Origin of the sequence: Paenibacillus polygoni, assembly GCF_030263935.1 — a bacterium.
Classification (GTDB): domain Bacteria; phylum Bacillota; class Bacilli; order Paenibacillales; family Paenibacillaceae; genus Paenibacillus; species Paenibacillus polygoni.
On the sequence record NZ_CP127162.1, the window covers coordinates 877501 to 992843 of the forward strand.

Below are 115343 nucleotides of genomic sequence, written 5' to 3' on the forward strand. Positions count from 1 at the left end.
GGTAGAGCACCTGACTTTTAATCAGGGTGTCGAAGGTTCGAGCCCTTCATGGCTCACCATATATTTACATGCGCGTGTGGCGGAATTGGCAGACGCACTAGACTTAGGATCTAGCGTCTTTGACGTGGGGGTTCGAGTCCCTTCACGCGCATCCTTTAATTGCGGACGTGGCTCAGCGGTAGAGCATCGCCTTGCCAAGGCGAGGGTCGCGGGTTCGATTCCCGTCGTCCGCTTTTATATCATTTGCGCCCTTAGCTCAGCTGGATAGAGCGTTTGACTACGAATCAAAAGGCCGGGAGTTCGAATCTCTCAGGGCGCGCCATTAACTTCTTTTAAAATAAGAAACTAAAATAAGCCGGTGTGGCGGAATTGGCAGACGCGCGCGACTCAAAATCGTGAGGGAAACCGTGGGGGTTCGAGTCCCTTCACCGGCATAATATATATTACGGGATGTAGCTCAGCTTGGTAGAGCACCTGGTTTGGGACCAGGGGGTCGCATGTTCAAATCGTGTCATCCCGATACTTATACGCGGGTGTAGTTCAATGGTAGAACTTCAGCCTTCCAAGCTGATAGCGTGGGTTCGATTCCCATCACCCGCTTCATTCGTAAACCTTTTCGTGAAAGCGAAGGGGTTTTTATTATTTTTTCATTTATAAGAGAGTAAGGATGTATTCTCAGGTCTTTCTTTTACGGAAGGATCTTATGTTTTTGGGACCATCGTTACGACGGTCCGTAATACGGTTAGTAATTGTAACAAACAGTGTTAATAAAAGAATATCCGGATTAATGGTTGAACTGCGCCCCATTTGTTAGATAAGACTAACAAGAGAGGGCGTATTTTTTTTAGGTTGTTCAAATCTATATATGGTAAAATAAGGGCACCCTTTGGATTCTAGGAGTGAGGTAACCATGAAAGGACAAAGGGGAGAGAACTTTGGTATAATTCGGATTTCATATATTCTAGGAATCATGGCATCGTTGTCAATATTTTTATCTACTTTACTTAGCAATACGTTTTCAATTTATCTATAATCGCAAGCTTTAAAGCAGTTATTTTAGGAATCGAGGACAGTTCGTATTTAATGTGTTTGTATTTAATATAGTCATGTTATTTGTACTTGTTGTAGGGCTGTATTTTCTTTAGCTTTGTCATTTTGGAATATTGATTTTCTAATGAAGTGAGAGAGTAGGAGAATCTGTTGAGGAAATTATGGATTGTTGCTATTTGTAGCTTAACGCTGCTTACCGCTTGTTCTCAGAAAGATGATTCATTAGGAGAATATGAAAGTAACCTGGAAGAAGAAAAAACAAAATTTACGGAAATATTAAATGAAAAAGAAAAAAGATATAGGAATTAAATCAAACGATTCAGCAACTGAATACAAAGATCGATAATTATCATATAGAAAAGAAAACTATGCTTTTATAAGTAATATTTCAATGGAGTTTGTTCAAGCTCACACAACAGGAGATATAGAAAAGCTACGCCAATTGTTATTGGACGACATTATGCTTGAAGAAAAAGATAACAAGTTATACGCTAAAGATGCTAACGGTGATGAGTGGCTGTTATTTAATAATGAAAAAAAGATTCATCTCGATGATTGGGTAATCCAAGGGTATGAATATGATCCTAAATCAAATACATTTCAGATCTTTATTAGGGAATTTTACACCGACTTAAAGGGTGAACCTGAAATCCCTCCAACATTCCTACATTTAAGTTTTATAAAGTTTAACGAAGAGTGGAAGATTGCTGGTTTAGAATTTGACATATAGAAACTTATAAGTGTTTATTAGCCGCAAACTTGCAAAAGAGACCTTGTTGAGAGACTATTAAGAGACCTTAAGAAGGTCTTTTTTTATTATGGCTTTAGTCAGTTGAGTGTATGAAACGCGCAAAACAATAAACACACGCTATGAATTAAACCCTGAATGTTAGACATCAACTAATATTGAAGGTTCCATTTAATGGGCGGGTAGCCCTGATTTTTATATTGTATTTAATTCTCTATTATTAATTTAATTCTATCAAATCTTTATGTGGAATAATCAGTATCTATCTTTTGGTGAAAAGTGAATGAAAATGATATTTTTTAAAATTTTTATGTTATTTTAATGTTTTGTTTTATAAAACCTTTATATTTAATAGAGTGAGAAGGAAATCGCGAAGGGAGTTTTTAAAAATTGGATAATAAACCATTACAAAATGATAACGAAGAAGAAAAGAAAGATTCTTTAACTGAAGAACAGGAAACAGCAGTACAGCAAGAAACATCTCCAGAGACAGTAATGCAAGAGGAGAATGTGGAGACGTTAGCAGATGATCATTCTGAGGTTACTACAAAAGGAAAAAGCAGCTTAGTATGGATGATTGTATCAGGAGTTCTTGCTGTAATTCTTGTTATCGTACTAATCAAGCCTCCATTTGGGGGAGACAATGAAGCTGTGGCTTCAGTCAACGGTACTAAGATTACAAAGGACGACTTATATAGTGAATTGGTGACACTTGGTGGAACGTCCACACTTGATAATTTGATTACTATGGAACTTATTGACCAGGCGGCAGCGGAGGCCAACGTCTCTATTACAGAAGAAGATGTGAACGCTGAGATAGAAGCGCTCAAGACGCAATTTGGCGGTGAAGAAGCCCTAAATTCAGCTCTTGCCCAATCAGGCATGACACTTGATGACCTCAAGGAAAACACGGAAATTCAAGTGAAAATCCGCAAAATTTTAGAGCCGCAAACGAAGGTGACAGACGAAGATATTAGCACCTATTACGAAGAGAACAAAGATTCATTTGCTACTCCAGAGCAAGTAAGAGCTTCACATATCCTTGTAGCAACGAAGGAAGAAGCTGAAGCGATTAAGAAAGAGCTGGATGGAGGAGCAGACTTTGCAGCCTTGGCATCTGAGAAATCTACAGATACAGCTTCAGCAACGAATGGCGGAGATCTTGGATTCTTCGGTGAAGGTCAAATGGTAGAAGAGTTCGAGAAAGCAGCTTTCTCCTTGGAAATCAATGAGATCAGTGAACCAGTCAAGTCCGATCATGGTTACCATATTATTAAGAAAACAGATTATAAAGAAGCTGCAAATCCAACACTTGAAGATAAAAAAGAAGATATTCGCAAATTGCTAGTAGATCAACAAGTTAGCGAACTGTCTTCCACATGGTTGTCTGATCTGCGTTCCAATGCAAAGATAACCAATAAACTTGAAGAAACAAAGACTACTGAGTCTACTGATCCTACAGAAACGACAACAACCGAAACGACAACAACTGAATAAGCGACAGAAATTCGATGAAATAAGAAGAGAAGGCACCAATAAAATGGGTTGCCTTCTTTTTTTTGCTTATACCAGGATCGTTGTATACTTATCTTGCTATATTTTAAATGTGATAAAAAGTTCGGTGCGATTTCTTTTGATGTTAATGGATAAGAAATTATAACAATACCTAAAAAATAATGGTCAATCCGCTTTATTGTTAATGCAAGCTATTAGGCTTGCATATTTTTATGAACTTTGCAACGAATCGAATCGAATTTTACTTTTTGATAACCTTGAATTCTAAATTTAGGTTCTTTTTTTTTGCAGCTGATCAGGAAATTTTGAGTTTAATTAATTATTCCCTTGTCTGATTGTTGCTAATTATGACATGATATACCAAAAGAATCAGGGTTCTATAATTTGTATAAAGCTGAATTAGCGGACAGGGCTGTGCACGATCAATTCGGTGGAACTGATAACTTATGGGGGCATAGAATATGATTGAATTTAGGGAGATCGATAGAAATAATTTTTTTGATGTGATTAAGCTGGGTGTGGCAGATAGACAGAAAGAGTTTGTAGCGAATAATTTGTTTTCTCTGGCACAGGCTAAGGCATTTCCGGAGTGTATCTGTTTGTCGATCTATCACGATGACCTTTTAGTAGGGTTTACAATGTACTGTATAGATGATGAGGATCAGGAATACTGGATCTACCGTGTAATGATTGATGAGAAGTATCAGTCAAAAGGCTATGGCAAGGCTGCAATGGAGAAGCTAATCGACAGGATTAAAGAGGATGAAAAGCATGAGGTAATCTACATAAGCTTTGAACCAGATAATACTTGGGCAAAGATTTTATATGAGAAGTTAGGATTTGCAGCAGATGGTCGTATAATTGAGGGAGAAGTAGTTTACAAGCTGGAGTATTAATACGAGATGGAGATGCGAGCCTTGATAGATTATCAGGGTCTTTTTTGTTGTGATGAATGGTTTTAAAATCCCTTATCTTTAGCGGCATAGCAACGTATTAGGGGTCATTTTTAGAAGTAATGTACTTAAAGAGAATTTATATATTTAGTTCACTGTGTCCGTTTTCTAAGTTCACAACTGTTATATAGATAAACAAGCAGAAAGGGGGAGAGGGCACTGGAGCGAATGGAACAATACATAGCTGACGTGAAGGCTGGAGACATCGAGAAATTCAGTTATATTGTACATCAATATGAAAGGCAGATATTCATCTATTGCAGCCGGATTTTGAACAGCGAACAAGATGCGGAGGACGCGATCCAAGAGATTTTCTTTAAGGCGTACAAGTCGATTGATTCCTATAAACCGAAGTATAGTTTTAACTCCTGGCTGTACAAGATTGCTTATAACCACTGTATTAATATCCTCAGAAAAAGAAAAGTATATGAGAAGGCTAAGTCTCTGCTTTTTATGGAGGAGCGAAGCAAAACAAATACGGATGTTCATGAGCGAAGTATTTTTAGTCCTGCATTTGAAAAAGTATTTCTCAGTCTCAGTCATGCGGAACGGAGTCTACTTATTCTTCATGTATTTCACGAAAAAACCTATCAAGAAATATCGGAGATCACAGGAACCAGCTCAGAAGCTGTCCGAAAAAGAATCAGCAGAACAAAGATGAAAGTGAAAAAAACATGGATGGAGCGGGAGGATGAGGAGGAATGGACATTTTCACTAATGAAAACCAAAGCATAAGGCGGCATAGTGTCACGGACGAAGAAATTAGGCATATTTCGGTCGCCCCTCGTGTTATAGATCAGATCACGAACTCAACAATGAAGAAAAAAAGTAACCATAGATGGAAAACAGTGTCTTTGTTCCTTCTCTTCTGTGTGTGTATTGCTTCGGTAACAACCTATGCTGCCGAGGAATTTGCGAAAATCTATAATAAGAAGGGGAAAGTCGTCGTTGACACGTATCCTATGAAAGATCGTAACTATTATTCAAAAGAATCTAAACGGATAGAAAAATTGAAACCAGAAGCCAAACCCGGAGAACTCATAGCATATTTCCCCATAGAAACTGACTTGCAAGCCTATCTTGGCCCAACTAAAATTCTTTATGAGTATAAACCCATCCAATATTACGATATCAACGAGTTGTATAAGAAAGCAAAAAGTACAAATGCACCAGATCTGATATCCCCCTCCTATTTATCCAAAGGATACACGTTTCATTTTGCAACAATCTGGCCGAAATATCCTTCAGCTGGAGATGGAGAAGGTTCTGAATATGATAAGCTGCTTCAAAGGCTTAGTTCGAAGGCAATAGGAACCAACGAGAAAATCATCTCAGAGACTCTGCAGTGGAGTAAGGCCGGTAGCGTTCATCTCTACTTTTCTACAAAGAATGAACCAAACAGTCTAATAGTTATGGCTTCATATGGTCTAGGACTACAGGTACCTCAACCAGCTGGCGCGATAAGCAGGAAAATAAAGATAGATACACAGCAAGCACTAATTATGCATGATTCAAGTAATACTTACTTTAACACCAGAATCGCTTGGTATGATGAATCAACTTCCACAGCATACTTTATGGAAGATAATGCAAATATCGCTTTAAGTGAAGAAGAGATGGTGAAGATGGCGGGTCGTCTAATTCATGCAATATCAAAAAAAGAATAGATAAATAACTATAGCACTTTTTATAGAATAGGTAACTAACCATAGGGTTAGGATACTTGATTCTTGAGGGTGCTTTTTTGTGAGCAAATGGGAGCGGTTAGAGGGCCTTAGAAAAAAATAGGGACCAATTATAAGAAATATATTGAATTAATGGAAATGGTAGATTACAATAAACCCAACTAACATACTAGTATGACTAGTATTCAAAAGCAGCTGAAGTTAGTTTTGAGGCATTTCCGTATTTGCTTGTTCTTCAAGGGGCGTTTTGTAAAGAGTCTATTGAAAAAGCGGTGTTGTTTTAAAAGCTGTATTGTAAGCGCTTTTTTTAAATGAGTGGGTCCAAAGATACGTTATGTAATATGGAATGTGTCTATTGCAGAGACCTATTGATCTAATAGAAAAGGGGGATTTGAATCGCAGATTTAATAGAAGGGTTACTCATCGGGTGATGAGGATATTCATTCGTGAGCTCATTCGTGAGTTGAAACTTAGATTCTAAGAACCGTAATGACACCAGTCAGGGCCGAGCTTAAATGGATTGGAGTGAATGATGAACATGGATACGAAAACCGTAAGCAGTACACAGCCCCAAATAAAAATGGCACCTAAAAGCAAACTGCAAATGATAGGATCTCTTCTTCGCAAAGACTGGCAGCTATACTCCTTGCTTGTATTGCCTATTATCTACTTACTTATATTTAAATACGGTCCGATGATTGGAAATGTGATTGCGTTTCGCCGTTTTGTACCTGGAGGAAGTATCTTCGGAGAAAAATGGGTAGGACTGCATTATTTCCAGATGTTCATCCATGATCCGACATTCTGGCGAGTATTCACAAACACGATTATTCTAGGCGGACTTACGATGCTTCTTACTTTTCCGATGCCGATTATTTTTGCCCTTCTGCTTAATGAAGTGAAGAGCAAAAAGTTTAAGAAATTTGTGCAAACAGCATCTTACCTCCCACACTTTCTATCCATCGTTATCGTCGCAGGGATGATTCTGCAGTTGACTGCCACAAATGGTTCCATCAATGCATTAGTACAATTCTTCACAGGTGAGACGATTAACTTTATGCAACGTGCGGAGTGGTTCCGTACCATCTATATTACTTCTGAAATCTGGCAAGGCATGGGCTGGGGGGCCATACTCTATCTCGCAGCACTCACTACAATTGATGACTCCCTATATGAAGCAGCAAGAATTGACGGGGCGAATCGCTGGAAACAGACGTTGCATGTAACGATTCCAGGCATTTTACCAACGATCGTAACGCTGCTCATTCTAAATATGGGAAGTTTCCTTGCGGTAGGATTTGAGAAAATTCTCTTACTATACAACCCACTTATCTACGAAACTTCGGATGTGATATCCACTTATCTCTATCGTGTCGGAATTGGGTCTAGTAACTTCAGTTATGCAACAGCGATTGGTCTGTTTGAGTCCATTATCGGGTTAATCCTTGTTTTCTCGGTAAATGCCATCTCACGCAGACTGACAGAACGAAGCTTATGGTAAGGGGGAGTGAGATATGAAGGAATCCATGTCCTATAAAATATTCAAAACTTGCAACGCGGTCTTCTTACTATGTATTGTCTTTATCACTTTGTATCCCTTTCTCAATGTAGTCGCACAGTCGTTCAGCAGTGAAGCCTATATTAATTCGGGAAAGGTGAATCTCATTCCGAAAGGATTTAATATCGATACTTACAAGACCGTAGTAAAAGACAACATGTTCTGGACTAATTACAAAAACACCGTTGTTTATACTTTAGTGGGAACAGCTATTTCTATGTTTTTGTCTACGATTTTTGCCTACGCCTTATCTAAAAAAAGACTCATGGGGCGCAAGTTTCTAACGATGTTTGCCGTCTTCACTATGTTTTTTAATGGCGGACTGATTCCCAACTACGTACTGATTAACAGCCTTGGATTCAGTAATTCCATGTGGGCCCTTGTTATTCCAGGGGCAATCAGCATATATAACATGCTCATTATGAAATCTTTCTTTGAGAACATGCCGGAAGAATTAGAAGAAGCCGCAGCTATTGATGGACTAAGTACGTACGGGATTTTATTTCGTATCATTCTGCCACTTAGTAAAGCGGTTATGGCGACGATGGTTCTATTCTATGCCGTTGGGCACTGGAACTCCTGGTTTCCAGCCTTTCTGTACCTTGATCAAAAAGAAAAGTTCCCGGTTACGATTTACCTTCGGAATATGATTGCTGCTGCTACGGGAGGAACTTCGGCAGGAGCTACATCCGCTGATAATTTGACTCAAATTTCTGCTAACATCAAATCAGTCACCATGGTTTTGACGATTTTACCTATTTTAACGATTTATCCTTTTGTCCAAAAGTATTTTGTATCCGGTATCATGCTTGGATCGGTCAAGGGTTAACACCTAAGACATGACAAGATCGTTCAATCGTAAGTGAATCATCAAATTATGGGGGGCAACAAAATGAAGAAACCTTCTCTTCGCGTGATGGGAAAAACAGCACTTGCAGCTATACTCAGTCTATCACTGGCGGCTTGCAGTAATGGTATGGGCGGAAAAGAAGCAGAGATCCAAAATAAAGGAGCAATGGAATCCTACGCCGTAGGAGAAACCTTTAAAGCAACAGAACCTTTTAAACTATCGATTATGTATAGTGATCAGCCGCTTTATCCTTACAAAAAAGATTGGTTGTTATTTAAGAAAATCACAGAAATGACCGGTGTTACGCTGGATCCTGTTATTGTACCGATGAGTGATTATCCTCAAAAACGATCTTTGCTCATAAGTTCGGGTGATGCACCACTAGTTATTCCTAAAACATATCCAGGTGAAGAATCGGCTTTTGTCTCTTCTAATGCGATTCTGCCTGTCAGTGACTACATTGACTTGATGCCGAATTTCAAGGATAAAGTAGAGAAGTGGGGCCTTGATACGGAGCTAGAAGGTCTTCGCCAAGAAGACGGAAAATACTATGTTCTTCCGGGACTACACGAAGAAATTTGGCCAGATTATACGCTGATCGTGCGTACAGATATTTTGGAAAAACATAATCTTGCCATACCAAAGACGTGGGATGAACTGAAGACGGTTATGCAGGAGCTTAAAAAAGAGTACCCGGACTCTATCCCATTCTCGGATCGTTTTAAATTCCTAAGCACACTGAATGTTGCTTCAACTGGATTTGGAACGAAAGGCGGATGGGGATTTGGAAGCGGCCTGACTTACAAGCCGGAACAAGATGAGTTTGTATATACGGCGGCTACACAGGAGTATAAGGATATGCTGACTTATTTCCACGAGCTCGTAGCAGAAGGTCTATTGGATAAAGAAAGCTTTACTCAAGACGATGATCAGGCTATTCAAAAATTTATAAACGGGAAATCGTTTATTATTAATGGGAATTCTCAAACCGTTGTTCTGCACCGTAATGATATGAATAAAACGCTTGGTGAAGGTAAGTTCTCTGTTGCCAAAATTACGGTGCCTGGCGGGCCGGCAGGTCAGCTCATGTCTGGAGGAAGACTGGAGAACGGTGTCATGATCTCTGCAAAAGCAAAACAAAGTGAAAATTTCGAAGCGATTCTCCAGTTTATCGATTGGCTGTATTACAGCGATGAAGGTCAAGAGTTTGCGAAATGGGGAGTCGAAGGAGAGACATATACGAAAGAAAATGGGGTTCGTAAACTCGCTGATGATATTAACTTCAATGGTCTGAATCCAAAAGGTACAAAAGATTTACGTATTGATTATGGTTTCTCTGGTGGAGTATTCGCCTATGGCGGGACGACGGATTTGCTGCACTCTATGTTTAGTGAAGAAGAACTGAAGTTCCAAAATGACATGAAAGAAGTCAAAGAGGTCCTTCCAGCAGAACCTCCAATCCCGTATTCTATAGAAGAACGTGAGAGAGTTACACTCCTCAGTACACCGCTTAAAGATTATACAGATCAAAATACACTCAAATTTATTCTGGGTGACCGAGATTTATCCGAGTTTGATGCCTTTGTAAAAGAACTGGAAAGCCAAGGACTAACGCAGTATCTGGAACTTGCAAACAAAACATATAAAGAGTACAAAGAAGGAAAATAAGCTTTCCGTTATCAGAATTAATTCACAGAAGGTAAGGTGATCATTTGTCATTGACCGTTCAAGAAGTAATGGATGTGCTTCCTCTTGCATCTGGACCTGAAGGTTCTACGGTGGATGGGCTTATCACGGGGAATATGAAACAAAAGGTTCAGGGAGTGGCTGTTTCCTTTGTTGCTTCCCATGAGACGATTGAGAAAGCAGCACAGCTTGGAGCAAATCTTTTCATCACCCATGAAGGTGTGTTTTATGAACATCATGGGAGCAGAGCTGAAGAGCAGGAAATAAATGACCCTGTCATCTTAAGAAAAAAGGAACAGATTAAATCGCACCAAATGATCTTATATCGATATCATGACGGTCCGCATCAAGCGGTTCCCGATATCATCACGCATGGACTTCTACAAGCGTTAGACTGGGATACGTATCAACATAGCCATCTGAAGTATGCTTGTCTGGTTACCCTTCCTGAGCCGCTCAGCGTGCAGCAGATCGTTCAACATCTGAAAGATAGACTTGATCTTCCTTATGTTCGTTTTGCTGGAGACAGTGAACAAAAGTGTTGTGAAATTGCTCTTACTTCCGGTTATCGGGGCGGGGGTAATATCGCGCTTCCTTTATTCACGGAACAAAGAATCGATCTACTAATAGCTGGAGAAGGACCTGAGTGGGAAACACCCGAATATGTACAGGATGCAGTGAGTCAAGGAAGCCCGCAGTCACAAATCCTGATTGGTCATGCGGCTAGTGAAGAGCCGGGAATGAAGGCAGTTGCTCAGCAGATTCGAGATCATTTTCCGGATCTTCCGGTTTATTTTATACCCGCATCTCCCGTCATTAAGGTGCTGTGACATAGTAGCTAACTAGAGATAGATACAAGTATTGGAGAAGAAAGAGGGAACCATATGTCTACAGAACAGAAGCTCAAAGGGTCTACTCGGGCTTACTCTTATCATTATTTGAAAGATAAAATCATGCACTTGGAACTGGAACCGGGCAAGAAAATTTCCGAGAAAGAGATATCAGAGGAACTGAATGTCAGCCGGACTCCGGTACGCGAGGCTTTTATGAAACTGGCAGAAGAAGAGCTGCTAGATATTGTGCCGCAAAGTGGAAGCTCGGTATCCCTGATTAATCTGGCGCATGTGGAAGAAGGGAGGTTCATACGAGAGAAAATTGAGAGAGAGATTGTAGCTCTTGCATGTGAATCTTTTGATGAAGAATACAGGTTTCGGATGGAAACCAATATTGCTTTGCAGGACGTCTGCGCAGGCAGAAATAATGTCTACAAACTTTATGAGCTGGATGAAGAGTTCCATCAGATTTTGTTTGAGGGTACAGGAAAAGCACGAACATGGAAAATGCTGCAACAGCTCAACATTCATTTCAATCGGCTTCGTATGCTCAGATTATCCAAAGATTTGAACTGGGGCAATATTATTTCTCAGCACAAGGAAATCTATCAGCTGATTGTAGACAAAGAGACATCACAGGCTGTTCAAATCATGGAGGATCATTTGCGGCTCGCTGTAGTGGAACAAGATTTCTTGTTAGAGAAATATCCGCATTATTTTGTCTAATTGAATCCATTTCATAATCCATTCATTGGCTTTAAAAAAACTTTCAGAAATAGAGAGGATGAGTGACCTCATGACTGAGTTACAACAGCTTCCTTATTCTTCGGCCGACAAAGGTTGGTTACGATATGAGAAAAGACAGGATTTACCTTGTTTATCCACAATTGTAAGACATAGCTCCGCATCAGGAGAAGCAGCAGAGTCCGCCATACGGGAACTCCGTTATGCTATTCTCCAGATGACTGGAAATGAACCTGAACTAATAGCGACAGCGAACCTATCTGAGACTGCTGCTCATGGTCCGCATATTCAGCTTGCTATGGTTACTGCGGAAGATTTACCTGAAGCGTTACAGACAAAGGAACTTTCTCAGCATCTGGGAGAGGAAGGGTTTGCCCTGAGGTCACTGCCGCAAGAAGAAGGGGAAGCCGTATATATTATAGGAAAAACAGAGAAGGGATTGCTGTATGGTACGTTCCATCTGCTGCGACTTCTGCAGTCAGAGGGACAGACACTTCCTCAGCTGGATATTATCGAAAATCCGAAAAATCCGCTTCGTATGATGAACCACTGGGACAACATGGACGGTTCGATTGAACGAGGATATGCAGGACGGTCTATTTTTTTCAAAGATAATCAGTTTGTGCAAAATGATGAGCGGATTCGGGACTACGCAAGAATGATGGCTTCGATTGGGATTAATGGGATTTCTATTAATAATGTAAACGTCCATAAAGTAGAGACAAAGCTGATTACGTCCGAGTTTTTACCGGATGTAGCGAAAGTAGCGGGGATTTTTAGAGCGTACGGAATTAAATTATTCCTTAGTGTCAATTATGCGAGCCCGATTCAGCTTGGAGGACTTGAGACGGCTGATCCTCTTGATGAAAGAGTCGGTGCCTGGTGGAAGACAAAAGCGGAGGAAATATACGATGCAATACCAGATTTCGGCGGGTTTGTAGTCAAAGCAGATTCGGAGCATAGACCCGGACCCTTTACGTATGGAAGAACCCATGCAGATGGCTCGAATATGCTCGCTGAAGCACTGGAACCTTATGGCGGAATCGTGATTTGGCGCTGTTTTGTATATAACTGCCTGCAAGACTGGCGGGATCGAACAACAGACCGGGCAAGAGCAGCATACGATCATTTCAAACCGCTGGATGGACAGTTTAAAGATAATGTAATTTTGCAGATTAAGAATGGGCCGATGGATTTCCAAGTGCGTGAAGGGGTATCACCGCTGCTTGGTGCTATGCCAAATACGAATCAAATACTGGAATTCCAGATCACTCAGGAATATACGGGACAGCAAAGGCATCTCTGTTATTTAATTCCGCAGTGGAAAGAGATACTTGATTTTGATACATACGCCAAAGGTGCCAAATCCGAGATTAAGAAAGTAGTGTCTGGCGAACTGTATCCGTATGCACACAGCGGGATTTCAGCTGTAATTAATGTCGGAGATGATGAGAACTGGACAGGACATACGTTAGCCCAAGCGAATTTGTATGGGTATGGACGACTGACTTGGAATCCAGATCTGTCAGAACAACAGATCACCTCGGAGTGGATCCATCAGACATTTGGAAATGACCATGATGTTGTAGAACAGGTAAGCTCCATGCTTGCTGCGTCTTGGGGAATCTATGAAAGTTATACTTCTCCGCTTGGAGTAGGCTGGATGGTTAATCCAGAGCATCATTATGGTCCTAACGTGGATGGATATGAATACTCGGTCTGGGGTACGTATCATTTTGCCGATTGCGATGGAATTGGGGTGAATCGTACGGTAAAAGACGGTACAGGGTACACAGGTCAATATTTCCCGGAAAATGCCGAACGATATGAATCGCTTGTGACCTGCCCGGATAAGCTGTTGCTCTTCTTCCATCATGTGCCTTATACGCACAAGCTACATTCAGGAAGTACGGTAATTCAGCATATCTATGATACTCACTTTGCCGGAGTAGAAGGAGTAGAGAATCTTATTCAGCAGTGGAGCAGTCTGGAAGGGAAAATCGATGCGAAGCGTTATGCAGGTGTAATGGCACGACTTGAACATCAGCATAAGCATTCTAAAGAATGGCGAGATATTATTAATACGTATTTCTATCGTAAATCAGGGATTGCAGATGAACAGAACCGGACGATTTATTAGGGTTTGACTCTCCGGTACCTAAACGAAAAAAGCTGCTGAGGAGCCATTCCTCGGCAGCTTTTTTGAGTAATCTGAAAATAATAAATAATAAAGCATGAGTGCATTATTGCTATTTAGTTAGTATTTAGGAGGAGTGAACTTTATCGTTCATTCTTGCGATTCCTTGTGTGGATTTATTAATGAATTGGAGTGTATGGTGCTTGCATTCCGATGAAGGTAAGGCATTTATTGCTTCGATCGATTTAGCTAGTGATAACTTCTGGCGAAATAAAATAGAGTGTATTTCTTTTATGATCTTCACTTCATCCCTGGATACTCCCTCATTCCTTAACCCGATAATATTTACACCACATATATCTCCGCGTTCACCGTTAGCAAAAGAGTAAGGTACAATATCTTGGGAAACACCGCTCATCCCACCGACCATGGAAAGCTTACCAATTTTACAGAACTGAAGGATACAAACCTGGCCGCCAATAAATACACAATCTTCAATCTCCACGTGTCCCGCTAATTGAGCGCTATTAGCAATGACAATGTGATTACCAAGTATTGCATCGTGCCCGATGTGAACGTAATTCATAAGAAGATTGCCATCTCCTACACGTGTTATCCCATCGCTTTTGTGTGTTCCTTTGCTAATTGTTACATACTCCCTTATTGTGTTGTTATCACCAATAATCAGGCGATCTCCACCGTTTTTACATGATTTATCTTGCGGGACTGCACCAATGATAGCACCTTGAAATATCTGATTATTCTTCCCTAATTGTGTGTGTGAACCAATATGAACATGGCTCCCAATCTGGCATCCATCTCCGATTTTGACTCCTTCTTCTATAATGCTGAATGGGCCAATTGTAACATTCTCTCCGATTACCGCTGTTGGATGAATAATAGCTGTCGCATGAATAGCGAGCGTTGAACTGAACATGTTTATCCCTCATATCTTAAGTGATTTATAAATCTATCATTTTATGTCGAATTATGGTTGTTTTAAGAAGTAATAAGAAGGAAATTCTGTTTGTTTCTCCTTATCTGGACGAGCTGAGTGCACTGTTATTGCCTCTGTTATCTGTTTAACAATGAACTAATCTTACACGCTCATCAGCAAGTTATTATCCAGAAAATTTCCATATTTTCTATAATTCGAGGTTTTTTCTGCATCTCCTTCTTATCAATTTATTTGAACGCTGAATCACATTGTTTGATATTTTATAATAAGTGAATTACTCTCATAACTCATTAAAGCAACTAAAGATATGTTGAAAAATGATTTTAGTGCTACAAAATAAATACAAGGTCCGTCTTATAGATAGCTGCAGCTGAAAGGAGACGAATAACGCATGGAAGGACCAGAAATTGATATTTTCCGCACCGTGTTTGAAGAGCATTATCCGATCGTGAGACGTAAACTCGTTGCACTGGTTCAGGATGAAGCCGCGGCGGAAGATCTTGCGCAAGAAGTTTTTATCAGGTTATACCGTAATCCGCCTGATGATCCGGCTGCAATGGGTGCATGGTTACATCGTGTACTGACTCGCATCGGATATGACTATATAAGTAAACAAATTAGAGAGCGAAAATTAAAAGATAAACAGGAGCAACATTATGATATGGGGCAGCAGATAGCCTCCGGAGAGGAAATAGTTCTTAGGCGCATGGACCAAGAAGAAGTTCGGAAGTGGATGGAAGAGCTGCCTGAACGAGATCGTAAGGTGCTGATGCTAAAATACTCCGGTTACAGCTACGCTGAAATTGCCGAGGAACTGAATATAAGACCGCCACTTGTCGGCTCCATGCTAAGCCGCGCAACGAATAAATTGAAACGGAAAGTACTAAGAAAATCGGTGACTTAGGATCTTCGCCTCACGAGAATATGGAATGATAAGGAGTTGAATGAATCCATGACCTCTATAAAAGATAACAACGAAAATGAACGGATAGATGAAGCATGGCAAAAGCTCACATCCAAGCTCCAGAAAGAGGAGATGAGCCCCAAATGGGCAGCTTGGGCGTCGAGCCAACTGGATATGAAGAAATCAGAAGAGCTAGAAATAGATCAAACAAATCGAGTTTCCACAAATACATTCAAAGGAGAGATGAGAGAAATGAAGATAAATGAAGATAATAAGAACTTAATGAATAAGAATCAAGACAATAAGCCAAAGAGGAAGAAATCAAAGAGACATCCTGCTAAAAAGTGGATCAGCATCGCAGCTGCTGCAGCGATTGCCGGCGTGATGGTAGCAACACCTATTGGTGATAAAGCACTTGCTGCGATCCTTAATCAGTTCCGGATGGAGGAAGTCACATCGGTAGATGAAGGGGAACTGATGAACTTGTTCAACACGATCTCAGAAGGAGCCGGGGAGCAAGAGTTTATAAATAAGTATGGAACCTTTACGAGTGAATCTGGGGAGTACTTCAAAACGGAGAATAAGACAGCAGAGCAGATCGCGAATATGATCGGGTTACAGGCCGTAACTGATGAATTGATTGATCCGAAGCATTCTGGAATTGCGAACAGTTCACAGACGATAACGATGAAGCTGGATATACCTAAAGTGAATGCAACGATGAAACGACTGGGAGCAGATGATCTTATGCCAAAATCACTAGATGGTCAGGTCATTACATTCGAGGTCCCGGCAACGCTATATCAGATCTATCAAACAGATGACAATGAAAAAAGCGCATCTCTATATCAACAAAAAATTCCGACAGTTAACGTAGACTCTTCTGTGGCAATTGAAGATGCAGTAAAAGCAGTGCTGAACTTTCCACTATTGCCAGATCGAATGAAGTCAGCAATCCAAACGGAACAGATATTGAACGGAAAACTGCCGATTCCAGTAATTACTAATGGTACTGTTGAGAAAATAAGTGTTGATGGCAATTCTGTCATTTTAGAACAGAATAGTGACAATTACTATGGAGAATCAGGTAAAGAAGAGATTGTTAATTATACGGCTACATGGACTAAAAATGATGTGGTGTATCGCTTGAAGGGGTACACTTTGTTCGATACAAAAGAGAAAATGATCGAAGAAATCAAGGAGCTGATGAACCAGTGACAGCAGCTATTCATACCGAAGGATTGACGAAAGAGTTCGATAATGGTCGTGGTTGCCGTGATGTATCGATCACCGTTCAGAAAGGGGAAGCCTTTGGCTTCCTCGGCCCGAATGGAGCAGGGAAGAGCACTTTTGTGAAAATGCTGGTTGGTCTGATTCATCCTACAGAGGGAACGGCAACCATCTTTGGACATCCGATTCATAGTCTGGAAGCGAAGAAGCGGATTGGTTACTTGCCGGAGTTATTCAGGTATCAAGAATGGCTGACAGGAGAAGAGGTAATTAAACTTCATGCAAAACTATGCGGAGTAGATACAAAAACAGCCAAAGAGCGAATTCCAAAATTGCTTGATGAGGTAGGACTTGGCAGCCGGGGAAAAGGCAAGATTAAGAACTATTCTAAAGGGATGCAGCAACGTCTTGGACTTGCGGCAGCGCTTGTTAGTGATCCGGATATTATCTTTCTGGACGAACCTTCTTCAGCCCTTGATCCTGTTGGGCGTAAAGAGGTTCGCTCTATTCTGATGAAATTGAAAGCAGAAGGTAAGACCATCTTCTTGAACTCCCACATGCTTGAGGATGTAGAAGCGGTATGTGACCAGATTGCACTACTTAATAATGGGGAGATTCTACGTACGGGCGATGTAGGAAATGTCCTTCAGCAAAAAGTAACCTATCGCTTTAAAGTAAGCGGGTATACACCGCTTGTTAGAACTTGGCTTCAGGATGAAACGGGTTTTGAATTTGAAGTAGAAACGGTACATAAGCCGGATTCTTCTACTAATACAGCGCAGCAAGAACTTGTTATTTCAGGACATGATACGGTCTGGCTCAAAGCCGAATTACAGAATGAAGAACAGGCGGGATGGATTAATTCATTACTCATTGAACAAGGGCTTACGCTTTATGAAGTTGGGAAAGAGAGTGGTAAATTGGAAGACTGGTTCTTAACGGCAGTGAAGGGGCTTAGTCATCGGGGGGAACGAGACGTATGATGCTCATTATGCAGATGACCTGGAAAGAGATGATTCGTAAGCGGGTTATGGTGCTCGCTATGATTCTTACGATACTATTCCTCATTGCTTACTGGTTTATTGCGGATGCTGTCGCAGGAAGTGAGAGCTTTGGGATGTTTTCGGATGACAATTCTATCATTACTAACTATACGACGGGAGTTCTCATGATGATGATCGGCTTCTTCTTTGCTGGTTTTGTCATTGCGCTGCTCTCCATCTTTAGCTCATTCTCTTCGATCGCTGGGGAAGCGGAGCAAGGAGTCATGCAGGCGCTGCTTACACGTCCGATATCAAGAACACAGTTTTATATTGGGCGGTGGCTCGGATTTGTCACGTTGCTCTGCTGTTATACGCTGATTTTATATACAGCAATTATGGTCATTACGGATATCCATGCAGCAATCCCTAAAGACTTTATGGTTCATGTTAAGGCACTGCTCTTGCTTGCGCTCATTATTGTTCTGCTCGTTTCACTTACGATGCTCGGTTCTACTAAATTTTCATCGCTCGGAAACGGTGTGTTTATAACCATGTTATTTGGAGCAGGCTGGCTTGGCGGTATGCTGGAGAAGGTGCAGAAGATCGGGATTTTTGAGGCCTTTGGCGCAGAAGAAATCGGTAATACGCTGTCTAATATTTCGGGACTCATGTCCATCATTATGCCAGTGGATGCGTTGCAGCGAAAAATGATGCATGGACTCATCGGTCTTGATGAACTAGGCAGTATCGTTAATGTAAGCCATATGATATCCGGATTTTTCATCGGAGATGTTCCATCGGGCACCTTTGTGATCTATGCGATGCTATATGCTGCCATTGCTTTTGTATGGGGAGTCCTGCGATTCCGCAAGAAGGATTTATAAGGATATAATTTTAATTTCAATTAAGAATATTTACAGTTAAAGAAACTATAATTGATTTGAAATGATCGTAATAAAATCAATAATAAAATCAATAATTAAATGAATAAGACCATCGGGACAAAGAAGGAAGGCTGCTGCTTTGATCTCTTCTGCGCAGATTTTAAAGCTCTGATACTAGCGCAGGAAGAGATATTATGAAAAGCAGGAGACAACTTTGACCCGGTGGTTTTTTGTATATTTTAAAGTTCTATGCCGTAAATTTCTGCCTGTATAAATTAATTGTATTTCCCTTCCATATTTGGTATGATAGTGGCCTTCTCGCATTTCACCTTGTCTGAAGTAGACGCACGGCTGGCGTCTCAACCAAGCTTATCGGAGGTGTATTCATTGCTCTATTTCACTCTGGCCCGTAAGGCCTATGCAAGAAACTTGCAGTATCGCGGTGCACATATGGTGCACAATGTCGCAAGTGCTTTATTCGGTTATCTGTACGCCTGTATCTGGATTGGAATTGGGGAAGGGCGCTCTCTTGGAGAATACGGAACGCAGGGGATGGTCAGTTACATTGCATTTACGCAAGCATCTCTTTGGGTAACGTCTTTTCTTACGAATGGCCTGGGGATCCCGGAGTCTGTAAGAACAGGTCATATCTCTATGGATCTGATGAGGCCTGTCCATCTTTTTACACATCTCATGTCTAGAGAATGGGGGCAGATTCTCTATCAGTTTCTGTACAAGTCCATTCCTATCTATCTCGTGTATCTCATTGCCTTCAAGCTTAGGCTGCCAGAGAACGGAATGACGTATGTCTTAACCACGGCAAGTTTGTTCGGAGCTACTTACATGGGAATCTGTATCAACTATCTCATTGGAGTCACTGCGATGTGGACCACCGAATCAAGCTGGCTGCAATGGGCTAACCATGCACTTATTAATTTACTTGCGGGATTTTTCATCCCTATTGAATGGCTGCCTAAGATTCTCCAAACGATTGCCTGGTGGTCGCCCTATCCGTATCTTCTGTATGTACCGACTCGCATTTACCTTGGTTATGAGGATGGCTCTCTACTATTAGGAACCATGGTGTGGATGCTGCTGCTCACGCTGATTTGTTTTCTTGCTACCTACTATCTTCGCAGAAAAGTGGAGGTGCAGGGAGGATGAACACAAATACGGAGACACATTCATCACAAAAACATACCACTTTCTATCCACTTCGCACCTACTTAGAACTTTACGTATTACTGATCCGCACGAGCATTAAAAGTTCCATGCAATACAAACTCAATTTCTTTCTCGGTTCTTTTCTCGCCGCTTTTATTCAAATTGCTGAATTTCTGATGATTGCGATTGTGCTTCATCGGTTTGGAGCCATTCAAGGCTGGAATATCTATGAGGTTGGTTATCTATTTTCCATCATGACTTTATCAAAAACGGTGTACCGCTCCATTGCGAACGAAGTACATCATCTTGAAAAATATTTAGTCAGCGGAGATATGGACCAGCTGCTAACAAGACCGCTGCCCGTTCTTTTCACTCTACTGCCGCAGCGCTTTCGTATCATGCTCGGGGAGTGGCTGCAGGGAGGGTTTGTCTTTGGTTGGTCTATTCATGGAATGATGAATAGCGGTCAGATTGGATGGATTGCTGTACCTCAGTCATTATTTGTGATCTTGACGGGGGCCGTTCTTTTATTTTCCATTGGCCTTGCTACTGCGACTATTGGATTCTGGACGACAAGAATCAGCGAACTCCAGACATTTACGGAAGATGCAGCGGGTACGGCAGCAAGATTTCCACTCTCCCTTTATCCGAAATGGCTTGCCGGAATGCTCCTTTTTGTGCTGCCAGTAGGTCTAGTCAATTATGTACCTGCTCTTTATATCTTGAGAGGGGAATGGGGGCCGTGGATTTTTCTCATCATTCTATTGGCAGCGATAGGCTTTCTCACCCTCAGCCTGCGGTTTTGGAAATTTGGCATGACAAAATATCAGAGTACAGGTAGCTAAGGAGGCGTCGGGTATGATCGAAGTACAAGGCTTACATAAGGAGTTCAAAACGCCTGTCGTGAAAGACGGGAGTTTTGCGGGACTCCGCGCTTTATTTTCTAGAGAATACACGGTCAAACAAGCCGTTCAGAATATCAGTTTCCGGATTGAACCTGGAGAATTTGTAGGTTACATCGGGCCGAATGGTGCAGGAAAATCGACGACGATAAAAATGTTAGCAGGTATCCTTCATCCGAGTTCAGGAAACGTACGAGTAAATGGAATGGATCCGCATCAGCAGCGAAGACAAGTCGTAAGACGGCTTGGAGTGGTGTTTGGTCAGCGCAGTCAGTTGTGGTGGGACCTTCCGGTAAAAGACAGTTATGATATCCTCGCCAAAATGTACCGTGTGGATGATAAGGATAAACACGAACGGCTGGAAGAGTTTGCAGCTATTCTAGACCTGAAAGAATTCTGGGATACACCTGTACGCAAATTGTCGCTTGGACAGCGGATGCGTGCCGATCTAGGTGCAGCGATGCTTCATAATCCGGATATTCTGTTCCTTGATGAACCAACGATCGGGCTTGATGTGAATGCGAAGCGCAATATCCGCTCATTTTTGAAACTGTTGAACAAAGATTTCGGAAAAACGATTCTGCTGACAACCCATGACATGGATGATATCGAACAGCTATGCAGCAGAGTAATGGTCATTAATCATGGACAGCTTACTTATGATGGTACGGTGAAGTCTCTAAGGGAGAATATCGGTCTGCCTACTATTATAAAAGTATCGTATCTTGAGAATATCAAGAGTTCAAATGTTGCTAAATTTCATCACGAAGCGGTCAAGGTCATAGACCATACAGAGCGAACGATTACGGTAGAAGCCAATCGGAACCGCATTGGTACGATGCAAATCCTGGCTCAGCTTGGCGAATGGGGTGAACTTGCAGACGTAGAGATGCAGGAACCTGATTTTGAAGATGTGATTCATAAAGTATATTAGGTTCTACTGGAAGGTCATTTCCCGCCGTGGGAGTGGCCTTTTGTTGTTAATGAAGAAGTATTTTAAATGTATTTCTAAAAAGAAATGATGTTAAAGGCTTGCTTTTTTAACCGTTTTTTAAGACGATACTAGTAGAGTGGAATCCGCTTACATAAAAGATAAGATTTATATTTTATTACCTAGATAACGTAGGTGAAAGGTGTTCTAAAACGTTTTTAGCCTTTCTGTAATATCAATAGTGATTATGCTTGGAGGAGACGATATGTATTTAACGTATAACCGTCCAGCTAAGGAATGGACCGAAGCATTGCCGATTGGAAACGGAAGAATAGGGGCGATGGTGTTTGGGCGTGTGGAGCAAGAACGTTTACAGCTAAATGAAGATACATTATGGTCAGGTCCACCCAAGGATTGGAACAATCCGCGTGCCAAAGAAGTGCTTCCGAAGGTGAGACAACTTATTAAGGAAGAGAAATATGCGGAAGCAGACAAGCTAACGAAGGAAATGCTCGGAGCTTACACACAGTCTTATCTGCCTTTTGGAGATTTACAGATTACGTTTGATCATGGAGATATCACGTCCGATTATAACCGGAGACTGGATCTAACGGATGGAATAACAAAAACGAAATATCGTATCGCAGATACAACATACACACGGGAAATCTTTGTGTCTCATCCTGATCAGGTTATCGTTATTCACCTAGAAGCAAGTGTACCGGGAAGATTGTCTTTCCATGCGAGTCATAGCAGTCTTCTTCGTCATGAAACAGAGGCTGAAGAGAACCAGGCGATTATCAAAGGATACGCGCCCGAGATTGTGAATCCAAGTTATTACCCTGCAGATGATCCCATTCGTTATGGCAAATCAGGTGAGACGGATGCCATGCGTTTTGAAGGGAGACTCGCGATTCAGCATAAAGGAGGAAGTGCACGAGCGCAGGCTACTGGAATCAGGGTAGAAGGTGCAGATCAGGCGACTCTTTATTTTAGTTGTGCGACAAGCTTTAACGGTTATGACCGCTCTCCGGGAAAAGAAGGCAAAGATGAGTCTCTCCATGCACGAAATGATCTGGAAAAAGCCCTTGCGTATGAATATGAAGACCTGCGGAATCGTCACGTAGAAGATTATCAGGAGCTGTATAATCGGGTATCACTTGATCTGGGTCCAGCTTTGGAGTCAGAAGATCTGCCTACCGATGAGCGTATCGTAAAATATGGCGGGAAAGACCCGTATTTGGTTCAGCTTTTATTTCAATATGGCCGTTATTTACTGATATCAAGCTCGCGTCCAGGAACACAACCAGCCAATCTGCAAGGAATCTGGAATCACGAAACGAGAGCACCATGGAGCAGTAATTATACGCTGAACATCAATGCAGAAATGAATTATTGGCCAGCTGAAACAGCGAATTTATCCGAGTGCCATGAACCTCTAATCGATCTGATTACCAGACTTTCCGTTAATGGTAAGAAGACAGCAGAGATTAACTATGGCGCATGCGGATGGGTAGCTCACCATAATTCTGACCTATGGGGACAGACTGGACCGGTGGGTGCTTTTGGACATGGAGATCCGATATGGGCATTATGGCAGATGGGCGGAGTATGGCTGTGCCAGCATTTATATGAACATTATGTATTTACACAAGACACCGATTTCCTTAAAAATAAAGCGTATCCGATCATGAAGGAAGCGGCTTTGTTCTGTCTGGATTGGCTTATTCAAGGAGAGGATGGTTCTTGGTATACGGCACCTTCGACCTCCCCGGAGCATCGCTTCCGCGTGAATGGGGAACTACATCAGGTGACTACGACAGCGACAATGGACTTGGCTTTGATCCATGATCTATTCACGAATCTTATCGAAGTGACTGCTGTTCTCGGTGAAGATGAGGATTTTGCAAAAGAGCTCCAGCAGCGTAGAGATGAACTTCCTCCACTGCAGATTGGGAAGTATGGACAGCTGCAGGAATGGCTTCATGACTATGAAGACGAAGATGTTCACCATAGGCATGTGTCTCATCTTTTCGGTGTATACCCAGGGCGCCAGCTGACAGCAAAAGATACACCGAAGCTCATGGAGGCTGCGAAAGTATCTTTGCAGCGGCGCGGTGATGGAGGGACGGGCTGGAGTCTCGGCTGGAAAGTCGGACTGTGGGCACGTTTCAAAGATGGAAACCGGGCGCATCGCCTTATATCAAATCTGCTGCAGCTTGTAAGGGACGGTTCTGAACGCTATGAAAGCGGCGGCGTGTATCCGAACATGTTCGACGCACATCCGCCATTCCAAATTGATGGAAACTTTGCAGCAACATCAGGAATTATTGAGCTTCTTCTTCAGTCCCATCTAGGATATATTGAACTTTTGCCGGCACTTCCAGATGCTTGGGCGACAGGAAGTGTTCGCGGACTTCGCGCACGCGGAGGATACGAAGTTGCTATTTCGTGGACTGAAGGTAAGCTGAAAGAAGCAGAAATAAAGCCCGATCAATCCGGGACTTGTACCATTTGTATAGAAGGAATAAATACAGGAGTTCTTATTGTGAGAACAGCTGGCGGGTTGGAGGTAAGCACCACTGACCTGGGGAACGGACTTATTTCCTTCCTTGTAGAGGCAAAACAAAGCTATATTGTGACGGTGCAAAAAGGGGAGAAGGAATAGAAAGAACGTGATGTGATGACACGGATAATTAAAATGATGACACGGATATGGATAGAGAATCAGAGCAATTCTGAATCTCTATCCTTTTTTGTTTTTGTATAAACTACGCAATTAATAATACGATCTTGAAAAAAATGTCTGTCATTCCAGGAGATTATATGATAAATTGTCTTCTTCTTTTGTACAAAATTACCAATAAGATAGGAGGATTATATAATATATGAAAAAAAGGGTAACTGTCTTTGTACTCATATTTCTTTGTCTACTATTAATCGCCTTGCTAATTAACAAAAATAAGGCGGATAACGAGTCGGAATCAAAATATTACTTGAGTTTTGTTTCAAGCGTCCAGACCTTGGATCGTAGTTTGGATCTAATTCAAGAGGATCAAGAACCTGATAAAATTGCTGAAGGTATGTTTGATGTTTATACATCTTTCGTTTTTTCAAGCTTTCGCTTGGATCTTTTTAAAAGTAATGCTCCTCGATCTATTGATTTAGATATACTTGCTAACGACTTTTTATTACTAAGGACTCGATATGAACCACTCGTAAGAAATCAGATAACAAACAAAGATGATTTTAATTTTGAAGATCATGCCAAATTCAAAAGCCAAATTCATCTATTTGTAAACGAATTACCTGAAAAATATGAGAATTCTAAGGAATTTGTTGAAAAGCTTAATAAGGCCTCAGAGCATATCAAACCATTAATAAGTTAGTAATTAAGAATTATAGAGAATTATAGGGAATTTCCTATAGCTATCTTACTGTTTGCAAAAAAAATTACTGCACTTCATCCAATAGATATCATATAACGGATGAAGTGCAGTTTTTATATGGCTAAATTAAAGTGGAAACAGTTCGCATAAACTACGAGCGAATAGCTGTGGTGTTATCTTTTCCTTAAAGTGAGGTATAAAGGAACGGTAGCTTATCTCCCTGCTCTATAAAAATAATAGAAGAGGCCGATCGCGTAAGGGACAGAATGGGGATGAAGAAGCAGAGCGTTTGTATTTGGAGCTGGATGGTTACATCTAGAGGGACTACATGAGAATTCAGCTCCAACGATGATCGGAACTCCCATCTGTTCACTGGAGCATTTGAGCTCCACCGCTATCGGAACTCCCATCTGTTCACTGGAGCATTTGAGCTCCACCGCTATCGGAACTCCCATCTGTTCACTGGAGCATTTGAGCTCCACCGCTATCGGAACTCCCATCTGTTCACTGGAGCATTTGAGCTCCACCGCTATCGGAATTCACACCTGTCACTGGAACATTCGAGCTTCAACGACGATCAGAATCCCTATCTGCCACTGGAGTACTACAGCTTTTCATTCCCTCTTGGCAGCTTCCCTTATTTTGTGATATGATAGTTTCACCTTAGTAACATGGTAGCGAACTAAAGCGTTTTGAGATAGATACAACGGAGGGAAACAACATGAAAAAGTCACTATGGATTACACTGAGTTTAAGTTTAATGGTTGTTATTCTTGCAGCTTGCGGAAGTGATACAAGTGGAAGCGGGGCAGATAAGATTGTCATTGGTATTGACGATAAGTTTGCCCCGCTGGGATTTAGGGATGAGAAGAATGAGATTGTTGGATTCGATATAGATTATGCGAGAGCAGCAGTCGAAAAAATGGGTAAAGAAGTAGAGTTCCAACCCATCGACTGGTCTTCCAAAGAATCAGAGCTGAACAGCGGACGTATTGATCTGATCTGGAACGGCTATACGATTACAGAGGATCGCAAAGATAAAGTACTGTTTACGAAGCCTTATCTTAAAAATAGTCAGGTTGTCGTAACGCTGGCTGACTCACAACTTACAACACTTGCTGATCTTGCCGGGAAAAAAGTAGGGCTGCAAAATCTTTCTTCTGCATCCGATGCACTGAGTGAGAATCCAATCAAAGATCAGATCAAGAGTATATCCGAATTCCCCGATAATGTACTTGCTCTAAGTGATCTGAAGAGCGGTCGCCTCGATGCGGTTGTCATTGATGAAGTGGTAGCTGACTATTATATGTCTCTTGAAGAAGGAACGTATAAAATCTTGGATGAAACGTTGTCTCCAGAGGAATACGGAATCGGTGTGAAGAAGGGGAATGAAGAACTGCTGACAAGTCTGCAAACCGCAATAGACGAATTGATTGAAGAAGGAACAGCTACTACGATTTCGGAAAAATGGTTTGGAGAAGATAAGGTGCTTCGCTAAGCCTAGCTGACTCATATATAACACTGAATACAATCATATTAGAACTGATGTAAGAAATTCATTTAATAGGATTGAAAACCGGGAGTTTCTTATCCGGTTTTCTTTTTACTTAGGAGCCTGAGAAATATGACACTAGATTATCTTTGGAGTATTACACTTCCGATGCTCGAAGGTGCACGGACAACACTTTTACTATTTTTCGCAGCAATTATCTTGTCTATTCCGCTTGGATTTTTATTTACCCTGATGGCAAACAGTAAGTTTAAGCCGTTGTCTGCTTTTGCACATACGTACATTTATGTGATGCGAGGCACACCGCTGCTATTGCAATTATTGTTCTTCTGTTATGGACTACCTATGCTGCCTGTTATAGGGGAGCATCTCGTGATGGATCGTGCAGTTGCAGCAGGACTAGCGTTTATACTTAACTATGCTGCTTATTTTGCGGAAATTTTCAGAGGCGGCTTGCTGTCAATCGACAAGGGACAATATGAAGCTTCGCAGGTCCTTGGACTGAATAAATTTCAGACGTTAACCAAAGTTATCTTACCGCAGATGATTCGAGTTGTTCTTCCATCTACAGCAAATGAATCAATCACACTCGTGAAAGATACAGCATTATTGTACGCCGTAGCTGTACCGGAAGTACTTCATTTTGCACAAACGGCAGTGAACAGAGACGCAACGATCGTACCTTTTGCCATTGCCGCCATTATCTATTTATTAATGACACTTGTGCTGACGCTGATCTTCAAGGCGCTGGAGAGAAAGTACAAATTTGAATAAACAACAAAGGGATGTCTTGTAATGACAAATATGATAGAAGTGACAAATCTACAAAAATCGTTTGGTGATTTGCATGTGTTAAAGAAGATAGATTTTAATGTGAAGCCGGGAGAAGTAGTGGCTGTAATAGGCCCTTCGGGTTCTGGAAAAAGTACAATGCTTCGCAGCTTAGTGAATCTGGAACAGGTTAATGGAGGAAGCATTCGCATCGGTGGCGAAGCCATTGTATCGGATGGAAAGTATGTGAGTACGGCGGAAATCAAACGGATTACGGCTCGCATGGGCATGGTATTTCAGCACTTTAACCTGTTCCCACACTTAACAGTCAATGAGAATTTGGAGCTTGCTCCGAAAGTGGTGAAAAAAGAAAGCAAAGCAGCATTAAAGCCGCGGATGGCTGATCTGCTTGCGAAAGTGGGTCTTTCGGATAAAGGGGATGCGTATCCTGCTAATCTATCAGGCGGGCAAAAACAGCGTGTTGCCATTGCCAGAGCGCTGATGATGAACCCGGAAATCCTGCTTTTTGATGAACCTACTTCGGCGCTCGATCCTGAGCTGACAGGAGAAGTACTTCGCGTTATTCGTAAACTTGCTGATGAGAACATGACGATGATCATTGTTACGCACGAAATGAACTTTGCCCGTGACGTAGCGGACCGCGTAATCTTTATGGATCAAGGTGAGATTGCAGAAGAAGGAACTCCAGAACAAATCTTCGGCAATCCGAAGCTGGAGCGTACAAAAGCATTTCTTACTCGAAGCGAGTAGGGTAAAACGATGTAAAAATGAATAGGGATAAGGATCCCCTTTACCGAAAACAGCGTTAGGTACCTGTTTTTGGTGAAGGGGATTTTTTTGTAATTTAGTGATAATGATTAGCTTATCCTCCTTGGCAGTGTCTGCCTCTAGGTAGCTCCTATTGCATGTTTGTCATATAGCTGATGTTTGCGAAAAAGCAACATTTGAGATATTGATTGGTAGAAAATCTAACATGTTATATTTTATTTTGCAAAAGATATTGAATTTAACAGAAAAATTACATACAATTATTTCCATAATAAAAGTCCGAAATCATATACCGACACTTTCTTCTTATCATTTCACTCTATAATCACTTTTTTAAAAGAAGCAGACTCGATTAATGATATAAAATATGACATGGGGAGTGGGGTCTGTTGGATAATCAACTTATGAGCATTGGTATGGTGAAGGAGTTAACCGGACTATCGGAGAGACAAATTAGATACTATGAAGAAAGGCAGCTTGTATTTCCGGCTAGAACGAAGGGAGGAAGCCGTAGATATTCTTATGAAGATGTACGTAAGATTAGAGAGATTAATCAGAAATTAAAGGAGGGATTTAATACGTTTGAACTGAAAGAGAAGAGAGGAAAGAAGAACCTAATGTAGAGAATACTTGATGCCGCTCTTCGAGCAGGTTACTTGGGATGCAAAAAACAGTGTGTTTTACGTTTATTTGCCATAATTCTGCAGTAAAATTCGGAATAGTAGTATATAATACAGATTATGTTTGTCCAATAATTGGAAATGATAATCCAAAGTACATGCATGAGGGAGTGCGGCTGGTTGTTAATACGTCGAATTAAACTAATCTTTTTTCCTTTAGGCTGTTTCTTTATCATCATCTCTTCTTGTATGCTAAGTACATCTCATAATGAACCGTTTATGTTTTTGTTTGCGGCTTTGTTTTTGAGCAGTGTTTTACTCGATGCCAAATTTCCAGTACTTAAAAAGTTTCAATGGCTGATGTTAGGGTTATTCCACTATTCTTCACAGCTGAATTGGTGCGTCATACTGTATTATATCTTGATGCTCAGCGTTTTTGACGAGAAAAAAAGTTATCGCAAAACGTTACCTATCTCTATTATGCTTATTATAGAGTACACGATCGTTCGCCTGACCTATGTCCCCATTGGTACTTACACCCTTTTTGTAACTATATTTGATCTCATCTCTGCTGTCGTTGTTGTCATTGTGTTTCATCATGTTCTGCGCGGGGAAGCAGAGAAACAAAAGCTTCTTGAGGAAAACAGCTATCTTGCCGCACATGATCCTTTGACAGGACTGCTTAATTATTTTGGTTATATGAATCAGATACAGGAACTTGTTAAAGAGAAACACTCCTTTTACCTGACGCTGCTTGATCTTCAGAACTTTAAATCTTTTAATCATGATGGGCTCGAAAGTGGAAATGAAGCCTTATCTACCGTTGGACAAGCACTCAAGTCTATATTCCCTAATGCATTCGGAATTTCGAGATATGCCGGCGATCGGTATGCGATTCTCATCCCCTCAGAATGTTACACTCCCTCGCATATTGCACAGCTGCTGGAACCCGATGAACTCGGTTATCAGGTGTCTTTCAGTATTACACATTATCCTGAAGAGACGGATGATCTCAATCAATTAATTCAAAGGGCAGAGGACAAGCTCTTTCGTATTCGCAGAGAACAATGGCTTCAGCGCGAAGAAGATTTATTTCGTTCAGAGAAAATGAAGGTAGTAGGTGAACTTGCTGCCGGAATGGCTCATGAAGTTCGTAATCCGCTAACCGCGATTCGAGGATTTGTTCAACTTTCTAAAGTACAATCCTATAACATTCAGCCTTGGTATGATGTCATCATGAGTGAGATCACGAGGGTTACCGAACTCACAGCAGAATTTTTACAATTCTCGAAACCGCATGCAAGTAACATGAGGGCGGAATCTTTAAAAGTATGTGTGGAGCGTGTCGTCTCCTTATCAGAATCGGATGCTATATCACGTGGACATGAACTGCTGCTAAATATTCAGGATGATTCACTTTACATCTATATGGACAGAGACAAGATCGTGCAAGTATTGCTGAATCTTGTGAAAAATGCGCTGGAAGCTATGGATACCCCGGGGCAGGTTAACCTTGAAGTCAGCAGATTAGAACAAAATGCAATCATACGGATTCAAGATACGGGCAGTGGTATACCACCAGAAATGCTACAGCAGATTTTTAATCCTTTTTATACAACAAAAGATGAGGGCACAGGTCTTGGACTTTCATTATGTCAAAAAATTGCGCAAGATCACGAGGGATCCATTACCGTACATAGTGTGCTGGGATCAGGTTCAACATTTACGTTAATACTCCCTTTATATGAACCTGCCGATGGGACATTTTCTATCTGATCAAGATTCGAAAAGTCTTTTTGCTTAGAAGAAGACAAAAACTCCACTTTAAGTGGAGCTTCAGACGGTAGGTAATCTAGATACAGAGCTTCAGACGGAGTAGGTAATTTATATGTAAAGCTTCAGATGGTAGGTGAATCTAGATGTAAAACTTCAGACGGCAGGCAAACTAGCCTAAACTAGTTCGCCTACCGTCTTTTTGTATTTTCGTTAACTGCGTAAGGCAGAAAAATCAATCTCAGGAACAAGTCCTTCTTTAGCAGCGCGGCCGAGCAGAGCTTCGATCGCATGATAACCTTCATCGCCAAGCTCTCTAGTAAACTCGTTTACATATAAGTCAATGTGCTGCTGGGCTACGTGCTCGTCCATTTCTTGCGCATGTTCTAGGATATAGCTGCGAGATGCTTCAGGATGCTTCCATCCATAATCAATGGAGCTTTGAATCCAAGATGTGATGAGCGCAGGATCAAGGGAACGGCGGGCAACAATAGCACCGAGCGGAATCGGAAGTCCCGTATCTGCTTCCCACCAGGTTCCCATATCAGCCATCAATTGAAGATGGTAAGAAGGGTAAGTAAAACGTGCCTCGTGGATGACGAGACCAGCGTCTACCTGTCCATCACGAACGGCTGGCATAATCTGATCAAATGGCATCACTACAACTTCACCAATGCCGCCGGGAACATTTTGAGCTGCCCATAATCGGAACAACAAGTAGGCAGTGGAGCGTTCACTTGGGACAGCCACTCTTTTTCCTTGCAGCGAACTTGGGTCTGTATCTGAATTTGCTGTAAGCACTAGTGGACCGTTTCCTCTGCCGAGAGCTCCTCCGCAAGGAATTAAGCGATATTCATCTGACAGCCAAGGAAGTGCAGCATATGAGATTTTTAAAATATCATACTCATTTGGCGTTGTTACTAGACCATTCGTTATATCAATATCTGCATATCTTACTTCAAAATCAGGTGTATTCGGAACGAGCCCATGTATGAGTGCATGGAAGACAAACGTGTCGTTTGGACACGGGGAATATACAATTTTCATTTATAAAACCTCCAATAGCTTTGAACTGGCCAGTGTAAGTGCTCTTAGTGCATCAGGAATTCGCCATGCTTCACGGTCGCGCGGTCCTACTACGTTAGATATAGCTCTAATCTCGACAAAAGGGATTCCAAAATGTGCTGCCGCGGTCCCCACGCCAAAACCTTCCATTGATTCTGCGACAGCACCGGGTACGCGTCTTTGCAGTTCATCGGCTGTAGATTTTGTACCTGTTGTGGTAGACACAGTAAGAATGGGCCCTGTATAAACATGGGTTTCTTCGCCTTGAAGTGCCTCGGCCCATCTTTGAACGACGGTACGATCTACAGGCACACTTGATTTACCAAAACCCAGTTCATCTACACTGCGGAATCCTTCTGCAGTTTCAGAGCCTAGGTCAGCTGCGATCACTTCTGTCGCAAGGACAACCGAGCCTACCTCGGCTTCTGCTGGAAAGCCGCCGCCGATCCCAGCATTAATGACGAGGCGATACGGATGCTTAGCAAGTTCGGCAGAGGTTACAGCTGCAGCCGCTGCGGGTCCGGCTCCTGCTGCAATCACCTGAACATCTGCTGACAAACCCGCAGGCAAGCCATTTTCAATTGCTTTTTGCTCCGCTTCTACTGCAGTCACGATGAGAATGCGTGAGGTCATTATATAGCTCATCTCCTCTAGTAAGGTGATATATCTTGTACATACGAGATATAACGAGAGTAAATTTTTGATCTTATTATTATAGCACTTTCACTTTCTATCGGAAGGTTTAGATTGACAAGACCAAAACATACTGTATTATGAGTTGTAGTACAGTTAGTTCAGTCAACAGAGATTAGGACGAAGAACAATCTGTTAAGAAAGGAGGCATCACATGTTTGAGTTAGATGTGCGCAGTCGCAAGCCGATATATGAACAGCTAATCGAGAGAATGAAGGAGATGATCATGATGGGTGTACTACAGCCTGATGAACAATTACCTTCCGTCAGGCATTTATCTGGGCAACTTACAGTAAACCCCAACACGATCCAGAAAGCCTACCGGGAACTGGAAAGAGAAGGTTACATATATTCTTTGCAAGGAAAAGGAAGTTTCGTTGCTAAACCTGAACATAGACCGGATGATAAGCGGAGAGAAGAAGTAAAGACGGAGCTGCGGAAGCTCTTTGCAGAAGCAGTGTATCTAGGCATCAAAGACTCAGATATTACACTTCTCTATAACAACGTAAAGAACGAGATTCATATCAAAGAACAGGAGGAAAACCATGATTGAGGTATCTGGAGTTACCAAACTGTTTGAGACCGAAGCGGCAGTCAACCAATTGTCGCTGACCATCCGAAAAGGGAGTATTTTTGGATTGTTAGGTTCGAATGGGGCAGGTAAAACGACATTACTGAAGACAATAGCAGGTATCTATCAAGCGGATCAGGGGAGTGTGAATGTAGAAGGTGCACCTGTATATGAGAATAATGCACTGAAACAGCGGATCATTTTCATGTCGGATATCCCTTACTTTTTTCCGCAGACCTCTTTGGATCAGATGGCTGTTTTTTATAAAAGAATCTATCCCAGCTGGAGTGATGAACGTTATCAGCAGCTAGATGCGGTGTTCAAACTGGATAGGAAACGTAAGCTGCACCGGATGTCCAAGGGGATGCAGCGGCAAGCTGCTTTTTGGCTGGCACTCAGCTGTATGCCGGATATTTTGCTGCTGGATGAGCCCATCGATGGTCTCGATCCCGTGATGCGCAGACAGGTTAAAAACCTGCTGTTCCAGGAAGCGGCTGAACGTGAACTTACCGTCATCATCTCTTCTCACAACCTGCGAGAAATTGAAGATTTATGTGATCATGTCGGCATTATGCATCACGGCCAGTTGATTGTAGAGAAGGACCTTGATGACCTGAAAGCAGATACACATAAAATCCAGGTTGCTTTTCGAGATCAATCTCATGAAGAGTCACTTGCTAACAATGTACGCATTCTCCACGGCGAGAAACGAGGCAGTGTAGAAACTTTTATTGTAAAAGGTAATGAAAAAGAAGTAAGGAAGGTGTTTGAAGCATATGGGCCTTACTTACTCGATGTACTGCCGTTAACACTGGAAGAAATCTTTATTTATGAAATGGAGGACGTGGGCTATGACATCCATAAGGTCGTACTTCAATAAAGCCATCATTCGTCAAGACCTGAAACAGTATGGATGGATCGGAATCTTGTATCTGCTTGCCCTGCTATTTTTCATTCCATTCCTTATGTTGTTTGCTGTTCGTGAAGGTCAGCCGGTTCAACAATTGAACTCATTATACGAAGTAACAAACAGAATATCACTTGTCTTATTGCTCATTTTCCCCGTACTCGCTGGAACATTTATCTTTCGTTATCTTCACGCGAAGGCGCCGTCGGATCTCTACCATGGACTGCCGATCACAAGGAGCCAGCTGTTAACATCACACCTATGCAGTGCACTTGTGCTCATTACGGTTCCGGTATGGATCACAGCTGTTTTATCTGCACTGATTCGGCCCTATGCTGATTATTACGTGTATGATCTTACGATGGTATGGGAGTTTGGAATTATATACACGATTCTGGGGCTATTTGTATGTGCTTTTACCATCTTGATGGCGATATGTTTTGGACAAACGTTGATTCAGATGGTCCTTACCTATGGGCTGTTATTTACACCCGCGTGGCTCATGGTGCTGGGTATAATGCATATACGTCAGTTTTTGTTCGGATTTCATGACTATTATTTTGAAAATGGGTACAGTAACTTGTTCACATTAGAAAAAGTAACCCCTTTGCTCCGCATTGCGGGAGCTTCAAGAGAACCTTTTGGCTGGTTTGAACTTACGATGTATCTCGTATTATCCCTTCTTTTCTTGGGACTCGGATATTTTCTTTATCGCAAAAGAGACGGGGCAGCGGCAAGTCAGACGATTGTTTATCGTTTTCTCACCCCGTTATTTATTGTTCTCGTGATGCTGTTCTGCTCCTTGGTTGGCGGACTCTATTTGTCTGGAATGAGAGACAACAGCAGAGTAATGCTGATGTTCGGCTATATCCTTGGAGGAGTATTCGGATATCTAGTTGTGCAGATGGTCCTTCATCGTACTTGGCTGGTGTTTACACGAAAGGTGCTTGTACATGGTGTAATCTACATGATTACTTTGGCGGCTATTCTGTATATTCCAGTATCGGGTATTGGTGGATATGAGTCGCGTGTTCCTGAACAAGCGGATGTAAAGAGTGTACTCTATAGTGATTCTTATCTATCATTTATTAATAAATATGATTCGTCAGGACAGCGGATTGACAATAATATAAGTTCTTATTTCACAGAAGATAAAGAGTACAATGCAGCAGTGATTAAGCTGCATGAGGCAATAGTAGAAAAGCATAAAGAGGGCAAGTTGTCTGAGAATGAAGAGTATAGCAGAGATACTCTGGGCTTTACCATCGGATATGAACTAAATAATGGACACAGGATTTTGCGTAAATATATTGTTAAAATATCAGAGTTCGGTGATTATCTTAAACCGCTTATGGAAAGTACCTATTATAAAGAGCTGATGTATAATTTAAAGGGATTAAATGAATCTGAGACATCTAGTATTGAGGTATATAATCCATATTTAAATAAGCAGATTAAGATTAATGAACCAAAAGAAATCGAAAAATTGAAAAAGCTGTTTATTCAAGAAATAATGAATATGAGTTATCAAGATCAGATGGATGCAAGAAAACAGGAAGAGTGGGCAGGTCTTCATTTTATTAATATTGAAAATAGAAATAATAATTATTATGGAAGCTGGGAAAAATCATTTGCGGAGCTTGAAGCATGGCTGGAGAAAAAAGGGTATGCCGATCAAGTGCGCATGACTCCATCGGATATCTCTTCTATGACCATTACACGTAATATTAATAATACTGGCTTTGTGCTAGAACGGAACGCTAACAATCCTGCACTGGATTATTACGCTTATATGGCTAAACTTGCAGGTGAAACTCGGGTAACGGAGGATATGGATAAGGAGAATATCATTCTGAATCAGCAGTATTTTGATGTGTACGTAGACAAAAGTAGGGAGGATACTCCTTACCTCGTAAAAGTGACTCTTAATAACAAAGAGGTCGTCATCTGGTCGCTGGAGGATTTTCCTGAGGGATTACAGTAAAAAGAAACATGGAAAATATCGCTGAAATAAAAAAGAAAAATAGTTAAAAAAGGGTTAAACAGAGCTAGATTAGCTTGACGGTTAGAGAGAGAATACAGTATATATAAAAGGACAGAAAAATTAAACAGGAACGGCATATTTGGGAAGAACCCGTAAGAGAAGGCGAATCAGCCTCTTCTTGCGGGTTTTTTTGCGTTTATGGTGATCCGGAAAGAGGTAATCAAGTGACAAAAGAAAAGGTATGCAGCAGGCAGAAGGAACAAGTGAGTATGCTCTTGGAACGAAATAGCAACAACACGAGGGACAGAAAAAGCAGGTTACGATCAATATGTAAAAAAGGAGTGATCTCCTTGTTCGCTGGGATTTTGCTCATGACGATGACGGTGATGCCGTCTGTAGAAGCAGCTGGTTTTGAACTTTCGATTACCGGTAAGAAGATGCTCGCACAAACAAAAACTTCGTCAGCGACTTCGATCGCCCAGGCTTTGGCGAAGCAAGAAGCCAATCTTGTTAGTCTTCAGCAAAAAGATACTACGCTTTCACAGCAGACCTCAGCTATCTATTATGAGAACAAAGAAGCGGAAGCTAGACTGCGTACTCAGTTAAAGCAGCATCAGGCAGACAAAATCGCGACACTTAATCAAGATGTGACGAGTACCAAGAAACGATATGAACCGCTGTTCACCTTATACTCTTCACTCACCAAAGAGCTGGCTCTCGCTCGAAAAATAAAAAACAAGGAACTGACTGCTGCCGTAAAAGCACAAGTGGATACGACAAAAGTAGCGGTTACCTTGGCAAAAGAAGATATTCGAAGAAAGCAGGCCAAGCTTAGCGCGGCAAAGAAAACCCGTGATGAAGCGGTCAAAAAGGTGAAAAACTCACTCGCTCAACAAGACCCCGTAAAAGTGCAGATCAAATCTACGAAAAGCAATATGAGTGCGGCGAAAAAACGATTCACCGCAGAAATGAAAAACTTCAATGTCATTGTGAAGAAGAAAGAAGGCGCAGAAGTGCTCGCCTCGCTAACAAAGCTCGCAACGATTGCGGGGGAGATTGTTGCCCAGAAAGAGAGCATCATCAGCCTGGAAATGAAGGTCAAACAAATTATAGCTGGAGCAGGCAAACAGTTGATCTAGAAGCATGACAAGGTACGATGTGTTTCTATAAAAGGAAGATAGCCAGAACAAGATTTGTTCTGGCTGTCTTTTTTCGTTTATTTGGTTAAAAGAGGGGATGATTCCTTATGTTTAAGTAACTGATTTATGATACGGCTCTACAGATCTTTATGCTCATCAAACCAGCGAACAATATGATTCAGACGTTTTACCCGAAGTCCAGGATGACCGCCGCGCGATAAGTCATGGTTTGCTTTAGGAAAACGAATAAACTGTGTTTTCTTGCCCAAACGTTTCAAGGCATTAAACAGCTGCTCTGCTTGCTCAATCGGGCAGCGAAGATCCTCCTCGCCGTGTAAAATAAGGAGCGGCGTCTCTATTTTATGAACATATGCTAACGGAGAGTGTTTCCATAGCAGTTCTGTATTCTCCCATACATTTCCGCCAATTTGATCTTCTGTGAAGAAGAAACCAATGTCACTTACCCCATAGAATGAAATCCAGTTGGAGATGGAACGCTGCGTTACCGCTGCCTTAAAGCGATTCGTATGACCAACAATCCAGTTTGTCATAAAACCGCCGTAACTTCCACCTGTAACGAGCAGTCTTTCTTCATCAATATAATCATAATGTGCTACCGCATAATCGGTGAATTCCATTAAATCTTGATAGTCTCTTCCTCCATAATCGCCTCGTACACTGCTCACGAATTCTTGGCTATATCCATGCCCGCCGCGCGGATTGGTGTAGATTACCGCATATCCTCTTGCCACGAGCAACTGAAATTCATGTAAAAAGGTGTATCCATACATGGCATGCGGCCCACCATGAATTTCAAGCACGGTCGGGATTTTGTCTCCTTTTTTCGTACCTGCCGGTTTCATAATCCATCCTTGAAGTAAGGCGCCATCCGAAGCTTCCATTTGGAACTCTTCAGGAGTCGCAATGATCAGCTCGTTTAGCAATTCTTCATTATGCTGTGTAAGCCGGTTCTCTTGACCTGTCTCGGAATCGAGTTCATATAAATCGCCAGGGTGAGTGAGGTCAGCTGCTGCGAGGACGAAATGACCGCCCTTCAACAATTCGAATTGATAGATATCTCGCTTACCGTGCGATATCCATTCATATCCTTCGCCGTTTACGGCAATCTTTGCAAGATGGACACCGCCTTCTTGTGTAACAAGAGCATAAAGATAATGACCGTCTTCACTAAATACTGGGCCATTGGATCGAATACCGGAACGCATATCAGATACCATGGAGTTTGTTAGCTGGATATCATACGATTTGGTTAGCGGTTTCCAGGCTGCATCTTCATCTAAAGATCGGATATACAGTCCAGCATGAGTGGCATTGAGGTGGGAATGATCACTCCCAAACACGGCTAAAGAATGTCCATCCGGAGAGAAACAAACCGAATAAATGGTTGTACTTGACGATGTGTATTTACGGCGATTTTCTCCGCTATTTGTTATGACATAGACGTCGTTCATGAGACTTAGATCGAGATCTTCTTGGCTATGTTCTTCCGCTATACTCGATGTGAATGCAATCTGACTTCCATCTGGTGACCAGCAAAAATCGCCAATATCGTAATCACCCGTTGTTAGCTGAGCTGCGTCCGTATTTCCAAGTGTATGTACAAACAAGTGAGATCTGCGGCCATTCCAACGTCCCCCGCCGTCTGCTTTGTATCGCAAGCGATCTATAATTTCTTCTTCCAGCGGTTTAGGAGGGGAGGTCTTTGATGTATTACTAACATCTTGTTCTATATAAGACTCTTCTTTCTCGGAAGGAACTTGGCTGCGGTACAGCAGCTGCGAACTGTCCGGTGACCATTGATATCCGCTGACCCCATGTCTCGCCGAGGTAACAACCTGCGCTTCTCCTCCATTTACAGCGATTGTCCAAATTTGACGTTGCCCTTCTTTGTTACGTAAAAAGGCCAGCTTGCTTCCATCAGGGGACCATAGAGGTGTGCTGTCTTGTTCTCCGCTAGTAAAAGGGATATCTACGTTGCTGTTCCGTTCAAGTATACGGATATGAGAGTGATAACCATCTCGGTCCGGATTAACCTTTTTAGATACATAAGCAATGCGTTCCCCATTTGGGGATACAGATGGATCACTGGTCCAGGCTAGGCGGTACAGATCTTCGGCAGTAATGACACGTTTTTCACTCATGCATTCGTCCTCCATTTACTTATGTAAGTTTCTCTACAGGGGGGCTGTGACAATTTTAAAAAAAGCATAAACATTCTATTTCCATATAAATGGATATCTTCCTATTTTATACTAGTTACTTCTTACTTCACAACTTTATATATAGAGGAATGCGTATTGGTAGAGACGATTTGCAGAGTTTGTATTATATCTATTTAATACAATGCCAAAAAATATAAATCCTTAGAGGCACATCGAGAACAAGAAGCAATTCAGTGGATGAATGTGTGTACAAAGGTTTTTTCGTAAAAGAGAACGAGGATAAATCATAATAAAAAGCGTCTCCTAACCTAACAGGTTTGGTATTATCCCCTCATGGTAGACAGTGAAAAAAGAGAACATGTTACAATGAACTCAAACACTGGAAAACCGGAGGGGATTTTTGTTATGTCAGCGAAGAAAGGTCAAACTTTTAATCGATATAGTGAAGAAACGAAGAAAGAGGCTGTCCGTTTGCGAGTAGAAGAAGGGTGGACGTACAGTCGAATCATGGAGAAGTTTGGAATCAAAAGTGAGAGCCAGATTATCACATGGGTTCGTAAATGCCAAAATGGTGAGGGGTTTGAGGATTACCGGGGACGTTGGGCGAAGAAGCATTTTAGTAGTGCGGAAGAAGAAAATGCATATCTGAAAGCGCAGGTAGAATATCTAAAAAAGCTAAATCCAAACTTGCACGGGGAGGGAAGCTGGATTTCGAAGCCCGGTGCCAGTCCATTCGAGAAATAAGCAAAGTGGCTCCCGTAGTTTGGCTATGTAGAATCGCTGAAATATCACGTGCAGGCTACTATAAATGGAAGAAGAATTTAGTTCATCGAGAGAAACGAGCAAATCGTGATGCAGATCTAAAGGCACACATCTTGAGCATTCATCGAATTCGTCCGTATTTCGGTTACAAGCGAATGCGTACTGCTTTAGGAAAAGAAGGCTTCGTTGTGAATCACAAGAAGGTCCGTCGCTTAATGAGAGAACTTCAGATTCGTTCTGTTATTCGCAAGAAACGTCCGTTTTGTGGCCGCAAACCATCGGCCTTGTTCCCTAATGTCTTAAATCGGGAATTCTCTGCGACTGCTCCTGTGCAGAAGCTTGTGACAGATATTACATATGTCCGGATTGGGCATGAATTTGCTTATCTCTCGGCTGTAATGGATTTATATAACAACGAAATAGTAGCCTGGGAACTCTCCGAGCGCAATGACCTAAAACTCGTTATGGACACTGTGCAGCAACTAAAAGATGGACCCTCTTTGCTCCATTCGGACCAAGGGTTTCAGTATACCTCGAAAAGCTATGCTAAGTTGCTTGAAGAGAAGCAGTTGACAGGGAGTCATTCCCGACGTGGAAACTGCTATGACAATGCTTGTATCGAGTCGTTCTTTTCCCACTTAAAGACGGAAAAGCTGTATTTGGAAAAGCCTAATAATCTGGAACAAGCAAGAAGCCAAATTACGGAGTATATTTCATTTTACAATAAGGAACGTTTCCAAAACAAACTCGGCGACCTCTCCCCAATCGAATTCCGGGAAAAAGTCGCCGCGTAAATGGAAAATCCTCTTTTTTTAATGTCTACTTGACGGGGCTATGACCAGTTGGAAGACGCTTTTTACTATGAAATGCTCAAGCTTTTTTATTAGCTGCAGTGAGTAAGAACATACCTGTAATTAAGGACAGCACAATGGCGGGAACGAGACTGTACAGGAGTTCTTGCTTTTGAAACTCATAATACAAGAAACCATTGAATATGAGCGTACCTACACATAGAATACATATCCATTTTGCGAATTGATACATGGTTAGCAATTTCATCAGCTTAGCTCCTTTAGATCAAATCTGAGACAGGAAACCACAGTTGACTAGATCCTTAATTAGTATAGCATTTTACTGTAAAATTTATCCATAAAACGCATTACAAATATAGTACACTATGTGTCTGTAGATGTTCAAGGAATTATTGTATGTCGTTCAACGAACTTATGATGGTATGGAAGCGAGAAGGTGGTTAGAAGTAATCCACTGCAGCACTCGAAAAAAAATTAAATCGTTACGCTAATCGCACGCTCCGTAAGTTTTCTTTTCACCACAGGCATCAGCAGTTCCCCTGTAATCTCTGCCTCCTCCAGATGAGGGTATCCCGACAGAATGAAGGAACTTACACCTGCATCAACAAACTCGATCAGACGGTCAGACACTTGTTCAGGTGTACCTACGAAAGCAACTGCTCCGCCGCCGCGTACCGCTGATAGTCCGGACCAGAGGTTAGGTCCGATGATATAATCCTGATCCTTTGACTGTTCATACAGATCCATTTGGCGTTTTTGATTGGTAGCGTCTGTTTTGGCATGTCGTTTTTCTTGATCCTTTAATTGATTGGGTTCAACTTTACTAAGAATGTTCCACGCTGCTTTCCAAGCCTCTTCTTCCGTTTCACGGACAACAACTTGAGCACGAATACCGTAGCGGAGTGTACGAGAAACACCCGTTCTTTCTTTCAGATCTTTAAGATGCTGCTTCATCTCTGCCATCTGCTCTTGAATCCATTCGAGAGGTTCGCCCCACATCAGGTACACGTCTGCACTTTCAGCAGCCACCTTTTTTCCGGCAACAGAACTTCCGCCAAAATACAGAGGAGGATGCGGATCCTGGAGAGCAGCTGGCTTACTTACGCCGCCCTCAACTTGATAATGTTGTCCTTCATAATTAAATCCACTGGCTGAACCATCTTCTCCCCAAACCCCTTTAACTACATCTAAAAATTCTTTCGTGCGCTCATATCGTTCATCATGACTGCCGTGCAGCGGATCTCCCGTGGCTTTAAGATCTGCCGGATAATGCCCAGTGACTACATTAATGAGAGCTCTGCCGCCCGACATTTGATCCAGTGTCGATGCCATACGTGCGGCAAGTACCGGAGAGATAAGCCCAGGTCTCATTGCAATGAGCGGTTTCAGCTTTGTCGTATGTGCCGCCACCCAAGAACCTACAATCCATCCATCCCAGCAATCGCCGCCAGCGGGAATAAGGGTGAACTCATAACCTGCTTTCTCTGCTGCCTTTGCCACCTGAATAAAATATTCTGGGGAAGGCTCTCTTTCTAGCGTTGTTCCAATATATCTGCCATCTCCATTCGTAGGAATAAACCAGCCAAACTCTACAGACTTTGTCTCACTCATAATTATAATCTCCTCTGTTTGATAGTGATGTTCTCTATGGGAAATGCATTTTTTTAAGAAAGACTTCTCTTATTCAGATTTCATCCGTATGATGAATTTAGTAATGTCAACTAAGTAGGTAGGAATAGTATAATAATGATAATAACAATGTTGTACAGTCGAAACCATAGCAATTGAGGGGGAGTTAAATTTATCATTTTGTGGTATGGGGAGGGATACAATGTTTCAAAATATGAAAGATGATTATCATGAATTTTTGGAAATCCATTTCTTTAATCCCTCGGTTTATGAGAAGGCAAGCGCAGCTTGGCCCATTCGTCTTGGAGCCAATCAGGCAAAGCCTGGATACCATATTGGACCGCGCGTCACACCTTACTACTATTTAATAATGGTACTGGAGGGGGAAGGTACCTTTATTCAGAATGGGGTAATCTATCCGCTCCAGCCCGGAGATCTTTTTTGCTTGTTTCCTCAGGTGACCCATGAATATTACACGTCTGAAGCGAGTGCTCTGCATAAAATGTTTTTTGCTTTTGACGGTAAGCAGGCCTTGTCCCTTCTGGAGAGAACGGGGCTGAGTCCGGCAAGACCTCACCGCAGCAAAGGTGTACGAGAAGAAACCGTTCATGTGATGGAAGAATGGTTCCAGTCCTGTTACAACGAACAAAAAGATTACTCAGATCTAGAAAGATTGACATTCTTATTGCGGGTATTTGCTACTCTAACGGTGCCAAGGTCAGTAACCCCGGATGTTATTCGAGAACCTTCCTGGGTACAAAAAGGAAAAGAATATCTTGAAATTCACTACGCCGGTGGCATCACAATCAAAAGTGTAGCTGATTATGTCGGAGTAGAACGTACCCATTTTACAAAAATATTTCATAAAACTTACGGCATTTCGCCAATGAAATACATGCAGCAGCTGCGGATGAATGAAGCAGAATCCTTGTTAATCCATAGCTCTTATAAGCTTGGAGAGATTGCTCAGTCCGTGGGTTATCCGGATCTGTTTTCTTTCTCAAAGGCATTCAAGAACTATGCCGGTATTTCTCCTGCACGGTACCGTCAGCAAGCAGAGCAAGGATGTGTCCATTCAGATTAGGTAACAGATTAGGTAAGTAACAAATACAAGTAAGGGATGGAAATTAGATAAACAAAAGGACAAGTGACAGATCGTTTTCTTAGCTTGTCCTTTTGTGCATTTGTGTGTATTGATTTTATTATCCTTTCAATGAACCCGCCGTTATTCCCGATATGAAGAAGCGCTGCAAGAACAAGAACATAAACAGCATAGGCAGGGAGATGATCACTACGCCTGTGAGCAGTCCCGGATAATTGGTGGAATACTCTCCTTGGAACTGAAGGAGTGCCAGCGGGAGTGTCATTTTTGATTTGTCTGTTATGAGTAGCAGCGGGAACAGCAGGTCATTCCATACCGATACGAATAAAAAAGTAGCCGTTGCAGCGAGGTAAGGTACAGCCAGCGGGATGGCGATCTGCATATACATTCTTCCTTCGCCTGCCCCATCGATACTCGCAGATTCAAATACTTCTCTTGGCAGAGATTTCATGAACCCGCTAATCATAAATACGGACAATGGCATGAACAGCGAAATCGTGACAAGAATAAGTCCTGTCCGGCTATTCGTAAGTCCCATATCTCTGAGAAAAGAGTAAATCGGAATCATATTCACTTGAGAAGGAACCATGAGACCTACCACAAATAGAACCAGGATCGCTTTTGCAAATTTATTAGACAGACGGTACAGTCCGAAGGAAATCAAGCTGGCTAAGATGAGCAGCAAAAGTACTGCCGTAAATGAAACGATGATACTGTTGCTGAAATAGGCAATCATCGGCTGGTCAACAAACAAGTTACGATAGTTTTCTAGCGAGAAGGAGGAAGGCAGGCCAAGTGGATTCATATAGAATTGCTGCTGGTTTTTCATCGTTGCCGCAGCAACCATCAGAAGTGGAAGCAAAATAATGATTGCATACATAAGAAGAAGCAGCTTACGGAGTATGCGTGAGACCATAAAGAATTCCTCCTTTCGTTAGTTTGGTAATTTGTCGGACCTGAGTGCCTTGAATTGCACGAAAGTGACTAGCGCAATAATAGCTAAGAAATAAATAGAAGCAGCCGAAGCATGTCCGAAATTGTAATTCTGGAATGCTGCTGAATAGATATAGGTTGACAAAATTTCAGTAGAGTATGAAGGGCCGCCGCGAGTCATGACATAGATCAAGTCGAATGCCTTGAAGGATTGGATTGTCGTATAGGCAATGACCAGCGTTGCAGCAGGTGCGAGCAAAGGCCAAGTTACAAATCGGAATATTTGCCAGCGGTTTCCCCCGTCCAGCCTCGGAGCTTCATTCAATTCTTCCGGTATCCCGTGCAGGCCGGCAACAAACAAAATAATCATCTGCCCGATATGTGCCCACGCCTGAATCCCTGCGACAGAATAAATGGCGATGGACGGGTCCCCCAGCCAGTTATTAGATAGAAAAGATAAACCAATCTGATTCAGCACAGCATTCAGTAAACCTGAATTAGGATCATACAGATAAGTTCCTATGAAACCAACCGCTGCCGATGATAGGATCGTTGGGAAAAAATAAAGAGCCCGTAGTCCAATGTTTACCTTCGTATTGCGAACTAACAGCAGAGCAAGTACAAGGGAAACCAAGGTCTGAACAATAACGACACTAAACATAAACTTGAGATTATTAAACAGTGCTTTGTGAAAAATCGTGTTCTCCGCTACATTCACATAGTTTCGAAGACCAACAAAATTCAAAGTTTCGGACATCCCGTCCCAATCCGTGAAGGAATAATACAGCCCTTTTAGAGTGGGGTAGATAAAAAAAGTGAGATAAAGAAGCAGACCGGGAACGAAGAACCAATAGATCGTTTTACGTACGCCCATAATTACTGATTTAGCTGCTGATCCACGATAACCTGTGCATTTTGAGCAGCTTTCTCCGGTGTTATACCTGAAATCACTTCCTGAATCGAGCTTGTTACGGCTTTTTGGATCTCAATACTCTTGATGAGATAACGCGGCTGGAAGCGGGTGTTTTTCGTACTCCAGTCACTAATCGCTTGCAGAGCAGGTGCTGTATACTCAATGTCTTTTACAGGAACATCTTGCTCTGTTTCATTGGCTACCTTGCTCGCAACCTCTGTGCTGCTAAGATAGGCAAGGAACTTCTTGGCTTCTTCCGGGTGCTTAGACTTACTATTCACGCCCAGCATAAAGGTTGTTGTATGAATGCCTTCATATTTGGCTTCCGAAGAAGCTACCGTGATCGGTGCAAGCAGGTTTAGACTAAGGTCTGGATTTCCTGCCAGTATGGCTGACATGGAATAAGATCCTGTAGCCAGCATAGCTGCTTTTTCCTGAACAAAAAGAGCAATCGCCCCATCGGTGTTCGTACCCAGTGCGCCGTCCTGGAAGTAACCTTTGTCATTTAGTTCCTTGAACTGAGCCAGCGTCTTCACCCACCATTCATCCGTGAGTTTTGAATCTCCAGCTTCTAGCTTGGCAAAAATCTCTTCATCCGGTGCATTGTTCATCATCATCGGGTTCATAAACTGTCCTGGTCCGATATCGGCACCCGGGAAAGCGAGCGGGATGATCCCTTTACTTTTGAGCTTTTCACATAGAGCAAGGAATCCCTCCCAGTCATCAGGGGGAGTCAGTCCGTATTTCTCAAACAAACCTACATTATATACAGGAATGTTATAGATCAGATTGTAGGGGAGAGCATACTGCTTACCTTCTTTTTCGCCAGATTTAATGAGATCTGGTTTGTAGTTGTCCACAAAAGATTCACCTGTAAGGTCGGTATAAATTCCTGCTTTCGCCAAGGATTCAAACTGTGCACCAGGGAAAGAGGCGAACACATCACCAACTGAACCATCCATTAGCTTCGCTTGTGCAGTAGTCTGGTATTGTTCCGAAGGAAATGTCTGCATGGATACTTCAATCCCCGGATTGTCAGTTTCAAAATTACTAATAATTTCATTCCATACTTCTGCATCACTATTCCAGTGAATGAAGCTGATTTTCACTTGATCTCCCGAGGAAGAATTGCTATTTCCTCCACCGCATGCACTGAGAGCAAGGGAGAGTGCAAGTGTGAGCATCACCAGAGACGAACGTTTTTTCTTTTTCATAAATATAAAACCCTCCTTATTATGTAGAGCTTCTATTTCTTCAAAAGTAGAGCAGACATTGTATAGAGTTATCTATCCTGAATGGGTTCAGATAATCTAATAAAGCCTACTATTTAAGTTGGTATAGTATGTGTTTGCATCATACCATCTTGAGTAAGGTTCATCCATGTAAATTCGTGTTGTTTAGCGCATATCATTTTGTGGTTTTCAAGGACTTTTATCACATATGGAAGGAGGAGAGAAGAGATTTCTTTTCGCTGTAAAATAATACGTAAAAACCCATGTCCAGTGATCTGGAACATGGGCTCGTCAGGAATTTAAAAATGATTTGAAAGATTATAGAATTATATGGAATTATAAAACAAAGGTATCGATAGGTGCAGGTCGTCCGAATAAGTATCCCTGGAATAGGCGAAATCCCCGGTCACGTAACCATATATAATCACTGGGCTCTTCAATACCTTCGGCAAGTGGAACAGCATCTACTTGTAATGCTGCCTCGAGCATCGTCTGTGCTACTTTTTGTTTGTTTTCGTCTCCTGCCACTCCTTGCACATATTTCTTATCCAGTTTCATATAGTGCGGTTTCATCTCTCGCAGAAGCTCAATCGTGCTATATCCTTCACCTACATCATCCAGTGCATATTTGAATCCGCGTTCTTTGTAGAAGCCGAGAATATTCTTCAGATGTTCCAAGTCATCTACCTTTTCGGTCTCAACGACTTCGAAGACAAATTTAGAGGGAGAGACACCGATTTCTTCTGCTGTCTGAATAGTGGAGGTTAAACAATGCTCAGGAGAATAGATCGACGTTGGAATAAAATTGATGAATATAAATCCAGGCAAGCCGGCTGATGCGCGCACGGATTCCATTCGGCATAGTCTATCCAGAGCATATAGACGCCCCCGAGTTTTTGCTGCTTCAAACACTTGTAAAGGAGATAAAAGCTTCCCATCTTCGTGAATAAAACGAGCCAGCATTTCGTAAGCCATGACGGCTCCTTCTTGGTTAACAATCGGCTGGGCATAACAGGTGATTCGCTTCTGCATAATGATTTCATCTACCCACTGCAGGGATTGCATCATAGTCCAATTACGAAAAGGCTGCCACTGCTCCTCAAAGATACGGAATTTGATATGATCTAAATGCATATGATCCTGAAAAAAGTCATTTAGGCTGTTTAGTTCCGATTCGCGAATGAACAGTGTATCAGAAGTGTAACGCGTGATCGAGGATTGGGCTAAAAGATGAGGGATAATATCTTTTATGACGGAAAGATTGTGTTCTCCGGTCATTTTTATTTCGTAAATCAGTTCCGTAGAGGAACAATTCGAGCAAGAAAACATGGAATATAGTCACATCCTCATCATAAGTCCAGGGTCGTATTCATTACATACTAATGCCTTCATCCCAACATAACATAGTTTGATTCCTGTTCGTACAAAAATGTGCAATTGCAGGAGACAGGGGAATTCGATAATTAAGAGACTAAGGAACAGGGTTCAAATAAAAAGACTCCGACATTTACTAGATCCGTTGCCGGACTTCTTCTGCGAAAAAATCCCCTCCCCATTAACGGGAAGAGGATTATTTTACATTTTACATAGCCAATCCCTTGGAAAACGAGCTTACCAAGTGATTAAAAAGTACGAGCAAGTGCAATGAGTCCAATCAGCGTTATGACATTAAACAGTGTTGAGATGAGAACGGTTTGAGCAGCAAAGTCAGGCTCATTCCGGTACTCTTCTGCCAGGATAGAAGCATTAACGCCAGTCGGCATACCCGAAGCAATAATCAGGGCCTGTGCTGTCATTCCTTCCAGTCCAAGAAGATATACAAGTGTAACGCCGATCACAGGAGCGATTAGCAGACGAATGAACATACTGACATATACGGTGACCCGTCCTAATCTAAGCGGATATTTTACAATCTGTGCTCCAAGGGTCAACAGCGCGACAGCAACCATCGACTGCTGAGCGTAAGTTAATGGCATCGACAGAAAAGTAGGAAGCGGTGCACCCAGTGCATTCCACAGAATACCGAGTAATAGAGCGTAAGGAACAGGCATTTTGAGGAACCCGATAACGAGACTGCGGTAGTTCCCTTTTAGCTGCGCCCCTTGAATCGAAAGTACCCCATATGTAAACGTCAGCAAGCTCTGCATCGACATAATAAAAGCCTGAATCGAAGCGGCAAGCGGATCACCTTTGAATACAAGTGCACTAATCGGCATTCCGTAATTTCCTGCATTGTCCAGCATAATACTGTTGTTAAAAGCAGCTTTCATTCCTTTGTTGAACTTGAATGATTTCGCCACAATGCAGCCGATTAAATAGAGAATAAGAGAGTACATTGCATAAAAAAGGGCTATTGTTCCAAGCAGTTCACCGGACATCTCCGATAGATACATACTCATAAACACGGCAGCCGGAGTAATAAAGTAAAAGTTAATTTTGGCGAGTGTATATAGATCGAGTTCAAACACACGCTGCATTAATGAGCCTACACCAATTAGTACAAATACGGGCAGGACAACTTCAAGCAAGATGTCTAAAATCATGAGTTTGTCAGCTTCTTTCTATAAAAAGGTTCACTTTTTTTCTGAATATTTCAGAAATACTTGTTACATTATAGCATCTTGGTGCAATTGTGGAACGGAAAATGAACAGTTCTTTGTAAGTATTCATGAACGAACTACGTTTTCTTTAGACTCGCTTGGGTAATCTATTAACACCAAGATGTAACAATCAGACTCAAGAAATAAAGGAGCAGGATATCAGATGGAACCCATATCCGATCATCTGGAGCATGGGCTTCAGATTATATTTATCGGCTTTAATCCAAGTATTAAGTCAGGTGAGACCGGACATCACTATGCGAATCCGAGAAATAATTTTTACCGAATCTTGCACCAATCCGGACTTACTCCGCGCTTATATGAAGCAAAAGAAGACCAGGATCTGTTGAAATTGGGGTATGGTTTTACCAACATTGTTGCAAGACCTACCGTCGGCATTGATGATATTACGAAGGAAGAGTACGCAGAAGGGCGAGAAATTTTGAAACAGAAGCTGGAGAAGTATCGCCCTGAAGTGGCTTGTTTTGTAGGGAAAGGCGTATATACACAATACACGAAAAGAACCAAAGTGAATTGGGGGTTTCAGCCCGAGCCTTTTGTAGCCGGAATGCATGAATTCGTGGCACCTTCTTCAAGCGGGCTCGTGCGTATGCCGATGAAACAGATTATCGAGATTTACCGAGAGTTAAGCCTATTCTTGCATGATGATACATAAGGTGCCAAGCAGTGATGAACACCTCTGTATAGCGTATGAATCGCACAGTGGCTGTGTAGAGAGGAGCTTCCTGCGAGACATTCGAAAAAATGAAGTGGATATCTAAAAAATAAAGCAAATATCTAAAGAAGGGGAGTTCGTATCAAAAGAGTGGAGTGCAATAGCATAGAATGAGGCTTACCCAGATGTGTTAGTGAACACTTTCTGGATAAGCCTCTCTATATGCGTTAACATTCATAATTTGATTTACTATCTTTGCTGCATTTCAAAAGGACAGGGGGAAGGTAAAATTACCCTGTTTATTTTATAGTGTTACCACCGTCCATGACGATGTTTTCCCCCGTAATCATGTTGGAGGCATCACTTGCTAAGAACAAGGCTACAGCTGCCACTTCCTCAGGATAACCAAAACGACCGAGAGGAATTTCTTTCTTCGCTTGTTCGCCTACTTCACCAGCCCAAGCTTTCTTCCCAAGTTCGGTTAAGATAATGGTTGGTGAAATTGCATTCACGTTAATGTTAAATTGAGCCCATTCAAATGCAAGAGAACGTGTAATACCCAAGACAGCGGCTTTACTTGCACAATAAGCAACATGATTATCTAGGGCAATTAAAGCAGCTTGGGACGCTAAATTGATAATTTTTCCGCCGGTGCCTTGCTTGATGAGAATATTCCCGACTTTTTGTGCCATTTTAAAAGTTCCTGTTACATTAATATCTAATGTTTTCTGCCAGTACGTATCTGAAATATTCTCTGCATCATCTAAGAAAACAACGCCAGCGCAGTTAACAAGAATATCAATTTTACCAAAATGAGACTGCACTTGATGAATGGCTTCTTCCATACTTTCATTGTCTGTTACGTTACAAGGTAAACCAATAGCCCTCGAGGTATGTAAAGCAGTCGCAACCTCGGAAACATCGTCTTTTAAATCCAGGATGGCAACAGAAGCCCCTTTTTCTAAAAATAACTGAGCAACAGCATAACCAATACCACTTGCTCCCCCTGTAATAATAGCTACTTTATCCTCAATGCTAAAGCTTTTGTCATATCCCGTGAATTTCATAGTAATCCCTCGCTTTTAAGTAATGAGTTAATCCGTAACAATGAGCTCAATATGATGCTTCTTAAATAACTCTACATATTTGTCTGAAACAGGTTGGTCTGTAATGAAAGTATCAATATCCGTGATTTCGGCAAAGGCGGCAATGGAATTGCGATCAATCTTCGTGTGGTCAAGTAAAACGGTTGTTTTCGTTGCAGCCTTCACCATTCTTTTTTTCAGTTCTACCTCGTACACGCTAAAGTCTGTAAATCCCGCTTCTTCTGAAAAACCATTGGAAGATGTGAAAAGCTGATCCACATGGATTTTATTTAAAATTTCCGCTCCAAGTGTCCCTTCCAGTGAACAAGAACCTTGTTTAACGATCCCTCCTAATAAAATGACGGTAATCTGAGGGGAGTCATTGAGTTCCATCGCTACTTTTAAGCCACTTGTCACTACGGTGAGCCGATAAGGTGAATCTTTAAGTTGATGTGCAAGTTCTAATGCAGTAGAGCTGGCATCCAGCATAATACATTGATTGTTTAAAATCGTTTTCACCGCAGCTTTTGCAATCGCAACTTTCTCATCTTTGTTTTTCATTTGTCTTGTGGAGAAGCTGGTATCTAGTTCATTAGGATCAACGAGAATAGCACCGCCATGCGTTCTGCGTAATAGATTTTGTTGTTCTAATTTGGTTAAATCCGTTCGTAATGTAGCTTCAGATACATTTAAAGAAGAAGCAAGTTCTTTAATTGTGACACTGCGTTGTTGCGCTAATTTATCTAAAATCAGTTTGTGACGTTCTTGAGCAAAAATCTTTTTCATATATCACCTTTTGTTTTTTATTATTTATTATTGTTTTCTTCATAATAACATAGTCATTACAGCAGAAACAAAAGAGAACGGGAAGATTACGTGTACATAGATAAATGCCAAAAAAAGTATCTGCATAAATCATTTTACATCCTATTCATACCATACTCTAGTCTTAAAATAAAGACAAAACAGAAATTCATCTTAAATATATACAGAGTATGTATGGAAAAACAGTGATCTATTAAACACCCCCTATATATGATGATGCTGCTAGATCGAATAAGAAAACTATATTTTGAATAAACACGTCAATGAACTTAAAAAGAAAAACAGGCCTATATATACTGTAAACGATTTCTTTTATTATGAAAAGAAAAGAAAATAAACAAAAGAAAACAAAAATAAAACATTGAAATTCGAAAAAAAAGATGGTAATATAAAGCAAGCGAAAGAATGAAAGCGCTTTTAATCATACGAAGGAGGAAGAAAATAAATGAGTACTATTCAAACCAATGAAGTCGTAGTTGAAAAAGTAGTGAAAAGTGTGAAGGATATCCCTACAACAATGAAGGCAGTTGTTGCCTATGAACCTGGTGATTATCGTTTAGAGGAAGTTCCGGTACCGAAAGTTGGAGAAGGAGAAATTCTAATAAAAGTAGAAGCATGCGGTATTTGTGCAGGTGATGCAAAAGCATATGACGGTGCACCAAGTTTCTGGGGGGATGCGGATCAGCCGGCATATATTAAAGCACCGATGATTCCGGGGCATGAGTTTATTGGTCATGTGGTAGCTATCGGAGAGAATGTGAAGGATGATTTTGAATTAGGTGATCGCGTCATTTCGGAACAGATCGTTCCTTGTGAAGAATGTCGTTTTTGTAAGCGTGGTCAATACTGGATGTGTCAAAAACATGATCTATATGGGTTCCAAAATAATGTGAATGGCGGTATGGCAGAGTATATGAAATTTACGAAGGAAGGAATTAACTATAAAGTTCCTACCGAGTTGCCTATCGAAAAAGCTATTTTAATTGAGCCATATGCGTGTTCTTATCATGCAGTACAAAGAGCCAAAATTGAACTGGAAGATGTAGTTGTTTTAGCAGGTGCAGGTACATTAGGTCTAGGAATGATTGGTGCCATTAAAAAATCCGGACCATCCAAGTTAATTGTACTTGATCTATTTGAAGATCGTTTAGAATTGGCAAAACAGTTCGGGGCAGATATGGTATTGAATCCGGCGAAAGATGATATCTATACAATCATTAACGATTTAACAGATGGGTATGGATGTGACGTATATATTGAAGCAACGGGTGCTCAAAAATCGGTTGAACAAGGACTGAAGCTTATTCGTAAGTTAGGCCGTTTTGTTGAATTTAGTGTATTTAAAGACCCAGTAACGGTGGACTGGTCTATTATTTCAGACCGTAAAGAGCTAGATGTCTTGGGATCTCATCTTGGTCCATACTGCTATGAACCAGTTATTAAAGGGATTAGTAACGGGGACTTGCCGACAGAAGGCGTTGTAACCCACATTCTACCTCTGGAAGAGTATCAAAAAGGATTTGAATTAGTGAAGAGTGGACGCGATTCGTTAAAGGTTGTTCTAAATCCAAATCTATAAACCAGCACATCTTAGGAGGCAACCTTGTATGAAATCGAACTTGCAAGCTGTATCAGTTGGAAAACTAGGTATGGACAGAAAAATGATGATGGGTTACTTGGGTGTTTTGATTTTTATGATCGGTGATGGATTAGAACAAGGTTGGCTTTCAACCTATCTGACCCAAAATAACATGACAGTCCAAGAGGTAGCAACCCTATTAAGTTTTTATGGGATTGCAGTTGCTTTTGCATCTTGGCTGTCGGGAGTATTAGCTGAAATTTATGGTCCCCGTAAAATGATGATTACCGGGCTTGTCCTATTCGTACTGGGTACCTTGGTTTTCTTAACCGTTGGTATTCCAACGATGAATTTATCGGTCATGTTACCAACCTATGCACTGCGTGGTCTTGGTTATCCTTTATTTGCTTATTCTTTTCTAGTATGGATTACTTACTATGCACCGGCTGAAAGACTGGGTACGGCTGTAGGCTGGTTTTGGGTGTCCTTTGCGGGCGGACTAAATATGCTCGGAGCTTATTATTCTAGTTTTGCGTTACCAATCTTAGGAGAAATGAATACCCTTTGGAGTGCCTTGGCATTCACAACAATCGGCTCTATATTTGGTATTTTATTATGCAAGACTGATATTGAGAAAACAGAGTTAACTATAAAACAGGCGTTAAAGCAAATAACTAAGGGGATCACTATTGCTTTCGAACGTCCCAAAGTTGGGCTAGGCGGAATTGTACGCGCGATCAATACAGCCGGTGCATATGGACTGGTCGTATTTCTACCTGCTTATATGATTGATTCAGGATTTACGATGTCACAGTGGCTTCAAATTTATGGAGCACTATGGGCAAGTAATGTTGTTTTTAATCTAATTTGGGGGGCAGCAGCAGACCGAATTGGCTGGCAATTTACCGTGATGTGGATCGGAGGTATAGGTTGCGCTGTATCATTGGCTTGCCTTTACTATTTCCCTTACTTCTTCGGTGCGAATTACTTGTTAACGATCACTGCAGCCATTTGTTTTGGTTCGTGTTTGGCTGCTTATGTGCCGCTTTCTGCATTAGTACCGTCGCTAGCACCTGAAAATCGCGGAGCAGCCATGTCTATTCTGAATTTAGGGGCTGGATTAAGTACATTTTTAGGACCCGCTATTGCTGGTGCACTCATTGGAAGTTTAGGTGCTTCAGGTGTGATTTGGGCTTATATAGCAATGCATGTGATTAGCACGTTCATTATGATTTTTGTAAAGCTGCCTAAAGATGTACAGCAAGAACAATTATCTGCAGAAGTAGCTCCAGCTCATTAACATAAAAACAATAGAATATTCAGTCTATATTCTTTTATCGATAATAAACAAAAGTAAACGAAAGTTTAAAATTGACAAATGAAAGAATATTATGTGAAAATAGTGTTGTAATTATTGGAAAACAAAAAGATAAATAAATAGATAGGAATGAAGGGGAGGGACGTAACATGAAAATTGGCTTAGGTTCAGATCATAATGCTCACGGATTAAAACAGGCTTTATGGGAATATATCGAAGAATTAGGGCATGAAGTTGTAGATTACGGCTCACAAGATGATTGTACAGCTATTGATTATCCTGGGGTTGCATTTGAGGTAGGAACAGACATCATGGCGAATAAACTGGACAGAGGGATTCTTGTTTGCGGCACCGGACTAGGAATGGCTATCGCAGCTTGTAAAGTACCAGGGATTAGAGCCGCTACCACTCATGACGTTTATTCTGCAGAGAGAGCTTGCAAAAGTAATGACGCACAAATTATTACTTTAGGCGAAAAAGTAATCGGGATTGAAGCAGCAAAAAAAGTGGTTGAAATGTACTTAAGCTCAACGTTCCCTGGAGGAAATTCTGCCCGTAAAGTGCAGCAGATTTCGGAACAAGAAAAGATCTACATGAACGGGAGGGTTTCGCTGTAATGAAAAAATTAATGAACAACCCAACGAATGTTGTCGATGAGATGATCGAAGGTTATGTGAAAGCCTTTCCTAACTATGTGAAGCAATTAGAGGAAAATAAAAGAGCGCTGGTAGCCGTTCGCCAAGAAGAAACAAACAAAGTAGGTGTACTGATTGGCGGAGGATCAGGACATGAGCCGGCTTTTATGGGATATGTCGGTTACGGAATGGCTGATGGTGTGGCTGTAGGAAATATTTTTGCATCCCCGTCACCTGATCCCATAGTTGAAGTAACCAAAAAAATAGATAACGGACAAGGTGTCGTTTTTATTTATGGGAATTATGCAGGCGATTTAATGAACTTCGGCATGGCAGCAGAAATTGCTGATCTTGAAGAAGATATTAAAGTAGAACGCGTTATTGTTACGGATGATGTGGCCTCAGCACCTAAAGAGGAGATGCACAAGCGCCGTGGTATTGCAGGAGAATTCTTTGTAACTAAGGCAGCAGGAGCAGCGGCTGAGAAAGGATACTCCATTGAGGATGTTGTTCGTGTAGCTAAACAGATGAACGATGTGACTCGGACGATGGGGGTTGGCCTGTCACCTTGCTCCTTACCGCAAACAGGGATGCCTAGCTTTGAACTAGCAGAAGATGAGATGGAGATCGGCTTAGGACATCATGGAGAGCCTGGTATTGAAAAGGGGAAATTACAAACGGCTGATGAAGTAGTAGATCGTTTGGTGGAAGATATTTTAAAAGATATGCCGATTGAAAGCGGTAACAAGGTAGCTGTTCTGGTGAATGGTCTAGGTTCGACAACAAATATGGAACTGTATATTATGTTCCGAAGAGTTGAGCAAATTCTATCGAGTAAGAACATTCACATTCATCGTTCCTTTGTTGGAAGCTACAGTACTTCGTTAGAAATGGGCGGGGCATCTGTTTCCATTGCCAAACTGAATGATGAATTAGCAGAAATGATAGACTTCGCGGCGGATTGTCCGATGTACGTACAACGATAGGGGGAGCGACAATGGAGATTTCAGCAGTTCAATTCAAACAATTCTTAATGAATGTTGTAGAGATGATAGAAGAACAAAAAGATTATTTATGCGAGCTTGATCGTAAACTTGGTGATGGAGATCATGGGGTAACGATGTCAATTGGCTGGCAAGCAGTTAAGGAACAGCTTGAAGGACCGTTAGCAGAGGAACAAGATTGTGTGAAATTGAGTTCGACTGCGGGACGTACATTTTTGAGTGCGGTGGGTTCATCTGTCGGCCCGCTGTATGCTACAGGTTTCATGCGCGGTGCAAAAGCGCTAAAAGGGAAAGAAGTATTAGATGATACGGCATGGAAGGATTACTGGGTGGCATTCGTTGACGGCGTTCAAGAGCGCGGACAAGCGGAACTTGGAGATAAAACGATGATGGATGCATTAATTCCCGCACGTAATACCTTAGTAGATGCATTTGAGCAAGAAGGCAACTTTATTAAATCGATCGAGCTTGCTGTGCAATCTGCTAAAGATGGTGCAGCTTCTACAAAGGATATGCTTTCAAAACGCGGCCGTTCCAGTCGTTTAGGTGAACGCTCCATTGGTGCACAAGATCCAGGAGCAACATCAGCAGCAGCGATTCTAGAAGTATTCCTGCAAACCGTAAAATCTTCTGTATGTGAATCAATTTCATAATATCTTTCCTGAGTTATAAATTGATTTAATAAGTTATGAGATTGATTCATGTGTGTAATTTTTCGTCACCCATCCTTAATTGAATGATGTTACAAAACATACTTTTAAGGATGGGTGATTTTTATTGTCTTTTTTGAGAGGAATGAGGAAAATGACTGTACAAATTAAGCATTTTACTAATGATTTTATGAAGGTTACACAGATGGCTGCACTTCATACGTATTCATGGATCGGTCGTGGCAATAAAATAGAGGCGGACCGTGCGGGAACCAATGCAATGCGGAATGTGTTGAATCAATTACCTATTGCATCTACCGTTGTCATTGGTGAGGGTGAAATGGATGAGGCACCGATGCTGTATATAGGTGAAGAATTAGGAGCAGGTAAAGATTTAAAAGTAGATTTAGCTGTTGATCCTATTGAAGGAACCACCCTTGTGTCTAAAGGGATGCATGGAGCACTAGCTGTATTAGCAGTTGCGCCGAAAGGGACACTGCTGCATGCCCCAGATATGTACATGAAAAAGATAGCATGCGGCAAGAAAGCAAAGGGAGCTATTTGCTTAGAGGATTCACTTAAAGAAAATATGCACCGGGTTGCAGAAGCATTGGGGAAAAAGGTAAACGAATTAACAGTAATGATCCAAGATCGCCCGCGCCATCAACAATGGATTAATGATGTACTCGAGGAAGGTGCAAGGGTTAAACTATTCTCTGAAGTAGATATCACAGGAGTTTTGGCTACATCGATAGAACAATGTGAGGTTGATCTATTCATTGGGATTGGCGGAGCACCAGAAGGCGTAATTGCAGCGGTCGCACAAAAAGGATTTAATGGTGATTTCCAAGGACAACTTATGCCTCAAACTGAGCAGGAATATGAACGTTGTTTACAAATGGGAGTTAGCGATCCAAAACATATTTTATTACTTGATGAAATCGTAAAATCAGAAGACTGCTTGTTTAGTGCAACAGGTGTCACAGATGGACTTATCCTGAACGGGGTGAAACATAGCAACCAAAAACAGGAGATGCAGACACATAGTTTAATTGTTTCCCAGAATCATATACAATTTATTGTTGGTAATCATGAAGAAGAAGGATTCGAAATCTACGAGCAAACCAGCAAAATAGGCTAGTCATTGAATAGAATTTGCAAACGACCAATGAATGAAATTGATCGTTTGAACCATCTATTACGATCTTACGTCTCTTCATATTTTATTTGGATATGATCTCATCAAGGATGTGTACAATTTCCTCAAAGTTGTATACATCCTTATTTACTTTCCAAGTATCCGTATCTTTCACCATCGTTATATCTCCATGTAAATCAATATGTTCATTTCCAAAAGTGAGTGTCCCTGTGTAACTTAATTCGATCTCCTGATCTGTTTGAATTTTCTTAGTGAGTTCTAAGTCATTCATCTCAACTTTACTTTGTTTGTAATTCGCGATAAGAAATCCATTTTGATATGTACGAGTGATCACATTTTGATCATAGAATACAGTGGTCGTCAGTGGTTTAACGGCCTCTTGTTTCGCTTGAATATCCTCGATTGATATCTCTGCGTTCGGTCCCGGTTGATCTGCTTTATACTCAATCGTTTTGTATTCTTTTGCTACTTTTATCGCATCGTCTAAATCTCTATCATTAGATGTGCAGGCAGAGAGGATGAGAGTGAACAAAAGAATCAGGACGGTAAATGACATACGCATCAGTATTCCTCCTTTTAATGAGTTGTGAAATTGATCTATCAATAATAATCTACCATAATTATACATTACATGAATACTTAGTTATATATAGCGTTTTAATCGATCTCGATTGCCTCGGAGGATCTCTTAACCTCTTTTGCTTGAAGTGGATTTTCATAGCTAGATTAAAGATTACGTCATATGATTAGTACATACTGTTCTCACTGCAAGAGCATCTTCGCAATAAGGAGGATATTCATGAACATCCCCAAAGGTACCTATGGTTTTCGGTTCGCCGAAGATAAGGAGCTTCAGCTGTGCGTGTTATTTGCTGCCGGTTATGATTCGATTACCAACCCTTCTTATCATTGGGACGGACTGAAGCGAACCGATGGGCCTCTTCTGCTGTTCCAGTATACGATTAGCGGCGAAGGGGTATATGAGTCGGGGAACCAAACTCACTATATCACGGCTGGACAAGCTTTTCTGGCTGAAATTCCAGGACCTCACCGCTATTATTATCACCCGAAATCAAAAGAGCCTTGGGATTTTCTATTCCTGCTGTTCCGGCCCAATCTGATCTTGCCCCACTGGCGCAAATTTCTGGGAGAAGCGGGGGAGACTCCTTATCTGCCTATGGATTGTGCGCCTGTCCGAATATTACAAATGATCGTGGCGGATGCGGCAGCGGGCAGAATTATCGATCCCTTGATTGCATCTTCTTGCGTCTATCAGTTCATGACAGAACTTGCGAGACTACAGGTAACAACGTTGCGGAACAGGGACAACTGGCCTGAAAATGTAAGGCTTGCAGCTGCATTTATTGAAGCAAATTATTCACAGATGATCAGTATCGATCAGCTGTCCGAATATGTCTCTCTATCGAAATATCACTTGATCCGCCGATTTTCGGCCAGTACGGGCCTGACGCCAGGTGCTTATTTGACGCGTGTCCGTACGGAGAAAGCAATGGAGTTGCTTCGGGGAACTGACCTTAGCATAGAGGCAATTGCCGAACGGATTGGCTACTCCAGCGGAAGTTATTTCATTAAAGCATTTCGCAGTGTGGCAGGCCTTACACCGGGAGAATTTCGCAGTGGGGGCGACTGCCTTGCTTATCGCAAATTGTTTTTTGACTGACCGCAATATTTTACTATTCCGCTTTTAAGATTACTGTAGATATTACGAATCTCCTTTACTATGCTAAACATAGCAAGAGGTAGCAAGAGCAATATTAAACAGTAAAGGAGCTTTTGAAAATGGATCATAAGCTTATAGCGTCTACACCGCCGCTTGGCTGGAACAGTTGGGATTGCTACGGTGCAGCCGTAACAGAAGATGAAATTCGGGGCAATGCGGAATACATGGCAAAGCATCTCAAAGCATACGGATGGAGCTACATTACCGTTGATATTCAGTGGTACGAGCCTCATGCGAACTCCTCACAATACCGGCCGTTTGTTCCACTAGTAATGGATGAATACTCCCGGCTCATGCCTGCTGAGAACCGCTTTCCCTCCGCGGCAGATGGACAAGGATTTAAGCCGTTAGCCGATTATGTACACAGCCTTGGACTTAAATTTGGTATACATATTATGCGCGGCATACCTCGGCAAGCGGCCCATGCGGGCACTTCCATTCTTGGTACGTCGGCGACAGCACGCGATATAGCGCATACGAATTCGATCTGTCCATGGAATACGGATATGTATGGCGTGGATGCGTCGAAGGAAGGGGCACAGGCTTATTACAATTCTCTCTTTGAATTGTACGCAGAATGGGGCGTTGACCTGGTAAAAGTGGATGATATTGCAGCTTCCAGGCTGTATGACACCCATCAGCCGGAGATCGCAATGATCGCAAAAGCGATCGAAAACTGCGGTCGGCCTATGGTGTTAAGCCTATCTCCTGGTCCTGCTCCGGTAGAATATGCGGAGTTTTTCACTTCGCATGCGAACATGTGGCGTATCACAGATGACTTTTGGGATCAGTGGCCGCTCCTTTTGGATATGTTCGATCGGTGCAGAACATGGCATGGTATACCCGAGGCAGGTTCCTGGCCTGACTGTGACATGCTGCCGCTCGGTCACATTGGCATTCGCTCGGTGGATGGCGGAGGGGCGGACCGCTGGACCCGGTTTACACGTGACGAACAGCTAACTATGATGTCGCTTTGGAGCATTTTCCGCTCGCCGCTCATCTTTGGGGGCGAATTACGAGACTGCGATGACTGGACGCTGTCACTGCTTACAAACCGTGAGGTTCTGCGCATGCACCAGGAGAGCCGCGGAGCCAAAGAAGCATTACGCCAAGGAGACCTCATTGTTTGGACGGCCGAAGACACCGAAGGACCTCGCTACGCGGCAATATTCAATATCGGTGAGAGTCTGCTTTCAGTAGACTTGGATATTGAGCAAATCGGTCTCGGAGACAGCACTGCTGGAAATGAACTGTGGAGCGGAGCACAAGCTGAACTTGCGGAAGGAGTACTTCAGGCTACTGTGCCGCCACATGGGGTACGACTCTATCGGTTCTATTAAGAGTATCAATAAAGAATATTAATAAAGAGATCTACCCATCATGGGCAGATCTCTTTATTATATCTACAGCATTCATCATGGCGAAGTCGGAGAAAGGGTCTGGGAAGAAGCAAAACGTTTTGTATTTTGACGCGCTTGGGAACGGCATGAAGATAGCCCCTCAATGAATCTCGTTTTACTCCCCGCGATACTTTTTAATAAACTGAACGGCTTTCCGAATATCTTCTTCCGGTGAAGCACCGACTTCTCGCTCAATCGTGAGATAACCTTTATATCCGATCTCTTGGAGTGCAGCAAAGTACGCATCAAAATCTACTTGGCCTTCGCCTAATGGAACCTCCAGGAATGCAGCTCCGGAAGAAGCCATCTCCGCAATCTTCTCATGCGTCATGCCTTCATATCCAAGGTAACCATAGACCTCTTTAGGATCGATGGGTCTTATTTGTCTGCCGTCTTTCACATGGGTGTGGACGATGTAATCTTTCAAAACCTTGACGCCTTGCACCGGATCATCGCCGGTTACCATGACCATATTCGCCGGGTCAAAGTTAACGGATACGCCGTTTGTACTGAGTGTATCCAGGAATCCTTTGAGATGAGCAGAGCGCTCAGGTCCCGTCTCAATGGCAAAGTAGGCGTTCATACTCTTCGCATAGACCCCAAGTTCTTCACAGGCAGATTGCATTGCAGCGTAGATGGGACCGTTCACATCATCAGGAACAATACCTATATGTGTGGTGACTATATTCGTTCCCAGTTCTACAGCGAGGTCAAGAATGCGTTTAGACTTTTCGATTTTTTCCGGATTAACCGCTGCATCTTGAAATCCATGACCGCCAAGATCGCCGCAGAGAGCCGATATGTCAAGTCCGAGATCTGCAATATAGCTTTTCAGTTCTTTCCGTGCGGCAGTTGATAGATTCTCGGGGGACATCTCGCCGGATACAGCGTAGATTTGTACGCCTTCTGCACCAACTTCTTTTGACTTCCTCAGCCCCTCTCGAAGACCCGCTTGGAAACTGTCAGAGATAACCCCGATTTTATTAGGTAAGGACAAGATTATACCTCCTTATTCACTGTGTGAATGGTAGTTTTCAGAAATACATTACCCTAAGCTTCATCCCAAAACCTTCTTACGTTACTTAGACCATTACGAGCCCCGAACGTGCAGTCTTCCAGACCTTCAAACTCAAGACTTATATAACCGTCATAACCAGAAGATTTAATAACCCGAATGATGTCGCGCAGCGGAATGTCACCTTGACCCGCCACTGCTCCGCGCAGATAGTTACCGGCAGTGGATCTAAAAAATCCTTCGCCTGGATTCTCCCCGGCAGGGCGAACATAAAAATCTTTAATATGCACTATGGATGCATAAGGAAGGTTATTCTTCACACCCGCAAGCGGCGGCTCATCTGCACATAGGAAGTTACCTACATCGAGTGTCGTTTTGAAGTTGGGCATATTCACTGCGTGAATCAGAGCCTGAATCCGGTCACTGTGCTGAATGAAATAACCGTGATTCTCTACACTTGTGGTAATGCCATACGTACCAGCGTATTCTGCAATCTCCCGGCAAGCGGCAGCAAGCCGGTCTATATTTGCATTGAAATGGGCGATAGATACATCGGGAGAGGAAGCTACATCATGACGCATCAACTTCACGCCGAGCCTGTTTGCAATATCGACTTCTTTTTTTACGCGTGCAATCTCTTGCTGGCAGGCTTCTTCGCTGTCTACAAGGAAATTGGCCCCGATCGCATAGTTGGATATTTCAAGACCGCGCTCTGCGGCTTTTGTTACGATCAGATCAATCAGCTCAGGCTGTTCGGTCAGGTTATAGCCAAGCGGTACAATTTCTATATGTTCTCCGCCATGATCCGCTGTAAAATCAACGACATCTGCAATCGTCATCGTTCCTTTGTTCAGCGCTTGATACAAGCTGTAGGAACTAAGTCCAAGTTTCATAGGTATACTTCCTTTCCTGTACTTGCGGATTCATAAATACCACGAAGAATTTTCATGACTTCTACGCCGTCTTCCACAGGGCTGATCGGCCGTTTACCTGTCTGAACGCATTCTACAAAATGATCGATCTCTGCTTGGAATGCTTTTTCAAATTGGAATCCTTTGCTGTCGGTTTGCGGGCTGATGTTGATAATTGTGTCATGCTTCTCCGTAACGATGACGACTTCTGGATCGATCTCAAAGCCGCCTTTTTCACCATATAGTTTCACTGAACCTTCATTTTCCTTTGCGTGAAGAGTGAAACTCACATCGATCATCAGGGTAGCACCGTTCTCAAAACGAATGAGTGCATTTGCTAAATCTTCTACATCATTATCTTGCTGGTCCGGGTTATAGTCGGCTGCTTTATAGGAAGAGAGATTTTTGATATTAGAGCGATCTCCAAGCTTACGGTAGGTATTGCCTGTAACCGATTTCACTTTTGGTCTGCCCATCATATACCAGCAGAGGTCAATCACGTGGACACCGATATCAATGAGCGGTCCGCCGCCGGAACGTCTTGAATCCGAGAACCAGCCGCCTGGGTTGCCGAGTCTGCGAATGTAAGATGCTTTGGCATAATAGATTTCACCAAATTCGCCATTATCGATAAAAGAGCGAAGCATCTGTGCATTCGGATCATAACGGCGAACGAAACCGACCTGCAGAATCTTACCCGATTCTTGTACTGCTTGTTGAATCTTATAAGCTTCTTCTACGGTACGGCAAAGTGGTTTCTCCACCAGCACGTGCTTACCTGCTTTTAGAGCTGCAATGGCGATCTCCGCATGAGTATCATTCCATGTACAAATACTGACGGCATCGATTTCTTCATTAGCAAGCAGTTCATTGTAATCACTATAGGCATATAGTGCTTCGTATTTGTCAGCGGTTTGTTTGGCCCTATCGGCATTCATATCGCATACCGCATGAAGAACCGTATTTGGATTGTTTTTGTAAGGTGTTAGATGATATTGTGAGATGCTCCCAGCACCAATTACGCCAATTTTAAGAGTTGTCATATGTAAATTTGTGCTCCCTTCAATTTCTAGAATAGGATATACTAGACAACAGAAGTGTAAGGATTATCCCCTTTGTTTTCTATCATCTAGAATTACCTTTATTGTAGGGAGACCCTGCGGGGAAAGCCATGTAGAGCGTTGCTGATTATTTGAACAAATGTGCGGTGAGTGGAGGGATGGCCCATGCATAGAGACGCTGCTTTACGGGAACCGATGGATATGCCTGATCCGCAGTTTCCACTGAAGCTTCATTATTGTGAGTCAACTGAAAAAGGGCAAATTTTATTTCATCCTCATTTTCATGAACATATGGAAATTTTATATTTTGCAAAAGGCGAAGCCATTATCGAATGCAATTCGGAGCAAACACGAGCCAAAGAAGGGGACCTGATCGTCCTTAATAGTAATGACCTGCACCACGGAATCAATGTATCGGGCCACGTACTGTATAATGCGCTCATCACGGATCTGTCTCTACTACAAAGTCCATCGCCGGATGCAGTGGGGACGAAGTTCATTACTCCAATGACCCAGAATAATGTCATGTTCAAAAACCACATTCCAGATGATTCGGAACTTCGCACCGCATTTGAACAAATTCTTCAAGAATTCCAGAGGAAAGAACTTGGATATGAAATGGCCATTAAATCGTGTATGTACCGGATGCTGACCCTATTGTTCCGTAGACATATAGCAGAGTACATGCCGAGTGCTGAGTATAATAGCCGCACCAAAAATTTAACGAGATTTGCTCCTATTTTTAAATACATCGAGGAACATTACTTGGAGGAACTATCAGTGGAGCTGCTGGCTCATAAGGCAGGGTTATCCCGGTTTCATTTCAGCCGCTTATTCAGTGAACTGACGAACAAGACAGTGACCGAGTATATCAATCAGTTCCGAATCAATAAGTCGGAATATCTGCTTCGCAATACAGAAATGACCATATCAGAGGTGGCGCTTGCTTCAGGATATAATGATATTTCTTACTTCAGCCGGACATTTAAGAAGTATAAACAAGTACCGCCTTCTTTCATCCGAACCTCCATCAAAAGCGAATAATGGAAGCATATGGGGCTGTAAAAGTTCGGGATTAACCTTAATTTTTTTGTGAAATAGTTGACTTCTTTTGTTATATTTAATATTCTTGTTATTGTCCTTTTACAAAGTGTAGACAGGATAAAGGAATGAATTATCAATACAATAATGATTTACACTTCAGTCATTCGTAACTTACATCCTACTTACGAATATAGGAGCTTATATTTTCTCATCCTATATGAAGAATTAGGATTTTTTGCTTTGATTCGAATGATAATACAAGTCATGGAGGCACAGCTTCAGATGGAAAAATGGTTTAAATTAAAAGAACGAGGAACGACCATCCCGACAGAGATCATTGCGGGGCTCACGACCTTCTTTACAATGGTTTACATCGTCATTGTGAATCCGGGTATGCTCAGCAGTACAGGAATGGATTTCAACGGTGTATTCATTGCTACCGTGCTCGCAAGTATCATTGGCACACTCATTATGGGACTTGGTGCGAATTATCCAATCGTCATTGCGCCGGGAATGGGACTTAACGCGTTTTTCGCATACAGTGTCGTAGCAGGATATGGAGTTTCTTGGCAGGTAGCACTTGGTGCAGTATTCATTGCCGGAATGCTCTTTGTTATTTTGTCACTAACTTCCTTTAGATATATGCTGCTAGATGCCATACCGGGCAGCCTCAAACATGCCATAACGGCAGGGATCGGACTTTTTATTACTACGGTTGGACTTCAAAATGCAGGAATTATTGTTGCCTCCGAATCGAATCTAATTGCACTAGGTAATTTATCAGATCCAATGACCATGCTTACGATTATTGGACTACTCATTACCGTGGTGCTTATGTCATATAACGTAAAAGGATACTTATTTATTGGGATGGTGGTTACGGCCATTATTGCGTGGTTTATGGGATTGCTTCAGATGCCAGAATCCATCGTATCGATGCCAACAGGGCTGTCATCAACCGCTTTCCAACTTGATATCGCAGGTGTATTCTCCAGTGGACTTTACACCGTTATCTTTACTTTCTTACTAATTACTTTGTTTGATACAACAGGCACCATGCTTGGGGTAGCAGAGAAGGCGGGCCTTATCAAAGAGGGTAAATTCCCACGTTCACGCGGAGCACTTCTGGCGGATGCGGTAGGTACAACATCAGGAGCTTTGCTCGGTACAAGCCCGACATCAGCTTATATTGAATCCAGCACAGGGGTAGCAGCAGGCGGCCGTACGGGTCTTACTGCAGTAGTGGTAAGTATCCTGCTTGCACTGACCTTGTTCTTCTCGCCGCTGATCGGTGTATTATCCGGCATTTCCGCAATTACCGCTCCGGCGCTTATTATTGTAGGTTACTTTATGATTAATGCAATCAGCCAGGTTAAATGGTCTGATGTGGAGGAAGCTTTCCCGGCATTTCTCATCATTATTCTCACTCCGCTTACACACAGTATTGCAACAGGGATCGGCGTAGGATTTATTTTCTACCCTCTGCTGAAACTGCTGCGCGGGAAAGGGAAAGATGTACATCCGATCTTCTATGTTTTTGCAATTTTGTTCTTTATCCAGCTCGTGTTCCTCGAACACTAGAACTTTCGAGTTGTTTTACTAGAATATAGCTACTCAAACCCTTAGACCACGTAATGAGAATTACGATGATCTAAGGGTTTTGTTTTTAGTTACATAGGCATAATTAAATACATAACTAAAGAGATTTGAAATTAATTCCACTAATTAACATATGAAATGGTCACCAATTCGCAGGGTAGTGAAGAATGTATGGATATGTTATTCTTTTTGGGAAGCGCTTCCAAGATATGTGTAACCAAAGGAGATGTATAAGGTTGAATCGAAAATGGAAATCTACGCTTACGCTTTCTCTGGCTTTTGCACTCGTTCTCTCCCTGTTTTCTTCTACCTTGAGCCCTACACAAGCTGACGCAGCAAAAGGCAACAAATCTAAGCTTCAATCTTACGTAAACGATATGCAGCCAGGATGGAATCTTGGAAACTCTCTGGATGCAGTAGGTGCAGATGAGACGGCTTGGGGCAATCCACGCATCACGAAAGAATTAATTCAGAATATTGCAGATGAAGGATATAAAAGTATTCGAATTCCAGTGACCTGGGATTCCCATATCGGAGCAGCGCCAGACTATACCGTGGACCCTGCTTATCTGAACCGTGTTCAGGAAGTAGTCCAGTGGGCTCTTGATGAAGGGCTGTATGTCATGATTAACGTTCATCACGATTCTTGGGTCTGGATCAGCCATATGGAGAAAAAACATGACGAAGTGCTTGCTAGATATAATGCGATCTGGACGCAAGTTGCCGACCACTTTAAGAATCAGTCTAACAAGGTGATGTTTGAAAGTGTGAACGAACCTCGCTTTACGGACGGCGGAACAACGGATGAAGCCAAACAGTTAGACATGCTCAAAGAGCTGAATTTATCTTTTCATAAAATAGTTCGTGAATCCGGCGGGATCAACGCCACTCGTCCGCTCGTATTATCTACACTTGAAGCATCCCCGTCACAAGAACGTATGGACGAGCTTTATCGTACCATTACTACACTGAACGATGAGAACATCATCGCAACCGTTCATTACTATGGCTACTGGCCGTTTAGTGTGAACATTGCCGGTTATACTCGTTTTGAAAAAGATACAAAAAATGATATCGATCAAACTTTTAATAACGTCTACAACACCTTTGTTGCCCAAGGTATACCGGTAATTTTAGGTGAGTACGGGCTGCTTGGTTTTGACCAAAGTACCAATACGATTGAACAAGGTGAAAAACTGAAGTTCTTTGAATACCTTACACATGTTCTAAAAGAAAAGAATATTACCCATATGCTGTGGGATAACGGACAGCACTTTAGCAGAACGGAATTCAAATGGTCTGATCAGGACCTGTTTGACATGATGAAAGCAGGACGGAAGACACGCTCGGCTACCGCTGAGACGGATCTTATTTTTGTGGAAAAAGGCACTAATGGGCAGGATCAGCAGATCCAACTGAACTTAAACGGCAATCGGTTAACGAAACTGAGTGTGAATGGAAAGAATCTGAAAAAAGAGAAAGAATATGTCCTTTCTGGCGAGAAACTTATCATTAAAGCAGCGAAATTAGCAGAACTGACAGCTTCAGGCGAGTATGGGGTAAATGCTGTAATTACTGCGGAGTTCAATAAAGGGGCAGACTGGAAGTTCAGTGTGATCACAAACAGTAAACCTGAGCTGCAGAATGCACAAGGAACAACGGACAATTTTGCAATTCCGGTTCGATTTAACGGAGATCTGCTTGCTACCATGGAAGCAGTGTATGTAAATGGAGGAAACGCAGGTCCACAGAATTGGACTTCTTTTAAGGAATTTGAATACACATTCAGCCCTTCTTATGAGGATGGAAAAATTACGCTGAAACCTAATTTCTTTAACGAAGTGAAAGATGGAGAAGTGATTTTGAAATTCCATTTCTGGAGCGGAGAGATCCTTTCTTACAAACTCCATAAGAGCGGGACTACGATTACAGGCACTGTAATGTAATACAAAGCAGGACTTATAGCAGGCTAAATATTTTTAACAAAAGAGGGTCATACCGGGTCGGTCCGGAGGCCCTTTTTTTGTTTTTTTAGATAAGCACTAAGGCTCAAAATACAGATGCTTATGAACTAAATTCATAAAAATGTCGTAATATTACATGATTATAGTGATAATTAACACGGTATTCAGCATTCGCTCTATATGTTATGTTGTGTTAGTAAGCGCTTACAAATTTACAAACGAAAAGGAGATGTATAAGGTTGAATCGAAAATGGAAATCCAGTCTCATGTTATCTCTGGCATTTACTCTCGTCTTTTCCTTGTTTGCTTCTAGTTTGAAAATGGATAAGGTACAAGCAGCCACGAGTATTCAGTCCTATGTAAGTGATATGCAGCCCGGATGGAACCTTGGAAACTCTTTGGATGCCATAGGTGCAGATGAGACTGCTTGGGGGAACCCGCGCATAACGAAAGAATTGATTCAGAAAATTGCAGCACAGGGGTACAAAAGTATTCGAATTCCAGTGACCTGGGATTCCCACATCGGAGCAGCACCGAATTATACGATAGAGGCTTCCTATCTAAACCGTGTTCAGGAAGTGACGCAGTGGGCTTTGGATGAAGGACTCTACGTCATGATTAACGTTCATCACGATTCTTGGGTCTGGATCAGCCATATGGAGAAAAATCATGATCAGGTTCTAGCCAAATACAATGCAATATGGACTCAAATTGCCGATCGTTTCAAAAATTCGTCGAACAAGCTAATGTTTGAAAGTGTGAATGAACCCCGGTTTACCGACGGCGGAACAACGGATGAGCAGAAGCAACTAAAGATGCTAGAAGAGCTGAATCTTTCATTCCATAAGATTATCCGTCAGTCTGGAGGGGGAAATGCGGTTCGTCCGCTCGTGTTATCAACACTTGAGGCATCACCAACTCAGGAGCGAATGAGTGCACTGTACAGTACAATCTCCAAACTGAATGACACGAATATTATTGCGACAGTTCATTACTACGGCTTTTGGCCGTTTAGTGTAAACATTGCTGGATATACACGCTTTGAGACAGACTCCCAGAATGACATTAAACAAACTTTTGATAACGTTTATAACACTTTTGTTGCAAAAGGAATTCCTGTCATTGTAGGTGAGTATGGGCTCCTTGGTTTTGACAAAAATACGAATGTCATTGAACAAGGCGAAAAACTTAAGTTTTTTGAATATCTTACAAATTACTTAAAACAGAAAAACATTACACATATGCTGTGGGATAATGGACAGCACTTCAGCAGAACGGCTTATACTTGGTCAGACCAAGATCTCTACAACACAATTAAAGCGGGAATCACAACACGTTCTTCCACAGCGGCATCTGATCTCATATTCGTGAAAAAAGGAGCGACAGTAGAGGACAAGCAAATTCAGCTGAGTCTTAACGGCAACACGCTTAGCGAACTGAGTGTGAATGGGCAAAAGCTGGTATCTGGTCAAGATTACACGCTCAGCGGCGAGCTTCTTACGATAAAAGCTAGCCAGTTAACGAAGCTGACTTCATCAGGGAACTATGGGGTTAATGCCGTGATCAAAGCGAAGTTCAATAAGGGTGCAGACTGGAATTTCCGGGTGATCGTGAACGCAAAACCTCAGCTGCAAAATAAACAAGGAACAATGAGTGATTTTGCCATTCCTACTGCTTTTAACGGCGATCTGCTTGCTACCATGGAAGCGGTCTATACGAGTGGAGGAAACGCAGGTCCGCAGAACTGGACTTCCTATAAGGAGTTCGAATATACATTCAGTCCTTCTTATGATTCTGGAAAAATCACACTCAAACCCGATTTCTTCAATGAAGTAAATGACGGAGAAGTGATTCTAAAATTCCATTTCTGGAGCGGAGAGGTTATCTCTTATAAAATCAAAAAAAGCGGAACAAGTATTACAGGGACGGTAATGTAACTATAGGTATGCAGTAACAGATATAACAAAAAGTACGCGCAGTAACAGATATAACAAAAAATGCGCAGTAACAGAAAAAACAAAGAGGGTCACACCGGCTAGGGCCGGGTGATCCTCTTTTGTTCTCTGCGTACATAAGCTTCTGGTGTCGTTCCAACAGCGGCTTTAAAGTCTTTAATAAAATGAGACTGGTCGTGGTAGCCAAGATCCATACTTAGCTTCAGAAGTTGGAGAGTGTCTCCCTGGCCTAATATTTCTGCTGCATTTTGTAGGCGGTAGAGTCGTATGACTGTTTTGGGACTCAGACCGACATATTGCTGAAAAAGACGCTGTAACTTTCGTTTGTTGATTTGAAAATAAGTGCACACATCATCTACCTTCGTGATTTCTTGATGATCTTGTATATAGGTCGTAATACGTTCTACTTCGAGACCCATCTCGTCTACAGACGGCAGCAAGGGAAGGAGCAGCTGATCCATTTGCTGGACAAGTTCATTATGGGATACCTGTCTGTTTAGAAATATGTCCTCCAGCTCCTGATTAGAGTGAGGAAGCAGAGACTCAGCAGGAATAGGGGCATGTGTTAAACCGATAATTGGTTTTTGAATCCACGGATAGAAGCCGCCCGGCTTAAATTTGATGCCAAATACGCAGCCTTCCTCTCTTAGCTGATGACCATACTTCGTAGATGAAGGACCGAAAAAGAAGGTGCGTCCTTGCTCAATGACCAGGTTCACACAAGGATTGGGTATGACATCTTGAGTAAACATCTCTCCAGGAGGGAGGTTCCATTCTACGATCCAGTAATGTTTAATAAACCGGCTGAGTTCTTCGTGAGGAAGGTAACGTTTCAGAGTAAAGTGCTGCTTGCCGTATTCATGATGAAGCAGACCGAGAGAGCGCTGATCTATTGATTTAGACATAAGGTTCTCCTCCAGCGAAGAGTCGCGTTTTTACAATACTTTTAGTAGATCAAGCGAGTAAGATGGGAGTACAACTTCAAAGAAATAACAACAAAAAGCGGACTACACTGCTGTGTGAAAAATGAGATAGGGAGTGATTTAAAGTGGAAGTTTTGCATTACGAGTTTTATATTGGAGCAAGCCCAGACCAAGTATGGGATACCCTGTTTCAGCCTGAAAATACTAAGAAAATATTCTATGGATGTACGCTTGAATCCTCTTTTGAGACAGGCTCTTCCTTTCAATATGTAGGTCCGGGAAAGGACGGGGAGAGGACCGTTCATCTATATGGAGAGGTATTGTCATATGAACCTGGAGTTAAGTTTAGCTGCTTAGAACATCCGGGTCCGTCTTACAAGGAGAATCACGAGGAGCTTGCCTCACGAATGACGTATCTGTTTGAGCCAGTTGGGGACTGCACGAAGCTGACTTTAATTAATGATCAGTGGAGCGAAAATCATCCCTCTTACGAAAGTACAAAGAGTCACTGGTGGATGATTCTTAGTAACATTAAAACACTCGCAGAGACAGGAAAGACATTACATTTCGGCTTTTAATCTAATAGGGCAAGACCACGTCATACGCCAAAAATACTCCCTTAAACCAAGTAAGGGAGTATTTTTGCTACAGGGATTTAAAATTATTTTTTACGTGACATTTTGTCGTATAAACGAGTTACCCGTGCAGCGAAATCTTCTAGATTCATCGAGGCTTTATTGCGGCGATGGTACCACTTTTTAACCGTATCAATGACCCACTGCGGGACCTTAACTTGATTAAACCGTGGATACACGTGGTAATAAGCCCAGACCAGATGATCCCACCGCTGGTCATTGCCTTCTTTTACATATTCAGATACATCGAGTACTTTGGCGCGACCATTCTGATTGACTACATTTTTCAAGTGGATGTCTCTCGGGTTAAGCCCTACACTTACCGCATACGTGCGGGCTTCTTTTACATCAAGAATGACCTGTTCAGGAACCGGAATTCCCTCCATAAGACAATCTTCCAGTGTAGGTCCTGATTCCATACTGAGCACAAGATAACGATCACCTTCTCCATAACAGACAGCGAAAAAGGGAGAACCGGCAAGCCGGTCGTAGACTGATTTTTCAATCGTCTTCTTCTTCATCGCTTCAGGAGAATATATTTTAAATGCAAATTGCGGATATGCTTCGATTGTAAATACAGCTGCGTCGGTTCCAACGCCGATACAATGTACACCAGCAGCTTGATTTGTAATACACACAAGTTCATTATCAACGCTGCCGATGATATCAACCTGACTCAAGAGAGAATCAATTTTCTCTAGATCGGGTAATTCCAAATGGTGATTTGGGTAACGATCCATGTACGTGACAACCCCTTCATATTTCGAGCCCTGTTCTGTTTAGAAACGGTGTAAACAGGAGTAGGCCGCCGTAGGTTTCTATTTCTATTCTATGATAAAATACAATACAACAAAGCGATGACAGATTGCAAAGAAAGGCAGAAGATGCTTATGATAACAACGTATCCTCCTTGGTCATACTCTGGTTCTAGAGCCGCCATATTTGATGATTGTCTTCGTAAATATTATTACCATTATTACGGTTCTCATAATGGGTGGAAATTAGAAACGGCAGAACCAGACCAAGTCCAGACCTACCGTTTAAAACAGCTCAGCAATCTCTATCTCGTATTTGGGAATCTGGCTCATCAGATGTGCGAGTCCGTGATTCGCAGCTGGGATAAGGAACGCAAGGTTCCGGAGGCTTCTTTTTTATACCAAAAGATGAGAGAACTGCTTAACCAGGCGTACAAAGAGTCGCAAGATGTGACCGGCTGGCATCTTCGTCCTAAATATCAAACCATGTTATCCGAAATCTATTATGATGAAGATGACAAGCTGAAAGATCGAATTTCTTCTATTAAGTCCCGTATGCAAACGGTCGTTGACAAGCTGTATCATACGAGAACATGGAAAGAAGTAGAGAGCGGCGCAGCCCATATTATGGAGATCGAGAAATGGGATCATATGATTTTGCATGATACGAGGGTGTACGTAAAGATGGACGTCCTGTACCGTAATGAGCAGGGGCATATTGTCATTGTAGACTGGAAGACTGGCAAAGAGAATGATTTTACAGATCAGCTATATCTCTATGCGCTTTATGTTCATGAGCACTATAATGTTCCGTACGAACACATCGAGATGCGAGTTGAATATCTGCTTACAGGCGAGTGTGAAACCTATCAGGCTACGCAGCAAGATATTGATAAAGTATCTGCATCGACCTTACGATATATTGAAGAAATGAAATCCTGTCTTGCTGATGATTACTATAATCGTCCTAAAGACATCTCTTTCTTTACACCGATGCCGTCAAGAAGAGTATGCGGAGAATGTAATTTTCGTGAAATCTGCAGCTCGCGGGCGGTTTAGTGACTAGACACTGGATGATGTCCAGTGTCTTTTTGGTATGTCGATGTCGTTGTTTATTCTACCTACAGCGAAGCAAGAGGGCTACTCTCTGGAGGGGTAAGATAAAGTTTTCTTATGGTTATCGCGATACTGACGAGGTGACATGCCTACCACTTTCGTGAAAAGTATGGAGAAATAATTCGCATTTTCGTATCCTGTTAATTTGGCAATTTCCCATACTCTCATCTCTGTTTGTACAAGGAGCCGTGTTGCTTCTCCCATCCTTCGCTGAATCATGTAATGAATGGGGGAGGTGGAGTAACGGTTTTTAAATAAATGAGCGAAATAATACGGACTTATATTAAAATGGTCAGCCATTTTTTTGAGAGTCAGAGGCTGGGTATAGTTCATATCTATATATTCTTTAATATCAAGGACTATCTGTTGTCTGCCGGTGTCTGGCGATTGGGTCTGCTTGCTTAGCATACGAGAAACAAGAAGTAGGATCGATTGCAGCAAGTGCTGGCAGATCTGTTCATGCCCTTCGCCCCGAATCGTAGATTCTTCGAACAGGAGTTCCATCAAGGTGATTATTTCAGCGGAATAGCTGTTAGCACGAATAACAGGGTCACGATCCGGCGGAATGATCCATTCCTTATGGGAGTGAAAACCGCAATAGCAAATATATATGGGTTTGTCTTTGGAAGACTTCTCGGCATGGAGAATCCCTTTATTGTAAATAAGGATGTCACCTTCAGCTGCATCATACTCTATATCTCCAATGGTGAACTTGCCTTCTCCTTCTTTAATGACCAGTATCTCAAACAGATCTTCATGCTTATGGCTTGGAAACTGCCAGCCCGGGTTATTGCTCACGTGTCCTGTGTACAGCAGGCGATCATCCAATTCTACTTTATAGGTTCGAGTTATCCCCGCATTCATGTCAGGCATTTGTAATCCGTTCCTCTCTAAAATAGCAAGATATATAACATTGTAACAAAAACGAGCAATATGTTTCATTGTGAATCGAAGACTACCGCCGTAAGCTGTATGAAGAACAGATTTAGATACATAAAGGAGAAAACCATGCCATATCCAAAGGAAAAAGGATTGATATTTTCATTCACTTTCATGGCATTTATTCTGGGAACCACAGAATATGTCATCGTGGGGCTTTTAAGCGAAATTGCAGGTGACTTTGGGGTAACGCTTGCAGCAGCAGGTATTTTGATCTCTGGTTTTGCGCTTGCCTATGCGATTGGGACACCGCTTATCCTGAGTGTCTTAGGTCATTTGCCTAAGCGACTGCTTCTATTAACAGGTATTACGCTCATTATTGTGCTAAATATGCTGAGTGCGGTCTCTACCTCTTTTGCGTTCCTCATGGGGACGAGAGTAGTGACTGCCATTTTGTGTGGCCTTTCTTTATCGCTCGCGATTTCGGTAGCAAGTGATTACGTGGAAAAAGCAAGGCGCGGACGAGCAATTTCCTATATTCTTGGCGGATTTACGATTGCAAATGTATTTGGTGTACCGATCGGTACCCTTGTAGGTCAACATTTTGACTGGCCAGCCACATTTATTCTGGTTTCTATTCTTGGGGCAGGTGCCCTCTTACTGAACTGGATCTACATACCGAGAGATATACCCATCGTGAATGTATCGGCGAAAGAACAGTTCGTTCTCCTTACTAACTATCGGATCCTGCTTGCGTTCTTTATTCCGGCCATGGGTACCGCAGCGATCTTTACCGTATTTACCTATATTACACCGATCATGGGTAAGGTCATGCAGCTGCCAAGCAGCTTGTTCAGTACGGTGTTATTCGCCTATGGTCTAGTTACGATTGTAAGTAATCTCATTGGCGGAAGAATTGCTTCCGGGGATTATGTAGGAAAGCTGAGGATTGTATTTATCCTGCAAGCCGTTATTTTTATTCTATTCGGGCTGACGGCTGCGCTGCCGGTCATCGGATTAATTAGTCTGATTCTCATTGCGCTGACTTCTTATATTCTGAATGCTTCCACGCAGCTGTATTTAATTGATCTTGCCTACATGTATGTTCCAAAAGCAAAGGATTTCGCGACCTCACTCATGCCGGTAGCAAACAACCTGGGGATAGCGATCGGTTCTTTTGTAGGCGGCTTAATGATTGATATTAGCGGGCTTAGGGCATTGCCTTGGGTAGCGGCCGGGTTTACATTCATTGCCCTTGTGATTACTGCGGTGTCTCATCGTCTAGATCGTAAACAGGGAATGCAGATGAACTCCAATACAATGAGAGAAGAAGAACTTCCTGCTTCCGGGGCACATATGTCATCGCCAAAATAGGGGATATAATGATTCGATAGCAGAAACAAAGCAGAGATTGTTTACGTAGAATTCTACGAGAGCAATCTCTTTTTTTTCTGTAAAGAGTAGAAGTAGGAGAGACCGCATCAGGTATATTCGTAACAGCATAATAAACGATGCCGTGTTTAACAAACGTTGGGTATGAAATGTATTGAGGGGGACTATGGAATTACGAAACTGGGGGGATTGATAAGCACACGGTTTTGACGGAGTATGCTGAATTACACCTGAATATTCCTCAAAATTCTACTTGAGAGGATTTAGCAGAAGGCAGCAGCTCGGTACCTGCGTTTCAAAGATATGCTGTATAATTCTAGATAAAAGAACGGGTGATCTTAACATTTACAACTTTTTTCTACAATAAATTGTATTTTGTTTAAAAATGTATAAATAATTTGTCGTTTATTTCCGATATATGTATTAAAGTCTAAAATTTTATAATATATCGGAGTGTAAACTTTAAAATGATGACTTCATCAAGAGGAAATGAATCGTTAAAAGCGTATATAAATAGAATAGAATACATTATTTTCTTGATTGAAAACAAGAAGGACCGGGAAAAAATCTCCACTTTCTTATCTGATTTGCGTGGAGATCTACAAATGGTACTATATAAAATACAACAGAAAAGATATAGTAAGTATCAAACTAGATATTTAGAACATGTTTACCTACCTGCAATAAAAGAAGCTCAGCTGAATATTTACATGCGTTTAGGAGTAGTAGATGTATATGCGAGGTGGATACGACAATTAAGCCAAACGAAGATAAAATTAGAATGGTATCTAAAAGTAGGAGAAAATGAGTATTACGCAGATGTTACTTAAACCTTTGATGGGGTGGGTAATAGCGAAGTTTCTATTTCTGTGAGGTACTGTGCTCTATACAGGGCCTAATGCTAAGATCCTATACATACCTAATCTCTTTCTTATTTAATGGCTATAGAGCAATTACGAAAACGCTTATCTACGTGTATATTCGTTATTTATCTGTTAGAAGCAAAGGTAGAAGCTCAGGAAGCTTTAAGACAGCACTGAGCTTCTGGGGACCCCTCAAGAATCCTTATTGCTTCAGATAACAGAGCTGGAAATCTAATAATTTGCGACGAAATGTATCATTGTTTATACAAGAATACCAACAAATAGTAAGTAGTAAGGAACCCCACTTCTCCTAAATCTAAAGGTATAATATAAAAGGTGTTATAACAGTGATAAGGAACTATCCTAACACAGATAAAACACTACTTTTGTCTAAACATGAAATCAAGAGATACTTCTTCTGGATAAAAGATATAAATAATAACTCAGCTTATCTATTTTTTTTTAACCTTCTTCGGCCTTTCCGTCCTACTTTAATCCACATATGACGTTCATCATCCTTGAAAAACCGTATATTGATGATTTTTAAAGGAGTCCAGATCTCCTTGAAGTAATAATTAGGCATTGCCATTCACTCCTTGAAATATTGTATGATAAAGAGAGTATATAATAAATGTACCACCATATTGTGTCGTTAATTGTCTGTAAAACAGCAAAATTATCCGACAAAATCTATATGGTAATTACATAAGTACGCAAGTTAAAATTCTGGTAGTAGAAAGGTACGAACTGTGAGAAGACTCTTTATCATCGCATGGTGTTTTTTATTGTTCATAGGAACTTGTACAGAAAGTGTAGCCTCCGCATTGACAAACTTTCATATTCAGCTTAATTTCAATAATGATCCAAGCTGGAGTGAACTGTGGCAGATTCCTCGAAGTTACTCAAGAACGTATATCATTCAAAAGCTAGGCCATTTCTTTGGTTTTTTTATACTGTCTATGTTGATGACTAACTTTGGACGTTATAAGAGAGGGTTGATCTACGCGATCGGTTATGGAGTTCTAACTGAACTAATACAGCCGTTCTTTTTTCGAGATGCAAGAGTATCGGATATGATGATTGATTCAGCAGGGATTTTTCTCGCATATTACATATGTCTAAAGTCACAAGAAAAAATCAAATAAAAAATATTGAAGAAAATTACAGCCTTGCATAATGTATGGCTGTTTTTTTTATAAAATCAAACTTAAAGATAGAAAAATAACATTCTTTTTTAAAAAAAGTTTGTGAAATTTATCCAAAGTCTTTCATTATTTGCTACATATTGATATGATGAAGAAGTAATTTTAGGAAAATCAAGGAATTAAGATAGAAATTTGTTATTTAAAATGTTTTATACTCATAGATTTCAATTCTTTTAAGGGAGTTTTCAAATGATAGACATACATAGTCATATACTCCCATATATGGATGATGGGGCGAAAGATTGGGCCATGGCTATAGCTATGGCGAAGCAAGCACAGGCTGATGGAATTAGGTACATAGTAGCTACACCGCATCACAGAAATGGGCGTTACATCAATGAATCATTCAAGGTGCTTGAAATGGTAGATTTGATGAATTCTAAACTGAAAGAATTAGATCTGAATATTACGATTTTCCCCGGGCAGGAGATCAGAGTCCATGATGATTTATTGCGTCACTTTGAAGATGGTGAGATACAATCACTTCATGATTCAAGATGTATGTTGTTAGAATTACCTTCGTCTGGTATCCCCTCAACAATGGAAGATATTATCCATGAATTATCTTTAATGAATATTCAAGTGATTATTGCACATCCGGAACGAAATGCTGAAATTGCTCGTGATCCAAATCGGCTAGAACGACTGATAGAACTTGGTGCACTAGCTCAGTTAACAGCTCAGTCTGTTACAGGAGAAACAGGTGGAAAGCTTCAGAGGCTTTCCTTAGATCTGTGTAAAAAAAACCTGATTCATTTCATAGCTACAGATGCACATGACCTAGAACGTCGCCCCTTCCAGCTATCTCGCAGTTATCAAGTCATTGAGAAGAAGCTGGGTCCTGAGATGGTGAATTATCTTAAAAACAATGCAAAAAAATTGGTAGACAATCTTGAAATTACAACTAATGAAATTGTTAAAGGTGGATTCCCTAGAAATAATTTCGCGAAGGCTCTGTCGGGAATGTTTCGAACAATCAAATGAATCAAAGATTTATCATGACTTGGATCTTGTATAAAGTGATATCTAAGTATCTAAGTTGTGACAAATATAAAAAAGTACATCACAGAGGTGAAGCAAAGTGTCATTTAGAAAAAAAGTAACCCTATCCACACTTGCAGTTAGTATGGCTGCAGCAACATTAGCAGGAATACCACTCAGCAATGAAGGATTAGCTAAACAATTGGGAGCTAATGTGGTTTCAGCAAGTTCGAATCTGGATATCGTGAAGAACAAACTAGAACGTTTATATGCTGAGTTAGATTTAGTAGATAAGTCGAATCTCCGAGCTCTTCGTTCGGAAATCGACAGCAAGATCGATTTGATAGCATTTGAGAGCAGTTCTGCCTCATTACTTGCACAGACTAGCAAGGCAGGCGTCTCTAAGGAAACTGTATTTAGTTTGTTTAAGGCGGTAACAACACTAACTTATGATCCGTCATACGAAAATCTGGTAGAGATTCGTAAGAATACGGAATATATCGATGCGGCTAAAAAGATCGGAGAAGCGGGCGGAGTAGATGACCTGACAGTAGACGATCTAGCTAACTTCCTATTTGGCAACAAGGGAATCGAATCTCAAATCGTAAATATTTTAAAAAATAAGTCGCTTAAAGAGTTGACTGATCTTTTAAACAATAGTGAAGCTCGTAATAAGTTACTCCGCGATGCTTACCGCAGTGTTTTAAATACTGCTGTTGGCAACCAGTCTGCAGCAGATGCGCTTAATAAACTAGGGATTACAGAAGATATGATTGCAAGCACTGTTACAAGCGTACAGAAAAAACTCGACCCTACAATCGTAAAAAATGCAGTTCTTTCACTCGGTTTTGCATATATCCAAGCTGTGAATATTGAGTTGCCTAAAGATCCAGGATCTTCAATACCTCCAAGCAATGGTGGAGGAGGCGGTGGATCAGTAACTCCTCCAACAACTCCAGCTCCTTCTGGTTCACTACAAGAACTGTTGAAATTTGATGCTTCTAAATTGGTTGAAATCGTGAATGACAAAGCAACTCTTAAGCTGAATGATGCTGATATGATCAGATTAAATGAAGCAATCAAGGCAGCAGCAGTAAATGAAAAAGGTGAAATTATACTTTCCATTGAACTGGGAACGGTAGGCGCTTCTTCTTTAAATGCACCGCTATCTAAAGCAATTATCGAAGCAGCGAAATCTGCTGGTATTGATAAGATTGCTTTAACTGTTAATAGTTTGACTTTTACACTGCCAATCAGTCAATTCAGTGGTTCGATTAATTTGTTCATTAATAAGAAGGACGACGCTGTTATTTCTCAGATTAGCAATCTGAAATTAGCTTCAGATGTATACGAGTTTTTGTTTGAAGTAGGCGGTAAACAAGTAACCTCATTCCGTGAGCCAGTTACTATACGTATTCCACTTCGCAATGTGAGTGTAGATCAAGAACTTTTAAGTGTGGTTAAGGAAGTTCCAGACGCTCTGCAGTTCCACGGCGGAGTACTAGACGGTAAGTTTATTGTAGAGCAGCGCGACACCCTCTCCACTTATGCTGTTGTAGAAAATAAAGTGAAATTTAAAGATCTTGCCAGCGTACAATCTTGGGCAGGACGCCAAATTGAGGTTGTAGCTGCTAAAGGAGCTATTGAAGGTAAAGCATCGGGTGTGTTTGCACCAAAAGATTCTGTAACTCGTGCTGAGTTTGCTAAAATGCTAATTCGCTCACTTAACTTGGAGAATAGTTATGCAACAGAATCCTTCACTGACGTAAAGGACAATGATTGGTTTGCACCTTATGTGGCTGCTGCAGTAGAACTTGGTATTATCAATGGCCGTACATCAACTAAATTTGCACCACACGATAAAATTACTCGCGCTGAGATGGCGACAATGATAGCTCGGGCGGTTAATGTTACACAAAACGTAACAGATGAGGATAACACGGATAGTATCCTAAAGCAGTTTGCTGACGCAGACAAAATTGGGCCAGCCTACAAACAAGCAGTAGCTTTTGCGGCTGATAAAGGTCTTGTAGTAGGAAGCAATGGTAAATTTAATCCGAAGAAAAACGCGACACGCGCAGAAGCAGCCGTAATGATTTACCGGACAATGAATTATAAAAAATAATGAGTGTAAGGACACCTTCCCCTCATGAGGATGGGAGGAAGGTGTTCTTTAAAACGTGATAAATCTCGATTTTCTTTCAATATTAATGGAAGATTTGAAGAGCGTTATGAAATTAAAGATATAGTTGGAGGGAAACTTACGTGTCACGTGAATTAGATTTGAGAGATATTTTTCAGGTAATTCAAAAGAGATTATGGCTGATCGTACTTATTATGGTACTGATATGTTCACTTGTCGGAGTTTATAGTGTGTTTATTAAAAAACCGGTATACGAAGCTTCTACAAAAATTGTTGTAAATCAGACCCCGTCAAACTCAGGAACTAATCAATTGGACCTCAATCAAATCAATACCAATATCCAACTTATCAATACATACAAAGAGATTATTAAAACTCCAGCAATTCTTGATCAAGTTGTGGAAAGTTATCCCGAGTTTCAGTTAACTACTGAGGATTTATCTAATAAGATAAACGTAAACTCTGTAAACAACACACAGGTAATGACCGTAGTTGTTCGGGATTTATCTTATGTGAAGGCAGCAGAAATCGCTAATGCAATTTCGAAAGTTTTTAAAAGTGAAATACCAACAATATTTAATGTAGAGAATGTATCAATCTTAAACGAGGCAAAGACAGAACCCTCAGTAAGACCACAGCCAGTAGGGCCCAATATTATACTTAATTTAATGATTGGGTTTGTTGTCTCTTTAATGGCCGGTGTGGGATTAAGCTTTGTACTTGAGTATCTTGACGATACCATTAAGACAGAAGAGGATGTGAAAGAGTTTTTGGAGATGCCAACGCTTGCGATGATTACAAGAGTAAGTCAAAACGAACAAGAATCATCCCAATCTTATTCAACATCCATAAGTGGGGGGAAAGATCATGTCACGATTACAAAATAAAAAACGTCACCTTATTGTTTTAACTAACTCGCGTTCCCCAATAGCAGAGGCATACCGATCACTGCGTACAAACATAGACTTTTCTTCCGTCGATCAAAGAACACAAGTAATTATGGTAACCTCATCTGGACCTGAGGAAGGTAAATCAACGGTTGTAGCTAATTTAGCAGTCACCTATGCGCAAGATGGGCGAAAGGTGTTACTAATTGATGCCGATATGAGGAAGCCAACAGGGCACCGTACGTTCCAATTGACCAATAGAACAGGGTTGTCTTCGGTGCTGTCAAATCAGAGCGATTTGGAAGAAGTTATTCAACAAACAGAAGTGCCTAATCTGTATATAATGACTGCAGGGCCGATTCCGCCTAATCCTGCAGAGATGCTGAATTCTAACAGAATGAAATCGATGATGCAGTTGCTACGAGAGCAATTTGACATGATTCTAATTGATACTCCTCCCGTGCTTGCCGTCACAGATGCTCAATTACTCGCATCAAACAGTGACGGTGTCTTATTGGTTATTAATTCAGGTAAGGTTAAAAAAGATATCGCAATTAAGGCAAAAGAGAATTTACTGCGTGTGAATGCTCGTATGCTAGGTGTAGTCCTAAACAATGTTAAACGTAAAACCAGTGAAGAATACTACTATTACTACTACGGAAATTAACGCTTACTCAATTCTAAATTGGTAATGATGCATTACATAAATTTATTATTTTGGAGGCGCCAAAGCAATGAAATTAAATAAGGGGCTTGTTGCGTTATTTCTTATTGATATTTTAATCGTTTGGTTTAGCATTGGAAGTTCCTATTCGTTCCGGTTTTACGGCGATTTCCCTGCGGAATATAGACTGCAAATGATACAGTATGCTGGAATTTCAACGATTGGGTTCGGGATCAGTTTTTATTACTTCCAGCTGTATCGCAGAGCTTGGGAGCATGCAAGCGTAGAAGAACTTATTTCAATCTTGAAAGCAGTAGTCATAGGTGGTGTCTTGTCTACTGCAGTAACTTTATTGGTACTTCCAGAGCGCGTACCTATTTCTATTGTGGTTCGTTCTCTCGAGACCGTTTTACTTCTAGTCGGAGGATACCGTTTTATTACACGCATCATAGGGATCCGGACCAACCGGAATGCAGTGGATCCGGTTCTTAACAATGTATTAATTGTAGGAGCAGGTAACTGTGGAACACTGATTGCAAGAGAGATTCGTAGTTCTGCACTCGGTATGAAGATTGTTGGATTTATTGATGATGATTTAAAAAAGTACAAGATGCATGTTTTGGGAATTCCTGTGTTAGGAACACGGGAACATATTCCAAGTGTCGTTAAAGAGAAAGATATAAAAGAGATTATTATTGCCATGCCATCGGCAAGTAGACAACAGATTTCAGAGATCGTGGCAATCTGTAAAAATACAGGTGTGAAATTGAAGATGATGCCGAGGTTAAATGATCTAATCTCTGGCAAGGTTTCATTAAGCAAGGTGAGAGACATAAGTGTAGAGGACTTACTAGGAAGAGATCCCATTAAAACAGATCTGGATGGAATTATGAACTATGTTCATCATAAATCCGTACTTGTTACAGGTGCGGGTGGGTCCATTGGGTCCGAATTATGTCGACAAATATCAAGATTTGAGCCTAAAGAACTACTTTTGCTTGGTCATGGTGAAAATAGTATTTACACTATCGAAATGGAACTTAGAAAAACGTTCCCTGATCTTCAACTAAAAACTATTATTGCAGATATCCAAGACAAGGAGCGAATGAATAGTGTTTTTGATGAATGTCGCCCACAAGTCGTTTTTCATGCAGCAGCGCATAAACATGTTCCTCTGATGGAGCGAAATCCAACAGAAGCAGTTAAGAATAATGTGTTTGGAACAAAAAATGTGGCAGATTGCGCCGATGAGTATGGGGTAGAGAGATTTGTATTAATTTCATCAGATAAAGCAGTAAATCCAACAAGTGTGATGGGAGCAACCAAGCGTATTGCTGAAATGTATATACAAACATTAAACACATCAAGTAATACTAAATTTGTTGCTGTACGCTTTGGAAATGTCCTAGGAAGTCGGGGTAGTGTGATTCCATTCTTCAAACAACAAATTGCAGAGGGCGGTCCTGTAACAGTAACTCATCCAGAAATGGTTCGTTTCTTTATGACAATCCCTGAGGCAGTACAGCTCGTTTTACAAGCAGGATCTTTTGCCAGCGGTGGTGAGATCTTTGTACTGGACATGGGCAGTCCGGTTAAAATATTGAATCTTGCTGAAGACCTTATTAAATTGTCTGGGTTTGAGCCATACGAAGAGATTGATATTACATTCACAGGCATACGTGAAGGTGAAAAACTTTATGAGGAGCTGTTAACAGATGAAGAAAATATAACAGCAACTCAGCATAACCGAATCTTTATTGGTAAACCTTCAGAAATGAACCGAAGCCATTTAGAGCTTGAAATATTACGATTACAACGAGTGGTCGCAGATGGATCAACTTCTATTAAGGAAATTATAGATCAAATCGTTCCGATGTATGAAGTTGTTTCGTAAAATGAAACGAAAATTAAACTGAATGTGAGGATTCTACCATGATCAAAAGGTATTCTACAATTGTTCTGATTGTAGCCTTGTTACTTAGTATTACGCCAGTGAGTACAACAACAGCTGCTAACAACGTGAAAGTGAAATCTGTGGCTGTTGAGTTTAATTTTGATGGAAAAGTGTTACAACCTCCTGCTGGTCAGTTTGTCTTCATATATAAAGGCACAACGTATGTGCCACTCCGATTTGTTTCATATGCTTTACTAAAGAATGTAGAGTGGGATAGTAAATCTTCAAAAGTGACTGTAAGTGAGCCAACTTCTAGTCAGGTGGTATCTATAAAAGAAAAGCTAATGAACTCGTTAATTTCTTCAAACGACATTGGTGTAGGTAAAGTCTTTACAATGACACCTGTTAAGGTGAATTATGTGTTTAACGGTGAGAAGAAAGTACTTCCGTCCGGCCAACAAAGCTTCATCTATAAAGGAAGCTTGTATGTTCCTGTCCGTTTTATGGCGATAGCCTCGGGTACAGAAATCACTTGGGATGGGAAATCGAAAACAGTAAAAGGAATTTCATTATCCTATAAAGAACAACAGGCTAATAAGCCACAATCAGGTCAGAATAGTTCAGGCAATAATACAGCAAGTTCATCTAATTCTTCAGAAAATATAACCACACCACCATCTTCAGGTGGAACAGGAGCAAGTAACAACAATGTATCTTACGAGACCATTACAAGTACCACAGAGGCAAAGCTCCAAGCTCTACAAGAGGAGAGCAAATCTTCTCTGCTGAATCTTGCGACACAATATTTATCAGCATCAGACGAAACAACCAAGAAAAAGTTATTAGCCGAAGGACAGCAACAATTGGATAGAATAACAGCGAGGTTTGAGAATATTGTAGATAATGCTGAAGATCAGCTGAAAGCGAGTGGATACAGCACAGATATAATTACTCAATACCGAAAAGCATTTAACGATGAAATAGAAGCAGGAAAACAATTGACGAGTGGGCTTGCTGGATAAGCAAGCCACTTCCTAAAAAGGTTAAGGTGAGGATGTAAATGAAGTATATGAAAATTAAGAGGTATCTAGATATATTACTTTCATCAATAAGCCTAGTTGTGTTGTCTCCTGTTTTTTTAGCTCTTATTTTAGGAATCAAATTTGACTCCAAAGGGCCAGTTCTGTTCAAACAAAAACGTATAGGGATTAAAAAAAGTTATTTTTATATTTTAAAATTTCGTACGATGAAAATTGATACTCCTAAGAACACACCAACTCATCTATTGGAAGACCCAGAACTGTACATCACAAGGATAGGAAAAATACTAAGAAAAACATCGTTAGATGAATTGCCTCAAATTTGGAATATATTTATTGGTGAAATGAGTTTTATAGGTCCTAGGCCAGCTCTTTGGAATCAGTATGATCTGATTGCCGAACGCGATATATATCGCGTAAATGATATTCGGCCTGGCCTAACAGGGTGGGCCCAAATTAACGGAAGAGACGAAATTTCAATAAAAGCAAAGGCTAAGCTAGATGGTGAATATGTTAAGAAAATCAGTTTTAAGATGGATTTGAAGTGTTTTCTTGGCACGATAGTTAATGTTGTTAAAAGCAAAGGTGTAGTTGAAGGTAGAACTGATACTACTGAGAATGAATTTGCACTTACCAAAGAGTAAAGAGTAGTTAGGGGAGGAAAGAATTGTTACTCATAACAGGGATCACAGGGCATACGGGAAAATTCTTCTTGCAAGAACTTATTAATAATAATTATTCAGGTCCTATACGTTGCATTGTTAGGGAATCTAGTGATACTTCAATGCTAGATAAAAGTGAATTGAAAATAGAAAAGATCTATGGTGATTTGGAAGACTCGAATTTTATTGAGCAATCATTGATTGGAATTAGTACTGTGATGCACATATATAATATTCATCATTCTCCTAGCATTGTTGAATATGCAATTAAGAATAAAGTTGAAAGGGTAATTTTGGTGCATACAACAGGAATTTATTCTAAATTCAAATATGCGTCCGAACAATACAAGATTATTGAAAAACAAGTCCTAGAATTAACCCAAAATAGTAACTCTCTTACCAAAATTACTATTTTGAGACCGAGTATGATTTACGGCGATCTCTGTGATAAGAATATGAGCAAGTTTATTAAGATAGTTGATAAACTTAGAATCATTCCAGTTATTAATGATGGGGAGAATTTAATTCAACCAGTAAATGCAAGAGATTTAGGAAAAGCCTTTTATACTGTATTGATCTCTCCAGATCAAACTATTGGCAAGTCTTATAATCTTTCTGGTGATAAGCCCATAAGAATGATAGATGCATTTAGATTAATTAGTGAAGGTTTGAATAAGAAAGTTTATTTTTTTAGCTTACCAATTGGCTTAGGAGTTTTTTTTGCTAGAATTATTAAAATTTTCACTGTTGGAAGGGTAGACTATGTAGAAAAGGTTCAGAGGATGGGGGAAGATAGAGCTTATTCTCATGATGAAGCTTTCTCTGATTTTGGTTATAAACCCCTTAGTTTTAAGGAAGGGATAAGCATCGAAATAAAGGAATACACAGAAAGGGTAGGGAAAAAATGAAAAAGGTTTTGATTTTAGCGAACCATTTTATAACGATATATGCTTTTAGAAAGGAATTAATAAGTGAATTATTAGAAACAGGCATTAAAGTGTATCTCTCAATTCCAAAATCAGATGAAAATGATTATTTTAGAGAAATGGGATGTGAAATTATTGAGACTCCTATAGAGAGGAGAAGCACAAACCCTATATCTGACTTTAAATTGATGTATAAATATGTAAAAATAATTAGAGAAATCAAACCTGAGTTAGTAATGACTTATACAATAAAGCCCAATACTTATGGCGGGATTGCCGCTAGAATATGCAGATCAAAGACAATACATACTGTAACGGGTTTAGGTTCTGTGTATATTCAAGATATGTGGCAAAAAAAAATAGCTATAGTATTAAATAAAATAGGTTTTAAAACTGCTACAAAGATATTCTTTTTAAACGATCACAACGAGGAATTCTATAAACAAATCGGTATAATAAACGATTCTAATGAGACTATCACCGTACCAGGTTCAGGGGTTAACTTAGAAAGATTTAAATATGTGGAATCATTAAACAAAAAAAAAACCATCTTTACTTTTGTTGGTAGAGTCCTCAAAGATAAAGGTATAGAAGAATTTCTCTTAGCCGCGGAAGAGATATTATTAGAGTATAATGATATAAAATTTCAAGTAGTTGGCTTTGTTGATGAAGCAAAATATGTAACATTATTGGAAAAGTATCAGAAAATGGGCGTTATTAAATATTTAGGGAAAAGAAATGATATTCCAAGCATCATGGAAAAATCAAGTTGTATTGTATTACCATCATACGGAGAAGGTAGGGGAACTGTTCTTCAAGAGGGAGCTGCAATAGGTCGACCACTAATTACATGTAATACATATGGATGCAAAGATAACGTAGACGATGAATATAACGGCTTTCTATGTAATGTTGCTGATGTACAATCTTTAAAAAATGCAATGATGAAATTTATTAGAATGTCAGAAGAAGATAGAGATTTGATGGGGAAAAGAAGTAGAGAAAAGGCTGTAAAAGAATTTGACCGAAAAATCGTAATAGAAAAGTATATGGAAGAAATAAAGAAAATATTATAAAGGGGAATGAAATGTGAGTTTATATGAACAAATCGTAAATAAACAAGAAAAGATTGCTGTAGTTGGTCTAGGTTATGTTGGTATGCCTCTCGCGATTGCCTTTGCTAAAAAAATTAAAGTTCTAGGTTTTGATTTAAATAAAGATAAAATAAACTTATATAAATCGGGAGTAGACCCTACAAATGAAGTAGGAAACCAAGTAATTAAAGAAACATCAGTAGATTTCACTTCAGAAGAGTGGAGGCTTAAAGAAGCAAAGTTTTTTGTAGTAGCTGTACCTACTCCTATTAATTCTGATAAAACACCAGACCTTGGTCCGGTAGAAGGGGCTAGCATCATTATCGGTCGTAATCTTTCCAAAGGCTCTTTAGTCGTATATGAATCAACTGTATACCCTGGAGTTACAGAGGATATTTGTATTCCTATACTAGAAAAAGAGTCAGGATTAAAATGTGGAATTGATTTTAAAGTTGGTTATTCTCCAGAGAGAATTAATCCAGGGGATAAAGTGAACACTCTGGAAAAAATTATAAAGATTGTTTCTGGCATGGATGAGAATTGTCTAGAAGAGATTGCTAAAGTATATGAATTAGTAATTGAAGCTGGTGTTTACCGAGCTAGTTCAATTAAAGTAGCTGAAGCAGCTAAGGTTGTAGAAAATAGCCAACGGGACATAAATATTGCGTTCATGAATGAATTAGCTATGGTATTTGATCGAATGGGAATTGAAACAAAAGACGTCATAGAAGCAATGAACACCAAATGGAATGCTTTGAAATTTTATCCAGGACTAGTTGGGGGACACTGTATAGGTATTGATCCATACTATTTTATTTATGAAGCAGAAAAATTAGGTTATCATAGCCAAATTGTTTTATCTGGAAGAAAAATAAACGATAGTATGGGTGAATTTGTAGCGGATGCCATTATAAAAAGGCTAGTCATTGCTAATAAGATCGTGAAGAATGCTAAGGTTGTAATACTAGGTATCACTTTCAAAGAAAATTGCTCTGATACAAGGAACTCAAAAGTTGGAGATATTATTACAAGACTTAATGAGTATGAAATAGAGCCTATTATAGTTGACCCGATCGCTGATTCTGATGATGCAGAAAAAGAGTATGGAATAAAACTCACAAAGCTTGAAGAAATAAATAATGTTGATTGTTTGGTTTTTGCAGTTGCCCACAATGAATTCGTGAGTATGCCCTTTGAGATATTTGAAGGGTTATATAAAGATTGCCCTAATGAGGAAAAAATAATAATTGATATTAAAAGTATCTTAGATAAAAAGAAGATAAGAGAGAAAAGATATAGTTATTGGAGTTTGTGAAAACTTAGGATTTTTATTCACTAAATATAAATTTGAATAGTATCTTAATAGGATGAAAATTGTGGAAAGGAGATTTATATGTGTAGGGTTTCAATAATAATTGCCGCATATAATGCTGAGCGTTTCATTACAAGAGCAGTTACATCAATTCAAAATCAAACGTATCAAGATTTCGAAATAATAATCTGTGATGATTCTTCAACTGATAAAACAGTAGAGGTAGTAAAAAACATGATGGAAAATGATCATAGAATTAGATTGTTACGTAACACAGAAAATTTGAAGGCTGCAGCAACAAGAAATAAATGTATTAATGAAGCAAAAGGGGAATATATCGCTATACAAGATGCAGACGATTTTTCTCACAAAACAAGGTTAGAAGAGCAAGTATACTTCTTAGACAATAATAATAATTATGGTTTTGTAAGTTCCAAAATGTTCATATTAAGTGAGACTGATAACATTGAAGAGCTATCAAATTTTAGCCCTGATAGTGAAGGTTTACTGTATAAGCTTTCATATATTAGTTCTCCTGATAATAAAGACTTTTTGTATAGGTTACCATATACTCATGCGTCTACTATGTTTAGAAAAAATGTAATAAATGATATAGGGGGATACAGGGTTGCGAAAGAAACAGTTAGAGGTGAAGATTCAGATCTATTTATGCGATTACACGCAAAAGGCAATAGAGGATACAATTTAAATAAAGCATTATATTATTATCTTGAAGGGGAAGATGCTTATAAAAGGAAAAAGTATAGGTATAGAATACATTCTGCTATTAATAGGTATAAAGGGTTCAAGGCAATGGGTTTATTACCTAGAGGATACATATTTTTGTTAAAGCCATTAATAGTAGGACTTATCCCATTGAGTCTATTGAGATGGTACAGAAATAAACACTAATTATGAAACAAAATGGAAATATATACTCTTTTATTTGATTTCTTTCAGTACCTCATTGTTAATCTTAAAATTAAAAAAAGAAGAAATTTTCATCTTTTATTAGTGTTGCAGTAAAATAGATGATTTTAATTACTATAGTTTAAAAATTCACTTGGGACTTTACTTCATAAAAATAGTTTAACTAATAGCTATTTTTTGTAAACATTATGGCTAAATAATTTGTGTCACTTAATTTCTGCATTATGAGTAGTTTCTTTTAATACAGTGACTATGAGCGACTGGGTTTGTTCACAAGACTAAATATATACTACTTGGTTTTCTTGACGCTAAATTAATCATGATGATTGGTAAAGTTAAATAAAGCACGAATATATCGTCAACATGCAACTTATTTTGATAGAAAACATATTACAGTCTCTGATTTTATTGTAAGTAAAATATTGCACTATCGTATCTCCATTAGAGCATCTATGTTCCGAAGTATGGATGAAATTATATTTTCTTATTTAATGGTGCGTGAAACACGGAGATGTTATTGTTGCTTTTTATATCGTTCTGTACGGGTATATGTGTATAAAAGAAAGGAAAAATATAACAATTTATAAATATTAAGGGTGGCTTCTTTTTAAGTGAAGGGGAAGAAAAATTATGAAAAAAAATAGAGTTTTACAAGTAATTGGTTCCCTGAGTATGGGGGGGGCTGAAAACGTAGCAATGAATTTATATCGATATATAGATAGAGAAAAATTTGAATATCATTATTTGGTATATGGAGAGAAGATTGGTATTTTTGAAAAAGAAGTCTTAGCACTGGGAGGAAAGGTGATTCATATTGATGAACCATCTAATGGATATATCAAATTTTCAAAAGAAATTGAAAAAGTTTTAATTGAACATGGGCCTTACGACATAATTCATAGTCATACATTATTCAATTCAGGATTTGCTCTTAAAATGGCGAAGAAAGTAGGCGTGAAAAAAAGAATAGCACATTCACATAGCACTAAAAACAAGGTGCGGAATAGCATTTATATAAAATTCTATCAAGTTATTATGAGAAAATTGATATTGAAATACGCTACTGACTATATTTCATGCAGCCAAGAGGCGGGTGTATTCTTATTTGGAGAAAAAGTATTTCTTAATCGTGGGAAGATAATGAAGAACGGAATCAAATTAGATAAGTATAAATTTAATCCAATAACAAGGCAGAAAGTTAGAGAAGAATTTAATATAAACCATAAATTTGTTGTTGGTCATGTTGGTCGTTTAGTTCAAGTCAAAAACCAATTGTTTCTAATTGACATTTTTAAACAACTTGTTACTCTTAGGGAGGATGCTTGTTTAATTTTGGTGGGAGAGGGAAATGATAGGGGATTATTAGAAGATAAAATTAATGAATATAAACTTACTTCCTCTGTAATTTTAACTGGGAACAGAGATGATGCAGATGAACTTATGCAAGCAATGGATGTATTTGTCTTTCCTTCTTTATTCGAAGGTTTAGGGCTAGCATTAATTGAAGCTCAAGCAGCTGGGTTGCATTGTATAGCATCTAATAAAGTACCTCGAGAGGCTTTTATAACAGATTTAGTTAAACAAATTTCATTAGACGAACCTATCGAGCATTGGGCTAATATTATTAATGAAATACAAGAAGTGGATCGCAATCAATATTATCCAAAACTTGAAAAAGGGGATTATAATATAGAATTACTAGCATCTTCAGTGGAATCCTTATATTTAGATTAAGATGAAGACGAATTGTAATGTGAAGTTCGACTTCTTGCTCAGAATGTGGAACCTAGATGGTTTAATATCGGTGATACCAACTCTTTCACCAGAATCCAGCCTTTTGATGAAGGTAGACAGAGGAAAATGTTGAGATTGGTTAAACCGATCTCCCCAGCAGATTTCTATGTGTTCTTCCTCGTAGGAACTTCTATTATTCGTTCCCGAGAAACGTTTTGGCGCTGGAAAACTGGACATGGTCGTCTCCAGCCAAGGAAAAACAGAATTGTGTCCACTACATGCTTAGAGCGAAAAACAAGGCTGTAACCTCCACTAAGATTTCAGATAGCACTTCATTATTCATGGAAATCGCTATAGGCGTAGCTGCCTCACCGTACCCTGTCCCTTCTTCTAAACAGTCGCGCTTGAATTGGCAATTCATCTGAATAAATTAATATTATCATAGCAAGTATAAATTGAGGTGTATTAAGTTTTGTTTAAAACAGTTAAAACAAACAAAGATAGGAATATCCTAGATCCACTTTCCTTAAAAAAAAATTTCTCATGGACCTTCGTTGGCAATTTGATTTATGCGCTTACCCAGTGGGGATTACTAGTCTCTTTGGCTAAATTCGGAGATCCCGAAATGGTAGGTCAGTTCTCCCTTGCTTTGGCAATTACTGCTCCAGTTCTAATGTTAACAAACTTACAATTACGTGAGATTCAATCTACTGACACAGATAACCTTTATGTTTTTGGCGACTATCTTGGATTACGCATATTAACCTCTTTGATTGCTTTTATAGCAATCTTCCTTATTAGTTTAAATTATCCATGGGAAATCAGTCTTGTTATTATATGTATTGGTATTGCTAAAATTGTTGAATCATTAAGTGAGGTGATTTTTGGATTACTTCAAAAAAATGAGGTTATGGACCGAATAGCTACATCAATTATTATTAAGGGGATTTTATCTTTAATATTTTTATCAGTTACTATTCGGTTTACTGGTAATTTATTAATAGGTACATTTGCAATGACGATTGCTTGGGGAACGGTATTAATTTTCTATGATATTCGAAATGCTATTTACTTTGAAAAAATAATACCGATATTTAATAAGAGTAAAATAAAAAAAATTGTTATTTTATCATTCCCTCTTGGATTGACACTTATGATTGGATCATTGACTACTAATTTACCTCGATACTTTATTGAATATTATGTTGATACGAAGGCATTAGGCCATTTTGCTGCTATGGCATATCTTATTATAGCAGGAAATATAGTGGTAAATGCATTGTCACAATCGGCTAGCCCCAAACTAGCGAAATATTTTGCGAGTAATAAAATGAAAGATTTCAATAAGTTAATAATGAAAATAATGGCAATAGGATTTACCGTAGGTATTTTAGGTGTTTGCGTTGCATTTTTTGGGGGCGAAGATGTATTAACAATAATTTACGATGCAGAATATGCTAAGTATATAGATGTCTTCGTGTTAATAATGATAGCTGGTTTAATTAATTATACAGGAGCATGTTTTGGATATGGTATAACTGCAGCTAGGGCATTTAAAATTCAGCCATATATGGCAGCAACCTGGATTGTAGCAACTTTATTCTTTTCATATATATTAATTCCTGGAAACGGAATTAAAGGTGCATCAATAGCATTAATTTATTCGGCAATAGTTCAGTTCGTCACTAAATTAATTGTTTTATCTCTCTTGGTTAAGAAGAAAATAAAAGGAAGCAAGTGAAAATAAATCTTCACATTAAAAACAACATTCCTGTAGTATATGTGGTTCTTTTTACTGATAGGTATCTTTCTGATGAACCAATTAATATTTAATAATGTGTTGATCTGTAACAGGGGGGTCGTCCTAGTTACTTATGCTACCCAATCTATTACATGAAGTTGTTGCAGCATATCTGAAATATCAAAGGGGAAGGCTTACAATTATTTAAGATTGATATGTTAAAACTTTGACTATTAGATATACCAGGAAATTTGCTGTATTAGAATTAAGCAACTTGTCTCGTTATTTAATATATTTTTATTAGCCCTCCAAGTTCTATAGTTGTTAAATTCTAAATATAAGGAGGTATGAAATGACTAGATTTAGAATGAGAAGGAAAGGCAAGAAAAAGACTCGCAAAAGTTTATGGATAACTCTATTGATTATGATGATTTTTATTGGAGGTGGTTGGGGAGGATATCACCTTTTTACTCATAAAGATGTGCAGGCTGAAGACATTGGAGTTGAGGTGGATTTTTTTGACTTTCCAGAATTTGATATTCAATCTGAAGAGTTGCCAGTCTCTAGTGACGGAATAGAAGGATTATCTTCACCTAAAGATGATTTCAAAGCAATTTATGGAGATACAAATGGAGAAACTGCTACTACTAATTCTAGCAATGCAAAAGATATCGGGGAAATTAATAGCTCGAATTCAGTATCAAGTTCAAAAAGAGATCATAATTTAGAATCAAAGGATATAGAGAAGGAGATTGAAAGAAAGTATACAGCCACGTTTAATATTTTGGAGTCAAAAGCTATTTCTAAAATTGACAAACTAGCTGAAAATGCACTAAATGATTATAAATCGGGTAGATCATTATCTGATATTTCTTCTACTTATATGAGTGCTGCTAATAAACTACAAAAAAAGCTTGATGAAGTATTTAATGATCAGTTAGAACGGATGAAAGCTGAGCTCAAGAAAAACGGACTAAGTAATGATTTGGCTTTACAAGTAAAGGCTGAGTATAAAAAAGCGATAGCTACTAAAAAGTCGGAAATGTTAAATAAAGTATCCCAAGTTAAATGAACTAAAATAGATCATCTCTGGAAATTACTAGCGATATTCAGAGCAATAGATTAAAAGAAACTACATGAGACTTTCTGATGTGAGATTCCCAAACTAAACATACAATAGGCACCGTATACATCCTAGGTTAGGGTGTAATAATATTTTACTATCGGACTATGGTCTTGGTTTACATTCAGGGAGAAGTACGATGATTTTCTACTTAAGCGCTTTACGTTAAAGAGGATGTAGTTTTATATTGACTAGATACATTTAGCGAGGGATTTAGTCGAACCAAAGTAACAATAAAGGTGACAAAAAGTTAGTTTTGGGTACAATTATAGGGAAGCTTCATGGGGGTTCAAACGCTTTGCAACTCCCTGCCAGAGTGTTGATGAACAACAGATTTCGTGCGATGTTTTTATTTAAGCAAGTTCGTAATAGAATAGCTTTCTTCTCAAACTTAGTGTTAGAGACAAAGACTTTGAGGTGACTAAATGGTTCTTTTTATTACTGTTTCACTTTTTATCCTATCATCTTCTTTATTTCCTAGGAACACCGTATTTAATAACCGTGTTACTTCTAGAAGCGTTGTTATGATAATGTTACTTACAATGGTAGCATATATACCTTCATTGAATGTCTATGTTAGTGATATGATTAGATATGTAGATACCTACCAACAAATGAATAATCTTGGTTTATTTCAAATATTTCAATATTTTAGCTGGGAACCCCTTTTTTTAATAATGCAGTGGACAATATCTCGTTTTAGTACAAACCCTTCAACTTTTGTGGTAATTAGTTTTATTTTGTACTTCATGATAATGTACATATCTATTAATAGAATTTTCCTTCAGTGGCAGAGGATGTATGTTGTTTTTCTATTTCTTAGTTATCCTTTTTTTTATGACTATATTTTTAATGGTATGAGACAGGGTTTTGCTATGATGTTCATTTTGCTAGCTATAGGTTTCTGGATAGAAAAGCCGCATACAATTAAATTTTATCTTTCAATAATAACTGCTGCTCTGTTTCATACAACTTCTATTATTTTTTCTGCGGTTCTACTCTTTGTTTTAGTTTTCAATATTAGACTTAAACCACTTTTAATTATTTGGTCAATAATTGCATTCTTATATTTTACCGGTTTAAATAATTTAATTTCTCGATTTAGTTTCATTCATAATTTCGAATATTATAACACTTACACAAATTCCAATATAATTGAAGGTTTTGGTGGAAGTACAAATAAAATAACATTTTTATTGTTCAGTTTTTTCTTTCTTGTTATTTCAATATATTTTTATAATAAATTGGATATGGAAGATATAAATAAAAAGATTTATTCACATATTTTAAAAATATACTTGGCATTTAATAGCGTATTCTTATTATTTGGATTCATTGCATTTTCGAATAGACTATCCGCATATTCTTGGCACTTAATCCCTATATTAGTTGTTTACCCTTTAGTTCACAAAAAAAGTAGTTCTCCTTTTATTTTATTCCTGGTTGTATTTTCCTTTTTTGTATTGGGTATTATAAGCTCTCCATTCTTCAAATATAGGTAGAAATCAGTAAAGTTGATTCTTGAATGGCCGTTTACTTTCTTGAAATTCTAGGTATTCGTAAAACGACAAATAGATCATATAAGTGATGCATTTACTTTTTAAATTGTAGATCACAAATGTAATTATATTATTTGAAATTTATGCTGTTTTATTCTTTCTTTATTGTTTGTTCACACAATCCAGACGAGCTTTCATACACTGTTGTATACCAGGGTTACGAGGATAAAATAGAATCTCGTTTTTGCTCCTGTTCGGTGTCTTACGTTGCTTAATTGAAGGATTTCTTCAATTAAACTTTTTCTCGTTCAACTGCGAAACTTCGCTTAGCTATTTACTTTAATAAAGTACTTCCTCGTGCGGGAGTTATTTATGGTTACAGATGAAAGTAATGCGCTAATAATATATGATCTTTCGATACAACTGCGAAGTGCCCTTCATACCCATACCAATTTAAGTTTTACCTTCACTTTTTCATCCCCCATTCCACTCAGGTGTGATGGGCATCTGTACTCGCAAGGTTTTGTAGGTCTTCTTCCTACTTTTTTGCAGCAACCGAGCTTCTTGTTCTTGCTTGGGCTTACACCCAGGATCTTCAATTAATCGATTCACTATCTTATTCTTTTTTCTTCGGTTCGCAATCAAATTTTTAAATATGGGTGGCATCAGCGTCCAAGGTGTCGATAGAATAAATCCTTCGGCATTATTACGTTTGATCACGTCTTGGCTACTTCTTCTAGAGCTTCATTACAATTCATCAAAAGACGGATTGTAACATGAAGTGCGACACCTAGTTCAGAATAAAAAATGGCCCATGGTCAGATTCATGTAGAATGGAGTTACCACACAACACCTACAAGGAGAATCCACCATGAGCTACACACCTTTTAGCATAATTGAACGCAGTAAACTAGAACCATTACATCAACTGGGGCTGTCCGTTCGAGCCATTGCTCGCGAATTGGACCGCCATCACTCCGCGATCAGTCGGTATCTCAAGAAAAATCAGAGCCCGGAAGGTTACCTGGCGGTAGCATCAGAGAAAGGGTACCGACGCCTTCGCCAAGCTCAAAAATCTAGAGGGAAGTGATAGAGACACTTGAAAAAGAAATGGATCAGCGACTTCATGAAACATGGTCACCTGAACAAATCTCTATGCATTATGATCTGAAAGAACAACCCATGGTTTCGTTGAAAACGATCTACGACTGGATTTATAAAGGGCGTTTGATTCGTACAACCGTTCAGCAGTTAAGACACAAGGGAAAGAGACAGAAACCCCAAGAAAGACGAGGTCGCTTTCCTCGTAGGCACTTCTATCAAACAACCACCTAATGAGATTCGTTCCCGAGAAAGCTTTGGGCACTGGGAACTAGACACGGTCGTCTACTAGCCGAGGAAAAAGCAAGGCTTGTGTCGCTACATGTATCGAGCGAAAAACAAGGCTGTAGACTGCTATTAAAATGCCAGTTCTAAACAGCTACCGTTGTCCGCGGTAAGGAGTTCGTATGCTTTCGTCAACTGGAAGAGTCACATGGTATGAAGGTGTATTTTGCAGATCCTTATTCTTCATGGCAGCGAGGCTCCAATGATAACGGAAACAGGCTTCTTCGAGAGTTCTTTCCAAAAGGAAAAGACTTCCCAGAGGTGACTGAGAAAGAATTAGAACATGCTCTCCAACTCATTAACAACAGACCAAGTAGATATTAAAATTTTTCAACTTTGTATATTAATTTATCTCATACTTTAAATTATGAGCATAATCGTTTCTAATTTTGTTGAAAGCTGATATTGATTAATACAATCCTTCATCAATTAAACGAATAACTCTGGTAAGATCGAAGCAAGGTTCGTTACAAGGTGATATTCTGGTCTGGAGAGAGATCTATACGGTTGGACCTGTATTCAAGGAGATGAATACGGATACTCATCTCACCGTGCGGGCGAAGTACTTAGAGCAGAATTTAGGCATTCCTGCTGAACAATATAGGATGACCTGTAAGCAACAGGAAGAGCAACTCGCTAAGTTCCGGCAATACGACGAGGTAGTATTATGGTTCGAACATGATCTATTCGATCAGACGATGCTTTGTTATCTGTTGTCCTTCTTCGCTCATCAAGATCTGGGGAATACGAAGCTTAATCTGCTTACGATCGGCGAGTTTCCAGGTATTGAACGGTTTCGCGGATTAGGTCAGTTAACGACAGAACAGCTGCTGACACTATCCGGTACGTGGCAATTGGTAAGCAGCAAGGAGCTTCAGCTAGGTGATGCACTGTGGAAAGCATACGCATCAAGAGATTTAGATGAGCTGCGGCAGTTATTGGACGGCGACACCTCGGCTTTACCTTTTGCAAAAGAAGCGTATCTTGCTTACCTTTCTCGCCTGTCGTCAGAACCTGATGGAATAGGGAGTGTGGAGCAGGAGGTAATGAAAGAGATTGCTGCTGGAGAGCATTCTCCTGATGGTCTATTTCGTAAAGTAGGCAATACGCTTCATCAGTTGGGCCTGGGCGATTTGGAATTTTGGTATGTGCTCCGTACAATGGCAGAACGATCTCAGCCTCTGATTATGCTAGAGGGAGTAGAGGACTTCAAGACCGACACGACTGGGGGAGCTTCTTTCAAAAATGCATCGATCTCCCTGACGAAGGCGGGGCTATCCAGAGTGTAGATCATACACTTTACTGTTGATAGCGGAAGAGCCTGAGAACGATTCCTTTCCAAATAAAATATTCCCCCTTAGATTGAAGTATGGGGAGTTGTATCAATAAAAAAGAGGTTGCCTGAAATCACCATACGGTGAAAAGGAACAACCTCCTCTTCGTTTTGAGCGTGAATTAAAACGCCCAGTTTCCTTTTTTAAATACAGGTTCTTCTGTTCCGTCCGCAGTAACACCATAGATATCGAGTTCAGCAGAGCCGATCATGAAGTCGGTGTGGACTGTACTCGTGTTCAGACCATGCTCATTCAGCTGCTCAGGAGTCATTTCGGTTCCACCCTCGATACATGCAGAATAGGCACTTCCAATCGCGAGATGGCAGCTTGCATTCTCATCAAACAGCGTTTTGTAGAAAAGAACACCGCTGTCTGAGATCGGAGAATGGTGCGGTACAAGGGCAACTTCACCCAGATAATGAGCGCCTTCATCCATGTTAACGAGACCTTTCAGCGTTTCTTCGCCTTTTTCAGCCGTTACGTCAACGACACGTCCATTCTCAAACGTAAATGTAAAGTTGTCGATGATGTTCCCGCTGTAGCTGAGCGGCTTCGTGCTGGAGACTTTTCCATTCACACCTGTACGCAGCGGAGCAGAATAGACTTCTTCTGTCGGCAGGTTCGGTACGAACCAGATGCCTTTTTCATTTTCTTTATTCCCGCCAAGCCAGATATGATTCTCAGGAAGTTCCATCGTAAGATCTGTACCTGGAGCAATGTAGCGCAGCTTTTTATATTGTTTTTGGTTCAGGTAATTACTTTTTTCTTTGAGTGTTGCGATATGTTTCTCCCAAGCACCAACCGGATCAGGCTGATCGGCACGCACCATTTGAAAAATAACGTCCCACAGCTTCGCAATTTGCTGATCTTCCGGCAAGTCCGGGAAGACTTTAGCAGCCCATCCCTTAGAAGGAGCAGCCCCAAGGGACCAGCTTACTTTAAAGGACTGAGTCAATTGACGGAAACGTGTCAGTGCAGTGCTGAGTGTTCTGTTCGCATTAATGATTTTTTGAGAAGATACACCGGCGAGCAGATCAGGATCATCGGACTTAATTGTAATAAAAGCAGCACCATTCTCTGCTTGTTCGATGCGTTCTGCTGCGGTATGTTTTGGTACATCCAGGAAAGATTCCTCAGACGCCATATCATAGTGAATACGAGATATTTCATCATCTGACCAGTTGACTTTCACTTTGTAGGCACCCGCTTCGTATGCTTTTTTGACAATAGCACGAGCCAGTTCAGGTAACTCAATGGAAATATTCAGGACGACAGTTTGCCCTTTTTGTACATTTACCCCGACTTTCACGAGTAGTTCTGCATAGTTATTTAGCTTGGTTTGAAAATCCATATCGGGCCATCTCCTTTTTTGCGATCCGCTTTAATCATTTCTTCTCTAGTGTACCTCTTATTTCCAATGAATCAAAGTTTGCAGCTGTTCCTCACGTTACTTGTTTGAATAATTCGCCGTATACCACTTTTCAAGATCTTCGCTATCAATGATATATATTTTATCCATATGATTTGGGTGTAACTCAATTCTGCCAGAATTACCGAAAAATACGATTTCTACACTGGTCTGATCTGTGAACATCACTGAACCTGAATTGTTTGCTCCATACACATTACTTGAATCCATAGGTATAAGTTCTGCTTCCTCCATCATATGGACCACTTCGGTTGTTTCTTCTGTTGTCAGGGTTACAGGGTTAACGAAACCAATGGATATTTCTTGAACCTCGCCTGCAGCAAGTTTCTCATTGAATTGATCTGGCCAATGTCGATCTGCGCTTCCCGCAGAACAGCTGGAGATCACTGTAATAAACCCGGCGATTACGAGGACAATGCCGACAATTCGCTCTGAACTTAATGCTAACTCACTCGGTTCTGCATCTTTAAATCTCCAACCATAAGATAAATACCAGGCTGAATAAGGAGAAATTGCTGCAAAAAGTCCTGAAATGATGAACAAAAATCCAATAAAACCGGTCAAATACTATCACTTCCTATCTTTTCCTTATACTTAAGTGTACCATAGCAAACCATCTATCTGTGCATCATTCACATACGGCGTGGGGAGTGCATACATTAGCCTAGAGATAAGCACGAGGAGGATATCCATGAACCGTATAAAAGCACAGTGGGCCTACAATTTTTACCGATCAGATAAACCTATTCCTTATGAGGAAGTGGAAGACCACGGAGATGCAGTTGATCTGATTGATCTGCCTTCTGATATTCAAAAAGAGCTTCAGGCGGCGATGCCGCAATTTTTTATCACGACGCCAGACCCTGAACATATCGAGTATGAATTAGTATCTACTGAAAGTGAGTTCGTTCTTCCAGTCCTTCAGCCGTTAACGGAAATAGAACAGATCAATAAAAGGTTATTTGCGATCAAAGTTCCAGAATTTAAAATTGCAGCATGTAAAAATGCTTTTAAAACCCCATTCGGTAAAGTGAAATTTACGTACCCTTGTTTAAAAAGACGTGACTCTGAACTAACGATTTATGCATATATGAAGTTTCCAAATCATCTTGACCAATTTATAATAAATGAATTACAAGGTTGCTTTGACCTTGCTTCTAAAGCAGCGAATGAAGTGGCTGTGGAAGCTTTCCATTCAGGCAAAGGTTCACCAATCGAAAGAGTCATCAAGGCCGTACCTGCAACGATTGAAGCGTTTAAATCTACCTTTATTCATTGTGTTGTCAATGCGGAATCATGGAAGATCATAGAGAATGATGTGGTATACGGCGTTGATTTTGATCAAACTCGATTAACCGACTGGTATTAAAAAGGCAGGTCACCTCTTACTTGAGGTGATATAGACTGCAGACTAACTAGTATAGACTAGTTGGTCTGCAGTTTTTTTTGCCTAAGTACTTATCTGGATGTAATAAGCCATAACAAGCCCCAGGTTTTTGGAGAATACATTTCATTCAAAAAAACATATGAATAAATTTTTATATCATGATAGCATTCGAAGTGCACCTAATAACAGTTGAAAGAGGAGGAAAGAAGAGATGAAGTTTGATATTGAGACGCTGCCAAGTGTTCGCATTGCCTATATACGACAAATAGGTCCTTATGGTTCTGATAACAACCAGGTTATGCAAAGATTAAAGGAGTGGGCAGAGGAGGAAAATTTACTTACTGAATCTGCTGTCCTGTTTGGAATTTCGCAGGATAATCCTGAAACAACGCCTCCTGAACAATGCCGATATGATGCTTGTATTGTCATCCCCCAAGATTATCAAATGAATAATATCATTAGTGAGAGTGAGCTGCCTTGTGGTGACTATGCTATTTTTAAGCTAAAACATACAGCAGAAGATATTCAGAAAGCTTGGACTCAAATCTTCCCTGCGTTACAGAGCGGAGGATATCTGATGGATAACAAACCCGTGATTGAAAGGTACAAGGGTCATATGATCCTAGATGATTATTGTGAAATATGTGTGCCTGTTAAAATAGATTTAAATTAAATAATCTACGCTGCACAAACCGGGATTAAGAGCTTATCTTATCTCGGTTTGTTTTCATTTTAGTAGACCAAAGTGCTTCGGTCCTAGAATGAATAGGTAATGATATAGAAAATATTGGCTTTGTTTTTGGCGGATAATAAGTTAGCCTTAACAGGGTAAATTTACCTCGGGAGGAAGATAAGGTGTCAAAGAAATCATACGTTATCATATTTGTTATACTTTTGGGCGCAGTCACGATGATTTACACAAAGGTATATAAAAATGCGGAAATAAAGTACAAAGAGGAGTACAACAAATTGGAGCAAATGTATCAAACGAAAAACGACTCTGGTTTCCTATACTTAGTGAAGCATCCTGTATCACCACTTCCGCTTGCTAACACTTTGGAAACATTAAGTAAAACAGAGGAAGACGAGAGGCCTGCTAAAGTTCAAGAATTAATTGAAACTGCCAAAACTCAAGCCGAAGAAGTTGATGAGCAGCTGATGATGTTTGTGAATTTTAGTGATACTTTTTCTGAAAAAGAAGAAGGAGAAATCATAAACCATATTTATTATGAGGATATTGACTTATATCTCTTAGTAAGTGGTCCGACATGGAACCCAATGTACAGTATTAGTTATCGTTATTGGAAATCGACGCCAAAGGTACTAGATGAATATACACGAGAATATTTACTTTCACTGGCGGAAGAGCTGCGATCGCTGGACAAAACATTTACGGAACTGAAAGATAGCTCCAATACTCAATCGTTAATCTTTTCAGACCAGTTGAAAGGTGCAAAAATGAAGCTTCTGGATAAGTTAAAGCCGCATCTTATAAAAATAAACCAATTGAATGAATCTTTACTAACGCATTATCATATTCAATAATTTTTCACTATCAATGAATTTCCACCCGTAAATAATGACTATATTTTGCTGGGTATACAAACAGCTGAAGACAGGTGGATACCTCTTTTTGAAAGCGCTACAATGAAGGGACGGAAGAAAAGAACCAGCAACTTCAAATGACAGAGAGTCATCATTTTTTGATTTTTCAGACCGTCTGAATAGCGACAGGACACCAAAGAATGTTGCAGGTTGTTATTTAGGGACAGATATCGATAACTGCAGCTGGCGGGATTTGATGATTATTCGAATGGCACATTTGGATATGTAGTGTGTAAAAAGCATACAATTTCGGCTTGAAAGGTGAGATGACAATGATAAAAGCAGCACCTGAGGGTTATGACCAGTATAGAGAAAATTTAAATCGCGGAACCATTGAGATGGTTGAATATTCTTCATCAACTGTTGGAAATTCGCGCAAAGCGATGGTGTATACTCCGCCAGGATATTCGCCGGATGATAAGTATCCTGTTCTGTATCTTTTACATGGTATAGGCGGGGATGAATCTGAGTGGTATAACCATGCCGCTCCACAAGTGATTCTAGATAACTTATACAATGACAATAAGATTGAACCCATGATTGTTGTATTTCCGAATGGTCGTGCAATGCCAAATGACAGAGCAGAGGGAGATATTTTTGATGCAGAAAAAATAAAAGCCTTTGAGACGTTCGAATTCGATTTACTCCATGATTTGATTCCATTTATCGAATCTAATTACTCTGCCGAGACGGGCCGAGAGAGCCGTGCGCTTGCAGGTTTATCGATGGGAGGAGGCCAGTCATTAAATATTGGACTCCATCATCTGGATCGATTTGCATGGATCGGGGCTTTTTCTCCCGCACCTAATACCCAAAGTCCTGAAATCCTCGTACCGAACCCAGGCGATACCGCATCTCTTCTTCGTTTACTCTGGATCTCTTGCGGCGATCAGGACCATCTTATTGCTAATAGTGAACGAATGCATACTTACTTAAGAGAGAACGATGTTCCTCATATCTGGTATAAAGAACCAGGCGGCCACGACTGGCCGGTATGGAAAAATGATCTCCATCTGTTTTCACAGCTTTTATTTCAATCCTAAAAAATGACTGATTTCACTTACTGGCTCAGAAGGGAATATTTAATATTTTCTTAATTCGGCAGTTTTGATAAAGACCATTCCGAAAGTACTGGAGGAAGCCTTAGATGATCGAGTTAAAAGGGAAAAGTGTTCTGATCCACGACGGGGAAATCAAACGTAGAGAGGCAGCAAACCGGGCATATTTGATGAAGCTGGACAGCGACCATCTTCTTTTTAACTACAAGCTGGAAGCGGGTCGTTATACGGGGAGGGACATCCCGAAGGGAGCGCATGGGGGATGGGAAACTCCCGTATGTCAACTCAGAGGTCATTTTCTCGGACACTGGCTGTCGGCTGCGGCAATGCATTATTTCAAGACAGGAGACCCAGAGCTTAAAGCGAAGATCGAAGTCATCATAGAAGAATTAGCGGAATGCCAAAAGGATAATGGTGGGCAGTGGGTAGGTCCGATTCCCGAGAAATATTTGCACTGGATTACGAAGGGGAAAAATGTCTGGGCACCCCAATATAATCTCCATAAGCTGCTCATGGGTTTAGTAGATGTCTATCAGTATGTGGGGAACGTGAAGGCGCTCGAAATCGCGGATTTGTTCGCAGACTGGTTTGTAGAATGGAGTAAAGGCTTTTCTAGAGAGCAGTTTGACCGCATTTTGGATGTGGAAACCGGTGGAATGCTGGAGGTTTGGGCGGATCTCCTACATATCACTGGCAAGGACAAATACAAGATACTGCTAGAACGATATTATCGAAGCAGGCTCTTTCAACCTTTGCTGGAAGGTAAGGACCCTTTGACGAATATGCACGCGAATACGACTATTCCGGAAGTGCTGGGCTCTGCTCGTGCGTATGAAGTTACGGGCGAAAAGAGATGGATGGATATCGTGGAGGCCTATTGGAATTGTGCGGTGACGGAGAGGGGGTATCTGGCTACAGGCGGTCAGACGTCTGGTGAAGTTTGGATGCCAAAGATGAAAATGAAGGCTCGTCTAGGGGATAAAAACCAAGAACACTGCACGGTCTATAATATGATTCGCTTAGCTGAGTTTTTGTTCCGTCATTCCGCTAACCCTGCATACGCACAATATATCGAATATAACATTTACAATGGAATTATGGCGCAAGCCTACTTCCAGGAGTATCATCTAAACGGCAATAAGCATCAATATCCTCATACCGGATTGCTTACTTATTTTCTGCCTATGAAAGCAGGCTTGCGTAAGGATTGGAGCACGGAGACAGACAGCTTCTTCTGCTGTCATGGAACGATGGTCCAAGCGAATGCAGCATGGAATCGAGGCTTGTATTATCAGGATGGGGACGGCATATATATCTGTCAGTATTTCGACTCTGAAGTCACTGCGGATATGGGAGGAGCTTCTGTGCGTATACAACAACAACAGGATCGTTTGAGCGGGAGCCTGATGAATTCCTCGAATACTTCAGGGTATCAGGGAATCAACGAAATAACGGCGAATCAGGAAAATATCCCGCCATACCGCAAATATGATTTTGTCGTACATACAAAAGAGCCAAAAGCATTTGCAGTCCATTGCCGAATACCGGAATGGATCATGTCGGAAGCATTCGTTTATGTTAATGGTGTTCTCCACGGAAAAACCGCTGAAAGCGGCCAATTCTATTCTATTCGACGTGACTGGAAAGATGGCGATAAAATCACCTTGATTTTCCCTATAGGAATCCAGTTCATATCATTGCCGGAAGACAAACAGATGGGTGCCTTTCGTTATGGACCAGAGGTACTGGCGGGTATAGCTGAAGAAGAACGAATTTTATTTGTCGACAGCGAAGACGTCGCATCCGAAATTGAGATGGAGAACGAGCGCGAGTGGGGAAGCTGGAGATTTTTTTTCAAAACGGTCAACCAGGATCCTTCCATTCAGCTTAGGAGAATCCGAGACATTGGGTATGAACCTTACCAAATTTATTATAAAGTTAAAAACTCTGACTGCAACCAAAATCGCCGATCCTAAAAGTGGGTGAAAAGGGTTAGGTCAAAGCTGTAACACGAGATAAAACTAACGTTAACTGAATTCTCCAAAGTTCCTCCAAAGCCATGTAAGGTCTTGATGGGGCAAGTAAATAGTTCGATGCTTAAAGGCTGCCAATCGGCAGCCTTACCTATTCACCAAAACTCCGTATTTACTTCCTTTGCAAACGATCAAATCCCCGGGTATTTTATCTGCTGTCACCCTTTAGCCACTTCAATATTTTATAAAAGAGCTCCCCGTCCCATTAATATATAGGTGATTCTATTTACTAGACAGGTTATTATTTAGAAGTAAGTTTGTATGGAACTTTTTATTGAACAGGAGAAGGAGTCTTGTCATGGAAAAGACGTTGAAAGAACAATTACTAGAACTGTCAGATAAAGAATATCAGAGGTTTTCTTCCGCATTAATTCCAAATGTTAATCATGTTATCGGTGTTCGACTGCCGGTGCTTCGAAAAATAGCTAAAAATATGGCGAAGGAAAATTGGAAGGAATATTTTGAACAGACGGAGAAGGAATGGTTCGAAGAGGATATGCTGCACGGTATGATTATTGGTTATTATAAAGCGGATATTGATGAGATTCTGCATCAAGTAGCAGCCTTTGTACCGAAGATTGATAACTGGTCTGTGTGCGACAGTTTTTGTTCAGGATTAAAAGTTACTTTACTTTATAAAGAACGTGTATGGGAGTTTCTACAACCCTATATGGAATCTGAAAAAGAATATGAGCTTCGTTTTGCCATTGTAATGATGCTTACTTATTATGTGGATGATCAATACTTGGATGCAGTATTAGAGCGGCTTGATCAAATTCAGCATGAAGGGTACTATGTGAAAATGGCTGTCGCATGGGCTATATCTATCTGTTTTATTAAAAAACCGGAGAAGACGATGACCTATCTACAATCAAATTCTCTGGATAAAGTAACGTATAATAAAGCTTTGCAGAAAATAACGGAGTCGAATCGAGTTCGTCCAGAAGTGAAGAAAATCATCCGCAGCATGAAACGTAAGTGAGGAGAATCAGTTGCAATTAGGAAATTAATTTATTTTCCCATATTTTTTAATACCATCATTAAATTGGCCGGCTTTTCTGCGAGCCTCCTCGTGTAATAGGGATACCACATCGTTCCGTAAGGTACATAACATCGCACCCGATAACCTTCCTCTGCTAGTTTCACTTGTTCCTGCATGCGAAGTCCGTACAGCATTTGAAATTCAAAGCGGTCCTTCGGAATATCGTGTTCCAGAGCATACTGTTTCGTCCATCGTATGATCTTGTCATCATGAGAGGCGATAGCCGTGTAGACATGGTGATCCAGATGCATCTGGATGATTCGTTTGTACTGCCAGAGTACATCCTTTATATTCTGATAGGCGATGGAAGAGGATTCCTTATAAGCTCCTTTTACAAGCCGGAGGGGAATGCCTTGATCTATACAATCCTTTGCATCTTGTTCTGAACGATACAAGTAAGCTTGAATTACGGTGCCTGCGTTCGTTAACTGTTCCTTGTGCAGCTTCCATATCATTTCTAAAGTCGCATCCGTGTATGGCGAATCCTCCATATCAATTCGGACAAAATTCCGGTAGTATTTTGCTTCCCGAACGACGGCACGGATATGTTCATACCCCATCTCTTTATCTAGAGCGAGACCCATTTGTGTTGGTTTCAAAGATACATTCGCATCTACCCGAGATTCCGCAATTGCCTTGATCAGCCGGATATATTCATCACGATAGCTCAGTGCTTGATCAAGCTGCGTCACTCCTTCCCCTAAATGGTCTAATGTGGCCATGATTCCCTTACTGTTTAGTCTCTTTACTTCTTCAATGGCTCCTTCTAGATCACTTGCGGCAATAAACTTTCTTGCCAAGGACTTGCCGTATCGTAAGGTCAACTTCTCCACCAGCGGATTACTGGAGACGGTGAGCATCGTTTTTCGGTATAGTTCGGTTCCTATTTTCATGGGTATCATCTCTCCTTCTACGTTTCATATGTATGGGGGAAAGTCAAGATGAATACATATGAAATACAGAACTTTTCTCATTTCATTTACAACAAAGCAGGGAGCTCACATGCCAGCAAATTGAGAACAAGCCTGACCAGTAATTAGAAGGAGGCACAAATATGCCCGTTCCATTCCGAAATGAACCCTTTACTGACTTTGGTGCTGAAGGAAATCAGAGCTTATTTAAAAATGCGCTGAGGCTGGTTGAATCCGAACTTGGCAAGCATTATCCGCTGATCATTGGCGGTAAGGAGATGGAGACGACAACAAAAGCCATCTCCATAAATCCTTCCCAGAAAGATCAGGTGATTGGTAGTTTATCGCAGGCGGGTGAAGAACAGGCAGAGCAAGCGATTGTCACAGCCCAGGCGGTATTTGAACATTGGCGCTATACGACGTTCACGGAGAGGGCGAGATACTTATTCAAAGCAGCAACACTGCTTCGCCGGAGAAAGCATGAATTCTCTGCCTGGATGGTGTACGAGGCGGGGAAAACGTGGGGGGAAGCAGATGCAGATACGGCAGAAGCCATCGACTTTATGGAATTCTACGCGAGGGAAGCACAGCGTCTAGCACAGCCGCAGCCCCTGGTTCATATTGAAGGGGAAGATAATGAGCTGTACTATGTGCCGCTGGGGGTCGGAGTCATCATCCCCCCTTGGAATTTCCCGCTTGCGATTATGGCAGGCATGACCACGGCGGCTATCGTATCGGGCAATACAGTGGTACTAAAACCAGCCAGTACGACTTCCGTTATTGCCGCAAAATTCGTACAGCTTCTTATTGAAGCAGGGGTACCGAGCGGGGTTGTTAACTTCATACCCGGGGCGGGGAGCGAAATCGGTGACTACCTTGTTGATCATCCGCTGACTCGGTTTATTAGTTTCACTGGCTCCAGAGAAGTGGGGCTGCGAATTAATGAACGGGCTGCAAAAACAGCCCCAGGACAGAAATGGATGAAGCGAGTCATTGCCGAAATGGGCGGCAAGGATGCGATTATTGTAGATGAAGGGAGTGATCTCACTGCCGCAGCAGAAGCGATTACGGCCTCCGCATTCGGTTTTGCAGGTCAGAAGTGTTCTGCCTGCTCCCGAGCGATCATCCATGAGAGTGTATATGATGAAGTCCTTACAAAAGTAATCGCCCTAACCCGAAAGTTAAAAGTAGGCAGCCCGCTGCTACCGGAGACAAACGTCGGACCGGTGATTGATCCGCATGCTTTTCGAAAAATTCAAGACTACATCAAGATCGGAAGAACAGAAGGGGAGATTGTTCTTGGAGGAAAAGCAGAAATTAATGATGGGTATTTCATCGAACCGACGATCATAGCGGGGGTAAGTCCTACTTCGCGTGTATCGCAGGAAGAGATCTTTGGTCCTGTCGTGGCATTTACGAAGGCTTCATCTTTCCAAGAAGCATTGCGGTATGCGAACAATACAGAATTTGGACTGACCGGTGCAGTATTCTCCAGAAACCGGACACATCTGGAACAGGCTAGAGCCGTCTTTTTTGCAGGTAACTTGTACTTCAACCGAAAATGTACGGGCGCTTTAGTAGGCGTTCATCCTTTTGGGGGATTTAATATGTCAGGAACAGACTCCAAAGCAGGCGGACGGGACTACTTACTTTTGTTCACGCAAGCCAAACTTGTCTCGGAAAAATACTAAATTTCTAATCTTACCAGAATCGAGAATCAACATTATTAAAAAAACAGAATGATAAAAGAAGCCATGCCCTCTAAAGAGGAAACATGGCTTCTTTTATCATTCTAGCATGAGCTATCCCATATGAAGGAAACGTTCACCTGCAATACCTGGTGTCGTCATTTGTTCTGGGTGCATAATTTCTTGGAGTTCTTCGATTGTCAGCAGTCCTCGCTCTAAAATAATGGAGGTAATCGTCTGCTTGGTGCGAAGCGCTTCTTTTACGATGCCAGCCGCTACATCATATCCAAGATGCGGATTCAGAGCGGTAATCATGGTGAAACTTTGATCCAGCACTCGCTTGATATGGTCACGGTTCGCATCCAGTTCCTTAATGGCAAACCGGTGGAATACATCCATTCCGTTATTCATAATCTTGAGCGATTGTAACAGGTTAAAGGCAATAACAGGACCCATTACGTTGAGTTCAAACTGTCCTGCACCGCAGGCCAGCGCGATCGTATGATCGTTACCAATGACCTGGAATGAAATCTGATTCATGACTTCAACCATAACAGGGTTTACTTTACCTGGCATAATGGAAGAACCTGGTTGTCTTGCCGGAAGCAGAAGTTCTGAGAAACCTGCTCTTGGACCGGATGCCATAAGCCGAATGTCGTTACAGATCTTGGACATATTAACGGCACATACTTTGAGTGCGGCAGACATCTCTAGATACGCATCTGTATTTTGGGTAGCATCTACCAGATCTTCTGCGGTATATAAAGGTAAGCCTGTAATTTCACCGAGATATTCGGTCACTTTTTGGATATACGCCGTTTTTGCATTCAGCCCCGTACCAACAGCCGTTGCTCCCATATTAATAGAAAGAAGACGTTTGGACGCTTCTTGAAGTCGCTCCATGTCTCTAGAGAGCACTTTCGCATAGGCGCCAAATTCTTGTCCGAGTTTAATCGGAACCGCATCCTGCAGATGCGTTCTTCCCACTTTAACAACATCATCGAATTCTACCTGCTTTTGGACAAACCCTTCATGAAGCTGCTCCATTGTCTGTAAAAGCGTCGCTGCATGACGATAGGCTGCAATCCGCAGGGCTGTAGGGATCGCATCATTGGTAGATTGGGACATATTTACGTGGTTGTTCGGGTTACAGTGAAAATAATCGCCTTTCACTTTAGATAAAAGTTCAAGTCCTCGGTTGGCAAGGACTTCGTTCATATTCATATTAATGGAGGTGCCTGCGCCACCCTGAATGGAATCAACGATAAACTGATCCAGAAGTTGACCTTGCATGACTTCTTCTGCTGCTTTGATAATGACTTCTCCGATCCTCGGCGGAAGCATTTTCATATCCATGTTAGCCATTGCTGCGGCTTTCTTTACCGCGGCGAGAGCAAATATAAGTTCTTTTTCAATAGGTACTCCGGTAATAGGAAAATTATCTACTGCCCGCATCGTTTGAATGCCATAGTAGGCAGACGCAGGAATACTCAGTTCACCAATAAAATCTCGTTCAATTCTTACCGTTTCAGCCACAAACGTTCCCTCCAGTAGGAAGCTATTATGATGTAAAATATAGCTTGCGATAGTTTATTGTAAAATTTCATCTTTCCACCAAGCAATAATAGTATACATCAATCCGACCTAAAGTTGGAAATAAAATGAAAGCGCAGTCTTTTTATTCTCTATAACATATGATATGCAGTGAATCTACCAAAGTGACGAGGATATTAGGGCTGCCTAATTCATAGATATACCTACTACATAAAACAACAAAAAAGAACCGAAAAGATTCCAATTCATCAATGATTTGTGTAATATTCCCTTAAGCGAACAAACGAATGATTTGTTTCGTTATTTCGGTTGGCTCTCAGAAACTTATTTCAAGATACGTAAAAGATTGGGGGAGCAGAGTGTACTTCATCTCACGTGATTCGTCTATATTTGATCCCTTTCATGCCGAGACGTTTGAGTATATGTCAGGTTCTCATGTTACGGTTCTTCTAATCATTTTAGCGCTGCTTTTATTATTGTTTTTATTTAGGTTTCAGTTTCGCCGATCACCTTTGCTGAAAGAGGTGCTAAGGTGGAGTCTTGCTGCCGTTTTAATAATATCGCAACTCATGCTCGAAATATGGTATCAAGCTTTTGGGCTATGGGATATAAAAAATACATTGCCGCTTGAACTGTGCAGTCTTACGCTTATGCTATCGATTCTGATGCTGATCACAAAAAGCAGACTCCTGTATACCTTTGTGTTTTATGCAGGAATATGCGGAGCACTGGCAGCCTTGCTCACCCCTAACTTAGCCTATGCTTTTCCACATTTTCGTTTTATTCAATTTTTTATCGCCCATGGAGCGATTATTTTGTCTGCTCTTTATATGTCATGGATCGAGTATGAAAAATTATCATTCATTTCAGTACCGATTGGTTTTATCATGCTCAATGTGGCGGCTGGTTTTGTGTGGCTGATCAATCAGATGACAGGAGCGAATTATATGTTTCTCTCACATAAACCGGATACGCCATCTATCCTGGATCTGCTGGGTCCCTATCCGTTTTATATCGTAATGGAAGAGATATTAGCGCTTCATCTGTTTCTTATGCTGTATGTACTTTTCTTCTATCTTCCTTGGGGCGCAGTGAACCGGGGAAAGGAGAGCAGGGAGGACGATGTTCATGAAATCGGGTTCTAACAAGAAAGATGGAAATATGGAATGGGGAAAAATAAATAAGGACTACCTCACCTTGTATCCCGTGAGCGGGATTAGACTGAATGCAGGAATTCTCGTACTATTTTTCCTTAATCTATTCTTGGTGATTCCTGTATTAGGTGTACCGTATCAACCGATATATGCCTATATCCTGTTTCCGCCGCTTGCTGTTATGAATATATGGGCTTTCGCTTTGATGGCTGCCCCGCGTAAGTTTCAGCTGAACTACGTCTTATTCAGAGGTGTATTTGGTATCGTCAGTTCACTCGGATTCGTCATTGTCACTCAGAAATTTGCTTACACAGGGCTTGATTTTAAAACACCAATGTACGCCATCGGTTCTTTTGCTGCCTACGGTTTTGCATTGTACCACTACATCAAGTCTCATCTCAGGAAGCTGAAATCACCACCCCATAAAACGAGAAAGCAGGAGAGAAGAACACCAAGGTTGTCCATAGCCGCATTAACGGGAGGCGGTTATTTGGCTGCAAATCTCTCTCTCATGTTTATAACGGAAAAAACGGTGACGATTGTACTCATGTGTGTATATATTATGCTTACTTTTGTTATGTTTCATTTCATACTAGAGCTGCATCGTTATTACTGGCTTAATAGAAGAACAGCAGGTACAAAAAAACCTCCGATCTCTGCCGATTTGCAGTAGATCCGGAGGATTCGTATAAAGTATTAGTAACTTGGAGTTTAACCTCGAAGCAGTGATTCAGCTCCATCTACATAAACTTCCGTACCTGATACGTGAGAGGCTTCATCAGAAGCAAGGAACAATACTAGATTTGCGACTTGTTCTGGTTTACCGGCCTCACCAGCGAGTGGATGTCCGCCCTCAGGATATTCAACAGGAATCTGGACTTCTTCCAAGTCTTCAGAGCGAGTCGTTTTACCGTCAATCTCTGTGTCAATTGCACCAGGGTGAACTGAATTCACTCGAATCTTGTATCTTGCCAGCTCCAGTGCAGCCATTTTCATAAATGCAGCTTGACCTGCTTTTGTTGAAGCGTATGCGGAGAAACCGATGTTTGAGAAGACCCGGTTTCCGTTGATCGAACTGTTAATGATAATGCTGCCTCCGTTATCTTTCATATAAGGGATGGCATATTTCACAGTTGCGAATGTTCCGCGCATATTAATACACATGGTTTGATCCCAATCTTCCACTTCCATGGTTTCAATAGGGGCGAGCTTGCCGTTTACTCCAGCATTGGCAAAAACGATGTCAACCTTGCCTCCCGCAAGATCGGCAACTTCCTTCATTGCGCGTTCCACCATTTTGGGCTCTGAAATGTCACATTCGACTACGTCAGCGCGGCCGCCATTTTTCTCGATGATTTGTTTAGTTTCCTCTGCCTTTTCTACTGTCCGGTCCAGCAAAAACACCCGTGCTCCTTCTTTTGCGAATCGAATAGCTGTTGCCTGACCAATGCCGGCACCTCCTCCAGTAACGACTGCGAGCTTGTTTTCTAGACGTAGTGTCATTCTTTTTTCCTCCCTTAATATCTTAAAATTTATGTGAGTATTGATCTAATGTGTTTTCTTATGTACGGTAAATACCCCCGCAGGAGGATACTTGAATCATAATCAGAATAAATACAAAATCCCTGCATTCTCTTTGTAAAAAAGAGCG

General features: G+C 40.8%; 102 protein-coding genes, 7 tRNA genes and 1 pseudogene (1 of these 110 running past the window's edge). 83 read left to right on the forward strand and 27 right to left on the reverse strand.

Annotation, left to right across the window (positions count from 1 at the left end; all coding sequences use genetic code 11):
• From QPK24_RS04200 to QPK24_RS04290, 19 genes are all read left to right on the forward strand, one after another.
• Positions 1 to 59, forward strand: a tRNA-Lys gene (locus tag QPK24_RS04200); it begins 17 nt to the left of the window's first position.
• A gap of 11 nt (positions 60 to 70) precedes the next feature.
• Positions 71 to 151, forward strand: a tRNA-Leu gene (locus tag QPK24_RS04205).
• Between the two features lie 10 nt (positions 152 to 161).
• Positions 162 to 233: transfer RNA gene (locus tag QPK24_RS04210), tRNA-Gly, on the forward strand.
• A gap of 12 nt (positions 234 to 245) precedes the next feature.
• Positions 246 to 322: transfer RNA gene (locus tag QPK24_RS04215), tRNA-Arg, on the forward strand.
• Positions 323 to 354: 32 nt separating this feature from the next.
• Positions 355 to 434: transfer RNA gene (locus tag QPK24_RS04220), tRNA-Leu, on the forward strand.
• 12 nt (positions 435 to 446) lie between these two features.
• A tRNA-Pro gene (locus QPK24_RS04225) sits at positions 447 to 520 on the forward strand.
• Between the two features lie 9 nt (positions 521 to 529).
• Positions 530 to 600 (forward strand) — tRNA-Gly (locus QPK24_RS04230).
• 600 nt (positions 601 to 1200) lie between these two features.
• A complete protein-coding gene (locus QPK24_RS04235; RefSeq protein ID WP_285746431.1) occupies positions 1201 to 1359 on the forward strand; it encodes a hypothetical protein in 159 nt (52 codons plus the stop codon).
• Positions 1360 to 1441: 82 nt separating this feature from the next.
• The gene (locus tag QPK24_RS04240) at positions 1442 to 1780 is read left to right on the forward strand and encodes a hypothetical protein (RefSeq protein ID WP_285746432.1); all 339 of its coding nucleotides are present in this window, start codon (positions 1442 to 1444) and stop codon (positions 1778 to 1780) included.
• Between the two features lie 408 nt (positions 1781 to 2188).
• Positions 2189 to 3295, forward strand: a complete 1107-nt coding sequence (locus QPK24_RS04245; protein WP_285746433.1) for a foldase protein PrsA — start codon at positions 2189 to 2191, stop codon at positions 3293 to 3295.
• Between the two features lie 479 nt (positions 3296 to 3774).
• Positions 3775 to 4209, forward strand: a complete 435-nt coding sequence (locus QPK24_RS04250; protein WP_285746434.1) for a GNAT family N-acetyltransferase — start codon at positions 3775 to 3777, stop codon at positions 4207 to 4209.
• Positions 4210 to 4434: 225 nt separating this feature from the next.
• Positions 4435 to 5001, forward strand: a complete 567-nt coding sequence (locus QPK24_RS04255; protein ID WP_285746435.1) for an RNA polymerase sigma factor — start codon at positions 4435 to 4437, stop codon at positions 4999 to 5001.
• Complete coding sequence (locus QPK24_RS04260) at positions 4968 to 5933, forward strand: hypothetical protein (RefSeq protein WP_285746436.1); 966 nt, start codon at positions 4968 to 4970, stop codon at positions 5931 to 5933. Before QPK24_RS04255 ends, QPK24_RS04260 begins: the two co-directional genes overlap by 34 nt.
• A gap of 598 nt (positions 5934 to 6531) precedes the next feature.
• On the forward strand, positions 6532 to 7452 hold the full coding sequence (locus QPK24_RS04265; RefSeq protein WP_285749085.1) for an ABC transporter permease: 921 nt from the start codon (positions 6532 to 6534) through the stop codon (positions 7450 to 7452).
• 13 nt (positions 7453 to 7465) lie between these two features.
• Entirely contained in the window at positions 7466 to 8338 is an 873-nt protein-coding gene (locus QPK24_RS04270; RefSeq protein ID WP_213532746.1) for a carbohydrate ABC transporter permease, read from the forward strand.
• Between the two features lie 63 nt (positions 8339 to 8401).
• On the forward strand, positions 8402 to 10027 hold the full coding sequence (locus QPK24_RS04275; protein ID WP_285746437.1) for an ABC transporter substrate-binding protein: 1626 nt from the start codon (positions 8402 to 8404) through the stop codon (positions 10025 to 10027).
• A gap of 44 nt (positions 10028 to 10071) precedes the next feature.
• Positions 10072 to 10875, forward strand: a complete 804-nt coding sequence (locus QPK24_RS04280; RefSeq protein WP_285746438.1) for a Nif3-like dinuclear metal center hexameric protein — start codon at positions 10072 to 10074, stop codon at positions 10873 to 10875.
• 54 nt (positions 10876 to 10929) lie between these two features.
• Positions 10930 to 11604, forward strand: a complete 675-nt coding sequence (locus QPK24_RS04285; RefSeq protein ID WP_160032466.1) for a GntR family transcriptional regulator — start codon at positions 10930 to 10932, stop codon at positions 11602 to 11604.
• 70 nt (positions 11605 to 11674) lie between these two features.
• Positions 11675 to 13762, forward strand: a complete 2088-nt coding sequence (locus QPK24_RS04290; protein WP_285746439.1) for an alpha-glucuronidase family glycosyl hydrolase — start codon at positions 11675 to 11677, stop codon at positions 13760 to 13762.
• A 124-nt stretch (positions 13763 to 13886) separates the two neighbouring features.
• On the opposite strand, the gene lpxA is transcribed toward QPK24_RS04290, so the two are convergent.
• On the reverse strand, positions 13887 to 14696 hold the full coding sequence (lpxA, locus tag QPK24_RS04295) for an acyl-ACP--UDP-N-acetylglucosamine O-acyltransferase (RefSeq protein ID WP_285746440.1): 810 nt from the start codon (positions 14694 to 14696) through the stop codon (positions 13887 to 13889).
• A gap of 412 nt (positions 14697 to 15108) precedes the next feature.
• On the opposite strand from lpxA, the gene QPK24_RS04300 reads away from it, so the two are divergent.
• The 9 genes from QPK24_RS04300 (at position 15109) to QPK24_RS04340 (ending at position 25104) form a co-directional block, all read left to right on the forward strand.
• On the forward strand, positions 15109 to 15621 hold the full coding sequence (locus tag QPK24_RS04300; protein ID WP_285746441.1) for a sigma-70 family RNA polymerase sigma factor: 513 nt from the start codon (positions 15109 to 15111) through the stop codon (positions 15619 to 15621).
• Positions 15622 to 15669: 48 nt separating this feature from the next.
• A complete protein-coding gene (locus QPK24_RS04305) occupies positions 15670 to 16839 on the forward strand; it encodes a hypothetical protein (protein WP_285746442.1) in 1170 nt (389 codons plus the stop codon).
• Positions 16836 to 17834, forward strand: coding sequence for an ABC transporter ATP-binding protein (locus QPK24_RS04310; protein WP_213532754.1), 999 nt, complete (start codon positions 16836 to 16838; stop codon positions 17832 to 17834). Before QPK24_RS04305 ends, QPK24_RS04310 begins: the two co-directional genes overlap by 4 nt.
• Complete coding sequence (locus QPK24_RS04315; RefSeq protein WP_285746443.1) at positions 17831 to 18718, forward strand: ABC transporter permease subunit; 888 nt, start codon at positions 17831 to 17833, stop codon at positions 18716 to 18718. Before QPK24_RS04310 ends, QPK24_RS04315 begins: the two co-directional genes overlap by 4 nt.
• Before the next feature lie 387 nt (positions 18719 to 19105).
• On the forward strand, positions 19106 to 19882 hold the full coding sequence (locus tag QPK24_RS04320) for an ABC transporter permease (RefSeq protein WP_285746444.1): 777 nt from the start codon (positions 19106 to 19108) through the stop codon (positions 19880 to 19882).
• Positions 19879 to 20727, forward strand: a complete 849-nt coding sequence (locus tag QPK24_RS04325) for an ABC transporter permease (protein ID WP_213532757.1) — start codon at positions 19879 to 19881, stop codon at positions 20725 to 20727. Before QPK24_RS04320 ends, QPK24_RS04325 begins: the two co-directional genes overlap by 4 nt.
• Positions 20728 to 20740: 13 nt before the next feature.
• Positions 20741 to 21718, forward strand: coding sequence for an ABC transporter ATP-binding protein (locus tag QPK24_RS04330; protein WP_285746445.1), 978 nt, complete (start codon positions 20741 to 20743; stop codon positions 21716 to 21718).
• Between the two features lie 262 nt (positions 21719 to 21980).
• Positions 21981 to 24383, forward strand: a complete 2403-nt coding sequence (locus tag QPK24_RS04335; RefSeq protein ID WP_285746446.1) for a glycoside hydrolase family 95 protein — start codon at positions 21981 to 21983, stop codon at positions 24381 to 24383.
• Between the two features lie 220 nt (positions 24384 to 24603).
• Positions 24604 to 25104 carry a hypothetical protein gene (locus QPK24_RS04340; protein ID WP_285746447.1) on the forward strand — a complete coding sequence of 167 codons (501 nt, stop codon included), beginning with the start codon at positions 24604 to 24606 and terminating at the stop codon, positions 25102 to 25104.
• 212 nt (positions 25105 to 25316) lie between these two features.
• Here QPK24_RS04340 and QPK24_RS04345 read toward each other — a convergent pair whose 3' ends face one another.
• Entirely contained in the window at positions 25317 to 25586 is a 270-nt protein-coding gene (locus QPK24_RS04345; RefSeq protein ID WP_285746448.1) for a hypothetical protein, read from the reverse strand.
• A gap of 239 nt (positions 25587 to 25825) precedes the next feature.
• Between QPK24_RS04345 and QPK24_RS04350 the strand changes: the two genes are divergently transcribed.
• The 5 genes from QPK24_RS04350 to QPK24_RS04370 all read left to right on the forward strand — a co-directional run bounded on the left by QPK24_RS04350 (position 25826) and on the right by QPK24_RS04370 (position 30570).
• Entirely contained in the window at positions 25826 to 26602 is a 777-nt protein-coding gene (locus QPK24_RS04350) for an amino acid ABC transporter substrate-binding protein (protein WP_285746449.1), read from the forward strand.
• Positions 26603 to 26728: 126 nt separating this feature from the next.
• Positions 26729 to 27388, forward strand: coding sequence for an amino acid ABC transporter permease (locus QPK24_RS04355; RefSeq protein ID WP_285746450.1), 660 nt, complete (start codon positions 26729 to 26731; stop codon positions 27386 to 27388).
• Positions 27389 to 27409: 21 nt separating this feature from the next.
• On the forward strand, positions 27410 to 28156 hold the full coding sequence (locus QPK24_RS04360) for an amino acid ABC transporter ATP-binding protein (protein WP_285746451.1): 747 nt from the start codon (positions 27410 to 27412) through the stop codon (positions 28154 to 28156).
• Between the two features lie 407 nt (positions 28157 to 28563).
• Positions 28564 to 28797 (forward strand): MerR family transcriptional regulator, encoded by a 234-nt coding sequence (locus QPK24_RS04365; RefSeq protein WP_285746452.1) that lies wholly within the window; start codon positions 28564 to 28566, stop codon positions 28795 to 28797.
• A 177-nt stretch (positions 28798 to 28974) separates the two neighbouring features.
• The gene (locus tag QPK24_RS04370; protein WP_320416908.1) at positions 28975 to 30570 is read left to right on the forward strand and encodes an ATP-binding protein; all 1596 of its coding nucleotides are present in this window, start codon (positions 28975 to 28977) and stop codon (positions 30568 to 30570) included.
• Between the two features lie 210 nt (positions 30571 to 30780).
• Here the strand turns inward: QPK24_RS04370 and QPK24_RS04375 are convergent, their stop codons facing one another.
• Both QPK24_RS04375 and QPK24_RS04380 read right to left on the reverse strand, forming a co-directional pair.
• A complete protein-coding gene (locus QPK24_RS04375) occupies positions 30781 to 31614 on the reverse strand; it encodes a 1,4-dihydroxy-6-naphtoate synthase (RefSeq protein ID WP_213532767.1) in 834 nt (277 codons plus the stop codon).
• A complete protein-coding gene (locus QPK24_RS04380) occupies positions 31615 to 32265 on the reverse strand; it encodes a futalosine hydrolase (protein WP_285746454.1) in 651 nt (216 codons plus the stop codon).
• A 214-nt stretch (positions 32266 to 32479) separates the two neighbouring features.
• Here QPK24_RS04380 and QPK24_RS04385 point away from each other — a divergent pair, with 214 nt between their 5' ends.
• From QPK24_RS04385 to QPK24_RS04400, 4 genes are all read left to right on the forward strand, one after another.
• Positions 32480 to 32878: a GntR family transcriptional regulator gene (locus QPK24_RS04385; protein WP_213532769.1), complete on the forward strand. Its 399-nt coding sequence runs from the start codon at positions 32480 to 32482 to the stop codon at positions 32876 to 32878.
• Positions 32871 to 33776, forward strand: a complete 906-nt coding sequence (locus QPK24_RS04390; RefSeq protein WP_213532770.1) for an ABC transporter ATP-binding protein — start codon at positions 32871 to 32873, stop codon at positions 33774 to 33776. The genes QPK24_RS04385 and QPK24_RS04390 overlap by 8 nt, the downstream gene beginning before the upstream one ends.
• Entirely contained in the window at positions 33748 to 35787 is a 2040-nt protein-coding gene (locus QPK24_RS04395) for an ABC transporter permease (RefSeq protein ID WP_285746458.1), read from the forward strand. The genes QPK24_RS04390 and QPK24_RS04395 overlap by 29 nt, the downstream gene beginning before the upstream one ends.
• A 224-nt stretch (positions 35788 to 36011) precedes the next feature.
• A complete protein-coding gene (locus QPK24_RS04400; protein WP_285746460.1) occupies positions 36012 to 36926 on the forward strand; it encodes a hypothetical protein in 915 nt (304 codons plus the stop codon).
• 137 nt (positions 36927 to 37063) lie between these two features.
• Here the strand turns inward: QPK24_RS04400 and QPK24_RS04405 are convergent, their stop codons facing one another.
• Positions 37064 to 39088: a S9 family peptidase gene (locus QPK24_RS04405; RefSeq protein ID WP_285746462.1), complete on the reverse strand. Its 2025-nt coding sequence runs from the start codon at positions 39086 to 39088 to the stop codon at positions 37064 to 37066.
• A gap of 426 nt (positions 39089 to 39514) precedes the next feature.
• On the opposite strand from QPK24_RS04405, the gene QPK24_RS04410 reads away from it, so the two are divergent.
• Positions 39515 to 40665 (forward strand): IS3 family transposase gene (locus QPK24_RS04410; RefSeq protein WP_407082915.1). Its coding sequence is split into 2 segments (ribosomal slippage): positions 39515 to 39776 and positions 39776 to 40665, totalling 1152 coding nucleotides; the frame shifts between segments, so codons are not numbered across the junction.
• A gap of 76 nt (positions 40666 to 40741) precedes the next feature.
• Here QPK24_RS04410 and QPK24_RS04415 read toward each other — a convergent pair.
• Together QPK24_RS04415 and QPK24_RS04420 are read right to left on the reverse strand one after the other, a co-directional pair.
• Positions 40742 to 40930: a hypothetical protein gene (locus tag QPK24_RS04415; RefSeq protein ID WP_285746464.1), complete on the reverse strand. Its 189-nt coding sequence runs from the start codon at positions 40928 to 40930 to the stop codon at positions 40742 to 40744.
• Positions 40931 to 41157: 227 nt separating this feature from the next.
• Positions 41158 to 42294: an LLM class flavin-dependent oxidoreductase gene (locus QPK24_RS04420; RefSeq protein ID WP_285746466.1), complete on the reverse strand. Its 1137-nt coding sequence runs from the start codon at positions 42292 to 42294 to the stop codon at positions 41158 to 41160.
• A 220-nt stretch (positions 42295 to 42514) separates the two neighbouring features.
• On the opposite strand from QPK24_RS04420, the gene QPK24_RS04425 reads away from it, so the two are divergent.
• On the forward strand, positions 42515 to 43396 hold the full coding sequence (locus tag QPK24_RS04425; RefSeq protein WP_285746468.1) for an AraC family transcriptional regulator: 882 nt from the start codon (positions 42515 to 42517) through the stop codon (positions 43394 to 43396).
• Positions 43397 to 43514: 118 nt separating this feature from the next.
• Here QPK24_RS04425 and QPK24_RS04430 read toward each other — a convergent pair whose 3' ends face one another.
• The 5 genes from QPK24_RS04430 to QPK24_RS04450 all read right to left on the reverse strand — a co-directional run bounded on the left by QPK24_RS04430 (position 43515) and on the right by QPK24_RS04450 (position 49035).
• Positions 43515 to 44330 (reverse strand): carbohydrate ABC transporter permease, encoded by an 816-nt coding sequence (locus QPK24_RS04430; RefSeq protein WP_285746470.1) that lies wholly within the window; start codon positions 44328 to 44330, stop codon positions 43515 to 43517.
• Between the two features lie 18 nt (positions 44331 to 44348).
• The gene (locus tag QPK24_RS04435) at positions 44349 to 45221 is read right to left on the reverse strand and encodes a carbohydrate ABC transporter permease (protein ID WP_285746472.1); all 873 of its coding nucleotides are present in this window, start codon (positions 45219 to 45221) and stop codon (positions 44349 to 44351) included.
• 2 nt (positions 45222 to 45223) lie between these two features.
• The gene (locus QPK24_RS04440) at positions 45224 to 46474 is read right to left on the reverse strand and encodes an ABC transporter substrate-binding protein (protein WP_285746474.1); all 1251 of its coding nucleotides are present in this window, start codon (positions 46472 to 46474) and stop codon (positions 45224 to 45226) included.
• 354 nt (positions 46475 to 46828) lie between these two features.
• Positions 46829 to 47821 carry an EAL domain-containing protein gene (locus tag QPK24_RS04445; protein WP_285746477.1) on the reverse strand — a complete coding sequence of 331 codons (993 nt, stop codon included), beginning with the start codon at positions 47819 to 47821 and terminating at the stop codon, positions 46829 to 46831.
• A gap of 293 nt (positions 47822 to 48114) precedes the next feature.
• Positions 48115 to 49035, reverse strand: coding sequence for an AEC family transporter (locus QPK24_RS04450; protein WP_285746479.1), 921 nt, complete (start codon positions 49033 to 49035; stop codon positions 48115 to 48117).
• Between the two features lie 220 nt (positions 49036 to 49255).
• On the opposite strand from QPK24_RS04450, the gene QPK24_RS04455 reads away from it, so the two are divergent.
• Positions 49256 to 49768 carry a mismatch-specific DNA-glycosylase gene (locus tag QPK24_RS04455; protein WP_285746482.1) on the forward strand — a complete coding sequence of 171 codons (513 nt, stop codon included), beginning with the start codon at positions 49256 to 49258 and terminating at the stop codon, positions 49766 to 49768.
• A 299-nt stretch (positions 49769 to 50067) separates the two neighbouring features.
• On the opposite strand, the gene QPK24_RS04460 is transcribed toward QPK24_RS04455, so the two are convergent.
• The gene (locus QPK24_RS04460) at positions 50068 to 50835 is read right to left on the reverse strand and encodes an SDR family oxidoreductase (protein ID WP_285746484.1); all 768 of its coding nucleotides are present in this window, start codon (positions 50833 to 50835) and stop codon (positions 50068 to 50070) included.
• A 27-nt stretch (positions 50836 to 50862) separates the two neighbouring features.
• A complete protein-coding gene (locus QPK24_RS04465; protein WP_285746486.1) occupies positions 50863 to 51639 on the reverse strand; it encodes a DeoR/GlpR family DNA-binding transcription regulator in 777 nt (258 codons plus the stop codon).
• A 484-nt stretch (positions 51640 to 52123) separates the two neighbouring features.
• On the opposite strand from QPK24_RS04465, the gene QPK24_RS04470 reads away from it, so the two are divergent.
• From QPK24_RS04470 to glpX, 6 genes are all read left to right on the forward strand, one after another.
• Entirely contained in the window at positions 52124 to 53257 is a 1134-nt protein-coding gene (locus QPK24_RS04470) for an MDR/zinc-dependent alcohol dehydrogenase-like family protein (protein WP_213532780.1), read from the forward strand.
• Positions 53258 to 53285: 28 nt separating this feature from the next.
• Positions 53286 to 54557, forward strand: coding sequence for an MFS transporter (locus QPK24_RS04475; protein ID WP_213532781.1), 1272 nt, complete (start codon positions 53286 to 53288; stop codon positions 54555 to 54557).
• Positions 54558 to 54724: 167 nt separating this feature from the next.
• Positions 54725 to 55192, forward strand: a complete 468-nt coding sequence (locus QPK24_RS04480; RefSeq protein WP_213532782.1) for an RpiB/LacA/LacB family sugar-phosphate isomerase — start codon at positions 54725 to 54727, stop codon at positions 55190 to 55192.
• Positions 55192 to 56196, forward strand: coding sequence for a dihydroxyacetone kinase subunit DhaK (locus tag QPK24_RS04485; RefSeq protein WP_285746491.1), 1005 nt, complete (start codon positions 55192 to 55194; stop codon positions 56194 to 56196). Before QPK24_RS04480 ends, QPK24_RS04485 begins: the two co-directional genes overlap by 1 nt.
• An 11-nt stretch (positions 56197 to 56207) precedes the next feature.
• Positions 56208 to 56867, forward strand: a complete 660-nt coding sequence (dhaL, locus tag QPK24_RS04490; protein WP_285746493.1) for a dihydroxyacetone kinase subunit DhaL — start codon at positions 56208 to 56210, stop codon at positions 56865 to 56867.
• A 151-nt stretch (positions 56868 to 57018) separates the two neighbouring features.
• Positions 57019 to 58005: a class II fructose-bisphosphatase gene (glpX, locus tag QPK24_RS04495; protein WP_320416909.1), complete on the forward strand. Its 987-nt coding sequence runs from the start codon at positions 57019 to 57021 to the stop codon at positions 58003 to 58005.
• 82 nt (positions 58006 to 58087) lie between these two features.
• Here glpX and QPK24_RS04500 read toward each other — a convergent pair whose 3' ends face one another.
• The gene (locus QPK24_RS04500) at positions 58088 to 58585 is read right to left on the reverse strand and encodes a hypothetical protein (RefSeq protein WP_285746495.1); all 498 of its coding nucleotides are present in this window, start codon (positions 58583 to 58585) and stop codon (positions 58088 to 58090) included.
• 237 nt (positions 58586 to 58822) lie between these two features.
• Between QPK24_RS04500 and QPK24_RS04505 the strand changes: the two genes are divergently transcribed.
• On the forward strand, positions 58823 to 59704 hold the full coding sequence (locus tag QPK24_RS04505; RefSeq protein ID WP_285746497.1) for a helix-turn-helix domain-containing protein: 882 nt from the start codon (positions 58823 to 58825) through the stop codon (positions 59702 to 59704).
• A gap of 119 nt (positions 59705 to 59823) precedes the next feature.
• A complete protein-coding gene (locus QPK24_RS04510; RefSeq protein ID WP_285746499.1) occupies positions 59824 to 61104 on the forward strand; it encodes a glycoside hydrolase family 27 protein in 1281 nt (426 codons plus the stop codon).
• A 175-nt stretch (positions 61105 to 61279) separates the two neighbouring features.
• Here the strand turns inward: QPK24_RS04510 and QPK24_RS04515 are convergent, their stop codons facing one another.
• From QPK24_RS04515 to QPK24_RS04525, 3 genes are read right to left on the reverse strand one after another with little or no spacing between them, the layout of a single operon-like run.
• A complete protein-coding gene (locus tag QPK24_RS04515) occupies positions 61280 to 62161 on the reverse strand; it encodes a sugar phosphate isomerase/epimerase family protein (RefSeq protein WP_285746500.1) in 882 nt (293 codons plus the stop codon).
• A gap of 53 nt (positions 62162 to 62214) precedes the next feature.
• Complete coding sequence (locus QPK24_RS04520) at positions 62215 to 63072, reverse strand: sugar phosphate isomerase/epimerase family protein (protein WP_285746502.1); 858 nt, start codon at positions 63070 to 63072, stop codon at positions 62215 to 62217.
• Positions 63069 to 64133 (reverse strand): Gfo/Idh/MocA family protein, encoded by a 1065-nt coding sequence (locus QPK24_RS04525; protein WP_285746504.1) that lies wholly within the window; start codon positions 64131 to 64133, stop codon positions 63069 to 63071. Before QPK24_RS04525 ends, QPK24_RS04520 begins: the two co-directional genes overlap by 4 nt.
• 183 nt (positions 64134 to 64316) lie before the next feature.
• Here QPK24_RS04525 and QPK24_RS04530 point away from each other — a divergent pair, with 183 nt between their 5' ends.
• The 4 genes from QPK24_RS04530 (at position 64317) to QPK24_RS04545 (ending at position 70695) form a co-directional block, all read left to right on the forward strand.
• Positions 64317 to 65195: a helix-turn-helix domain-containing protein gene (locus tag QPK24_RS04530; protein ID WP_285746506.1), complete on the forward strand. Its 879-nt coding sequence runs from the start codon at positions 64317 to 64319 to the stop codon at positions 65193 to 65195.
• 282 nt (positions 65196 to 65477) lie between these two features.
• A complete protein-coding gene (locus tag QPK24_RS04535) occupies positions 65478 to 66776 on the forward strand; it encodes an NCS2 family permease (RefSeq protein WP_213532799.1) in 1299 nt (432 codons plus the stop codon).
• 227 nt (positions 66777 to 67003) lie between these two features.
• Complete coding sequence (locus tag QPK24_RS04540; protein ID WP_285746508.1) at positions 67004 to 68740, forward strand: cellulase family glycosylhydrolase; 1737 nt, start codon at positions 67004 to 67006, stop codon at positions 68738 to 68740.
• A gap of 284 nt (positions 68741 to 69024) precedes the next feature.
• Complete coding sequence (locus tag QPK24_RS04545; RefSeq protein ID WP_285749090.1) at positions 69025 to 70695, forward strand: cellulase family glycosylhydrolase; 1671 nt, start codon at positions 69025 to 69027, stop codon at positions 70693 to 70695.
• A 98-nt stretch (positions 70696 to 70793) separates the two neighbouring features.
• On the opposite strand, the gene QPK24_RS04550 is transcribed toward QPK24_RS04545, so the two are convergent.
• Complete coding sequence (locus tag QPK24_RS04550) at positions 70794 to 71618, reverse strand: AraC family transcriptional regulator (protein ID WP_285746510.1); 825 nt, start codon at positions 71616 to 71618, stop codon at positions 70794 to 70796.
• Between the two features lie 143 nt (positions 71619 to 71761).
• Between QPK24_RS04550 and QPK24_RS04555 the strand changes: the two genes are divergently transcribed.
• Complete coding sequence (locus tag QPK24_RS04555) at positions 71762 to 72214, forward strand: SRPBCC family protein (protein ID WP_285746512.1); 453 nt, start codon at positions 71762 to 71764, stop codon at positions 72212 to 72214.
• Between the two features lie 83 nt (positions 72215 to 72297).
• On the opposite strand, the gene QPK24_RS04560 is transcribed toward QPK24_RS04555, so the two are convergent.
• Positions 72298 to 73011, reverse strand: a complete 714-nt coding sequence (locus QPK24_RS04560; protein ID WP_285746514.1) for a serine/threonine protein kinase — start codon at positions 73009 to 73011, stop codon at positions 72298 to 72300.
• 153 nt (positions 73012 to 73164) lie between these two features.
• Here QPK24_RS04560 and QPK24_RS04565 point away from each other — a divergent pair, with 153 nt between their 5' ends.
• Positions 73165 to 74085, forward strand: a complete 921-nt coding sequence (locus tag QPK24_RS04565) for a PD-(D/E)XK nuclease family protein (protein WP_320416918.1) — start codon at positions 73165 to 73167, stop codon at positions 74083 to 74085.
• An 81-nt stretch (positions 74086 to 74166) separates the two neighbouring features.
• Here QPK24_RS04565 and QPK24_RS04570 read toward each other — a convergent pair whose 3' ends face one another.
• Complete coding sequence (locus QPK24_RS04570) at positions 74167 to 75015, reverse strand: helix-turn-helix domain-containing protein (RefSeq protein ID WP_285746518.1); 849 nt, start codon at positions 75013 to 75015, stop codon at positions 74167 to 74169.
• 135 nt (positions 75016 to 75150) lie between these two features.
• Between QPK24_RS04570 and QPK24_RS04575 the strand changes: the two genes are divergently transcribed.
• The 18 genes from QPK24_RS04575 (at position 75151) to QPK24_RS23565 (ending at position 97114) form a co-directional block, all read left to right on the forward strand.
• On the forward strand, positions 75151 to 76395 hold the full coding sequence (locus QPK24_RS04575) for an MFS transporter (RefSeq protein ID WP_285746520.1): 1245 nt from the start codon (positions 75151 to 75153) through the stop codon (positions 76393 to 76395).
• A 485-nt stretch (positions 76396 to 76880) separates the two neighbouring features.
• Entirely contained in the window at positions 76881 to 77243 is a 363-nt protein-coding gene (locus QPK24_RS04580; RefSeq protein ID WP_285746522.1) for a hypothetical protein, read from the forward strand.
• A 782-nt stretch (positions 77244 to 78025) separates the two neighbouring features.
• Positions 78026 to 78421 carry a VanZ family protein gene (locus QPK24_RS04585; RefSeq protein WP_285746524.1) on the forward strand — a complete coding sequence of 132 codons (396 nt, stop codon included), beginning with the start codon at positions 78026 to 78028 and terminating at the stop codon, positions 78419 to 78421.
• A 249-nt stretch (positions 78422 to 78670) separates the two neighbouring features.
• Positions 78671 to 79465, forward strand: a complete 795-nt coding sequence (locus QPK24_RS04590) for a tyrosine-protein phosphatase (RefSeq protein ID WP_285746526.1) — start codon at positions 78671 to 78673, stop codon at positions 79463 to 79465.
• 97 nt (positions 79466 to 79562) lie between these two features.
• Positions 79563 to 81587 carry an S-layer homology domain-containing protein gene (locus tag QPK24_RS04595; protein WP_285746528.1) on the forward strand — a complete coding sequence of 675 codons (2025 nt, stop codon included), beginning with the start codon at positions 79563 to 79565 and terminating at the stop codon, positions 81585 to 81587.
• A gap of 140 nt (positions 81588 to 81727) precedes the next feature.
• Positions 81728 to 82492, forward strand: coding sequence for a YveK family protein (locus QPK24_RS04600; RefSeq protein WP_285746530.1), 765 nt, complete (start codon positions 81728 to 81730; stop codon positions 82490 to 82492).
• Complete coding sequence (locus tag QPK24_RS04605) at positions 82473 to 83159, forward strand: CpsD/CapB family tyrosine-protein kinase (protein WP_285746532.1); 687 nt, start codon at positions 82473 to 82475, stop codon at positions 83157 to 83159. Before QPK24_RS04600 ends, QPK24_RS04605 begins: the two co-directional genes overlap by 20 nt.
• A 67-nt stretch (positions 83160 to 83226) precedes the next feature.
• On the forward strand, positions 83227 to 85050 hold the full coding sequence (locus QPK24_RS04610) for a polysaccharide biosynthesis protein (RefSeq protein WP_285746534.1): 1824 nt from the start codon (positions 83227 to 83229) through the stop codon (positions 85048 to 85050).
• Positions 85051 to 85088: 38 nt separating this feature from the next.
• Positions 85089 to 86072 carry a copper amine oxidase N-terminal domain-containing protein gene (locus tag QPK24_RS04615; protein ID WP_285746537.1) on the forward strand — a complete coding sequence of 328 codons (984 nt, stop codon included), beginning with the start codon at positions 85089 to 85091 and terminating at the stop codon, positions 86070 to 86072.
• A gap of 38 nt (positions 86073 to 86110) precedes the next feature.
• Positions 86111 to 86734, forward strand: a complete 624-nt coding sequence (locus QPK24_RS04620) for a sugar transferase (RefSeq protein ID WP_285746539.1) — start codon at positions 86111 to 86113, stop codon at positions 86732 to 86734.
• Between the two features lie 23 nt (positions 86735 to 86757).
• Complete coding sequence (locus tag QPK24_RS04625; protein ID WP_285746541.1) at positions 86758 to 87660, forward strand: NAD-dependent epimerase/dehydratase family protein; 903 nt, start codon at positions 86758 to 86760, stop codon at positions 87658 to 87660.
• Entirely contained in the window at positions 87657 to 88754 is a 1098-nt protein-coding gene (locus QPK24_RS04630) for a glycosyltransferase family 4 protein (RefSeq protein ID WP_285746543.1), read from the forward strand. Before QPK24_RS04625 ends, QPK24_RS04630 begins: the two co-directional genes overlap by 4 nt.
• A gap of 13 nt (positions 88755 to 88767) precedes the next feature.
• A complete protein-coding gene (locus QPK24_RS04635; RefSeq protein ID WP_285746545.1) occupies positions 88768 to 90087 on the forward strand; it encodes a nucleotide sugar dehydrogenase in 1320 nt (439 codons plus the stop codon).
• Between the two features lie 78 nt (positions 90088 to 90165).
• The gene (locus QPK24_RS04640) at positions 90166 to 90996 is read left to right on the forward strand and encodes a glycosyltransferase family 2 protein (RefSeq protein ID WP_285746546.1); all 831 of its coding nucleotides are present in this window, start codon (positions 90166 to 90168) and stop codon (positions 90994 to 90996) included.
• Between the two features lie 648 nt (positions 90997 to 91644).
• Positions 91645 to 92748, forward strand: a complete 1104-nt coding sequence (locus QPK24_RS04645) for a glycosyltransferase family 1 protein (RefSeq protein WP_285746547.1) — start codon at positions 91645 to 91647, stop codon at positions 92746 to 92748.
• A 472-nt stretch (positions 92749 to 93220) separates the two neighbouring features.
• Complete coding sequence (locus QPK24_RS04650; RefSeq protein ID WP_285746548.1) at positions 93221 to 94489, forward strand: oligosaccharide flippase family protein; 1269 nt, start codon at positions 93221 to 93223, stop codon at positions 94487 to 94489.
• A 352-nt stretch (positions 94490 to 94841) separates the two neighbouring features.
• Positions 94842 to 95561, forward strand: a complete 720-nt coding sequence (locus QPK24_RS04655) for a hypothetical protein (protein WP_285746549.1) — start codon at positions 94842 to 94844, stop codon at positions 95559 to 95561.
• Positions 95562 to 96142: 581 nt separating this feature from the next.
• Positions 96143 to 97114 (forward strand): EpsG family protein, encoded by a 972-nt coding sequence (locus QPK24_RS23565; RefSeq protein WP_407082989.1) that lies wholly within the window; start codon positions 96143 to 96145, stop codon positions 97112 to 97114.
• 471 nt (positions 97115 to 97585) lie between these two features.
• Here the strand turns inward: QPK24_RS23565 and QPK24_RS04660 are convergent, their stop codons facing one another.
• On the reverse strand, positions 97586 to 97831 hold the full coding sequence (locus QPK24_RS04660; RefSeq protein WP_285746551.1) for a hypothetical protein: 246 nt from the start codon (positions 97829 to 97831) through the stop codon (positions 97586 to 97588).
• 151 nt (positions 97832 to 97982) lie between these two features.
• Here QPK24_RS04660 and QPK24_RS04665 point away from each other — a divergent pair.
• Both QPK24_RS04665 and QPK24_RS04670 read left to right on the forward strand, forming a co-directional pair.
• Positions 97983 to 98821: pseudogene (locus QPK24_RS04665) on the forward strand (IS30 family transposase).
• 119 nt (positions 98822 to 98940) lie between these two features.
• Positions 98941 to 99786, forward strand: coding sequence for a DUF1835 domain-containing protein (locus tag QPK24_RS04670; RefSeq protein WP_407082990.1), 846 nt, complete (start codon positions 98941 to 98943; stop codon positions 99784 to 99786).
• A gap of 166 nt (positions 99787 to 99952) precedes the next feature.
• On the opposite strand, the gene QPK24_RS04675 is transcribed toward QPK24_RS04670, so the two are convergent.
• A complete protein-coding gene (locus tag QPK24_RS04675) occupies positions 99953 to 101182 on the reverse strand; it encodes an aminopeptidase (RefSeq protein ID WP_285746553.1) in 1230 nt (409 codons plus the stop codon).
• Between the two features lie 96 nt (positions 101183 to 101278).
• A complete protein-coding gene (locus tag QPK24_RS04680; RefSeq protein ID WP_285746555.1) occupies positions 101279 to 101824 on the reverse strand; it encodes a DUF6199 family natural product biosynthesis protein in 546 nt (181 codons plus the stop codon).
• A gap of 127 nt (positions 101825 to 101951) precedes the next feature.
• Between QPK24_RS04680 and QPK24_RS04685 the strand changes: the two genes are divergently transcribed.
• From QPK24_RS04685 to QPK24_RS04710, 6 genes are all read left to right on the forward strand, one after another.
• Entirely contained in the window at positions 101952 to 102629 is a 678-nt protein-coding gene (locus tag QPK24_RS04685; RefSeq protein ID WP_285746557.1) for a hypothetical protein, read from the forward strand.
• A gap of 229 nt (positions 102630 to 102858) precedes the next feature.
• Entirely contained in the window at positions 102859 to 103320 is a 462-nt protein-coding gene (locus QPK24_RS04690) for an AraC family transcriptional regulator (RefSeq protein WP_285746559.1), read from the forward strand.
• A gap of 182 nt (positions 103321 to 103502) precedes the next feature.
• The gene (locus QPK24_RS04695; protein WP_285746561.1) at positions 103503 to 104192 is read left to right on the forward strand and encodes a hypothetical protein; all 690 of its coding nucleotides are present in this window, start codon (positions 103503 to 103505) and stop codon (positions 104190 to 104192) included.
• Between the two features lie 332 nt (positions 104193 to 104524).
• Complete coding sequence (locus QPK24_RS04700; protein WP_285746563.1) at positions 104525 to 105295, forward strand: alpha/beta hydrolase; 771 nt, start codon at positions 104525 to 104527, stop codon at positions 105293 to 105295.
• Between the two features lie 104 nt (positions 105296 to 105399).
• Positions 105400 to 107286 carry a beta-L-arabinofuranosidase domain-containing protein gene (locus QPK24_RS04705; protein ID WP_285746566.1) on the forward strand — a complete coding sequence of 629 codons (1887 nt, stop codon included), beginning with the start codon at positions 105400 to 105402 and terminating at the stop codon, positions 107284 to 107286.
• Positions 107287 to 107641: 355 nt separating this feature from the next.
• Entirely contained in the window at positions 107642 to 108325 is a 684-nt protein-coding gene (locus QPK24_RS04710; protein WP_285746568.1) for a DNA alkylation repair protein, read from the forward strand.
• Positions 108326 to 108354: 29 nt separating this feature from the next.
• Here QPK24_RS04710 and QPK24_RS04715 read toward each other — a convergent pair whose 3' ends face one another.
• Entirely contained in the window at positions 108355 to 109278 is a 924-nt protein-coding gene (locus tag QPK24_RS04715; RefSeq protein WP_285746570.1) for a proline dehydrogenase family protein, read from the reverse strand.
• A 161-nt stretch (positions 109279 to 109439) separates the two neighbouring features.
• On the opposite strand from QPK24_RS04715, the gene pruA reads away from it, so the two are divergent.
• Positions 109440 to 110987 carry an L-glutamate gamma-semialdehyde dehydrogenase gene (gene pruA / locus QPK24_RS04720; RefSeq protein WP_285746572.1) on the forward strand — a complete coding sequence of 516 codons (1548 nt, stop codon included), beginning with the start codon at positions 109440 to 109442 and terminating at the stop codon, positions 110985 to 110987.
• Between the two features lie 111 nt (positions 110988 to 111098).
• Here the strand turns inward: pruA and QPK24_RS04725 are convergent, their stop codons facing one another.
• Positions 111099 to 112520, reverse strand: coding sequence for an aspartate ammonia-lyase (locus tag QPK24_RS04725; RefSeq protein ID WP_285746574.1), 1422 nt, complete (start codon positions 112518 to 112520; stop codon positions 111099 to 111101).
• Between the two features lie 377 nt (positions 112521 to 112897).
• Here QPK24_RS04725 and QPK24_RS04730 point away from each other — a divergent pair, with 377 nt between their 5' ends.
• Both QPK24_RS04730 and QPK24_RS04735 read left to right on the forward strand, forming a co-directional pair.
• Entirely contained in the window at positions 112898 to 113683 is a 786-nt protein-coding gene (locus QPK24_RS04730) for a YwaF family protein (RefSeq protein WP_285746576.1), read from the forward strand.
• A complete protein-coding gene (locus QPK24_RS04735; RefSeq protein WP_285746578.1) occupies positions 113667 to 114365 on the forward strand; it encodes a hypothetical protein in 699 nt (232 codons plus the stop codon). The genes QPK24_RS04730 and QPK24_RS04735 overlap by 17 nt, the downstream gene beginning before the upstream one ends.
• A gap of 38 nt (positions 114366 to 114403) precedes the next feature.
• On the opposite strand, the gene QPK24_RS04740 is transcribed toward QPK24_RS04735, so the two are convergent.
• The gene (locus QPK24_RS04740; protein WP_285746580.1) at positions 114404 to 115195 is read right to left on the reverse strand and encodes an SDR family oxidoreductase; all 792 of its coding nucleotides are present in this window, start codon (positions 115193 to 115195) and stop codon (positions 114404 to 114406) included.
• Positions 115196 to 115343 lie beyond the last annotated feature (148 nt).

Bases quoted from the DNA above. Each gene is read 5' to 3' on its own strand.
- QPK24_RS04655 (WP_285746549.1), top strand. From the start codon at position 94,842: ATGACTAGATTTAGAATGAGAAGGAAAGGCAAGAAAAAGACTCGCAAA.
- QPK24_RS04610 (WP_285746534.1), top strand. From the start codon at position 83,227: ATGAAATTAAATAAGGGGCTTGTTGCGTTATTTCTTATTGATATTTTA.
- QPK24_RS04525 (WP_285746504.1), bottom strand. From the start codon at position 64,133: ATGACAACTCTTAAAATTGGCGTAATTGGTGCTGGGAGCATCTCACAA.
- QPK24_RS04545 (WP_285749090.1), top strand. From the start codon at position 69,025: ATGTTATCTCTGGCATTTACTCTCGTCTTTTCCTTGTTTGCTTCTAGT.
- glpX (WP_320416909.1), top strand. From the start codon at position 57,019: ATGACTGTACAAATTAAGCATTTTACTAATGATTTTATGAAGGTTACA.
- QPK24_RS04475 (WP_213532781.1), top strand. From the start codon at position 53,286: ATGAAATCGAACTTGCAAGCTGTATCAGTTGGAAAACTAGGTATGGAC.
- QPK24_RS04300 (WP_285746441.1), top strand. From the start codon at position 15,109: ATGGAAGGACCAGAAATTGATATTTTCCGCACCGTGTTTGAAGAGCAT.
- QPK24_RS04715 (WP_285746570.1), bottom strand. From the start codon at position 109,278: ATGAAAATAGGAACCGAACTATACCGAAAAACGATGCTCACCGTCTCC.
- QPK24_RS04470 (WP_213532780.1), top strand. From the start codon at position 52,124: ATGAGTACTATTCAAACCAATGAAGTCGTAGTTGAAAAAGTAGTGAAA.
- QPK24_RS04420 (WP_285746466.1), bottom strand. From the start codon at position 42,294: ATGAGTGAGACAAAGTCTGTAGAGTTTGGCTGGTTTATTCCTACGAAT.
- QPK24_RS04590 (WP_285746526.1), top strand. From the start codon at position 78,671: ATGATAGACATACATAGTCATATACTCCCATATATGGATGATGGGGCG.
- QPK24_RS04465 (WP_285746486.1), bottom strand. From the start codon at position 51,639: ATGAAAAAGATTTTTGCTCAAGAACGTCACAAACTGATTTTAGATAAA.
- QPK24_RS04550 (WP_285746510.1), bottom strand. From the start codon at position 71,618: ATGTCTAAATCAATAGATCAGCGCTCTCTCGGTCTGCTTCATCATGAA.
- QPK24_RS04350 (WP_285746449.1), top strand. From the start codon at position 25,826: ATGAAAAAGTCACTATGGATTACACTGAGTTTAAGTTTAATGGTTGTT.
- QPK24_RS04425 (WP_285746468.1), top strand. From the start codon at position 42,515: ATGTTTCAAAATATGAAAGATGATTATCATGAATTTTTGGAAATCCAT.
- QPK24_RS04315 (WP_285746443.1), top strand. From the start codon at position 17,831: ATGATGCTCATTATGCAGATGACCTGGAAAGAGATGATTCGTAAGCGG.
- QPK24_RS04455 (WP_285746482.1), top strand. From the start codon at position 49,256: ATGGAACCCATATCCGATCATCTGGAGCATGGGCTTCAGATTATATTT.
- QPK24_RS04605 (WP_285746532.1), top strand. From the start codon at position 82,473: ATGTCACGATTACAAAATAAAAAACGTCACCTTATTGTTTTAACTAAC.
- QPK24_RS04685 (WP_285746557.1), top strand. From the start codon at position 101,952: ATGAACCGTATAAAAGCACAGTGGGCCTACAATTTTTACCGATCAGAT.
- QPK24_RS04500 (WP_285746495.1), bottom strand. From the start codon at position 58,585: ATGCGTATGTCATTTACCGTCCTGATTCTTTTGTTCACTCTCATCCTC.
- QPK24_RS04290 (WP_285746439.1), top strand. From the start codon at position 11,675: ATGACTGAGTTACAACAGCTTCCTTATTCTTCGGCCGACAAAGGTTGG.
- dhaL (WP_285746493.1), top strand. From the start codon at position 56,208: ATGGAGATTTCAGCAGTTCAATTCAAACAATTCTTAATGAATGTTGTA.
- QPK24_RS04405 (WP_285746462.1), bottom strand. From the start codon at position 39,088: ATGAGTGAAAAACGTGTCATTACTGCCGAAGATCTGTACCGCCTAGCC.
- QPK24_RS04535 (WP_213532799.1), top strand. From the start codon at position 65,478: ATGGAAAAATGGTTTAAATTAAAAGAACGAGGAACGACCATCCCGACA.
- QPK24_RS04440 (WP_285746474.1), bottom strand. From the start codon at position 46,474: ATGAAAAAGAAAAAACGTTCGTCTCTGGTGATGCTCACACTTGCACTC.
- QPK24_RS04360 (WP_285746451.1), top strand. From the start codon at position 27,410: ATGACAAATATGATAGAAGTGACAAATCTACAAAAATCGTTTGGTGAT.
- QPK24_RS04505 (WP_285746497.1), top strand. From the start codon at position 58,823: ATGAACATCCCCAAAGGTACCTATGGTTTTCGGTTCGCCGAAGATAAG.
- QPK24_RS04540 (WP_285746508.1), top strand. From the start codon at position 67,004: ATGTGTAACCAAAGGAGATGTATAAGGTTGAATCGAAAATGGAAATCT.
- QPK24_RS04740 (WP_285746580.1), bottom strand. From the start codon at position 115,195: ATGACACTACGTCTAGAAAACAAGCTCGCAGTCGTTACTGGAGGAGGT.
- QPK24_RS04430 (WP_285746470.1), bottom strand. From the start codon at position 44,330: ATGGTCTCACGCATACTCCGTAAGCTGCTTCTTCTTATGTATGCAATC.
- QPK24_RS04255 (WP_285746435.1), top strand. From the start codon at position 4,435: ATGGAACAATACATAGCTGACGTGAAGGCTGGAGACATCGAGAAATTC.
- QPK24_RS04435 (WP_285746472.1), bottom strand. From the start codon at position 45,221: ATGGGCGTACGTAAAACGATCTATTGGTTCTTCGTTCCCGGTCTGCTT.
- QPK24_RS04445 (WP_285746477.1), bottom strand. From the start codon at position 47,821: ATGTTTTCTTGCTCGAATTGTTCCTCTACGGAACTGATTTACGAAATA.
- QPK24_RS04520 (WP_285746502.1), bottom strand. From the start codon at position 63,072: ATGAAACTTGGACTTAGTTCCTACAGCTTGTATCAAGCGCTGAACAAA.
- QPK24_RS04335 (WP_285746446.1), top strand. From the start codon at position 21,981: ATGTATTTAACGTATAACCGTCCAGCTAAGGAATGGACCGAAGCATTG.
- QPK24_RS04485 (WP_285746491.1), top strand. From the start codon at position 55,192: ATGAAAAAATTAATGAACAACCCAACGAATGTTGTCGATGAGATGATC.
- QPK24_RS04690 (WP_285746559.1), top strand. From the start codon at position 102,859: ATGAAGTTTGATATTGAGACGCTGCCAAGTGTTCGCATTGCCTATATA.
- QPK24_RS04325 (WP_213532757.1), top strand. From the start codon at position 19,879: ATGAACACAAATACGGAGACACATTCATCACAAAAACATACCACTTTC.
- QPK24_RS04275 (WP_285746437.1), top strand. From the start codon at position 8,402: ATGAAGAAACCTTCTCTTCGCGTGATGGGAAAAACAGCACTTGCAGCT.
- QPK24_RS04645 (WP_285746547.1), top strand. From the start codon at position 91,645: ATGAAAAAAAATAGAGTTTTACAAGTAATTGGTTCCCTGAGTATGGGG.
- QPK24_RS04530 (WP_285746506.1), top strand. From the start codon at position 64,317: ATGCATAGAGACGCTGCTTTACGGGAACCGATGGATATGCCTGATCCG.
- QPK24_RS04460 (WP_285746484.1), bottom strand. From the start codon at position 50,835: ATGAAATTCACGGGATATGACAAAAGCTTTAGCATTGAGGATAAAGTA.
- QPK24_RS04390 (WP_213532770.1), top strand. From the start codon at position 32,871: ATGATTGAGGTATCTGGAGTTACCAAACTGTTTGAGACCGAAGCGGCA.
- QPK24_RS04560 (WP_285746514.1), bottom strand. From the start codon at position 73,011: ATGGATCGTTACCCAAATCACCATTTGGAATTACCCGATCTAGAGAAA.
- QPK24_RS04285 (WP_160032466.1), top strand. From the start codon at position 10,930: ATGTCTACAGAACAGAAGCTCAAAGGGTCTACTCGGGCTTACTCTTAT.
- QPK24_RS04480 (WP_213532782.1), top strand. From the start codon at position 54,725: ATGAAAATTGGCTTAGGTTCAGATCATAATGCTCACGGATTAAAACAG.
- QPK24_RS04675 (WP_285746553.1), bottom strand. From the start codon at position 101,182: ATGGATTTTCAAACCAAGCTAAATAACTATGCAGAACTACTCGTGAAA.
- QPK24_RS04395 (WP_285746458.1), top strand. From the start codon at position 33,748: ATGACATCCATAAGGTCGTACTTCAATAAAGCCATCATTCGTCAAGAC.
- QPK24_RS04710 (WP_285746568.1), top strand. From the start codon at position 107,642: ATGGAAAAGACGTTGAAAGAACAATTACTAGAACTGTCAGATAAAGAA.
- QPK24_RS04260 (WP_285746436.1), top strand. From the start codon at position 4,968: ATGGACATTTTCACTAATGAAAACCAAAGCATAAGGCGGCATAGTGTC.
- QPK24_RS04570 (WP_285746518.1), bottom strand. From the start codon at position 75,015: ATGCCTGACATGAATGCGGGGATAACTCGAACCTATAAAGTAGAATTG.
- QPK24_RS23565 (WP_407082989.1), top strand. From the start codon at position 96,143: ATGTTACTTACAATGGTAGCATATATACCTTCATTGAATGTCTATGTT.
- QPK24_RS04415 (WP_285746464.1), bottom strand. From the start codon at position 40,930: ATGAAATTGCTAACCATGTATCAATTCGCAAAATGGATATGTATTCTA.
- QPK24_RS04305 (WP_285746442.1), top strand. From the start codon at position 15,670: ATGACCTCTATAAAAGATAACAACGAAAATGAACGGATAGATGAAGCA.
- QPK24_RS04630 (WP_285746543.1), top strand. From the start codon at position 87,657: ATGAAAAAGGTTTTGATTTTAGCGAACCATTTTATAACGATATATGCT.
- QPK24_RS04450 (WP_285746479.1), bottom strand. From the start codon at position 49,035: ATGATTTTAGACATCTTGCTTGAAGTTGTCCTGCCCGTATTTGTACTA.
- QPK24_RS04705 (WP_285746566.1), top strand. From the start codon at position 105,400: ATGATCGAGTTAAAAGGGAAAAGTGTTCTGATCCACGACGGGGAAATC.
- pruA (WP_285746572.1), top strand. From the start codon at position 109,440: ATGCCCGTTCCATTCCGAAATGAACCCTTTACTGACTTTGGTGCTGAA.
- QPK24_RS04615 (WP_285746537.1), top strand. From the start codon at position 85,089: ATGATCAAAAGGTATTCTACAATTGTTCTGATTGTAGCCTTGTTACTT.
- QPK24_RS04340 (WP_285746447.1), top strand. From the start codon at position 24,604: ATGAAAAAAAGGGTAACTGTCTTTGTACTCATATTTCTTTGTCTACTA.
- QPK24_RS04510 (WP_285746499.1), top strand. From the start codon at position 59,824: ATGGATCATAAGCTTATAGCGTCTACACCGCCGCTTGGCTGGAACAGT.
- QPK24_RS04270 (WP_213532746.1), top strand. From the start codon at position 7,466: ATGAAGGAATCCATGTCCTATAAAATATTCAAAACTTGCAACGCGGTC.
- QPK24_RS04385 (WP_213532769.1), top strand. From the start codon at position 32,480: ATGTTTGAGTTAGATGTGCGCAGTCGCAAGCCGATATATGAACAGCTA.
- lpxA (WP_285746440.1), bottom strand. From the start codon at position 14,696: ATGTTCAGTTCAACGCTCGCTATTCATGCGACAGCTATTATTCATCCA.
- QPK24_RS04580 (WP_285746522.1), top strand. From the start codon at position 76,881: ATGATGACTTCATCAAGAGGAAATGAATCGTTAAAAGCGTATATAAAT.
- QPK24_RS04355 (WP_285746450.1), top strand. From the start codon at position 26,729: ATGACACTAGATTATCTTTGGAGTATTACACTTCCGATGCTCGAAGGT.
- QPK24_RS04265 (WP_285749085.1), top strand. From the start codon at position 6,532: ATGGCACCTAAAAGCAAACTGCAAATGATAGGATCTCTTCTTCGCAAA.
- QPK24_RS04575 (WP_285746520.1), top strand. From the start codon at position 75,151: ATGCCATATCCAAAGGAAAAAGGATTGATATTTTCATTCACTTTCATG.
- QPK24_RS04375 (WP_213532767.1), bottom strand. From the start codon at position 31,614: ATGAAAATTGTATATTCCCCGTGTCCAAACGACACGTTTGTCTTCCAT.
- QPK24_RS04700 (WP_285746563.1), top strand. From the start codon at position 104,525: ATGATAAAAGCAGCACCTGAGGGTTATGACCAGTATAGAGAAAATTTA.
- QPK24_RS04735 (WP_285746578.1), top strand. From the start codon at position 113,667: ATGAAATCGGGTTCTAACAAGAAAGATGGAAATATGGAATGGGGAAAA.
- QPK24_RS04620 (WP_285746539.1), top strand. From the start codon at position 86,111: ATGAAGTATATGAAAATTAAGAGGTATCTAGATATATTACTTTCATCA.
- QPK24_RS04380 (WP_285746454.1), bottom strand. From the start codon at position 32,265: ATGACCTCACGCATTCTCATCGTGACTGCAGTAGAAGCGGAGCAAAAA.
- QPK24_RS04330 (WP_285746445.1), top strand. From the start codon at position 20,741: ATGATCGAAGTACAAGGCTTACATAAGGAGTTCAAAACGCCTGTCGTG.
- QPK24_RS04640 (WP_285746546.1), top strand. From the start codon at position 90,166: ATGTGTAGGGTTTCAATAATAATTGCCGCATATAATGCTGAGCGTTTC.
- QPK24_RS04240 (WP_285746432.1), top strand. From the start codon at position 1,442: ATGGAGTTTGTTCAAGCTCACACAACAGGAGATATAGAAAAGCTACGC.
- QPK24_RS04250 (WP_285746434.1), top strand. From the start codon at position 3,775: ATGATTGAATTTAGGGAGATCGATAGAAATAATTTTTTTGATGTGATT.